Annotated in this window: 78 protein-coding genes (1 of these 78 only partly in view); 35 read left to right on the top strand and 43 right to left on the bottom strand. The window is 58.8% G+C overall.

Annotated elements, in window-relative coordinates; genetic code table 11:
- Positions 1 to 142: 142 nt before the first annotated feature.
- From ACTJK5_RS22685 to treZ, 10 genes are all read right to left on the bottom strand, one after another.
- Positions 143 to 1,237: an acyltransferase family protein gene (locus tag ACTJK5_RS22685; protein WP_440598714.1), complete on the bottom strand. Its 1,095-nt coding sequence runs from the start codon at positions 1,235 to 1,237 to the stop codon at positions 143 to 145.
- 73 nt (positions 1,238 to 1,310) lie between these two features.
- Complete coding sequence (locus ACTJK5_RS22680; RefSeq protein WP_440598715.1) at positions 1,311 to 2,390, bottom strand: D-TA family PLP-dependent enzyme; 1,080 nt, start codon at positions 2,388 to 2,390, stop codon at positions 1,311 to 1,313.
- 127 nt (positions 2,391 to 2,517) lie between these two features.
- Positions 2,518 to 2,934 carry a carboxymuconolactone decarboxylase family protein gene (locus tag ACTJK5_RS22675; protein ID WP_440598716.1) on the bottom strand — a complete coding sequence of 139 codons (417 nt, stop codon included), beginning with the start codon at positions 2,932 to 2,934 and terminating at the stop codon, positions 2,518 to 2,520.
- On the bottom strand, positions 2,870 to 3,298 hold the full coding sequence (locus tag ACTJK5_RS22670; RefSeq protein WP_440598717.1) for a MerR family transcriptional regulator: 429 nt from the start codon (positions 3,296 to 3,298) through the stop codon (positions 2,870 to 2,872). Before ACTJK5_RS22670 ends, ACTJK5_RS22675 begins: the two co-directional genes overlap by 65 nt.
- Positions 3,299 to 3,429: 131 nt before the next feature.
- Complete coding sequence (locus ACTJK5_RS22665) at positions 3,430 to 4,467, bottom strand: NAD(P)-dependent alcohol dehydrogenase (RefSeq protein ID WP_062600649.1); 1,038 nt, start codon at positions 4,465 to 4,467, stop codon at positions 3,430 to 3,432.
- Between the two features lie 248 nt (positions 4,468 to 4,715).
- A complete protein-coding gene (gene rutD / locus ACTJK5_RS22660) occupies positions 4,716 to 5,492 on the bottom strand; it encodes a pyrimidine utilization protein D (RefSeq protein ID WP_440598718.1) in 777 nt (258 codons plus the stop codon).
- A gap of 5 nt (positions 5,493 to 5,497) precedes the next feature.
- Entirely contained in the window at positions 5,498 to 5,887 is a 390-nt protein-coding gene (gene rutC, locus ACTJK5_RS22655; RefSeq protein ID WP_062423499.1) for a pyrimidine utilization protein C, read from the bottom strand.
- Positions 5,888 to 5,905: 18 nt separating this feature from the next.
- Positions 5,906 to 6,643 carry a pyrimidine utilization protein B gene (gene rutB, locus ACTJK5_RS22650; RefSeq protein WP_062423500.1) on the bottom strand — a complete coding sequence of 246 codons (738 nt, stop codon included), beginning with the start codon at positions 6,641 to 6,643 and terminating at the stop codon, positions 5,906 to 5,908.
- Positions 6,640 to 7,731 (bottom strand): pyrimidine utilization protein A, encoded by a 1,092-nt coding sequence (gene rutA / locus ACTJK5_RS22645; protein ID WP_111849902.1) that lies wholly within the window; start codon positions 7,729 to 7,731, stop codon positions 6,640 to 6,642. The genes rutB and rutA overlap by 4 nt, the downstream gene beginning before the upstream one ends.
- 372 nt (positions 7,732 to 8,103) lie before the next feature.
- The gene (treZ, locus tag ACTJK5_RS22640) at positions 8,104 to 9,882 is read right to left on the bottom strand and encodes a malto-oligosyltrehalose trehalohydrolase (protein WP_440598719.1); all 1,779 of its coding nucleotides are present in this window, start codon (positions 9,880 to 9,882) and stop codon (positions 8,104 to 8,106) included.
- Positions 9,883 to 10,128: 246 nt separating this feature from the next.
- Here treZ and treY point away from each other — a divergent pair, with 246 nt between their 5' ends.
- From treY to ACTJK5_RS22625, 3 genes are all read left to right on the top strand, one after another.
- Positions 10,129 to 12,657: a malto-oligosyltrehalose synthase gene (gene treY, locus ACTJK5_RS22635; protein WP_440598720.1), complete on the top strand. Its 2,529-nt coding sequence runs from the start codon at positions 10,129 to 10,131 to the stop codon at positions 12,655 to 12,657.
- A gap of 193 nt (positions 12,658 to 12,850) precedes the next feature.
- Positions 12,851 to 14,050, top strand: coding sequence for an MFS transporter (locus ACTJK5_RS22630; RefSeq protein ID WP_440598721.1), 1,200 nt, complete (start codon positions 12,851 to 12,853; stop codon positions 14,048 to 14,050).
- A 477-nt stretch (positions 14,051 to 14,527) separates the two neighbouring features.
- A complete protein-coding gene (locus ACTJK5_RS22625; RefSeq protein ID WP_440598722.1) occupies positions 14,528 to 15,322 on the top strand; it encodes a 2-keto-4-pentenoate hydratase in 795 nt (264 codons plus the stop codon).
- A gap of 147 nt (positions 15,323 to 15,469) precedes the next feature.
- Here ACTJK5_RS22625 and ACTJK5_RS22620 read toward each other — a convergent pair whose 3' ends face one another.
- The 3 genes from ACTJK5_RS22620 to ACTJK5_RS22610 form a co-directional block, all read right to left on the bottom strand.
- Positions 15,470 to 16,291, bottom strand: coding sequence for a bifunctional allantoicase/(S)-ureidoglycine aminohydrolase (locus ACTJK5_RS22620; RefSeq protein WP_440613275.1), 822 nt, complete (start codon positions 16,289 to 16,291; stop codon positions 15,470 to 15,472).
- A gap of 184 nt (positions 16,292 to 16,475) precedes the next feature.
- Positions 16,476 to 16,847, bottom strand: a complete 372-nt coding sequence (locus ACTJK5_RS22615) for a DoxX family protein (protein ID WP_440598724.1) — start codon at positions 16,845 to 16,847, stop codon at positions 16,476 to 16,478.
- A 258-nt stretch (positions 16,848 to 17,105) separates the two neighbouring features.
- A complete protein-coding gene (locus tag ACTJK5_RS22610) occupies positions 17,106 to 18,149 on the bottom strand; it encodes a class I SAM-dependent methyltransferase (protein WP_440598725.1) in 1,044 nt (347 codons plus the stop codon).
- A gap of 312 nt (positions 18,150 to 18,461) precedes the next feature.
- Between ACTJK5_RS22610 and ACTJK5_RS22605 the strand changes: the two genes are divergently transcribed.
- Positions 18,462 to 20,444 carry a putative bifunctional diguanylate cyclase/phosphodiesterase gene (locus ACTJK5_RS22605; RefSeq protein ID WP_440598726.1) on the top strand — a complete coding sequence of 661 codons (1,983 nt, stop codon included), beginning with the start codon at positions 18,462 to 18,464 and terminating at the stop codon, positions 20,442 to 20,444.
- Positions 20,445 to 20,508: 64 nt separating this feature from the next.
- Here the strand turns inward: ACTJK5_RS22605 and ACTJK5_RS22600 are convergent, their stop codons facing one another.
- The gene (locus ACTJK5_RS22600; RefSeq protein ID WP_111849888.1) at positions 20,509 to 20,988 is read right to left on the bottom strand and encodes an Lrp/AsnC family transcriptional regulator; all 480 of its coding nucleotides are present in this window, start codon (positions 20,986 to 20,988) and stop codon (positions 20,509 to 20,511) included.
- Between the two features lie 85 nt (positions 20,989 to 21,073).
- On the opposite strand from ACTJK5_RS22600, the gene ACTJK5_RS22595 reads away from it, so the two are divergent.
- Positions 21,074 to 22,021, top strand: a complete 948-nt coding sequence (locus ACTJK5_RS22595; protein WP_440598727.1) for a DMT family transporter — start codon at positions 21,074 to 21,076, stop codon at positions 22,019 to 22,021.
- Positions 22,022 to 22,042: 21 nt separating this feature from the next.
- On the opposite strand, the gene ACTJK5_RS22590 is transcribed toward ACTJK5_RS22595, so the two are convergent.
- The gene (locus ACTJK5_RS22590; RefSeq protein ID WP_440598728.1) at positions 22,043 to 24,772 is read right to left on the bottom strand and encodes a DNA translocase FtsK; all 2,730 of its coding nucleotides are present in this window, start codon (positions 24,770 to 24,772) and stop codon (positions 22,043 to 22,045) included.
- A gap of 313 nt (positions 24,773 to 25,085) precedes the next feature.
- Between ACTJK5_RS22590 and ACTJK5_RS22585 the strand changes: the two genes are divergently transcribed.
- Genes ACTJK5_RS22585 through ACTJK5_RS22555 form a run of 7 tightly spaced genes read left to right on the top strand, consistent with a single transcriptional unit; the run spans position 25,086 to position 31,852 of the window.
- Positions 25,086 to 25,970 carry a dihydrodipicolinate synthase family protein gene (locus tag ACTJK5_RS22585; RefSeq protein ID WP_440598729.1) on the top strand — a complete coding sequence of 295 codons (885 nt, stop codon included), beginning with the start codon at positions 25,086 to 25,088 and terminating at the stop codon, positions 25,968 to 25,970.
- Positions 25,971 to 25,982: 12 nt separating this feature from the next.
- Entirely contained in the window at positions 25,983 to 26,642 is a 660-nt protein-coding gene (locus ACTJK5_RS22580; protein WP_062423510.1) for a GntR family transcriptional regulator, read from the top strand.
- Between the two features lie 54 nt (positions 26,643 to 26,696).
- Positions 26,697 to 28,025 (top strand): ABC transporter substrate-binding protein, encoded by a 1,329-nt coding sequence (locus tag ACTJK5_RS22575; RefSeq protein WP_440598730.1) that lies wholly within the window; start codon positions 26,697 to 26,699, stop codon positions 28,023 to 28,025.
- Positions 28,025 to 28,963, top strand: a complete 939-nt coding sequence (locus ACTJK5_RS22570; RefSeq protein WP_113179230.1) for a carbohydrate ABC transporter permease — start codon at positions 28,025 to 28,027, stop codon at positions 28,961 to 28,963. Before ACTJK5_RS22575 ends, ACTJK5_RS22570 begins: the two co-directional genes overlap by 1 nt.
- Complete coding sequence (locus ACTJK5_RS22565; RefSeq protein ID WP_062423513.1) at positions 28,963 to 29,784, top strand: carbohydrate ABC transporter permease; 822 nt, start codon at positions 28,963 to 28,965, stop codon at positions 29,782 to 29,784. Before ACTJK5_RS22570 ends, ACTJK5_RS22565 begins: the two co-directional genes overlap by 1 nt.
- Before the next feature lie 43 nt (positions 29,785 to 29,827).
- A complete protein-coding gene (locus ACTJK5_RS22560; RefSeq protein WP_335323326.1) occupies positions 29,828 to 30,886 on the top strand; it encodes an ABC transporter ATP-binding protein in 1,059 nt (352 codons plus the stop codon).
- Between the two features lie 6 nt (positions 30,887 to 30,892).
- On the top strand, positions 30,893 to 31,852 hold the full coding sequence (locus ACTJK5_RS22555) for a sugar kinase (RefSeq protein WP_440598731.1): 960 nt from the start codon (positions 30,893 to 30,895) through the stop codon (positions 31,850 to 31,852).
- A 22-nt stretch (positions 31,853 to 31,874) separates the two neighbouring features.
- On the opposite strand, the gene ACTJK5_RS22550 is transcribed toward ACTJK5_RS22555, so the two are convergent.
- The 12 genes from ACTJK5_RS22550 to ACTJK5_RS22495 form a co-directional block, all read right to left on the bottom strand.
- The gene (locus ACTJK5_RS22550; RefSeq protein WP_440613274.1) at positions 31,875 to 34,013 is read right to left on the bottom strand and encodes a sodium-translocating pyrophosphatase; all 2,139 of its coding nucleotides are present in this window, start codon (positions 34,011 to 34,013) and stop codon (positions 31,875 to 31,877) included.
- A gap of 204 nt (positions 34,014 to 34,217) precedes the next feature.
- The gene (locus ACTJK5_RS22545) at positions 34,218 to 35,438 is read right to left on the bottom strand and encodes an MFS transporter (protein WP_440598733.1); all 1,221 of its coding nucleotides are present in this window, start codon (positions 35,436 to 35,438) and stop codon (positions 34,218 to 34,220) included.
- A 97-nt stretch (positions 35,439 to 35,535) separates the two neighbouring features.
- Entirely contained in the window at positions 35,536 to 36,033 is a 498-nt protein-coding gene (gene nusB / locus ACTJK5_RS22540; protein WP_062423518.1) for a transcription antitermination factor NusB, read from the bottom strand.
- A gap of 4 nt (positions 36,034 to 36,037) precedes the next feature.
- A complete protein-coding gene (gene ribH / locus ACTJK5_RS22535) occupies positions 36,038 to 36,484 on the bottom strand; it encodes a 6,7-dimethyl-8-ribityllumazine synthase (RefSeq protein ID WP_062443485.1) in 447 nt (148 codons plus the stop codon).
- A gap of 136 nt (positions 36,485 to 36,620) precedes the next feature.
- Positions 36,621 to 37,256, bottom strand: coding sequence for a LysE family translocator (locus ACTJK5_RS22530; protein ID WP_440598734.1), 636 nt, complete (start codon positions 37,254 to 37,256; stop codon positions 36,621 to 36,623).
- Positions 37,257 to 37,314: 58 nt separating this feature from the next.
- Entirely contained in the window at positions 37,315 to 37,926 is a 612-nt protein-coding gene (locus tag ACTJK5_RS22525; protein ID WP_062443486.1) for a riboflavin synthase, read from the bottom strand.
- Positions 37,926 to 39,017 carry a bifunctional diaminohydroxyphosphoribosylaminopyrimidine deaminase/5-amino-6-(5-phosphoribosylamino)uracil reductase RibD gene (gene ribD / locus ACTJK5_RS22520; RefSeq protein WP_440598735.1) on the bottom strand — a complete coding sequence of 364 codons (1,092 nt, stop codon included), beginning with the start codon at positions 39,015 to 39,017 and terminating at the stop codon, positions 37,926 to 37,928. The genes ACTJK5_RS22525 and ribD overlap by 1 nt, the downstream gene beginning before the upstream one ends.
- Before the next feature lie 4 nt (positions 39,018 to 39,021).
- Complete coding sequence (gene nrdR / locus ACTJK5_RS22515; protein ID WP_062423522.1) at positions 39,022 to 39,501, bottom strand: transcriptional regulator NrdR; 480 nt, start codon at positions 39,499 to 39,501, stop codon at positions 39,022 to 39,024.
- 12 nt (positions 39,502 to 39,513) lie between these two features.
- Positions 39,514 to 40,803 (bottom strand): serine hydroxymethyltransferase, encoded by a 1,290-nt coding sequence (glyA, locus tag ACTJK5_RS22510; protein ID WP_440598736.1) that lies wholly within the window; start codon positions 40,801 to 40,803, stop codon positions 39,514 to 39,516.
- Positions 40,804 to 40,990: 187 nt separating this feature from the next.
- Entirely contained in the window at positions 40,991 to 42,322 is a 1,332-nt protein-coding gene (locus tag ACTJK5_RS22505; protein WP_440598737.1) for a L,D-transpeptidase family protein, read from the bottom strand.
- Between the two features lie 306 nt (positions 42,323 to 42,628).
- The gene (ldtR, locus tag ACTJK5_RS22500; RefSeq protein WP_186330162.1) at positions 42,629 to 43,138 is read right to left on the bottom strand and encodes a transcriptional regulator LdtR; all 510 of its coding nucleotides are present in this window, start codon (positions 43,136 to 43,138) and stop codon (positions 42,629 to 42,631) included.
- 233 nt (positions 43,139 to 43,371) lie between these two features.
- Positions 43,372 to 43,809, bottom strand: a complete 438-nt coding sequence (locus ACTJK5_RS22495) for a DUF6163 family protein (protein WP_062444167.1) — start codon at positions 43,807 to 43,809, stop codon at positions 43,372 to 43,374.
- A gap of 335 nt (positions 43,810 to 44,144) precedes the next feature.
- Between ACTJK5_RS22495 and hemB the strand changes: the two genes are divergently transcribed.
- The 5 genes from hemB to ACTJK5_RS22470 all read left to right on the top strand — a co-directional run bounded on the left by hemB (position 44,145) and on the right by ACTJK5_RS22470 (position 47,241).
- On the top strand, positions 44,145 to 45,158 hold the full coding sequence (gene hemB / locus ACTJK5_RS22490) for a porphobilinogen synthase (RefSeq protein WP_440598738.1): 1,014 nt from the start codon (positions 44,145 to 44,147) through the stop codon (positions 45,156 to 45,158).
- 64 nt (positions 45,159 to 45,222) lie between these two features.
- Positions 45,223 to 45,681: an RDD family protein gene (locus ACTJK5_RS22485; protein ID WP_440598739.1), complete on the top strand. Its 459-nt coding sequence runs from the start codon at positions 45,223 to 45,225 to the stop codon at positions 45,679 to 45,681.
- Positions 45,682 to 45,817: 136 nt separating this feature from the next.
- Positions 45,818 to 46,576, top strand: coding sequence for an arginyltransferase (locus ACTJK5_RS22480; protein WP_112359327.1), 759 nt, complete (start codon positions 45,818 to 45,820; stop codon positions 46,574 to 46,576).
- Between the two features lie 60 nt (positions 46,577 to 46,636).
- Positions 46,637 to 46,858, top strand: coding sequence for an AbrB/MazE/SpoVT family DNA-binding domain-containing protein (locus ACTJK5_RS22475; protein WP_113273661.1), 222 nt, complete (start codon positions 46,637 to 46,639; stop codon positions 46,856 to 46,858).
- The gene (locus ACTJK5_RS22470; RefSeq protein ID WP_113267601.1) at positions 46,855 to 47,241 is read left to right on the top strand and encodes a type II toxin-antitoxin system death-on-curing family toxin; all 387 of its coding nucleotides are present in this window, start codon (positions 46,855 to 46,857) and stop codon (positions 47,239 to 47,241) included. The genes ACTJK5_RS22475 and ACTJK5_RS22470 overlap by 4 nt, the downstream gene beginning before the upstream one ends.
- A gap of 42 nt (positions 47,242 to 47,283) precedes the next feature.
- Here the strand turns inward: ACTJK5_RS22470 and parC are convergent, their stop codons facing one another.
- Positions 47,284 to 49,539: a DNA topoisomerase IV subunit A gene (gene parC, locus ACTJK5_RS22465; RefSeq protein WP_062423532.1), complete on the bottom strand. Its 2,256-nt coding sequence runs from the start codon at positions 49,537 to 49,539 to the stop codon at positions 47,284 to 47,286.
- Between the two features lie 225 nt (positions 49,540 to 49,764).
- On the opposite strand from parC, the gene ACTJK5_RS22460 reads away from it, so the two are divergent.
- The 3 genes from ACTJK5_RS22460 (at position 49,765) to ACTJK5_RS22450 (ending at position 52,781) form a co-directional block, all read left to right on the top strand.
- Positions 49,765 to 50,955 (top strand): hypothetical protein, encoded by a 1,191-nt coding sequence (locus ACTJK5_RS22460; RefSeq protein WP_440598740.1) that lies wholly within the window; start codon positions 49,765 to 49,767, stop codon positions 50,953 to 50,955.
- Positions 50,956 to 51,197: 242 nt separating this feature from the next.
- Entirely contained in the window at positions 51,198 to 52,073 is an 876-nt protein-coding gene (gene pdxY / locus ACTJK5_RS22455; protein ID WP_440613273.1) for a pyridoxal kinase PdxY, read from the top strand.
- Between the two features lie 66 nt (positions 52,074 to 52,139).
- Positions 52,140 to 52,781 carry a carbonic anhydrase gene (locus ACTJK5_RS22450; protein ID WP_062443513.1) on the top strand — a complete coding sequence of 214 codons (642 nt, stop codon included), beginning with the start codon at positions 52,140 to 52,142 and terminating at the stop codon, positions 52,779 to 52,781.
- A 124-nt stretch (positions 52,782 to 52,905) separates the two neighbouring features.
- Here ACTJK5_RS22450 and ACTJK5_RS22445 read toward each other — a convergent pair whose 3' ends face one another.
- Both ACTJK5_RS22445 and ACTJK5_RS22440 read right to left on the bottom strand, forming a co-directional pair.
- Positions 52,906 to 53,721, bottom strand: a complete 816-nt coding sequence (locus ACTJK5_RS22445) for a lytic murein transglycosylase (protein WP_062423535.1) — start codon at positions 53,719 to 53,721, stop codon at positions 52,906 to 52,908.
- Between the two features lie 265 nt (positions 53,722 to 53,986).
- The gene (locus ACTJK5_RS22440) at positions 53,987 to 55,021 is read right to left on the bottom strand and encodes an aspartate-semialdehyde dehydrogenase (protein ID WP_440598742.1); all 1,035 of its coding nucleotides are present in this window, start codon (positions 55,019 to 55,021) and stop codon (positions 53,987 to 53,989) included.
- 528 nt (positions 55,022 to 55,549) lie between these two features.
- Between ACTJK5_RS22440 and ACTJK5_RS22435 the strand changes: the two genes are divergently transcribed.
- Both ACTJK5_RS22435 and ACTJK5_RS22430 read left to right on the top strand, forming a co-directional pair.
- The gene (locus ACTJK5_RS22435) at positions 55,550 to 57,082 is read left to right on the top strand and encodes a YifB family Mg chelatase-like AAA ATPase (protein ID WP_153310982.1); all 1,533 of its coding nucleotides are present in this window, start codon (positions 55,550 to 55,552) and stop codon (positions 57,080 to 57,082) included.
- Positions 57,083 to 57,328: 246 nt separating this feature from the next.
- Positions 57,329 to 57,835 (top strand): cupin domain-containing protein, encoded by a 507-nt coding sequence (locus tag ACTJK5_RS22430; protein WP_113179214.1) that lies wholly within the window; start codon positions 57,329 to 57,331, stop codon positions 57,833 to 57,835.
- A gap of 90 nt (positions 57,836 to 57,925) precedes the next feature.
- Here ACTJK5_RS22430 and pbpC read toward each other — a convergent pair whose 3' ends face one another.
- Genes pbpC through ACTJK5_RS22415 form a run of 3 tightly spaced genes read right to left on the bottom strand, consistent with a single transcriptional unit; the run spans position 57,926 to position 66,055 of the window.
- Positions 57,926 to 60,007 carry a penicillin-binding protein 1C gene (gene pbpC / locus ACTJK5_RS22425; RefSeq protein WP_062423542.1) on the bottom strand — a complete coding sequence of 694 codons (2,082 nt, stop codon included), beginning with the start codon at positions 60,005 to 60,007 and terminating at the stop codon, positions 57,926 to 57,928.
- Positions 60,007 to 65,445, bottom strand: a complete 5,439-nt coding sequence (locus tag ACTJK5_RS22420; protein ID WP_440598744.1) for an MG2 domain-containing protein — start codon at positions 65,443 to 65,445, stop codon at positions 60,007 to 60,009. Before ACTJK5_RS22420 ends, pbpC begins: the two co-directional genes overlap by 1 nt.
- A gap of 46 nt (positions 65,446 to 65,491) precedes the next feature.
- Entirely contained in the window at positions 65,492 to 66,055 is a 564-nt protein-coding gene (locus ACTJK5_RS22415) for a GNAT family N-acetyltransferase (RefSeq protein ID WP_440598745.1), read from the bottom strand.
- 260 nt (positions 66,056 to 66,315) lie between these two features.
- Between ACTJK5_RS22415 and ACTJK5_RS22410 the strand changes: the two genes are divergently transcribed.
- On the top strand, positions 66,316 to 67,035 hold the full coding sequence (locus ACTJK5_RS22410) for an outer membrane protein (protein WP_440598746.1): 720 nt from the start codon (positions 66,316 to 66,318) through the stop codon (positions 67,033 to 67,035).
- Positions 67,036 to 67,159: 124 nt separating this feature from the next.
- Here ACTJK5_RS22410 and ACTJK5_RS22405 read toward each other — a convergent pair whose 3' ends face one another.
- On the bottom strand, positions 67,160 to 67,825 hold the full coding sequence (locus tag ACTJK5_RS22405; protein ID WP_062444172.1) for a GntR family transcriptional regulator: 666 nt from the start codon (positions 67,823 to 67,825) through the stop codon (positions 67,160 to 67,162).
- A gap of 259 nt (positions 67,826 to 68,084) precedes the next feature.
- Between ACTJK5_RS22405 and ACTJK5_RS22400 the strand changes: the two genes are divergently transcribed.
- The 10 genes from ACTJK5_RS22400 to ligD all read left to right on the top strand — a co-directional run bounded on the left by ACTJK5_RS22400 (position 68,085) and on the right by ligD (position 79,808).
- On the top strand, positions 68,085 to 69,341 hold the full coding sequence (locus ACTJK5_RS22400; protein ID WP_112952788.1) for an NRAMP family divalent metal transporter: 1,257 nt from the start codon (positions 68,085 to 68,087) through the stop codon (positions 69,339 to 69,341).
- A 74-nt stretch (positions 69,342 to 69,415) separates the two neighbouring features.
- Positions 69,416 to 70,177 carry a LamB/YcsF family protein gene (locus tag ACTJK5_RS22395; RefSeq protein ID WP_440598747.1) on the top strand — a complete coding sequence of 254 codons (762 nt, stop codon included), beginning with the start codon at positions 69,416 to 69,418 and terminating at the stop codon, positions 70,175 to 70,177.
- A 16-nt stretch (positions 70,178 to 70,193) separates the two neighbouring features.
- Complete coding sequence (locus ACTJK5_RS22390) at positions 70,194 to 71,000, top strand: putative hydro-lyase (protein ID WP_112520549.1); 807 nt, start codon at positions 70,194 to 70,196, stop codon at positions 70,998 to 71,000.
- A 7-nt stretch (positions 71,001 to 71,007) separates the two neighbouring features.
- Positions 71,008 to 72,600 carry a 5-oxoprolinase/urea amidolyase family protein gene (locus ACTJK5_RS22385; protein WP_440598748.1) on the top strand — a complete coding sequence of 531 codons (1,593 nt, stop codon included), beginning with the start codon at positions 71,008 to 71,010 and terminating at the stop codon, positions 72,598 to 72,600.
- Between the two features lie 17 nt (positions 72,601 to 72,617).
- The gene (locus ACTJK5_RS22380) at positions 72,618 to 74,345 is read left to right on the top strand and encodes an acetyl/propionyl/methylcrotonyl-CoA carboxylase subunit alpha (protein WP_440598749.1); all 1,728 of its coding nucleotides are present in this window, start codon (positions 72,618 to 72,620) and stop codon (positions 74,343 to 74,345) included.
- Positions 74,346 to 74,496: 151 nt separating this feature from the next.
- On the top strand, positions 74,497 to 74,727 hold the full coding sequence (locus ACTJK5_RS22375; RefSeq protein ID WP_440598750.1) for a hypothetical protein: 231 nt from the start codon (positions 74,497 to 74,499) through the stop codon (positions 74,725 to 74,727).
- Positions 74,728 to 74,973: 246 nt separating this feature from the next.
- The gene (locus ACTJK5_RS22370) at positions 74,974 to 76,095 is read left to right on the top strand and encodes a diguanylate cyclase domain-containing protein (protein WP_440598751.1); all 1,122 of its coding nucleotides are present in this window, start codon (positions 74,974 to 74,976) and stop codon (positions 76,093 to 76,095) included.
- 104 nt (positions 76,096 to 76,199) lie between these two features.
- Positions 76,200 to 76,454, top strand: a complete 255-nt coding sequence (locus tag ACTJK5_RS22365) for a hypothetical protein (protein WP_440598752.1) — start codon at positions 76,200 to 76,202, stop codon at positions 76,452 to 76,454.
- A 21-nt stretch (positions 76,455 to 76,475) separates the two neighbouring features.
- Positions 76,476 to 77,309, top strand: a complete 834-nt coding sequence (gene ku, locus ACTJK5_RS22360) for a non-homologous end joining protein Ku (protein ID WP_440598753.1) — start codon at positions 76,476 to 76,478, stop codon at positions 77,307 to 77,309.
- A gap of 3 nt (positions 77,310 to 77,312) precedes the next feature.
- A complete protein-coding gene (ligD, locus tag ACTJK5_RS22355) occupies positions 77,313 to 79,808 on the top strand; it encodes a DNA ligase D (RefSeq protein WP_440598754.1) in 2,496 nt (831 codons plus the stop codon).
- 35 nt (positions 79,809 to 79,843) lie between these two features.
- On the opposite strand, the gene ku (ACTJK5_RS22350) is transcribed toward ligD, so the two are convergent.
- Positions 79,844 to 80,626, bottom strand: coding sequence for a non-homologous end joining protein Ku (gene ku / locus ACTJK5_RS22350; RefSeq protein ID WP_440598755.1), 783 nt, complete (start codon positions 80,624 to 80,626; stop codon positions 79,844 to 79,846).
- A 76-nt stretch (positions 80,627 to 80,702) separates the two neighbouring features.
- Positions 80,703 to 81,371, bottom strand: a complete 669-nt coding sequence (locus ACTJK5_RS22345; protein WP_440613272.1) for a phosphoribosyltransferase — start codon at positions 81,369 to 81,371, stop codon at positions 80,703 to 80,705.
- A 150-nt stretch (positions 81,372 to 81,521) separates the two neighbouring features.
- On the opposite strand from ACTJK5_RS22345, the gene ACTJK5_RS22340 reads away from it, so the two are divergent.
- Positions 81,522 to 82,694: a M20 aminoacylase family protein gene (locus tag ACTJK5_RS22340; RefSeq protein WP_440598757.1), complete on the top strand. Its 1,173-nt coding sequence runs from the start codon at positions 81,522 to 81,524 to the stop codon at positions 82,692 to 82,694.
- A gap of 257 nt (positions 82,695 to 82,951) precedes the next feature.
- Here the strand turns inward: ACTJK5_RS22340 and ACTJK5_RS22335 are convergent, their stop codons facing one another.
- Positions 82,952 to 83,887 (bottom strand): NmrA family NAD(P)-binding protein, encoded by a 936-nt coding sequence (locus tag ACTJK5_RS22335; protein WP_113226037.1) that lies wholly within the window; start codon positions 83,885 to 83,887, stop codon positions 82,952 to 82,954.
- A 74-nt stretch (positions 83,888 to 83,961) separates the two neighbouring features.
- Between ACTJK5_RS22335 and ACTJK5_RS22330 the strand changes: the two genes are divergently transcribed.
- The gene (locus ACTJK5_RS22330) at positions 83,962 to 84,777 is read left to right on the top strand and encodes an AraC family transcriptional regulator (RefSeq protein ID WP_274103970.1); all 816 of its coding nucleotides are present in this window, start codon (positions 83,962 to 83,964) and stop codon (positions 84,775 to 84,777) included.
- Between the two features lie 34 nt (positions 84,778 to 84,811).
- Here ACTJK5_RS22330 and ACTJK5_RS22325 read toward each other — a convergent pair whose 3' ends face one another.
- From ACTJK5_RS22325 to ACTJK5_RS22300, 6 genes are all read right to left on the bottom strand, one after another.
- A complete protein-coding gene (locus ACTJK5_RS22325; RefSeq protein ID WP_113267620.1) occupies positions 84,812 to 86,593 on the bottom strand; it encodes an adenine deaminase in 1,782 nt (593 codons plus the stop codon).
- A complete protein-coding gene (locus ACTJK5_RS22320) occupies positions 86,590 to 87,516 on the bottom strand; it encodes a nucleoside hydrolase (protein ID WP_113226034.1) in 927 nt (308 codons plus the stop codon). The genes ACTJK5_RS22325 and ACTJK5_RS22320 overlap by 4 nt, the downstream gene beginning before the upstream one ends.
- Before the next feature lies 1 nt (position 87,517).
- Complete coding sequence (locus ACTJK5_RS22315; protein WP_440598758.1) at positions 87,518 to 88,543, bottom strand: ABC transporter ATP-binding protein; 1,026 nt, start codon at positions 88,541 to 88,543, stop codon at positions 87,518 to 87,520.
- Complete coding sequence (locus ACTJK5_RS22310) at positions 88,536 to 89,315, bottom strand: ABC transporter permease (RefSeq protein ID WP_113226032.1); 780 nt, start codon at positions 89,313 to 89,315, stop codon at positions 88,536 to 88,538. Before ACTJK5_RS22310 ends, ACTJK5_RS22315 begins: the two co-directional genes overlap by 8 nt.
- Entirely contained in the window at positions 89,312 to 90,139 is an 828-nt protein-coding gene (locus tag ACTJK5_RS22305; protein WP_062423563.1) for an ABC transporter permease, read from the bottom strand. The genes ACTJK5_RS22310 and ACTJK5_RS22305 overlap by 4 nt, the downstream gene beginning before the upstream one ends.
- Before the next feature lie 86 nt (positions 90,140 to 90,225).
- On the bottom strand, positions 90,226 to 91,088 hold the 3' portion of the coding sequence (locus ACTJK5_RS22300) for an ABC transporter substrate-binding protein (RefSeq protein ID WP_062443566.1). Its footprint extends 160 nt past the window's final position; the window shows 863 of its 1,023 coding nt (coding positions 161–1,023); its start codon lies off the right edge, out of view; the stop codon is at positions 90,226 to 90,228.

Here is a 91,088-nt window from a genome sequence, read left to right as displayed (position 1 = left end):
ACACCCCAAACAAGTCAACAGACGTTTTTCATAAATCTGTCGTTTTCTCGTAAGTGATAGTCATCGTTGGGTTTTTTCGATCCAGCAAAAGTCGGGGCGTTCAGAGCGCTACCAATTCGCGCTTTCCGAAACGCTCGCGCTCTCAGAACTGCGTCGCGTTCACCAGCTTTACCCTGCGCCTCAAGCGTTTCTGCATCGGCTGATCGAAATATCTCGTCAAAACCCAGGCAAAGGTCGTGGCGAATGCGGTGAAAAGCAGTCCGGCAGGATAGGCGATCCACCCCGTGCCCGTCCAAGGCATGAGGAAAGCGACCCATGCGAGCAAGGGAATGTGGAGAACGTAGAGGCCGTAGGACGCCGTTCCCAGAAACGAAGAGATGGCAACCAACCATCCTTCCGGCGCGACCTTGCTGGCAACAGCGAGCAAGACTGGCCAGACGAGGAAAACGACGAAGAGATCGAAGAAGGGACGAACCTCATTGGTAATTGGCAGGAACAGGATCAGGCAGACAAGCGTCAGGCACAGAAGGGCAAGGAGCTGATGCCTGATCTGAAAACTGGTATGAAAGCGATAGATCAACACCCCGACGAAGAAGGAAAAGAACACGCGTGCCATACCGGCATACATCTCATGCCAGCGAAAACCTGCGTGCAATTTACCAAATTCGATAGCGGCGACCACCAGCCCGATCGCTGCGACTGCGATGACGACTGCGATCCTCCCGCTCTTCCAACGCGCACCCCACTTGGCGTAGACGACGTTGGCCACCAGCTCGTTGAACAGGGACCACGCCGGGCTGACAAGGAAGAGCGCGCCATTGAGCGTCAGCGTAAACGGCGCCGGCAGGAAGAGAATGCTTGTGAGCAAGGCAAAAGCCAGTTCGCCCAGACTGATCTTTCGGTGCAGGTCGTCGATCGGCGTTGGCAGGTCAAGCGCATAGAGGAGGACGAAGAAGGCCGCCATGATCGCAAGTGCGATGATGTAGAGCGGGTAGAGCCGGTAAAAGCGCGCCTTCATGAAGGTGAGCGTTGAGATTTTGCCGCTTCGCAGTCTTTCGCCATAGGCATGTGCCAGAACGAAACCACTCAGGGCGAAGAACAGATCGACGGCCAGATAGCTGGATGCTTCCGGCCTACCAAAAAAGAATTCCGCGTGGCGGTGGACGATTGCGACAGCTGCAACGCCCCGAATTCCATCCAGTAAAACGAAGCGTTCGGGCTGAGGCGTCGCAGTCATCAAAATTCTCAGAGGTCAATAAAACTCACAAACGCGACAGCCTCTCTACGGTTCATCCTTCCGAGCAAAAAACTCAGACGATCAGGCCGCGCGCCGCGACAGGCCAGACTTCCGGCTCGGACATGTCTTCGCCAATCACTGTCAAGCTATCGACCAGGTTGGTGACGACGCAGGCGTGGTTTGGGACAATGCGAAGCTTGTCGCCTACCTTCAGCCCGATCGGTCCTTCGGTCACAAGACGCCCGTGCTCCTCCGACAGCTGGTCGATCGTGATGTCTTCACGGCCGAGCACATGCCCATAGCCTATGAGACCAAGAAGGTCCGACGTCAGCGCTTTCGAGCCGGCATCGATGATGGCGCGGTTTTCTGCCGGAACCGAAACGACCGTGGCAATCACGTTCAAGGCGCATTCGTCCCAGCCACAGACGCCACGGGTCACAAGCGATCTATCGTTATAGACGTATGTTCCTGGGCGATATTCCGTCACGACCGGTGCCTTCGCCGCATGCATCATCGACGGTGTGCCGCCGGAGGTGATAACGGCAACTGCAATCCCCTTCTCTTCGATCAATCGCTTGGCCTGCGTCATGAAGCTCTGAACCGCAGCCTCACCTGAAGGTGCCGGATAGGTCATCAATCCGCCGAATACCAGTCCCGGCGCCTGATCGATGATGACGGCCAGTTCGGCAGCAGCTTCCGGCGTAGGAACGCCGCAGCGGTTCGCACCCGTATTGCACTCCACCAGAACGGTGAGCGGTTCCGGCGCATCGGCAAAGGCCTGCGAAAGACCCTGCACGACCTCGGCACTATCGGCAACCACCGATAGCCGAACCTTGCCGGCAAGGGCACGCAGTTGCTTCAACTTCGCAGCACCGAGAATGTTGTAGGTGATCAGCACGTCCTTGATCGCATCGCTTCCCGCGACCATCGCCTCGGCTTCCGATACTTTCTGGCAGGTAATCCCCACTGCCCCTGCCGCGAGCTGTATTTCCGCAACCGCCGGGAGCTTATGCGTCTTGATATGCGGCCTGACCTTCAGCCCGTGGATGTTGGCATAATCCTGGAAGCGGGAGATATTCTTCTTGGCAATGTCGAGGTCCACGACAACGGCGGGCGTGTTGAGCTCGGCAATCTGCTGGTCGGATAGGGGCATGACATCCTCAGGGGCAACGCTGGTTTGGCGGCGGGACGCTATATCCCTTTCTGTCCCATGGCTACAGGGAGATGGAGAAATAGCGCCCGCCGTGAGTTCGCGCGGGTTTAGCCCTTGGAGTTGCCACTCACGCGGCCGCGGCTTCCCGCTCGTCCATCGCAGCAAAGACATCCTTGGCGGCAAACAGGCCGTTCAGTGCTGCTGGAAATCCGGCATAGACCGCCATCTGCATGATGATTTCGGTAATCTCGTCACGCGATAGTCCGACGTTGAGGCCTGCCTCGATGTGCACCTTCAACTGCGGTGCGGCATTGCCCATGGCTGTCAGTGCAGCGATGGTTGCGATTTCCCTGGCCCTGGTATCGAGCCCGGGCCGGCTGTAAATGTCGCCGAAGGGAAACTCGAACAGATAGGTCGCGAAGTCCGGTGCGATATCGGCGAGCGCCGCAATTACCTTTTCTCCGGCCTCACCATCAATCTCAGCGAGCGCGCGTTTGCCGCGTTCCAGCCGGGTTTCGTTTGGATTTTCCTGTAGTTGCGTCATCATCCGTCATCCTCTGATCTTCGCCGGCATATCCGGCGATCTTCTGGTCGAGGACGAGGAGGCACTGCTGAAGTTCGGCAACCCGATCACGAACCTCGTCACGATGCGTTTCCAGCATCGCCTGCCGTTCGGGCACGGTCGTGTCGCCCTGCTTTCGCAAGGCGGCATAGCGCAGCATGTCCCGGATCGGCATTCCTGTCGTTTTCAGCCTTCCGAGAAACTCGATCCAGATCAATATCTCGGGATCGTAATCGCGCCTGCTCGAGCGGTCGCGATCGGCATAGGGCAGCAAGCCGATCCGCTCGTAATAGCGGATCGTAAAGGCCGAAAGGCCGGAGCGTTTCGCCAGTTCACCGATCTTCATCAGCACCTCATCGTCATAACGCAGAGGAAGCTACAAGTTAGAGCGCACTCTAGGTCAATAGCGATTCAGACCTTTGGCGCGAAATAATTCAGCGGGTGCCAAAAGGAGCTTGGCACCCGGCACCGCGCCTGTCATTGCGGCATGGTAATCTGCAGCTTCACATCGGTTTCGCGCGCTTCCACGGCGCGGTCGAAACCGGCGATGCTGTCTTCGAAGGGGATGGTGGCCGAGATCAGCGGCTTCAGATCAACCTTGCCGGAACCGATCAGCGCAAGCGCGCGGTCGTAGACATTGGCGTATCGGAAGACAGTCTCGACCCGCAACTCCTTGGCCTGCAATCCGACGATATCGACCGGCACCGGATCGACCGGCATGCCCACAAGCACAATTGCCCCGCCTGGACGAGCAAGCTTTGCCATGCCGAGAATGGCAGGAGCCGCCCCTGAGCATTCGAACACGATATCGCAGCCCCAGCCATCGGTTGCTTTGGCGACAGCATCTGGCAGGGATGTTTCGCGGATATTGACCGTCTCGATACCGTCATAGGCACCGATGATATCAAGTTTGGGCTGAGCAAGATCGGCAACAATCACCTTGGCGCAACCGCCCGCAAGGGCTGCAAGCGCCACCATCATCCCGATCGGTCCGGCACCCGTGACCACTGCCACATCGCCGGGCTGGATCCGTGCTCTCAGTGCTGCCTGCATGCCTATGGCGAAGGGCTCGACCATGGCGCCCTCGCCGAAGGAGACGTTGTCGGGCAGCTTGTAGGTGAAGGCGGCCGGGTGAATGACCTCTGGCGTCAAGCAGCCATGAACCGGCGGCGTCGCCCAGAAGGTCACGGCCGGATCAACATTGTAGATGCCGAGTTTGGCGGCACGCGAGGTCGGGTCGGGAATGCCCGGCTCCATGCAGACACGGTCTCCGACCTTAAGATGCGTGACCTCTGCGCCGACTTCTTCAATCGTACCGGCTGCCTCGTGGCCGAGCACCATCGGCGCCTTCACGACGAAATGGCCGATCTTGCCATGCGTGTAATAATGCACATCCGAGCCGCAAATGCCGACGGTGTGGGTGCGAATCTTCACATCTTTCGGGCCGAGCGTGCCGGGAATATCGAAGTCGCGAAGCGACAGCTTTCCCTTCTCCTCCAGAACCAGAGCCTTCATCGTTTCCTCCTTCAATCTTGATGCGACACGCGCCTACAGCGTCGGCCCGAAAATCGGAATTGATTTTCGGAAAGCACGATGCTGTAGATCCAAAAAGTTAGAGCGTCCTTTGCGTCCTAAACGGACGCACGGCGCTCTATAAGAAGGTGATGAAACGTCAGGCGGCGGAAAGCAACCCCTTCCTTTGTGACATTTCTGTTTCTTGGAAGGGGTGATGTTGCTGTGCCTGAACACGTAACGAAAAAGTATTAGAAGGCTTGCAAAAAGCGCAGTATAGCAGCGTTGAAGGCATCCGGAGCCGTTACGTTGACAGCGTGGGCTCCAAAGTCGACGAGCTGCAACTGGCTGTTTGACAAGCCCTCCGCCAAACGGATCGACCGCGTGTAAGGCACGAGAAGATCGTCGCGGGTGGCGATAACCAGCGTTTCCGTTTTGATATCCTGTAACCGGTTATCGACATCGAAGGCACGCAGGGCAGCGATGCGGCGAAGGATATTGCTGCGCCCCTGAAAATGATCGATGGCGTGACGCTCCTCCGCCTCCAGTCTTTCCGCATTTTCCGACATCCAGACTGCCGGATAGAGAAACAAAGGCTGCGCCTTGACGAAAGCCGGAACGCCTGACTTTTCCAGAAGCTCGACGCGCACATCAAAGCACCGTCCGGAATGCGGATCGGCCTTGCTCCAGGCATTGATGAGGACGAGCTTTCCGATCATTCCGGGCTTGCGAAGGGCAAGATCAAGGCCGATCAGGCCGCCCAATGCATGTCCCATGAAATCGAAGCGGGTGAGACCCAGTTGCTCGGCAATCTCCAGCACATCATCCGCCATGGCCGCGATGCCGCCATCGGCTGGCACCTCGCCACCGGTGCGTCCGCAACCGCGATGATCATAGGTGACGATCCGATAGTCATCCGATAGCGCCGCAAGCTGCGGCGCCCAGTAGCTTGCGGAACCGCCGAGGCCCGACGACAGGATAATCGTCGGCGCATCGGCGTCTTGTCTTCCGTAGAGATCGAAATGCATTGCGCTTACGGTTTGCCGATATGAGCGACGGTTGCGATTTCCACCAGCGCATCCGGCTTCACCAGACCGCATTGAATGCAGTAGCGCGCCGGCTTGTCGCCTGGAAAGTACTCGGCATAAACGGCATTGACTGCCTGATAATTGGCCCAGTCGGTGATGAAGATATGGTTCATCGTCACATCTTCCATCGTACCGCCAGCGGTTTCAATCACCGACTTGATGGTCTCCAGCACGTGACGGGTCTGGGCGCTGGCGTCACCCACATGAACGACGTCGTTGTTCTTGTCGAATGGCAGCGTTCCGGAGACATAGACGATCCCGTCTGCCAGCGTGCCGGGCGAAAAAGGTGCAATCGGCTTCGAGGTGCCTTCTGGAACGATGATCTTCTTCGGCATGAGTTTGTCCTTCTACAATCAGGAATTGGCAGGCGCAGCCTGGCTGATGACACCACAGAAATCATTGACGGTCGCTACCCATCCGAAAAACTTTTCGACGTTGTAGACAGTCGCCTGCTGAATGAAATCGGGGCCGAGATGATGGGTCGCGTCTTCGAGCATGATGCCGAAATATTCCAGATGAAAGGCATCGCGAAGCGAGCTTTCGACACAGACATTGGTGGCAATGCCAACGAATACGAGGTTTCGGATGCCGCGGGCGCGCAAGATGCTGTCCATCTGCGTGTTGAAGAAGCCGCTATAGCGGGTCTTCGGCACAAGGATGTCGCCGGGTTTCGGCTGAAGTTCATCAACGATGGCGTAATCCCAGGTGCCTTTGGCAAGCAGCTTGCCCTGAGCATCCGGATTGGCGCGCATATATTTCAGCGCATTGGATTTGTGCCAGTTGGGAGAGCCCGGACCGCCAGCCTCGACATAATCCTTGTCCCAGCCATTCTGGAAATAGACCACCTGAACGCCGGCAGCGCGCGCCGCATCCAGGGTTTTACGGATATTATCGATCGTACCCTTGGCACCGGAAATGTCGAAGCCGGCGAGATCGACATAGCCGCCTTCCGTCGAATAGGCATTCTGCATATCGACGACGACGACGGCGGTCTCTTCCGGCTTTAGCATGATCGGCTCCGGACGCGCCGGCAGTGTAACGCTCTTGCTGTGAACGGCGGGCGCCTGGTATCCTGTTGTCATGGTGCTCATTCCGCCGCCTCGAGAAGGGGCTTTACATGTTTGCGGCATGCCATCAGCGGCTGGATCTTGGTGCCGAAATCTTCGACGCCCTTGACGAAATCGTCGAACGTCAGAAGCACGCCGCCCGTCCCAGGCACGGTCGGCACCTCATCAAGCAGTCGCGCTACGGTTTCGTAGGAGCCGACAAGCGTTCCCATATTGATGTTGACGGCCGAGACCGGGTCGGCCATCTGCCGGACATTGGTGTCCGAACCGGATTTGGTGTCTGCGGCACCCTGGACGCCAAGCCACTTGATTGCTTCTTCGTCGGCACCGGCCTTGTAATGCTCCCACTTCGCCCGGGCGGCCTCATCCGTTTCGTCGGCGATGATCATGAAGAGCACGAAGGACGATACATCGCGGCCTGTCTTGGCTGTTGCTTCCCTCAACCTCTCGGCGGCGGGCGCAAACGCGGTGGGGGTGTTGACGCCGACACCGAAGCAGAAATTGTAGTCGGCATATTTGGCGGAAAACTCCATGCCGGCATTGGAGGAGCCCGCGCAAATCACCTTCATATCGGCCTGAGGCTGCGGCGACAGCCGGCAGTCGTCCATCTGGAAGAACTCGCCCTTGAAGTCGCTCTGCCCTTTTTCCCACAATTCGCGCAGGATCGTAGCGTATTCGGCAAGGTATGCGTAGCGCTTGCCGAAATACTCGTCGCCCGGCCACATGCCCATCTGCGAATATTCCGGCCGCTGCCAGCCAGTCACGAGATTGATGCCAAAGCGGCCGTTGGAAATGCTGTCGATGGTGGAGGCCATTCTTGCGACGATGGCCGGCGGCATGACGAGTGAGGCAGCTGTGGCAAATAGCTTGATGCGCGTGGTGACGGCGGCAAGACCTGCCATCAGCGTGAAGGATTCGAGATTATGATCCCAGAACTCGGTCTTCCCCCCAAAGCCGCGAAGCTTGATCATCGACAAGGCGAAATCGAAACCGTATTTCTCAGCCTTGAGGGTGATCTCTTTATTCAGCTCGAAGCTAGGCTTGTATTGCGGCGCATTCTCCGACAACAGCCAGCCATTGTTTCCAATCGGGATAAAGACTCCAATTTCCATAAATATGTCCTTCTTCGAACTCTACCGATAATGCTTTGTGACTTGCAGCACCGGGGACGGCATAGATGTGGCATCAGCCTCAAGCCCCGGCGGATCGACTATTTCGACGACAGATTGTTTAAGTCTTCTCGTTCCCCTCGGCTGAAATAGATCAATAAATCGTGGGCCAATGGGCCTATCGCGCAATCGGCAAATCGGCCCGAAAGAGGGATGCTCACCCGACTGGACGCAAAGATCAACCGAAAATATTGCATGCTTGACGATCGGTATTGTCGATTGCAAGCCACGCAGGTCCGAGGCAGCGGAGGCTGCTGCTTCACGGCCTTTGTAAAGTGGATGATTGTCAGGCGTTGAAACCGCCTGACGTCTCAATCAAGCTGGTTGTAAGGTCCACCGGACAGCCCATGGCGATATGGCCTTCGCGCTGATGGTTCCAAGGCTGAAAACCTCGCCGCCGGTTGTCGCGTCGGTCTCGGTTTCACCGTTCTTTTCGGAAAGATTGGCGGTGAGGCGAAGCGTTGCCCCGTCCTCCATTCCCCAGTCGACCGTAACAAGGTTATCCCTGACATCGTAGCGCGTTGTATCGGGGACGATCTTCGTCAGCAGCGGCACTATGTGCCGTTTCCGCAGGTCGAGCAGCGTCTTGTAGAAACTAAGCAGCTCGGATGCTTTATCATCTCCAACCTTCGACCAGTCGAGCTTGCTGGCTATAAAAGTTTCCTTTGCGGTCGGATCGGGCACATTCTCGCCGTCGAAGCCCGGGAGGCGAGACAGCTCCTCGCGGCGCCCATCCCTCACCTTCTGATTCAAGTCTTCGTTGAAGTCACAGAAATAGCGGAAGGGATCGCGCGAGCCCCACTCCTCCCCCATGAACAGCATGGGGATTTGCGGCGCGAGCAGATAGATCGCGGTGATCGCCTTGAGTGCCGCTTCCGGAGCATAGGTCTGCATCCTGTCGCCGAGCGCCCGATTGCCGATCTGATCGTGATTTTGAATGAAGGAGATAAAGGCTGTTGGCGGCAGGTGAGCGCTCGGCTTGCCGCGCTCCTCATCGCGATAAGGCATATGCTCGCCTTGAAAAGCGAAGCCTTCGGCTAGGGCGCGACCGATCTTATCGTCATCGCCCGAATAGGCCTTATAATAACCGAAGGTCTCGCCGGTCGCTGCGATATGGAGCACATGGTGAATGTCGTCATTCCATTGCGCGGTGAAACGCTCCGGCTTCCCCTCCGCATCACGGCTCAAGAGATCGCTGTCATTCTCTTCGTTCTCGACGATCAGATGAATGTGGCGGTCAGTTATGGCGGCACGAACACGGCGGGCAAGTTCGCTCAAAAGGTGTTCGTCGCTGTCGTCGACGATCGCATGAACGGCATCAAGCCTTAAGCCGTCGAACCGGAATTGCGTTACCCAATAGAGGGCATTCTGAATGATGAACTCACGCACATGCTCGGATTGCTCATCATCATAATTGAGGCCCTGCCCCCATGGGTTCTCGTGATGCGGCGAAAAGAGCGGCGCGTAATTGGGCATGTAATTGCCGTCCGGGCCAAAGTGATTGTAGACGACATCGAGGAAGACACAGAGCCCGCGCTCATGGGCGGCATCGACAAGCGCCATCAAATCTTCCGGACGGCCGTAGCTGCTGTCCGGCGCGTAGGGCATGACGCCGTCATAGCCCCAATTATAGCCACCTGGAAAATCCGCGACAGGCATGATCTGGATCGCCGTGACGCCGAGATCACGCAGGTGATCGAGATGGGCGATCGCGCCTTGGAACGTCCCTTCTTTGCTGAAGGTGCCGATGTGGAGTTCATAGATAATGATCTCCTCCCAAGGTCGTCCGTGCCAGTTGGCGCTCTTCCATGGGAAGCTCGACAGATCGACGACCTCACTTTGACCATGGACGTCGCGCGGTTGAAAGCGCGAGGCGGGATCTGGAACCTCCAGGCCATCCGGCAGGGTAAAGCTGTATAGTGGGGCCTCAGCTCTCGGCTTGCGCAGCCGATGCCAGCCCTCATCGTCCCGCTTCATCGCCTCCGGCGTTGCGCCTTCAATGTTGAGCAGCACCTCATCATGTAAAGGTGCCCAAAGGCGAAACTCGATATCCTGATCGGAAATGGCTGGACCAAAATCGAATGCGTGAACCACCGAAGACCCTCATGCTGTTGTGCACTGCATCAAACCGAACTTCGTGAAAAAAGTTCACGGGCTTTTCCTGAATTTCTCACAGCTTGTTCGACATCGCGCAAAGCGACTCCTCTGGTGGAACTACTCGCCCACAAGCGCAGTTTGCGCAGCGCTTCATAGATCTTCGGGACCAGAACGTCGAAGCCATCGACTGTTCTCTCACCAGCTTTCACCGGCCAAAGCAGCGGCCACTTTTGGGATTGTCGCATGAAATTTCCGATCGCCACCTATCGCCTGCAATTCCGCAACGGCATGACCTTCGATCGGGCGAGCGCGCTCGTGCCCTATCTGAAAACGCTCGGGATCAGCCATCTCTATGCGTCACCGATCTTCACGGCGACATCGGAATCGACACATGGCTACGATGTCACCGACGCGAACGAAATCGATCCTGCGATTGGCGGCCGAGCTGGCTTCGACCGCATGGTCGAGACGTTGAAGGATGCGGGGCTCGGTCTCATTCTCGATATCGTTCCCAATCACATGGCGGCATCGCTTGAGACCCCTTGGTGGAAGGATGTGATCGGACACGGCGCGGAAAGCCGATATGCGCGCCATTTCGATATCGACTGGTCGCGGCGCTTGACGTTGCCGGTTCTCGGCGATGATTTTGAGGCCGTGCTGGAGGCGGGCGATCTGACCATCAAGCCCGATCCGAAGACGGGCAAGCCAAGTTTGGCTTACTTCGAATCGTTCTTTCCGCTGAACCCGGCGACATATGACGGGCGTGAAGACGAGATTTTGAAGATTTCGGACAAGGCTTCGCTTTCGCAACTGCATGAGCAACAGCCCTACCGGCTAATGTCGTGGCGGGATGCGGCGCGTGACCTGTCCTATCGACGCTTTTTCGAGGTCACGGGACTTGCTGGCGTGCGGGTGGAAGACGAGGCGGTCTTCGAGGATAGTCATCGGCTGATCCTCGAACTGGTGCGCAGCGGTGCCGTTCAAGGCCTGCGTCTCGACCACATCGATGGTCTTGCGGATCCGAAGGGATATCTCGACCGGCTGCGGCAGGCCGCAGGACCGGACTGCTATATCGTCGTCGAGAAAATCCTGGGCGAAGGCGAACAGCTTCCAGCCGACTGGCCGGTTTCTGGTACGACCGGTTACGAGTTCGTCGCCGCCCTCAGCCATGCCCTGGTGGATGGCGCGAAACTTAAGGTGTTGCAATCCGCCTATGCAGGTCTCGGAGAAAAACGAGTCGATGCGAAGGAGCAGTTGCGCGCCGCAAAGCTCTTGATGGCCAGCAGGAACTTCGAGGGTGAGGTCACCGTCCTGGTGAAACTGGCAGCCAAGATTGCCGAGCAAGCAGGACGCCCTACGACGGAAAACGAACTGAAAGACGCGCTTAGCGAAATGCTGATCGCCTTCCCGGTCTACCGCACCTACGGAACGCTTGAGGGCATGCGCGCGGACGACAAGGCCCTCCTGGACCAGGTCATTGAAGGCATTGGGGACGCTGGCCATCCCGTTTCGATCGAGGCGCTTGCCTTGGTCAACGGCATCCTCAAGGGCGACGTGCCAACCTCTGCGGCGCAGGATGCGGTGATTTTCCGTACCAAATTCCAGCAATTGACCGGCCCGATCATGGCGAAGTCCATCGAGGATACGCTGTTTTTCCGTCACAACATGCTGCTTGGCCTGAATGAGGTCGGCGCTGAGCCTATCCAGCCTGATTTTTCTCTCGATCATTTTCATGAGGAAATGCGGATCCGCAAGGAACGGCAGCCCATGGGGATTTCAAGCACCTCCACCCACGACACGAAGCGTGGCGAAGATGCGAGAGCCCGCCTCTATGCGCTGTCGGAAGCACCTGAACTCTGGATTGCAGCCGTTGAGGAATGGCGTGCAACGAATGCCAAGGCTGTTCAGCAGCTTACAGATGGCCCTGCTCCTGAACCTGAAGTCGTGTGGATGATTTACCAGGCGCTCGCCGGCTTTCTCCCTCCGCGCTTCGCCGCCGATGACGACAAGACGGTCGAGGAATTGAGAGAGCGCTTCCTTACCTATCTGGAGAAAGCGCTGCGTGAGGCAAAACTCAGGACCGACTGGGGTGACTCCAACGAGGCGTATGAAGAGGCTGTTCTGGGCTATGCCTCGCACCTTTTTTCGAAAGACAACAAAGATTTCCTGACGCGCTTTGCCGAGACCATAAAACCCTTCATCGAGGCCGGGCTTGCAAACGGCCTTACCCAGACGATCATCAAGCTTATGGCGCCTGGCATTCCTGACATCTATCAGGGAAGCGAAGGCTTCGATTTCAGCCTTGTCGACCCCGACAATCGCCGCGAACCGGATTATGATACCCTGTCAAAACGACTGGCAGAAGGACGCAAGCCGGATGCGGCCGATATCTCCGCCTGGTATGACGGTTCGCTGAAGCAATATGTCACCGCCGCGCTGCTCCGCCTGCGGCAATCGGAGCCTGACCTCTTCAACGACGGAGACTATGTGCCGCTTGAAGCCACAACCGGGTCCGGCAGGAAGCTGATCGCCTTTGCAAGAGTGAACGGTGAGAAGGCCGTGCTCGTCGTTCTCCCACGCTTCACGCTTGGCCATGGCGAGGGTCGGGCCCTTCCGCCAACGCTTGGCGACGCTACCGTAGACCTTCCGGCGGCGCTGAAAAACAAGCGGCTCCGAAACGTGTGGACGGAAGATCAGATCGAAACGAGCGATATTCTGAAATTGGTCGCGTCCGATGAAGGTCACCCTTTCCTGGTTTTCGGGACGGTTTGATCATCGAATCTATCGCAGCTTCGGCTTTCAAAACCGAAGCTGCGCTCGCGATCGGTTTGGCCGAAGAAAAAAATATCTTAGGCAAATCTTATTTTCCTAAAATACACGAAATCCGGAAATTTGACCTTGAACATGAGGGCCCGAACTCTCAGAAGAGGCAAACGCGTGCAAGCGCGTGTTTGGAGATCCCCTCATGGCCAGAGTGACCAATCCCGGCTTCACCCCCGAAGTAACGACCTTTTCCATTATCGCAGCGGCAAGCTTCTGCCACATGCTGAACGACATCATGCAGTCGCTGTTGACATCGCTTTATCCGCTGCTCAAAGCCAATTATGCGCTCGACTTCGGGCAGATCGGGCTTTTGACCTTCGCCTTCCAGGTCACGGCGTCGCTGTTACAGCCGGCTGTCGGTGTCGCGACGGACAAGTGGCCCATGCCGTTTTCGCTTCCTGCCGCGATGCTCTCCACCTGCACGGGCCTGATCACCCTTGCCTATGCCCATAGTTTCCCGGTTCTGGTGCTTGGAGCCTGCCTGATCGGCGTCGGCTCGGCGATCTTTCATCCTGAAGCCTCCCGTGTGGCGCGCGTCGCCTCCGGTGGACGCCACGGTCTGGCACAATCCTTCTTCCAGGTGGGCGGCAATACGGGCACGGCAATCGGACCACTGCTTGCGGCCTTCATCGTCATTCCGAGAGGCCAGGAGGTTCTCAGCTGGTTTTCGATCATTGCGCTGACCGGCTTTGCGATCCTGTCATGGGTCAGTATCTGGTACAGCCGCCATCGGCGCAGCGCGGCAGGAAAACGACCTGTCAGCCGTGAGTTGCCGCTGCCCCGCAACAAGGTGTTGATGACGCTTGCCGTTCTCGTGGTTCTGACCGCGACGAAAAACGCTTATCTTGCCAGCATTTCCAGCTACTTCACCTTCTTCACCATCGAGAAGTTCGGTGTCTCGGTGCAGAATGCGCAAATCCTGCTGTTTCTGTTCCTCGGCGCTTCCGCTGCCGGCGTCTTCTTTGGCGGCCCGATCGGCGACCGTTTTGGCTCTCGCGTCGTTATCTGGTTCTCGATCCTCGGCGTCATACCCTTTGCCCTGATCCTGCCCTATGCCAACCTCCTCTGGACAGCGGTTCTGGTGGTCGTCATAGGCTTTATCTTCTCGTCTGCCTTTTCCGCGATCGTCGTTTTCGCGCAGGAACTGGTACCGGGTCGCGTGGGGTTGGTTGCAGGCATGTTCTTTGGCTTTGCCTTCGGCTTCGGCGGGATTGGTGCTGCGGTCCTTGGCGTCTTCGCCGATCGGCAGGGCATAGAATTTGTGTATCAAATCTGCTCGTATCTTCCGCTTCTGGGCCTGCTGACCGTTCTTCTGCCGCAACTGCCCGGCCGCCGTATCTGAGGTGAAGAAGCCGCCGGCTGTCTCTACTGCATCGGCCCGAAAATCGGACTCAATTTTCGGGCCGATGCGTCAAATCAAAGAGGTACAGTGCTGTGCGTCCAATCGAACGCGCGGCACGCTAAGCCTGCGGCATTTTTCAAGATCAAATCCTCTAGGTCTTGCCTCGGGTCCTCAGAGCCACATCTTCCGAAGTTAGCCAGATGATCAGAGTGTGAAAGCTGGCGACGAGCCTCTTTATGTTAAGGACTTCCTGGCGGTAGATGCTTGAAAATATTCAGATCGTTACTGCGACAAGCAACAGGAGAAGCTGTATTAGCGGCTACGGTTTATCCGTGACGGGCATGTAGACCGACGTAACTACATGCTTAATATTGTGTTGACGACCGGCCTTTTGTTTCCCGGCCCTTGCGCCGTTCTCTTGTCAGCGTGAGATTTGCCTGTAATGAAGCTGTGAAAGCCGGACCTGCGGGGAAATATATGACGACGATCACGGAAGCGAATATCAGACTCGGTATGATTCTGGCTGAAGCGGAAGCACGACAGTCGTCCATCAGCGCCGAGAAGCTCGAAAGCCGAGACCTCATCCCGCCAACGATCGATAGCGCGATGGCCGTGCAAGCGTTGGCTGTCGGCACGATCGGCAAGGACGTTGCCGGCTGGAAGCTTGGTCTGAACAATGGTCGCCCGGTCGCAGCCCCCCTTCTCGATCTTTATGACGAGGTGCAGGACAGCACGCTGACAGTCCCGAAGCCCGGTGCCGTCGGCATCGAAATCGAAGTCTGCTTCGTGCTTGCCGAGGATCTACCCGCGCTGCCGCTCGGCGAGACCTATACGCGCGAGACGATCCTGGAAGCGGTCGAATCCATCAATCTCGGCGCAGAGTTCGTCAGCTATCGGTTGACGGAAGAAAATCGCGTGCCGTTTCCGCTGTTCCTCGCCGACAGGCTTGCCAACCATTCCTTCGTGCTCGGACCGGCCATCGACGCCTCCGTCATGGAGGCGCTTGCCCTTCAGGACCCGAACCTGCCACCGCTCATGGTCGAGGCGGAGGACGACGTGCTCTTCGGCGCCATCCCGGCGCATCCGCAAATGGACCCGGTTGGACCTCTTCTCGCCTACGCCAATGCGCAGAACGATCACTTGGGCGGGTTGAAGCGTGGTCAGGTGATCACCACAGGCAGCCTGTGCGGGATGATCCGCATTGGTGACGCAACGCGGATCACTGCTCGCTGGGAAGGGATCGGCGAAATGGACATCCAAATCCCTGGCTGACACCTCTAAAGCATCCGCCCAAAATCGGAGACGATTTTGGGAAAGCAGAATGCACTAGCTCAAAGCAGATATAGCGCCCGTTTTCGTGGGCGCGCTCCTGAGCCTTGATCTCAAACGTCGCCGGTTTTCAGGACGATGCTGCGACGACTACCACAGCTTCACGTGACGGTTGACGTCCTTGTAGAGAAGATAGCGGAAACGGCCTGGGCCACCGGCGTAGCAGGCCTGCGGGCAGTAAGCACGCAGCCACATGAAGTCACCCGCTTCGACTTCCACCCAATCATCGTTGAGGCGATAGACCGCCTTGCCTTCGAGCACGAAAAGGCCGTGCTCCATGACGTGGGTTTCCATGAAAGGAATGGTCGCGCCGGGTTCGAAGGTGACGATGTTGAGATGCATGTCGTAACGGCCATCCGCCGGATCGATGAAGCGGGTGGTTGCCCACTTGCCATCGGTGTCCGGCATGGCGGAGAGTTCATGCTCGTCCTCATGCGTGAAGATGGCTGGCGGCAACTCAAGTCCTTCAACCTTGTCGAACACCTTGCGAACCCAGTGGAATTTCGCAGCCGAGCCGCCCTTGGCTCGCAGCGACCATTGGCTTCCCGTCGGGATGTAGGCGAACGAGCCCGAGCGAAGAGCGTGCTCCTGGCCTTCGAAGGTGATCGTCATCTCGCCATCGACCATGAAGATCGCCGCCTGGGCGCGCGCATCCGGCTCCGGCTTGTCGCTTCCACCGCCCGGCTGCACTTCCATGATATACTGTGCGAAAGTCTCGGAGAATCCGGTCATCGGCCGGGCGATGATCCAGGCGCGCGTATCGGCCCAGTGCGGCAACACGCTGGTGACGATGTCGGACATGACCCGCTTTGGAATGACCGCATAGGCGGTGGTGAACACCGCTTTGCTGGAAAGCAGCTCCGTCTGCCCTGGCAACCCGCCAAAATCAGAGTAGTAACGCTTCTTTTCCATCATGCACTCCAACGATTCCATATCGAGCCACAAGCATCGCGTGGCCTGTTCGCAGCTAGGATTACCCCGCAATCATTCCACTCGCCAGCGCGATTTCCAGACTTCTTCGATTTTTTGAAGCACCGAGATTGCGCCGTGCGATGCGATAGCGCGCTCGCTCGCTCGAAGCCGGGATCTTGTTCCCTCAGACCTTGAAAGGCATGAGCTGCCGCATGCGGCTATCGCGAAAATAAAGCCCCGCCCAGGCGGCAACGCCCACCACCAGACAAACGATCTGAGGAGGGCTCAAAATCTCTCCGACGCGAAAGTGGGTGCAGATCGCACCACCGAGAAAGGCTGTCGTCAGAACGGCGCCGATCACCGACGTGGCCGGGATAGCGTAGAGGACGCCGCAAATCAGCGCGATGATCCCGATGGCGGGCACAAGGTTGGGAGGAAAGCCCGTGGCATCCCTCTCCGCCTTCAGCGTCTGTGCCGCAAACAGCCCTGTGTAAGCATCGACAAGCAAAAAAAGAACAACGAGCGCCGAAATGACGCGTCCCGCACAAACCATCATGATCGTCCCCTCAGGAGATAATGTGCCCCGAGATGAAATTTTACAGATTATGGTGAGCGCGACAATCACCAATACTGGGCTTGGATAACAAACAAGCCCCGGTATCAAGGCTAAAAGGCGCGACCATTTGGAATGTCGTTGGATTGGTCAGGGTCGATGGTTCAGATCGACGAACACTATCGCTCGTCGATCTGAACCATGAAGGCTAAAATGGCCTCAGCCTCTCTTCTCATCGAAACGGTGAGGTCATTTGGATTTTCAGAGCTTTCTGATCACGCCGTAGACAATGTTGTGGTTCTGCCCATGGAAGACCTCGCTCTCGGCAAGGGACGGAGCGATGCTGGCATTGATGATCTTCCACATATCCGCCTTGCTGCGCAGAAGCAGCGTCCAGTTCATGAAGGATTCCATGTAGCCATCGACGGCAATGTCTTCAGCGAAATTGGCGAAGAGGAAGGTGCCGCCGGGTTTCAGCATATCGAGGCATCTCTGCGTCAGCTTGATTGCCACCTTATCCGTCAGATAATCATAAAGACCTGCGGCATAGACGAAGTCGAATTGTCCAAGATCGTGGGAGCGGGCAAGAAGATCTTTGACCGAACCGTCGACAGCTTCGACGCACGTGCCGGCAAAGTCGCGCGCAATAGAGCCGATGCTTAAGGGGTCCTGATCGAGAGCAACCCAGCGCTTGATCCCCTTCGAGGCAAGCGCTTGCGAGCGGTTTGCCTCGCGCAAATGACCGGCTGCGATCGTGAGGATCTCGGTCTCCGACCCTTTCTCCTGCGCAATGTCATCGACGTAACGCGTCAGAATATCGCGCCGTTCGCGAACCGCGACGGAGGATGACGCCTCGCGGGTATAGTCATAGAGGGCGGTACCCAAAGGAGAGGCCGCTGCAAGTGGGTCGGCGACACTGTCGTGGCCGTAGATGAAGTCCAGAAGCTGCGCATCGCCGGAATAACCACGCGGCTTTTCGAAGGACCATCGGGTGAAGGGATCTTCGAGGAAATAATCGGCAACAGGATGATGCTGGATGAGCGGCAGAAGCTCAGTCCACACGCTATAGTCGTATTTTCTACGCATTTGATGCAGCCTGCCCGCAACCGCGTGTATTATGGTTGCAGGCGCGCCACCGGCAAGAAACTGTTGGTGTGCCAGGTTGAGAATAAGTGCCACTTCTGCTTCCGCAACAGCAAGATCGCGTTGCGAGTTGCTTTCATTTTGCGTCAGCAGTTCCTTTGAAACTGAATCCGGCGTGACCAAGCTTTGCCCGTCCAGCGCGATACGATTGTTTCGAGCCACTAAGAAATCCCCTTATAAGCCATTGTTAATACTAGATTAATCGACGGCATGCCAGCGCAGCACCGACGATTGGAAAACCAGGGAAGAGGAATTCTTTTCTAGGACTTAACTATTAAGGTATGACTAATGACTAAAATTACACGAGTAGGATTCAAACAAACTTAATCGGCATGCGAGTATGAATATTGCGCAAGCTTCCCCGTTTCCGCAAAGGGAGAGGACGGACGGTTGGGGGTGGAGCAGACCGAGCATTGGAATTTATCAGGTGAGCATGATCGCTCGCTGAAAATTCGTACAACTTTAGGAACGTGCATGAAGCACAGTTTGGCACATAGTGTGGAGCTCGATCTGCAGGCGGATGCATCTCGCACCGGCGCCGAGACGCTCGTGCGGCAGCACTTCTTCGAAGAGGCCGACGTCAAACGCCGAGTGGCAATCCGTAAGGGTCTCTGGGTTGCCGTTCTGATCTATCTGCTGTTTTCCGTCACGGATGTGCTTCTCGTTCCGGATGTCTCCGTTCACACGACTTTTGCTCGCTTCGTCGTTGGCATTGCTGCCCTGCTGATCCTGGAAACACAGGTGAGAGTGGAAACGAGAACCGACCTCATGGATGTGACCTGCGCTGCGGCGCTGGTCTGCGGTTATCTCGGCTGGCTGTTGCCAGCGTTGATGACGGCCTACACCATCAACATGTCCTACTACATGGTCTTCGGCGCGATCTTCATGATGGGCGCGAACCTGTTTTTCACCTTCAACTTTGCACTCTCGCTGTTTGCATCCGGCGTCATCCTCGTGATCTTTTTCGTAGCGCTGAGCTTCCTGCACAAAGACATCTATTATCAGATCGCGTTCGGCACCTTCTATCTCGCCTGCTTCAGCTTCACCTCCTATGTGAACTGGCGCCTCAATCGGGAGCGCACCCGCGTCTTCCTAAGCACTGTCGAGGCAAAGGTTCGCCAGCGCGAGGCCGACGATCGCGGCGAGGCCTTGTTGAGGCTTTCCAATACCGACCCAATGACCGGCGTTGCCAACAGGCGCGCGGTCGACGCCCATTTGCGCCGCCTGTGGAGCGACTGGATCACGTCGAAGCGGAGTTTCGCGGTCTTTCTCATCGACGTCGATTTCTTCAAGAAATACAACGATTATTACGGCCATCAGGAGGGCGACCGTTGTCTCGTCCAGGTTGCCCACACACTCCAGGCAGCAATGAGCGACTACGATGCCGTGGTAGGACGCTATGGTGGAGAAGAGTTCATCACGCTCATGCGCTACAAAACGCATCAGGAGATCGAACAGGTTGCCGAGCTTCTCCGCCGCACGGTCGAAAATCTTTGTCTCGCTCATGAACGCCGACGCGATGGCACCTCCGTCATTACCGTCAGCGTTGGGGCATCCTATGCACGCCCGATCCCGATGCCGAAACTGGAGCGCGTAATCCACGAGGCCGACAGGGCGCTCTATCTTGCCAAGGAAAGCGGGCGCAACCGGATCAAGCTCTTCGACCCCGACGATCCACTGACCAGCGACGATACGGAAAATGTCGCCGCCCTGTTGGATATTGCCATTCAGCAGGATCTCGTTTCATTGGTCTATCAGCCGATCCGCAGCCTCGTGACCGATCGTGTCCAGGCAGCCGAAGCCCTGATGCGCCTCAGACTGCTGGACGGCACGCAGGTTCCCCCTAGCATCTTTATCCCGATAGCGGAGCGGATCGGCAAGATTACCGATCTCGGGCTTTGGGCGATCCGAACCGCCTGCCAGCAGATGCTGCAAAGCGGCAAGGTGCAGGTCGTCAGCGTCAACGTCTCCCCCATCCAGCTCAAGCGCCCGGGTTTTGCCACCTCAGTCGCCGCCATTTTGGGAGAACTCGGAATTTCAGGCGGGCAACTGGCTCTCGAAATCACCGAAGGTCTCGAGATGGACATGGATTCTGATGTCCTGCGCTGCATCAGCGATCTTAGGATGCTCGGAATCAAGATGTGGCTGGACGATTTCGGCACTGGCTTTGCCGGTCTCTCCTGGCTGAGACTGATCGATTTCGACACCGTCAAGGTCGACAAGTCCTTCCTCCACGATGGCGCGACGCCTCGGGGCCGGATGATGTTGAAGGACATCATCGGCCTCATCCGCAACCGCGGACCAAAAATCCTGGTCGAGGGTGTGGAGACCGTCGAGCAGTTGGACCTGATGCACCAGTTCCGGATCGACCACGTACAGGGCTACTTCGTCGGCCGCCCGGTACCTGCCGATGCCTTCGAGGTGTCGGGAGCGAATGGCGTGAAGGGTGCCCGTTAGCACCTCTTCCGAATGGGCTTGCCGAGGGCTATCCGCAACCGCCGCACCAGTGCTAATCTTACGTCTACAGCGGCGGCAAGCGCCGTTTTACAGACGTTCCCTTGATGACGGCGGTACTTGTGACAGCGTGTTCCGAAAGGGCTTCGAGAACATCATCCATCTGCTCAATAGAATGCACCACAAGACGAGCTAGGAAAGGGTCGTCGCCAGTGATTTTGTCGCACTCGACAAACTCAGGCGTCTCCTGAATCAGTCGCTCGACAAGATGAAGCTTGCCGGGCAATGGCCGAATTCTCACCATAGCCCGCACCTGATAGCCGATCGCCCTCGGGTCCAGATCAAGATTGAACCCCCGAATGATGCCGGATGTTTCCAAGCGCCGAACCCGCTCCGCGACGCTTGGCGCAGACATTCCAACGATGCCGGCAAGTTTACTCATCGAAAGGCGAGCGTCGGAATCGAGTGCCGAGACGATTTGCACGTCAATCGCATCGAGCGAGGATTTTTCAGTTTGAAGGTTAGGAACCGCTTTTGCCTTCGACATGGCGGTGACAATACGCCGCCAGGCTCAGAAACTCCATATAAATCCGTCAAGCCGCATAGGATGATTTCTCAACTAGGAGAAAGCTATGCTGCTTGGGATCGTAATAGGCCTCGTCACTTGCGCCTTATGGGGCCTCACCTTCATCGCCCCTCGGGCGGTTGAGCCTTTTACGACGTGGGATTTGACAATTGCGCGTTATGGAATTTTCGGGCTCGCTTGCCTGTTGCTAATGATCGATCGACGTTTCCGGCCTGAAGGCATCGCGCCCTTTCGCCTTCTGATAGGACTTCTGCTGGGTAGCGCGGGATATGTCGGCTACTTCATCAGCGCAGCCTTTGCCGTGAAGTTTGCTGGCGCGGCGGTTCCACCGGTTATCATCGGCACCATGCCGGTCATCCTAGCCATCATCGCCAATTTTCAGGACGCTTCCGCTCCGTGGAGAATTGTCGCATTGCCCCTTGCGCTGATCGTACTCGGTGTGGCGCTTGTGAATGTCGCAGCGCTCAACGCCGCCAGCTTGGATGATGTGACATCAATCCTGCTCGGAGTGACTGCCAGCTCTGCAGCGTTGGCCATCTGGATCGTCTATGGTCTGGTGAACGCGGCCGTCATGCGGTCTCCAGACGCGCCAGACGGCCTAAAGTGGACGGGGTTGCAAGGCGTTGGCGCGGCCATGGGAAGCATACTGCTGTTGCCACTGGCCTCTTTCGATTTAGCTCATACGGCAACTTCGGCGGAAGCCTTCAGGTTTTTCTCATGGGCGCTCGTCATGGGATTGGCTGGATCGTGGCTCGCTACTTGGTGCTGGGTCGTTGCATCTCAACGATTGCCGCTGGCTCTCGCGGCCCAACTTATCGTAGCGGAAACGATCTTTGGTCTCGCCTATGGCTTCATTTTCGAAGGTCGGTTTCCCACACCCACCGAAGCGATCGGAGCAGCGATGCAGATCATCGGCGTCTGCTCCGCGATCACCATTTTCAGCAAGCAGTACGCGCCGCCACGAGAGCATACTGCTTCGCGGCGAGCGCTTTAAAATCGGGCTAGCGACCCACTCTCAGTCGCCAGCGCCGGGTACCTCGTGAGCATCCCGCTCACCAATGATGATGGCGCGCTTGCCGACATGGTTGGCGGGACCGACAATGCCCTCCTGCTCCATCCGCTCCACCAGCGATGCCGCGCGGTTGTAACCGATCGACAGTCGACGCTGGATGTAGGAGGTCGAGCACTTCTTGTCGCGCAGGACCACCTTCACGGCCTTCTCGTAAAGGTCGGCCGTATCGTCTTCGGCCATGGCGGTCTTGTCGAAGACGGCGCTGTCCTCATCCTCGCCGTCCTCGGCCTCATCGGCATCTTCCGTCACCGTGCCCAGATATTCCGGACGGCCTTGCGTCTTCAGATGTGCGACGACCTTTTCGACTTCCTCGTCGGAGACGAAGGGTCCGTGAACACGGGCGATGCGTCCGCCGCCCATCATGTGTAGCATATCGCCCTGGCCGAGAAGATGTTCGGCGCCCTGTTCGCCCAGGATCGTGCGGCTATCGATCTTCGAGGTGACCTGGAAGGAGATGCGCGTCGGGAAATTCGCCTTGATCGTGCCGGTGATGACGTCGACCGAGGGACGCTGCGTTGCCATGATCAGGTGGATACCGGCGGCACGCGCCATTTGTGCCAGGCGCTGGATCGCGCCTTCGATTTCCTTGCCAGCCACCATCATCAGGTCGGCCATCTCGTCGACGATGACGACGATGTACGGCATGGCCGTAAGGTCCATTTCCTCCTGCTCGTAGACTGCCTCGCCCGTTGCGCGGTCGAAACCGGTCTGGACGTTGCACATCACCGTCTCGCCCTTGGCGCGAGCAGCGGCAGCGCGCGCATTGTAGCCGTCGATATTGCGAACGCCGAGGCGCGACATCTTGCGATAGCGATCCTCCATCTCGCGCACCGCCCATTTCAGCGCCATGACGGCCTTCTTCGGATCGGTAACGACGGGAGTTAGGAGATGCGGAATACCGTCATAGACGGAAAGCTCGAGCATCTTGGGATCGACCATGATCAGGCGGCATTCTTCCGGCTTCAACCGGTAGAGCAGCGACAGGATCATGGTGTTGATGGCAACGGACTTACCTGAGCCCGTCGTACCAGCCACCAGAAGGTGGGGCATCTTGGCGAGTTCAGCCACCACCGGCTCGCCACCGATGGTCTTGCCAAGGCAGAGCGCCAGGTTCATCCGCGTATCGGCGTAGTCGTGGGATTCGATCAGTTCGCGGAAGTAGACAGTCTCGCGCACCGGGTTTGGCAATTCGATGCCGATGACGTTGCGGCCAGGAATAACCGCCACGCGGGCCGATAGCGCCGACATGGAGCGGGCAATGTCATCCGACAGGCCGATGACGCGCGACGACTTGACGCCCGGGGCTGGCTCGAATTCATAAAGTGTCACGACGGGGCCAGGGCGCACATCGATGATCTCGCCCTTGATGCCGAAATCCTCAAGCACGCTTTCCAAAAGCCCTGCGCTCTGCTCCAACGCTTCCGGCGTCATTGTCGTCGTCTGCTGTACCTGCGGTGGCTGCAGAAGGTCGATTGGCGGATACTCATATTCGCCTTCCCCGAAGACAGGTGCATCGAGGAACATTGGCTGATTGTTGCGAGCAACCGTGCGGATTTCGCGGCGCGGCGACGGCGCCTCAATCGCAACCGGCTCAACAACATCGACTACAGGGACGGCCTCATCGACCGGCGTCGCCTCAACGATCTCTGCCGGCTCGGATTGGGCCGGCTGATAGCCACGAACACCGACTTCGCGATAAAGCGAGACGGCCGATCCGTTCAACTCGGCCGCTGCCGGCGTGGCAGGCAGGCTTGGCCGGGGCTGCTGGCGAATGACGACAGGCTCGACCGCGCGTGCCTGGCGCAAGAGCGGAACACGGATGGGGGCCGGCTGCTGCTCAACTGCGGTGAGTTTTGTCGCGGCGAGACGCTGCGCCTTCAGCCTTGCCAGTTCAGACAGGCGCATGGGCTGACGGTCCGGTGCAATCGTGCCCTCGACGTCGAGGTTCATGACTTCCCAGAACATGTCGTCGGAAAGGTGGGCAGCGAAGGATGGCACGTCGAGCGTGGGCTTGTGCTGGTGCTCTGCCGGGAAGCAGGCGACATCGATCTGTTCGGCGGCACCGGTCTCGCGCCTCGCTTCGATCGCGACTGGCTGGACCGGGGCTTCCACCGATGTACCGGCTTCGGCCTGCTGCATTAGTTCCTGCTGCTGGCGCAATGCCAGTTCGCGACGCAGACGATAGCTGAGAGCCCTGGCACCCGTGGCACCTGGCGGCTGCGGCAGCACTGCAGGCTTTGCGATGCGGCGCTCCACCGGTGCCGACTGTTTCTCAGTCGAAGTCGCAGACGCCTGGGCGGCATCTTCAACCACGGGAGACTCCCCCTCGCCCTGTTCTGCTGATTGCTCTGCGACGATGTCTTCACCGGCAGCGTTCTTCCTGGAGAAGATGCTCTGCGGCGTGCGGGAAAAGCGGACATTCGGGCCGAGCGTGAACGCGTTCTGCCAGCCGGGCATATCCGGGCGGCCTTCAATCGCATTGGCAGCGATCTGATCGGCGTTACGACCCACGGCGGCGCGCTCAGCCTTCGTCAAGCTTTGCGCCGGCGCGGCCGGGATTTGGGGATGCTGAACCATGTTGTCTGCCGATTCAGCCTCTCCCCCCTCTATCGCATTGCCTGGATTATTAAAATTGGATCGGGGAAAACGCATGACAGCCTGTACACTCATCATAAACGGACAATTGGCACAGCAACTGAGATAAAAAATAAAGGTTAACCGCCTATTGCTAAAGCGGCCGAACTCGCGAATTTCAACAGAGTTAAAGCTGGCTGTGGCGACCGTGCCACGCAATTCCAGCACTTTCCCGCTTACCGCTTTATCTTAAAGCTGAAACGGTTTTTTCTGCCATCCTCAGTAAGGGCGCCCTCCGGCCTCCCTCTCCCCAATTCATTGCGCTTCATAACAACAAACTAAACATTGGTGACTTTACAACTGACATGTTAATGTCTTATCACATCTCCATCAGTTTTGGAGGAGCATGGACGTGACTGGTAAATTCGGCCTCTCGGCAGCGTTGACGACACCCTTTATGCAAGATGGAACGATTGCCATCGATGCAATGATCAAGCAGGCCGAGCGTGCCTTGTCGTCGGGTTGTGACAGCATCACCCTTTTCGGCACCACCGGCGAAGGAAGCTCGATCGGCACCCGCGAGCGGGCCGATATCCTCGCCTCATGCCTGAGTGCCGGTATCTCTCCGAAAAATATCGTCGTCGGCGTTCTGGTCGATTCGGTGCAGGATGCTGCCGACCAGGCCTTTGCCGCCCTCGACGCCGGCGTGCGCAACATCCTCCTTGCACCTCCTTCCTACTTCAAGAATGTCAGCGATGACGGTCTGTTCGACTGGTTCGCTTCGGTGTTCTCGCAGATCGGATCAACCGCGCGCGACATCCTCGTCTACAATATTCCGTCGGTGACAATGGTGACGCTGTCGGTCGAGCTTGTCGGCCGCCTGAAGCAGGCTTTTCCCGGTATCGTCGTTGGCGTCAAAGACTCCTCCGGCAACTGGCCGCATACGGAACGGCTTCTGAAGGAAAATGGCGATCTGATCATCCTCATCGGCGACGAGCGTCATTTGGCCCAGGGCGTTCGTATGGGCGGTCAGGGTGCGATCTCCGGCTGCGCCAACTTCTTACCCGCTGAAATCCGCGCCATGGCAGTCGAGGGCAAGGATGACGAGCGTGTCCAGGACCTCGTCGTCGAACTGCTGAAGTTCCCGGTGACGCCTGCGGTGAAGGTGCTTGTGTCCTACGTGACCGGCGAGACGATCTGGCACACTGTGCGTCCGCCGCTGGTTTCCATTTCTGCAGAAGATCGTAAAAAGATCGAAGCCGCATTCGGGTCGCTCTTCAGTAAACAGGCGGCTTGAAAGGGATCATAAATGGACGATGTGGCCGAACAGACGACGTTGAGAGAGAAGGCGTATGAAAGCTTTACGCACCATCTCCTCGCGCGTGACGTCCGGCCCGGTCAGTTCATTTCCCAGCGTCGGCTCGTCGAGATGACAGGGCTGCCTCTCGGCGCAATCCGTGAGGCAATCCCGCGGCTTGAGGCTGAGGGGCTGATCAAGACCGTGCCACAGCGTGGCCTCCAGGTCGCCCATATCGATATCAACCTCATCCGCGAAGCCTTTCAGTTTCGCATCCTGCTGGAAAAGGAAGCGGTGGCGAATTTCACCCGCACCGCCTCCGACGACGCGATTGCGGCGCTGCTGAAAGACCATCGGGAGATTGCCGAACTTGCCAATAGCGGCAACGGCTCGACCGAACTCGATGCACGCGCCCAGGCCGTGGACTGGGGCATGCATGACGCCTTTATCGACGCGCTCGGCAACTCGATCATCTCGAACGCCTATCGCGTCAATTCGATCAAGATGCGCCTGATCAACCAGGAGCGCTTCCGCATCGCCGGCCATGTCAAATCGGTCATGGCTGAGCACCTTGCCATCATCGAGGCCATTCAACGACGCGATGTCGACGAAGCGGTCGAGAGGCTGGTTGCCCATATTCGTAGCGCGAGGGACAGAGCACTCGCGGTTTGAGAGATCACCATAAAGCCGGGATGAGGAGATCCCGGCGTCAAGAGGAGGAACTTCATGACACATTCATTTATCAGCCCAACGCGCCGCGCCTTCCTGGCCGGCACGGCGGCCCTTGGCGGCGCCGCCATGTTCGGTGTGCGCTCCGCGTCAGCCGCAGTGGACTGGAAGAAGCATGCCGGCACAACGCTCGAGGTCAATCTGGTCAAGAGCCCGCGCAGCGAAACGCTTCTGAAATACATCAAGGAATTCGAAGAGCTGACCGGCATCAAGGTCAATGCCGAGGCAACGCCGGAACAGCAGCAGCGCCAGAAAGTCGTCATCGAACTGTCCTCCGGCAAGCCGAGCTTCGACGTCGTGCACCTGAGCTACCACGTTCAGAAGCGCCAGTTCGAGAAGGGCAAGTGGCTCGCCGATATCAGTGGCTTCATGAAGGACCCATCGCTCACCGATCCGTCGCTGGTCGAAAGCGATTTTGCCACAGCCGGCATGCAGTTTGCCAAGGATAGCGACGGCGTCCTGCGCTCGCTGCCGTTCTCGGTGGATTACTGGATTCTCTACTGGAACAAGGATCTCTTCGAAGCCAAGGGCCTCAAATATCCTCAGACCTTCGAGGAACTGGTCGCCGCTGCAGAAGCGATCACCGATCCGTCCACCAACACTTATGGTTTCGTTGCCCGCGGCCTGAAAAACGCCAACACCCCGGTCTGGACCACCCTGATGCTCGGTTACGGCGGCGAGCCGATTACCGATGGCAAGATCAACACCGAGTCCAAGGAAGCGGTGGAAGCGGCCAAGCTCTACCAGCGTCTGATGACCAAGGCCGCGCCTCCCGGCGTTTCCGGCTTCAACTGGGCCGAAGCGCAGTCTGCCTTCCTTCAGGGCAAGATCGGCATGTGGCTGGATGGCGTTGGCTTCGCACCGCCGATCGAAAACCCGGAAAAGTCCCGCGTCGTCGGCAAGACCGGCTATGGCGTGATGCCGAAGGGTCCGGCAGCGCAAGCGGCTGGTACGTTCGGTGATGGCCTTGGCGTCGTCGAAGCCAGCACCAAGAAGGAAGCGGCCTATCTCTTCTGCCAGTGGGCAATCTCTCACGACATGGGTGCGCGTCTTCTGCAGGCCGGTGCCGGCGTTCCGTTCCGCCAGTCCATCCTTGAGGACGCGAAGGTGCGTGAAGGCGTGAAGATGCCAGCCGAATGGCTGGATGCGGTGGTCGGTTCCGGCAAGGTGTCAAAGCTTGCGCTGCCGGTCATCATTCCGGTGACCGAGTTCCGCGACATTTACGGCGTCGGTCTCACCAACATGATCGGTGGCGCAGATCCCGCCGCAGAACTCAAGAAGGCGACCGAACAGTTCGCACCTGTTCTGGCACGCAGCGAGGGATAATGGTGTCTGTCAGCATCGAACATAATGCAGCGGTGACGAAGGTCGCGCAGGGGAGCAAGCCGCCGCGGCTTGCTCCAAATTACTGGCCTTTCGTCATTCCCGCTCTCGTCGTCATTGGCGCGGTGATCGTCTTCCCTTGGGTCTTTACCCTGTGGATGAGCGCGCAACGCTGGACGCTTGGGCAAGAGCAGAGTTTCATCGGTTTCGACAATTACATCCGCTTGGCAAGTGATGCGCGGTTCTGGGAATCGCTCTGGCACACGCTGGTCTATACGGTCCTATCGGTTGTTGCGCCGCTCTTTCTCGGCACCTTGGCTGCCCTTGTGTTCGACGCGCAGTTCCCGCTGCGCGGTTTCCTGCGCGGCGTTTTCGTCATGCCGATGATGGCGACCCCGGTCGCCATCGCGCTGGTCTGGACGATGATGTTCCACCCGCAGCTCGGCGTGCTGAACTATCTTCTGTCCTTTATCGGCATCGGCCCGCTGGAATGGATCTACAACCAGTCCACCGTCATCCCCTCGCTGGTTCTGGTGGAAACGTGGCAATGGACGCCGCTGGTCATGCTCATCGTTCTCGGTGGTCTGGCAGCCGTGCCGCGCGAGCCTTACGAAAGTGCTGAAATCGACGGCGCCAATGCCTGGCAAAAGTTCCGCTACCTGACGATGCCGATGATCGCACCGTTCCTGATGATTGCCGTCATCATCCGCTCCATCGATGCGGTGAAGAGCTTCGACATCATCTATGCGATGACGCAAGGCGGCCCTGGCACGGCATCGGAAACGATCAACATTTACCTCTACAATACGGCCTTTGCCTATTACGACATCGGCTATGCCTCGGCCATGGCCGTCGTCTTCTTCATCGTCATCATCGCGCTCTCCTTCGTTCTTCTGATGGTTCGTGCGCGCACCCAATGGAACGAGATGGAGGATCGCTGATGTCCCGCAGAAACCTAGACCGCATCGGCCTGTTCTTCATTGCGCTGGTGATGATCTCCCCCGTCATCCTGTTTTTCCTCTGGATGATTTCGCTGTCGCTGAAATTCGAAATCGATAACGGCGCCTATCCGCCGATCCTGATCCCTGAGCGCTTCGCCTGGTCGAACTATGTGAAGGTGTTCGAGGAAAACAACTTCTTCCTCTATTTCTGGAACTCCGTGCTGGTCACGGGTGCCGCCACCATTCTCGCGCTGGTGATCGGCGTTCCGGCAGGCTACGGCATTGCGCGGCTGAAGGCGGAAAAAGCAGCGATCGTCATCATGATCGCGCGCATGACGCCTGGCCTTTCCTTCCTCATTCCGCTGTTCCTTCTGTTCCAATGGCTGAACCTGCTTGGCACGCTCTGGCCGCAGATCATCATCCATCTGGTGGTGACGGTTCCGATCGTCGTCTGGATCATGATCGGCTATTTCGAGACGACGCCGAAGGAACTGGAAGAGGCGGCGAGCATCGACGGTGCCTCGTCCTGGCAGGTGTTTCGGCTCGTGGCGCTGCCCATCGCCAAGCCCGGCATCGTGGTATCCTTCATCCTCGCCGTCATCTTCTCTTGGAACAACTTCGTCTTCGGCATTGTGCTGGCCAGTCGCGAAACGCGAACGCTGCCGGTCGCGGTCTACAACATGCTGTCCTTCGAGCAGGTCAGCTGGGGTCCGCTCGCAGCAGCAGCGCTGATCGTGACGTTGCCCGTGCTGTTGCTCACCATGTTTGCTCAAAAGCAGATCGTTGCGGGCCTCACCGCAGGCGCCGTCAAGGGCGGCTGATCCGACCGATCGCTGCAATGGCTTTTATTACAGGATAATCATCATGGCACCCGTCAATATCCAGAATGTCCAGAAGCGCTTCGGCGCGGTCAATGTCATCCACGGTATCGATATCGATATTCGTGACGGAGAATTCGTCGTCCTGGTCGGCCCGTCTGGCTGCGGAAAATCCACCCTGCTTCGCATGATCGCCGGTCTCGAGGAGCTGAGCGACGGCGAAATCCATATCGGCGCACGCGAGGTGAGCCACCTGCCGGCACGTGACCGCGATATCGCCATGGTTTTCCAGAACTACGCGCTTTATCCGCATATGACAGTCGCCGAGAATATGGGCTTTGCCCTGAAGCTCAAGAAGGTCGATGCCGCCGTGACAAAGGCGAAGGTAGACAAGGCCGCTGGCATTCTTGGACTGGAGAAGCTGCTGGATCGCTACCCGCGCCAGCTCTCCGGCGGTCAGCGCCAGCGCGTTGCCATGGGCCGCGCTTTGGTACGCGATCCGCAGGTCTTCCTCTTCGACGAGCCGCTCTCCAACCTGGATGCCAAGCTGCGCGTGCAGATGCGGGGCGAGATCAAGTCCATGCATCAGCGCATCGGCACGACCACGATCTATGTGACGCACGACCAGGTGGAAGCCATGACCATGGCCGACAAGATCGTCGTACTTCACGATGGCATCATCGAGCAGATCGGTGCGCCACTTGAACTTTACGACCGCCCGGCCAATCTCTTCGTCGCCGGCTTCATCGGTTCGCCTGCCATGAACTTCATTCGCGGCCGTGTCGAAGAAGGCGTTTTCCGCACCGCCAAGGGCCTGACGCTGCCTCTGCCGCCAACAGCCAATCCCGCGACGCTTGGCGGGCGCGACCTCGTCTACGGCATCCGCCCCGAGCACATTCGCGCTGCCGAAACCGGCATCGAGGGACGGGTGGAGCTGGTGGAAGGCACCGGCTCGGAAATCTATGCGAAACTGAATTGCAATGGCGAGGAAATTGCCTGCCTCTTCCGCGAGCGGCTGGATATCCGTTTTGGCGATACGGTTCGTGTTGCCATCGATCCCGCTTCGGTGCACCTGTTCGACAAGGAAACCGGCAAGCGAATCTGAGCATCGATGCAAAGCGAGAATAAAGAAGAGGGCCACGGCCGCCACGTACTCTGCGTCGGGGCGGCCGTGCTGGACACGCTGTTTCGCGTACATGACATGCCGACGGGCCAAGGTAAGGTTCTACCTTACGAAATGCTGCAAATCGCCGAGGGCATGGCATCGAGCGCCGCCTACACCGTCCATCGCATGGGTGGACGGGCAAGCCTATGGGGCGCCGTTGGCGATGACGAGACGGGCGCGCGCATTCTGCGCGACCTGTCGGAGAGCGGCATCGATACGTCCGGCATGACGGTCGCCAAGGGTGCGCGCTCTGCGCTCTCCACCATCCTGATCGATGACCGGGGCGAGCGACTGATCGTCCCCTTCTACGATCACAGGCTGCACGAGAATAAACGCTCCTGCACGAAAGCCGATCTAGCGGCCTTCGATGCCGTTTTGGTGGACGTGCGCTGGCCCGAACTCGCGCTCGATGTGCTGACCGTTGCGCGACAACTCGGCAAGCCCGCGATCCTGGACGGGGATGTTGCGCCGGTGGAAACGTTGGAGCGGCTTGCACCCGCTGCAAGCCACATCATCTTTTCCGAGCCCGCAGCGGAACGGCTGACCGGTCTATCCGATGTTTCGGCCATGATGCCGGTTTTACATGGGCGCTACCCGGAGACATTCATTGCTGTCACCGCCGGGCCTTCAGGATGCTATTGGACGGAAGCCGGCGACCCGACCATCCATTTTCAATCGACCATGGCCATCGAAGCGGTGGACACGCTCGCGGCTGGCGACGTGTTTCATGGGACCTTTGCCTTGGCTGTAGTGGAAGGGATCGAGAGCCGTGCCGCCATCCAGCTGTCGTCCGTGGCGGCAGCGTTGAAGTGTCAGGTTTTCGGTGGGCGAACAGGCACGCCGACGCGGGCCGAAGCGGAAGCGGCGATGACCGCCTGGTTGGCTGAGGCCGCCCCTCAAAGCTGAGGAGCGGCCCGCTTCTTTCATATCAACCCGCCAAGACCGCCAGCAGCAGCAGCGCCACGATATTGGTGATCTTGATAGCCGGATTGACCGCAGGACCGGCGGTGTCCTTGTAGGGGTCACCCACCGTATCGCCGGTGACGGATGCCTTGTGGGCGTCCGAGCCTTTGATATGGCGCACGCCATCCTTGTCGACAAAGCCGTCTTCGAAGCTCTTCTTGGCATTATCCCAGGCACCACCGCCCGAGGTCATGGAAATTGCAACGAAGAGGCCGTTGATGATGACGCCGAGCAGCGAGGCGCCGAGGGCTGCGAAGGCAGACGCCTTTGAGCCGGAAATCAGCAGCACGCCGAAATAGACGACGATCGGTGCCAGCACCGGCAGAAGTGACGGGATGACCATTTCGCGGATGGCTGCCTTGGTCAGCAGGTCCACGGCCTTCCCATAATCTGGCTTTTCGGTGCCCTGCATGATGCCCGGCTTCTCGCGGAACTGACGGCGAACCTCCTCCACGATGGAGCCGGCCGCCTTGCCGACGGCGGTCATGGCAATACCGCCGAAGAGATAGGGGATCAGACCGCCGAAGATTAGACCCGCCACCACGTAAGGGTTGGAGAGGCTGAAGGAAATCTCGCCGACATCCTGGAAGTAGGGATAGGTTGCGCCGTTCGCAGCGAAGTAGGCAAGGTCGTTGGAATAAGCCGCAAACAGAACGAGGGCGCCGAGACCGGCCGAGCCGATGGCATAGCCCTTGGTCACGGCTTTGGTGGTGTTACCGACTGCGTCGAGCGCGTCGGTGGCCTTGCGCACATCCGGGTCGAGACCCGCCATTTCGGCAATGCCGCCGGCATTGTCCGTCACCGGGCCAAAGGCATCGAGCGCAACGATCATGCCGGCAAGACCAAGCATGGCGGTAACCGCAATGCCCGTACCGAACAGGCCCGCCAACTGGTATGTGGAGATGATGCCCCCAACGATGACGATGGCGGGGAGTGCTGTCGATTCAAGCGAGACCGCAAGTCCCTGGATGACGTTGGTGCCGTGGCCGGTGACCGACGCCTGAGCGATGGAGTTGACCGGCCGCTTGTTGGTGCCGGTGTAGTATTCGGTGATGACGACAATCAGTGCCGTTACCAGGAGACCGAGAAGGCCGCAGAAGAACAGGTTGGTGCCGGTGATGTCCATCCCGGCAACGGTTCCAATAGAACCCCAGCCGATGGTCAGCGAGGTTGCGACCGCAAGTCCAGCAATCGAGAAGATACCGGTGGCAATCAGGCCCTTATAGAGCGCACCCATGATCGAATTGTTGGTGCCGAGCTTGACGAAGAAGGTTCCGGCAATCGACGTCAGGATGCAGACGCCGCAGATGGCGAGCGGATAGAGCATGGCGTTTTCCAGCACCGGCGCTCCGGCAAAGAAGATCGCCGCCAGAACCATCGTCGCCACGACCGAGACCGCGTAGGTTTCGAAGAGGTCGGCGGCCATGCCTGCGCAGTCGCCGACATTATCGCCGACATTGTCGGCAATGGTGGCCGGGTTGCGCGGATCGTCCTCCGGGATACCAGCCTCGACCTTGCCGACGAGGTCGCCGCCGACATCCGCACCCTTGGTGAAAATACCGCCGCCAAGACGGGCGAAGATCGAGATCAGTGATGCGCCGAAGCCGAGCGAGACCAGCGCATCGATCACGTCGCGCGAGCCGGTTGGGTGGCCGAGCACCGAGGTCAGGATGAAATAATAGATGGAGACGCCGAGCAGTGCCAGGCCAGCAACGAGCATACCGGTGATGGCGCCGGACTTGAAGGCGATATCGAGACCGGCTGCGAGGCTATGGGATGCGGCTTGCGCCGTGCGAAGATTGGCCCGTACCGAAACATGCATGCCGATGAAGCCGGCAGCACCGGAAAGAACGGCGCCAATGACGAAACCGACTGCGGCTTCCGGAGAGAGAAGAATCCACGCAGCGATCGTGACGATGATACCGACGATTGCGATGGTCAGATATTGACGTGCGAGATAGGCCTGAGCCCCCTCGCGAATATAGCCTGCTATTTCACGCATGCGCTCATTGCCTTGATCGGCATCCAGAACGCTCTTCGTTGCCCAAATCGCATAAGCGATCGATAGGACACCGCATAAAATTACCAATGCAATGACGGTCATTCGCACTTACCTCCCATTGTGCCGGTTCGTCACATTTCCCCGGCGGGCGAAACCACATGCGGGGCGTGAGGCGCAAAACGCCTTACACCAGGATGAGCCATTTCATCCCCTCCCCGGGAAGAATGGCTTGCGGTGGCAAGATTGCGTTGCGATGACGCGTCGCGTCAAGCCCGAAGATCACGGGCTGGTGCGTATGGTTCTGATTCAGACCACTTTTTGCGTCCGGCTGAAAATCAATGTCAGCACAAGGATGAGGCAAAAACCGGCGACTGGCCAGATGACGAGGTTCATCACCGACCAGCCCCAGGCGGTGAAGACCTGCCCTGACGAGAAGGACGAAACCGCAACCGTGCCGAAGAGGATAATGTCGTGAAAGCCCTGCACCTTGTCCGCTTCATGCGGCCGGTAGCTGGAGGATACGATCGAGGTTGCGCCGATGAATCCGAAGTTCCACCCTGCCCCGAGCAGGATCAGTGCCAGCCAGAAGTTCCAGAGTTCGACGCCCACATGGGCGACGATGGCGCAAGCCATGAGTATGACGAGACCCGCGGCCACCACCTTCTCCGCGCCGAAGCGGGTAATCAGGACACCGGTAAAAAAGCTTGGCCCGAACATGGCAAGCACGTGCCACTGTATTCCAAGCGTTGCCAGTTCGCTCGGAAAGCCGCAGCCGATGACCATGGCAAGCGGCGCGCCTGTCATCATGAAGGTCATCAGAGCATAGGAGCCGATGCCGCAGATCATGCCGGTGACGAAACGGCGGGTGGCGACGATCTCGAAGAGCGGCCGTGCCGGAGCACTGGACACTGTCTGCTTCACCTCCGGCAGCTTCAGAAAACACAAGATCCCAGCCGCCAGAAGTCCAAGCGGCACGAGCGCAATGAATGTGCCTGCGAAGGTAACCGGTGAAAGAACATCCTTACCGAAAATCGCAAGCTGGGGGCCGACAATAGCAGAGACAACCCCGCCGGCCAGAATCCAGGAAATGGCCTTCGGCTTATAGAAGGAGGGTGAGGCATCGGCCGCTGCGAAACGGATTTTCTGAGTGAAGCCGCCAGCAAGACCGATCAGCATCAAGCCGAGCGCGAAGAGCCAGAAATCCATCCGAAAGAGTGCGACGGCAGCCAGCGCGCCGCCGGTCGAACACAGAAGCGCTCCCAGAATGAAGCCTGCTTTGCGCCCGAGAAAACGAGCGGCAAGCGCAACTGCCACCGCGCCAAGGGCAACACCGATGTTGAAGCCGGTAAGCGGCGCTGTCGCCAGGGATTTGTCGGCTCCGAGGAGTTGATAACCCGCAAGCGCACCCACTGAAAAGCTCAACGGTCCGGCGGAACCGAGAATGGCCTGTGCAAGGGTGAGGAGGAAAACGTTGCGCCTGGCCTCAGACAATTGGCCTTCCAGGCCCGCAACCGATACCGCGCTCATATCGTCCCCACCTTCCCAATCGGAGTATGTCCCGCAAAGACTATAACGGGACTTGCTGTCCTGCCTTGCGGGAAATCAAAAAGTGAGGGCGTGAAACTTACCGCTTGGTCTCGCCGCGAACCTGCTTTGCGATACGATCAAGCACCGCATTGACGAGCTTTGGCTCGTCATTTTCGAAGAACGCGCGGGCGATCTCGACATATTCGGTGACGATCACCGCAACAGGAACGTCCTTACGCTCGAGGATTTCGAAGGCGCCGGCACGCAGGATGGCGCGAACGGTGGTGTCGAGACGCGACAGCGGCCAGTCTTCCTGAAGTGCGGAACGCACCAGCGGGTCGATCTTCGTCTGGTCGCGCACGACGCCTGAAACGATCGAGCGGAACCAGGACGGGTCGGCCTTCAGATAGGTCTCGCCATCCACTTCCTTGCCAAGGCGGTGCGCCTCATATTCGGCAACCACTTCCATGACGCCGGTACCGCCGACATCCATCTGGTAGAGCGCCTGTACCGCCGCAAGGCGGGCAGCGCCACGCTGGTTGACGGGCTTGATGGAAGGCTGACGCGGCTCTGCGCCGTTTTCGACACTCGTCATCCGATCAACCACCCAGCTTCTTTTTCAACTCGATCATCGTCAGCGCGGCACGTGCGGCAAAACCGCCCTTGTCCTTGTCGGAACGACGAACGCGCGCCCAGGCCTGCTCGTCGTTTTCGACGGTCAGGATGCCATTGCCGATGGCGAGCGACTCGCTGACGGTAAGGTCCATGATAGCGCGGGAGGATTCATTGGCGACGATATCGAAGTGATAGGTTTCACCGCGGATGACCATGCCGAGCGCGACGAACCCGTCATATTCCGTGCCGCCATTGTCTGCGCCATCAAGCGCCATGGCAATCGCGGAGGGAATCTCCAGCGCGCCTGGAACAGTGATGATGTCATAGGTGGCGCCAGCCTCTTCGAGCGCGAACTTTGCGCCATCGAGCAGGGCATCGGCCATATCGTCATAAAAGCGTGCTTCCACGATGAGAAGATGGGGCTGGGACATGGGGGTTTCCTGAAAATTTGCGCCGGATCATACCGGCTTTTGGGGCGGTCAAACCATGGCTGGCCCCGCTTGGCAAGCATTTTTAATGCAATGCTGCCGCGTGCGCGATGCCGCGAGCCGGTTTTCGTGGCTACGATCAGCTTCTCTGCCACGCCAGATGGAGACCGAGCCCCATCAAAATCGCACCGGCTCCACGCCGGGCAACCGTTTGCGCCAAAGCCGACCGCTTCAACCGTCCAGCGGCAAGCCCCGCCACCAGCACGACGACGAAATCCGCCGAGGTGAAGATGATGTTGACGGCAACGCCGAGGATCAGGAACTGCAGCCAGATCGGAAACACCGCGGCCGGATCGACGAATTGCGGCAGGAATGCCAGGAAGAACAACGCCGTCTTCGGGTTCAACACCTCAACGACAATGCTGTCGATGAAGGCCCGCTTTGCAGACTTCTGAGAAATCGTGACGCTGCCCGTTGCTTCGTCGTTGAGCCGGGCTCTGAGCATGGAGAAGCCAAGCCAGATGAGATAGCAAGCACCGCCGAACTTCACCGCGAGATAAAGCCATGGGACTGCCTGAAACAGGACCGAAAGGCCAGCGGCCGCCGCAATGATATGGACATAACAGCCAAGGTGAATGCCGAGCACGGCCATCAAGCCGGCAGCGCGGCCCCGCGCCATGGTCTGGGCTATCGTGTAAAGCATCGCAGGTCCCGGTACATAGGCAAACAGAGCCGTCGTAACCAGGAATGCCGCAAGTAGTTCATAAGACGCCATTGTGAGCTCCGCAGAGTTTGGCGCTCACTCAGCGCCTTCATCATTTTGACGGAGCATCCTACTTCGACGGAAATTCCGCAAGCCGTGCTGCGTAACGGGCCATGGTATCGACTTCGAAATTGACGAAATCGCCAGGCTTGCGATCACCCCAGGTGGTGACGGAAAGCGTGTGGCGGATCAGCAGCACATCGAAATCCGGACCGTCGACCGCATTCACTGTCAGTGACGTACCGTCCAGCGCCACCGAGCCTTTGGGCGCAACGAACTTCGCCAGATGCTCCGGAGCGCGCAAACGAATACGGACCGCCTCCCCTTCCGGCTCGACGGCAAGAATTTCGGCCTTGCCATCAACGTGACCTGAAACGATATGGCCGCCGAGCTCGTCGCCGATTTTCAGGGCGCGCTCGAGATTAACGCGCGTTCCCTTCTCCCAAGCGGATATGGTGGTGAGGCGGAGCGCTTCTTCCCAGGCTTCGACCTCATACCAGCGCTCGTTGCTGCCCTCTTCAGGCAGTTTCGTTACCGTCAGGCAGACCCCGCCATGGGAAATAGACGCGCCCATATCGATGGTCTTCGGATCGTAATTGGTGGCGACGCGCAGACGTACGCCTTCGGCCAGCGGGTGAAGCTCGGAAACGGTTCCAACATCGGTGACGATACCCGTAAACATCAAAGCGGCCTTTCATAATCGAAACAGCGGTCGGGACCGTAGACGGTCTCACCGACGAGGGAATAGGTGTCAGGGATATCGGCGCGCTTGATCGGCGTTTCAATACCGCCAGCACCGATGACGGTCGGGCTTTCGAACAGCAGGATGCGATCCACCAAGCCCGCCTCGAGGAAGGCCTTGGCGGCAACCGCACCACCTTCGACGAGAAGCTCCGAAAGCCCGCGTGCACCGAGTATGAGGAGCAGATCCTCAATGTTCTTCGCACTCAGGACTTCGGCGCCTGCCGATGCCAGCACAGCGCGCCTCTCCGCAAGATCGCGTGCCTCTGCAGAACTCGGCATCTCCACGACGACAAGCGGAACATCGCGCGCGGTCTTCACCAGCTTGGAATGGGTCGGCAATTCCAGTCGTCTGTCCAGCACGAAGCGAATGGGCGAATACTGTTCCATTCCCGATATGCGGACGTTGAGCTCTGGATCGTCGGCGACAGCCGTACCGATGCCCACGAGAATGCCGTCGCAGCGGGCACGCAATTCATGCACGGCACGGCGCGCTTCCGATCCCGTGATCGCAATCTGGCCAGCGCCCTTTCGGCCAATCATGCCATCGGCAGAGACCGCGAGTTTCAGGATCACGTGGGGGCGCTTCTTGATCTTGCGCGTGAGATAGGCTGAAAGCGCTCGCTCGCCTTCCCTTCGTAGCACACCTGTCTGGACCTCGATCCCCGCATCGCGCAAGACCTGGTAGCCACGGCCGGAGACGCGTTCGTCCGGATCGTCCACGGCGACGACGACGCGGGCGACGCCATGATGCGCCAGTGCGTTGGCGCAGGGCGGCGTCTTTCCCCAATGGGCGCAGGGCTCGAGCGTGACGTAGGCGGTTGCGCCACGCGCCGCTTCACCGGCAAGGTCCAGCGCATTGCGCTCGGCATGCGGCCTGCCGCCAATGGATGTTACGGCTTCGGCGACGATCACGCCATCCTTGACGAGAACGCATCCAACGGAAGGATTTGTGTCGGTAAAGCCAGTATTCTGCCGCGAAACCTCGATGGCCCGCGCCATGAATCTCTCGTCCTCGGCTTGGGAAGCCACGGTCTCAGGTTCCGGAGTCTGTATCGCGGGCGATCTTGGCGTTGATTTCCGCAATGACGTTTTCGAAGTCTTCCGCATGGGAAAAATCGCGATAGACCGAGGCGTAGCGGACGAATGCCACGTCATCGAGACTCTTCAGCGCTTCCAGCACCTGCAGGCCGATTTCTTCCGATGCAATTTCCGTTTCGCCCGAGCTTTCCAGCCGGCGCACGATGCCAGACACTGCGCGCTCAATACGATCGCGATCGACAGGGCGCTTGCGTAGCGCGATCTCGAAGGATCGCACCAGCTTCTCTCGATCGAATGCCAGCTTGCGGCCACTTTTCTTGATCACCATGAGTTCGCGCAGTTGCACGCGCTCATAGGTGGTGAAGCGGCCGCCGCAATCCGGGCAGATGCGCCGCCGGCGGATGGAGGTATTATCCTCCGCCGGACGTGAGTCCTTGACCTGAGTGTCTTCAGAACCGCAGAAAGGGCAGCGCATCCTATCGCCTTCTTACATGTAGGGATACATCGGGAAGCGATCAGTCAGAGAGACGACCTTCTCGCGTACCGCTGATTCCACGGAGGCATTGCCTTCATCGGAATTGGCAACCTTCAGACCATCGAGAACTTCCACGATCAGCTTGCCGATTTCGCGGAACTCGGCTTCCTTGAAGCCGCGGGTCGTACCAGCCGGCGTGCCGAGGCGGATACCGGAGGTAACGAAAGGCTTTTCCGGATCGAAAGGAATGCCGTTCTTGTTGCAGGTGATGTAGGCACGACCGAGTGCCGCTTCCGCCCGTTTGCCGGTGGCGTTCTTCTTGCGGAGGTCGACCAGCATCAGGTGGTTGTCCGTGCCGCCGGACACGACGTCGACGCCGCCTTCGATCAGCGTTTCCGACAGAACCTTGGCGTTCTTGACGACCTGGGCTGCGTAATCCTTGAACTCCGGCTTCAGCGCTTCGCCGAAGGCGACAGCCTTGGCAGCGATGACGTGCATCAGCGGACCGCCCTGGAGACCAGGGAAGACGGCGGAGTTGAACTTCTTCGCCAAATCTTCGTCATTCGTCAGGATCATGCCGCCGCGCGGGCCGCGCAGAGACTTGTGGGTGGTGGTGGTTGCCACATGCGCATGCGGGAATGGCGACGGATGCTGGCCACCGGCAACGAGGCCTGCAATGTGTGCCATGTCGACCATCAGGTAGGCACCGACTTCGTCGGCGATCTCGCGGAAGCGCTTCCAGTCCCAAACGCGGGAATAGGCCGTGCCGCCAGCCAGAATGAGCTTCGGCTTGGTTTCCTTGGCCTTGCGTTCCACTTCGTCCATGTCGAGCAGGTTGTCGCCTTCACGAACGCCATAGGAGACGACGTTGAACCATTTACCGGACATGTTGACCGGAGACCCGTGGGTCAAGTGACCTCCCGAATTCAGGTCGAGACCCATGAACGTATCGCCCGGCTGCAAGAGCGCGAGGAAAACGGCCTGGTTCATCTGCGAACCAGAGTTTGGCTGAACGTTGGCAAAGTTGACGCCGAACAGCTTCTTGGCGCGGTCGATGGCAAGCTCCTCGGCAATATCGACGAACTGGCAGCCGCCATAATAGCGCTTGCCCGGATAGCCTTCAGCATACTTGTTGGTCATGATCGAGCCCTGGGCTTCGAGCACGGCGCGGGACACGATGTTTTCCGAGGCAATCAGCTCGATCTCGTGACGCTGGCGACCCAGCTCCTTCTCGATCGCGCCAAAGATATCCGGATCGATTTCGGCAAGCGGCTTGGAGAAGAAGGCATCTGTGTTCGACATGATGAAGGCTCCTGAAACAGTAATGCGATGGCGTCTTAGCGCCCCACCCGTATAAGAGCAATAAGCGCAGCGAGATTTGACCGTCAAACTGCGACGTCGCGCGTAAAAAATGCAAAATGCGCGACACGAACAAAGAAAAAAGCCGCGTCCGGTGGGGCGCGGCTTTTCTTGTCTGTCTGAACAGCAATCAGTTGCGCGGCAACAGATCCTCGCCGATGGAGCCGGATGGCTGCTCCTGCGTGTTCGTCGTATTGAGCGCCAATTCGGCATTGCCGTCATTGCCGTAGATATCGTCACGGAACTGCACGACGCCATCCTTTGCCGACCATGCGGTGATGTAGACAAAATAGACCGGGATTTCGGTCGAGAGTTTGATCGGCGTGTTGACGCGGCTTGCAATGACGCGCTCGATTTCCTGACGCGACCAGCCGGGCGTGTCACGCAGCATCCAGGTCGTCAGGTCGCGCACGTTCTGAACGCGCACGCAGCCGGAGGATTCAAAGCGCATCAGCTTGTTGAACAGGCCCTGCTGGGGCGTGTCATGCATGTATTCGTTGTTCGGGTTGTGGAAATTGATCTTGGTCGAGGACATGGCGTTGTTCTTGCCGGGGTCCTGACGGAACATCAGGTTCGGTGCCTTGGGCGCGAACCAGTCCACTGTCTGCGGAGACACTTCCTGGCCACGGCCATCCAACAGGCGGATGTTGTTGCGCTCCAGATAGGTCGGGTCCTTCTGCATCAGCGGAACGATGTCCTTTTCGACGATCGAGCGCGGAGCCGTCCAGTATGGGTTGAGAATGATTTCGTAGATCTTCGAGTTGATGATGTGCGTCGGTCGGCTGGCGCGGCCGACAACAGCCGTGTTGCGCAGAACCACGCGGTTGTTTTCCACCGCCTCGATGGAGGCTGCCGGAATGTTCACCATCACGTGGCGCTGGCCGAGATCGCCCGCCATCGTCTGGATGCGGATGAGGTTGGTCTGCAGCTGTGCCATGCGCAGCTGCGCCGAAACGTTCAGCGCTTTCAGCGTATATTCGCCGATCACGCCATCTGCTGGAAGGCCATGGCGTGCCTGGAAGCGCTTCAACGCACCATCGACGTAGGAATCGAAAGCGCTGGAAATGCCGGCTTCACGCGGAAGATCGCCCGAAATCATTAGACGCTGACGAAGTGCCTGAACGGACGGATCGCTGACGCCGATCTGCAGACGCTGCTGGCTTGGCGGCACTTCCGGCCAGCCACCATTGGAGACGATCTGCTGATACTGCATGATCGCCTGCTGCATATAGGTGGGGGCTTCAGGGCCAAGAACCGGGTTGTTGGAAACGACGCCAACGGCCGAGCGCGAGGAGTTCGCGTCGAACTGATCGTCCCAATTGCCGCGACGCGAGGATCCAATCAGATCGTTGAACGCATCCTGCGCCAGCGCAGGTGCTGCCACCGCGACAGCACCGAGCGAAACGGCGGAGCGCAGCATGGCGCGGCGAGAGAGCAATTCGGGCACGGATTTCTTAGTCATTCTACCTACCAGCCATTTCGTCAGGCAACCTTATGGATGCCTAGAACAACATGATTAACAAACGTTTTCGGACGCCTGCCGGCAGGAAATACTTCATGCGAAATCAAAACTGACGCATCATGCGATGATGGAAGAGACCGCCGGCTCCCTCGCTCTGGCGGTCCCATACCAATATGGCCAATTCGTGTCACCTTGACACTGCTCACGAAGCTGTGTCGCCGGGCCTTTTCGGCGTGACCCGCACAAAAATGCAACAAGCCGGACGCGTTTTGGCATCCAGCTTTGCAAAAATGGATGGCGCTGCCCTTAGAGGCGATAAGCGATCGAGTCGTTCCAGAAGCGATCCAGGCGCTGCAGCAGCTTGTTCATTTCGGCGAATTCACCGGTGCCGATGCCGCCGACCTTTTCGATCGAGCCGATGTGACGCTCATAGAGGCGAGCGACCGTTTCGGCGATGTCCTGACCCTTATCGGTCAGAGAAATGCGGACCGAGCGGCGGTCGATGCGCGAGCGCTGGTGGTTGATGAAGCCGAGGTCGACCAGCTTCTTGACGTTGTAGGAAACGTTTGAGCCGAGATAGTAACCACGCGAGCGAAGTTCGCCAGCGGTCAGTTCCGAGGTGCCGATGTTGAAGAGCAGGAGTGCCTGGACGGCGTTGACGTCGTCGCGACCCTGACGGTCGAACTCGTCCTTGATGACATCGAGAAGGCGGCGGTGCAGGCGTTCGACGAGATGGAGGGACTCCATGTAGAGCGAACGGATGGCTTCTTCCTGTACGTCGGTTACAACTGCCTGTGGCTTTGCTTTGCTATTGATCATGACTGCCTCACTGTTTTGTTTGGCGGTGTTGATTTTGTTTCCCGCCTTGAGAGCAAACCTAAGCAATGCGCATAAAATTCTACTTAAAATGCATCATTAACGAGTGGTTACCGGATGTTGGCGCCCAGGGGCTGAGGAGCGGCGGGCAGCGGCACGGAATTATCAGCGCCAATTAAATCAATAGCTTAGCCAATAAATTTCCGGAAAAACAGGCCGCAAGAGCTTTATCATTATGGTGAATCAATCCTTGCGCGCTCGTCATTTTGGCGCGCATCCAGCCAGAAAGCGACCTGGAATAGTATATAAACAGTTGCCACGATGCAGTGCATGACCGGGACCAGCGTGTTGCTGCCGAAGATATTGGGCCACACCTTGTACATGGCGATCTGCGCACCCGCGCCGATAACCCAGATGACGGCGCCCCACGATACGCCAAGCCACAGTCCAAGGGCAGCCACCGGAAAGACGACGGCCAACCCGGTACCCGCAACCCGCCAGGGAAGATTGAGCATATCGAAGCGCGCGTGGCCGCTCAGCGTATAACCCGTCAGCATGGCCCAGTACTGCAGTCCGAACCAGAAACAGGAAGCCGCCACCAGTCTGAGAAAGACAAAGTAGAGGATTTCCGTCAAAGGCAGCTTCGGGTGCGGTGGAGAATCAGGTTCCATGGCGCGAAGATACGTTTCTGGCGTGGCTCCTGCCAATGGATAATTGCGGGAGGTCACAGCCCACTTGAGCCGCACGCCCCGCAGTACTTCTTTTACGGCGCTCAAACGTCAGGACATGGCGCATCCCCCGCATCTAAAAGCGCTCAGGATTTTCGAGCTGGCCGTGGGTCAGACCGTCGCATTCGCATACCACTTCTCTTATGTTATGCCATCATTACACTCTGGCGTTCTATCGAAGCCACATTTACGCGCAGCTTCTAATATTCAGACGGAAACATCATAAGAGAGCATGACCGAGGAACCAGATCCACCGGACAGGCTTTTAAGGAAAAGACATGACCGACAAGACCCATTTGGTAGATCACATTACTGGCCACCGCCGCATGCGGCGCATCCGCAAGGCCGACTGGACACGCCGGCTCGTGCGCGAGAACCAGCTGACGGTTGATGATCTGATCTGGCCGGTCTTCGTCGTTCCCGGTACGAACATCGTCGATCCCATCCCCTCAATGCCCGGCGTCAATCGCATGAGCGTCGACAAGCTGGTCGAAGCAGCCAAGGAAGCGGCCGATCTCGGCATCCCTGCCCTTGCGACATTCCCCAATATTGCAATGGAACTGCGAGACGAGACAGGATCGCAGGTGCTGGAAGCCAACAACCTGATCAACCAGGCCACGGCGGCGATCAAGAGGGCAGTTCCCAATATCGGCGTGATCACCGATGTAGCGCTCGATCCCTTCACCAGCCACGGGCATGACGGGATCCTGCGCGGCGACGATATCGTCAATGACGAAACGGTCGATCAGGTGGTGAGAGCCGCCGTGATGCAGGCGGATGCGGGTGCGGATATCATCGCGCCTTCCGAAATGATGGACGGCCGGATCGGCGCGATCCGCCGTGGGCTTGATGCGGCCGGCCACCAGGGCGTCGGTATCATGGCCTATGCGACGAAATTCTCCTCGGGTTTCTACGGACCCTATCGCGAGGCGATTTCCACCAGTGGCCTGCTGAAGGGCGACAAGAACAGCTATTACATCAGCCCGGCGAACGGCACCGAGGCGATGCGGGATGCCGCTCTCGACGTGGAAGAAGGCGCCGACATGCTGATGGTGAAGCCAGGCCTTCCCTATCTCGACATCTGTTGGCGGCTGAAGGATGCTTTCGGCCTTCCGACCTTCGCCTATCAGGTCTCGGGCGAGTATGCGCAGATCAAGGCGGCGGCGATGAATGGCTGGATCGATGGCGACCGGGTGATGATGGAAACTCTGCTCTGCTTCAAGCGGGCCGGTTGCGATGGAATCCTCACCTACTTCGCCGTCGACGTGGCAACAAAGCTTGCAAAGGGCTGAGGAGCGGGCTCATTGCATTTGCGGCGGTCCACACCATATCTTTGCTGAAAAGGAGAAACCGCCGATGAGCTTCAACCCGAACCCGACCTACGTTCCGACCGAGGACTGGCGCGCCTATGAGGGTGTGCTGAGCCGTCGCGTCGTGGCGTTCATCATCGACTATGTGATGGTGCTTCTGCTGTGCATTCCGGCAGCCGTGATCGTGTTCTTTCTCGGCATCCTGACGCTCGGCTTTGGCTTCATGCTCTTTCCTGCGCTGTTCTTCATCGTCGCCATTCTCTATTTCGGCATGACGCTTGGCAGCACCGCGCAGGCCACCCCCGGCATGCGTGTTGCCGGCATTCAGATGGCGCGCCTTGACGGCCGTCGAATCGACTTCCTGATCTCGACAGCTCACATCGCGCTCTTCTGGATCATCAACTCGATCCTTACGCCGCTTATCCTACTGGCAGGCCTGTTTACCGAGCGATCGAGACTGGTCCACGACTTCCTTCTGGGAACAGTGACGATCAGAACCCGCTAGGAATTCAGAGCGAAACGTATTGAAGCCGCTCCAGCGGCTTCAATTTTATTGACAGGTCTCTTCGAGAGTTGACGTTTTCCACCTTTTTGTCATTCTGACATAGAAGGTTGGCTTGCGAAGGGAGCGATTGGGTTCGATGAACACGCAGACGACGCCTTCTCCGCAATTTTATCTCACCGCACCGGCCACTTGCCCCTACCTTCCGAACCAGTTGGAACGGAAGGTTTTTACGCATCTGGTGGGGCCTCGCGCGCCCGAGATGAACGACCTGCTGACGCAGGGCGGGTTTCGTCGTTCTCAAAACATCGCCTATCGTCCTGCCTGCGAGAATTGCCGTGCCTGCGTCTCCGTCAGAATCCTGGCCGATGGCTTCACGCCAACGAAATCGATGCGGCGAATAATGGCGACGAATGACGATCTCGTGGCGACCGTTCACCGGGCCGAACCGTCCACCGAACAATTCTCGCTCTTTCGACGCTACCTCGATCGGCGTCATACATCAGGCGGCATGTCGGATATGTCGGCGCTCGATTACGCGGTGATGGTGGAAGACACCCATGTCAACACGCGCATCATCGAGTATCGAAAGCGAGAGCCGGGTGCGAGTATCGACGACAGCAAACGCGGAGAGTTGATCGCTGTTGCGCTCACAGACATGATGAGCGACGGCCTCTCCATGGTCTATTCCTTCTTCAATCCCGATCTTGAGAAGCGCTCGCTTGGCACCTTCATGATCCTCGATCACATTGCCCGCACCCGCACGCTTGGTCTGCCTCATGTCTATTTGGGCTACTGGGTCGATGGCTCGGACAAGATGGGATACAAGACGCGGTATCATCCCCAAGAGCATCTGACGCCGCGCGGCTGGGAATTATACACGCCAGAAACCGTTTGACCCTGCAATTGCCGCATCTGTCACACTGTGTTATAACAGCGTTATAACGGAGTGTTTAAGATGAATGTGACGGTTCGCAAGATTGGCAATTCGGAAGGAATAATTATTCCCAAAGAAGTTCTGGATCGCCTTGGCGTCAGGGCTGGTGATGTCCTAACGTTGAGTGAAGACGGGCAGAAATTGGAGCTCGTCCCAGAACAATCTGATCTTCAAGAGCAACTGGCAGCCGCTCGTCGCGGCATGGAAAAGTACAAGGTTGCCCTTCGGGAGCTTGCTAAGTGACAATCAAGTGGCTCTCCAAAGCAGCCATAACCATCATTCATCAGGAGCAGATCGAAGCACATGGTGGTCTGCCTGGATTAAAGGATGACAACGCACTTGAAGCGGCGCTGGCGCGCCCTGTCAACAAAGCGGTGTATGGCGAAGAGAATTTAATGGCGCTCGCTGCGGCATATCTCTTCGGTATTGCTCGCAACCACCCTTTTTCTGATGGAAATAAGCGCACCGGCTTTCTCGCTGCCTATACGTTCTTACTGATCAATGGCTACGAAATTGTCGCCGATCAAAGCACCGTCATAGAATTCGTTCTGGCCGTGGCGGCGGGTGAAATAGACGAAGAGGGCATTACCGCTTTCTTCAAGGATCACACCTTAGCATTCCGCTAATCGATGACAGCTTCCGTCCCCGGAAGCTGTCATTTATCAACTTTAGCCGCCGAACTTACCACTGCGCGGGAAGCCCTTTGGAACGCTGCGGCCGACACCAGCCCGATCGCCCATCCATTCAAGCAGCTCGTCACCGACCTTGGAGAAGGAGCGCCCAGCGCTGTCCTCCCAAGACAGACCGGTCGCGATCGCGAAGCACTTCACATCCGACACGCCGCCATCCTTGTAACGCTGCAGGCGGACACCCTTTCCGCGCGACATTTCCGGCACTTGCGACAATGGGAAGGTCAGCATCTTGCGGTTTTCGCCGACGACAGCGACGTGATCGCCGATGACGGGTACCACGAGCTTGGTTTCATCCGGCATGGAGACGTTCATGATCTGCTTGCCCTTGCGGGTGTTGGCGACCATTTCCGTTTCCGGGATGACAAAGCCATTGCCGCCGGTCGAGACGATCAGCAGCTTGCGGGATGCATCGTGGACAAAGGCGGTCAGGATGTCCTGATCATTCTCCATATCCACCATGATGCGTACCGGCTCGCCGTGCCCGCGGCCGCCAGGCAGCTTGTCGGCGCCGAGCGTATAGACCTTGCCGCCGGTGGTTACGAGAAGCAGCTTGTCTGTCGTCTGCGCCGGGAAGGCCAGCTTCGGCCCGTCGCCTTCCTTGAAGGTCAGGCTCGACGTATCGGACATATGGCCCTTCAACGCCCTGATCCAGCCCTTCTGCGAGATGACGATCGTCACCGGTTCCTTCTCGATCATCGCCTGCTGGATGGCTTCGACATCGGCATTCGGCGCATCGGCAAACTGCGTGCGGCGGCGGCCAAGCTCGGTTGCCTTGGCGTATTTCTTCTTGACCTCACCGATCTCCCAGGAAACCGCCTGCCACTGTTTCTCGTCGGATGCCAAGAGGGATTCGATCTCGCCCTTTTCCTTGCTGAGTTCGTCGAATTCCGTACGGATTTCGAATTCTTCCAGCTTGCGCAAAGAGCGAAGACGCATGTTAAGAATGGCTTCGGCCTGATTGTCGGTCAGCCCGAACCGCGCCATCATCACTGGCTTCGGCTCATCCTCTTCACGGATGATGCGGATGATCTCATCGATGTTGAGATAGGCAATGAGCAGGCCGCCGAGGATTTCCAGGCGGCGATCAATTGCCGCCAGGCGGAATTTCGAGCGGCGAACCAGAACTTCCTTGCGGTGCGCCAGCCACTCGGTCAGCACCTCGTTCAGCGCCATCACCTTTGGCACGCGGCCAAGCGACAGCACGTTCATGTTCAGCGGAATACGGCTTTCCAAATCCGACAGGCGGAAAAGCGATTCCATCAGCAGCGTCGCGTCCACCGTGCGGTTTTTCGGCACCAGAACGATACGAACGTCTTCAGCGGACTCGTCGCGCACGTCTTCCAGAAGCGGCAGCCTGCGGGCCAGCAGCAGTTCGGCGATCTTTTCTATCAGCCGCGACTTCTGCACCTGGAACGGAATTTCGGTAATGACGATCTGGTAACCGCCACGGCCGAGATCTTCCGTTTCCCATTTGGCACGGACGCGGAAACCGCCACGACCGGTCTTGTAGGCCTCGAGAATATTCTCGCGGCTTTCGATGATGATGCCGCCTGTCGGCAGATCGGGACCGGGAATGAATTCCAAAAGCTTCTCGACGCTCGCATCCGGATGCTTGATCAGATGAAGAGCCGCGTCGCAGATTTCATGGGCATTGTGCGGCGGGATGGATGTCGCCATGCCGACTGCAATGCCGGAGGAGCCATTGGCCAGCAGGTTTGGAAACGCGCCGGGCATGACCACCGGCTCTTCGTCTTCCTCGTTGTAGGTGGGGCGAAAATCGACTGCGTCCTGCTCGATGCCTTCCAGAAGCAGAGCCGCGACATCGGTCATACGCGCTTCGGTGTAACGCATGGCAGCTGCGCCATCGCCGTCGATGTTGCCAAAGTTACCCTGGCCATCGACCAGCGGGTAGCGAATGGCAAAATCCTGCGAAAGTCGCACGAGCGCATCGTAGATCGACGCATCGCCATGCGGGTGGAATTTACCCATGACATCGCCGACGATACGGGCGCATTTCTTGAACGCGGAATTGGGACGAATACCCATCTCGCTCATGGCATGCACGATGCGTCGATGAACCGGCTTCAATCCGTCACGAACATCCGGAAGCGCGCGATGCATGATGGTCGATAGCGCATAGGCGAGGTAACGCTCTTCGAGCGCCGCCTTCAAATCGACCGGCACAATATGATCGTCGTCTCCGCCCGATGGCGGATTAAGATTTTTTCCCATGGCGACTGCCTATCGGAAATAGGCGGTTACGGCAAGAAATCCGGGCTTTCTGCGCTGTGGATGACAAGCGTTAAGCCTATATTTTTATGCAATCTTGTTTTTGTGCCGCAATTCAGCCATTCGTTGCACAGTACCACTTCGGTCAATCGCGCTCGTGCTGCATATGTGGACGCGTGATGTGCCTATTCTTGTTGCGGATGTTCGCGCCTTAAGGGAAGAGACAGAATGAGACTTGAAACCACACGGAATTTCCTGTTTGCCAGCGCAGCCGTACTGGCATTTGCGTCTCCGGCTTTCGCCCTGGATGGCGCCGATGTGCTGAAGAAAATGAATGCTGCCTACCACGTGCAGGGCGCAGAAATCACAGCCAAGTCCGTCGCCACCAACGGCGACAATGTCACGCTGTCCGGCGTCGTAATTGGCAGCGGCATGGACCCGGCACAGCAGTTTCCGATTGGCAACGTCACGCTCGAAGGCGTCGAAGAAGACAATGGCGGCTACACCATTGAGAAGATGAGCTTCGAGAACGTCAACTACGCCAAGGAAAAGGTAGCGATCACCATCGACGACCTCTACATGACCGGCGTCGTTGTTCCAGCAGATGCGACGGCAAATACAGTCGATGCCATGCTGTTTTACGATGAAGCCCATACCGGCCCGGCCTCCGTCAAGATCGATGGCAAGGAAGCGTTCTCCATAGCCGAGAGCAATGCCACGATGACCAAGAGCGAAGATGGCGGCACGCTCAGCTTCGATCTCACGGCAGAGGGCTTCAAGGGCGATCTGAGCGGCGTCACCGATCCGAAGTCGAAAGAGGCGATCGACGCGCTTCAGCTTAAATCTCTGAGCGGCGACCTCAACGTCAACGGCTCTTGGGAAGTTGCACCCGGCACGATAAATGTCGACGAATACTCGATCGACGTCGAGAATGTCGGTCGCCTGGATATGAGCTTCAGCATCTCCGGCTATACGATGGCTTTCATCAAGTCGATGCAGGATGCCGTCAAGGCGCAGGAAGCCAACCCCAACAAGGAACAGGCAGATCAGGCCTTCGGCCTTGCCATGCTTGGTCTCATGCAGCAGCTGACCTTCAACAATGCCAAGATCAGCTTTGATGATGCCGGCATTACCAAGCGCGGTATCGATTACGCCGCCAAGGAGCAGGGCACGACGAGCGAGCAGCTCTCGCAGATGATCAAGGGCATGGCGCCCATGATGATCGCACAACTCAACATTCCGGAACTGCAGAACGCCGTATCTGCGGCTGTGAACACCTATGTCGACGACCCGAAGAACTTCACGATCTCGGCAGCGCCAGCAAAGCCCGTTCCCTTCCCGATGATCATGGGCGCGGCAATGGGGGCGCCGAACACGATCCCGAGCGTTCTGGGCGTCACCGTCACCGCCAACCAATAGTCTCTTCAACAAGCCCCGGATCAATCGTTCGGGGCTTTTTCCTGCCAAGCAGGTTAGCAAGCGAGACCTCGACAGCGCCTAAACCAGCAAAGCCTGGGGTCATCCGTTTCTTCGAAACCATCCCAAACGTCCTGACCTTGCGCCCCTATGTCGCTCCCTCTAAAACCTAAAAAACTTCGATACCTCTGCTTAGGGTGAGAGAGTGTGTGCCTCTCCAATCCTTCAATGAAGGAATGACATTCGTGCAAGACAATATCAGCGGCTCCGTTATCGTCATTTCCAGCCATGTCATGCGCGGCTCGGTGGGCAATCGGGCTGCCGTCTTCGGCCTGGAGACGCTCGGCTTTCCTGTCTGGGCTGTGCCGACGATCGTGATGCCGTGGCATCCCGGCCAAGGCCCCTCCACCCGTCTTCGTTTCGATGGCGAGGCCTTCGATGCGGCCATGGGAGATCTGGCCGCATCGAAATGGCGTGGAGAAGTCAAAGCGGTTCTCACCGGCTATTTCGGCAGCGCCGACCAGGTGCGCTCGGTCGCGCGTTTGATCCGTACATTGAGAGAAAACAACCCCGATCTGATCTATGTCTGCGACCCTGTTATGGGAGACAAGGGCGGGCTTTATGTCCCGATCGAAACCGCCGAAGCGATCCGCGACGAGCTTGTATCACTTGCGACGGTTTCCACGCCCAATCGCTATGAACTGGCCTGGATGAGCGGTGCTGAGCTCAACACCAATGCCGAGATCATGGATGCGGCCCTTGCGCTCGGTCCGCCGAAGATGCTCGTTACCTCCGCTGTTCCGATGATGGCAAACGGTATTGGCAATCTGTTCCTCAGCGGACGCCATGCGCTGCTTGCCGAACACCGCGCCATCGAAAACGTGCCGAACGGACTTGGCGACCTGCTTGCGGCAGTCTTTCTCGCCCGCGTGCTTCAAGGCGTGGATGACGAAAAGGCGCTGCAATTGGCAACCGCCAGCGTCTTTGAAATTCTGGCCCGCACCATGAAGCGCGGCGCCAACGAGCTCACGCTCGAAACAGATGCGTCAAGCCTTTCCACACCCATGGCGATGGTTCAGATGCGCCATCTCTTGCATCCTTCCCGAAGCAAGGGCAAATAGCGGTCAAGTTTCATGCGCCTCATGACTAGGCGTTCCCTGTAGCGACCAACGGCACTGCGAGATCGAATGAAGGATTTTCCAGATTATCTTCTGAACGGCTACAAGAACTTCATGAGCGGCCGTTATGCCGGTGAACGCGACCGATACCGCACTCTTGCCGATAGCGGTCAGAAACCGCAGACCTTGTTCATTGCCTGTTGCGACTCCCGCTCGGCGCCCGAAACGATTTTCGATTGCGGCCCGGGTGAGCTGTTCGTCATGCGCAATGTGGCAAACATGGTGCCGCCCTTCGAGCCGGACGGCCAGTATCACGCAACCTCGGCTGCCATCGAATATGCTGTCCAGGTTCTGAAGGTGAAGGACATCGTGGTCATGGGCCACGGCCGCTGCGGCGGCATCCAGGCGGCACTCGACCCGAATTTCGAGTCGCTCTCGCCTGGCGATTTCATCGGCAAATGGATGAACCTCGTCAAATCCGCCGCCGAGCAGATCCAGAGCAATGATGTGATGACCTCTGGCGAAAGGCAGACGGCGCTTGAGCGCGTCTCCATCCGCAATTCCATCCACAATCTGCGTGGCTTCCCCTTCGTCAAGGCGCAGGAGACAGCAGGCAAAGTAAAACTGCACGGCGCCTGGTTCGATATCTCGACTGGCGAATTGTGGGTGATGGACAGCAAGACCGGCGATTTCCGTCGTCCGGAAGTGTGATCCCCGGCTACAACACCGTGCGTCAATTCAGAAAAGTAAAGCGCCGTGCGTCCAATAGGACGCACGGCGCTTTAAGTAGAGGATCATGTCACGCCAGCCGTTCTACAAACGGTTTTGACCGCGATTATTGCCCGTCGATCGCCTTGCCAATGTAGGCAATCGCCTGCTGATAGACAGTCGCTGCGTTCCAGCCCTGGATCGCGGCAAAGCTTGGCTGACCCGGCTGATAGCCAGCGCCGCGCTGCCAGCCATGTCCAGCAAGGAAGTTTGCGGTCGAGGCAAGGGCATCGGCGCGCGAGCCGACGAGATCGATGCGACCATCGCGATCGAAATCGACGCCATAGCGCACGACGTTCAGCGGCAGGAACTGGGTCTGGCCGATTTCGCCATGGGCTGCGCCCTTGGCGTTGATGTTGAGCGAACCATTACCCACCAGCTTCAAGGCTGCGTAAAGCTGCTCGGTGAAATAGTCGGAACGGCGACAATCATAAGACAGCGTCGCGACGGCAGACAGTGTGTGCTGGTTGCCCATGAATCCGCCGAAACCGGTTTCCATGCCCCAGATCGCCAGAAGCGGGCCGGCTGGAACGCCGTAAGCGCGCTCGATATTGGCAAACAGCGCCGCATTGTTCTTCTTCATCGCCTTGCCGCGCGAAATGATGGCCTGGCCACCGCGCTTTTGCATGAACTGATCGAAGGAGAGCTTGAAACTGTGCTGACCACGGTCCGCACGGATCGTCGCCTGGTTGTAGGTGACGTTGGAGAAAGCCCGATCAAGGACTGCCGGGCTGACGCCGCGGCTTGCCGCTTCCTGCTTGAAGGATTGCACCCAGTTGCCGAAACCTGCCGAGGTATTGCCGCATTGCGCCGCCTGCAGCGGCGTTGCCGCCAGCATCGCAACTGCCGTCGCACCAAGGGAAAAAGCCTTTATTGCCCGCATCCGTATCTGCCTTTGATAGAGTGAGGGACAGCCCCTCGCCATGTTCGCCTGTCTAATGGTCTGACTGTGACATTTGATCCTCAAGATCACCGCAGATGGGTATCAAACGTCAAATTCATTCCACTAGCGAGAATTGAGAGGCACAAATTGCCGTTCGTCTTCATAACCAGCAAATGAACTGGCTGTGATAGGCACGAAGATTGAAAACCCGCCCATTCTCGAAAGTAACGGACGGGTTATAGTTAATAGTTGTTAAAAAACCGTATCACGCAGCGGCTTTGCGTGGCTTGATCAGACCACGGTTGATCAGAAGTTCGGCGATCTGAACGGCGTTCAGTGCCGCACCCTTGCGCAGGTTGTCGGAAACGACCCAGATATTGAGACCATTTTCGACGGTTGCGTCCTCGCGGATGCGCGAAATATAGGTTGCATCTTCACCAGCGCACTCGACCGGCGTGATGTAGCCGCCATTTTCGTGCTTGTCGATGACGAGGCAACCGGGTGCTTCGCGCAGAATGTCGCGCGCCTGATCGGCGGTGATTTCGTTTTCGAACTCGATATTGACCGATTCCGAGTGGCCGATGAAGACGGGAACGCGCACAGCGGTGCAGGTCACCTTGATCTTCGGGTCCAGCATCTTCTTGGTTTCTGCCAGAACCTTCCACTCTTCCTTGGTGTAACCGTCTTCCATGAAGACATCGATATGCGGAATGACGTTGAAGGCGATGCGCTTGGTGAACTTCTTGGTTTCGACCGGATCGGCCACGAAGACGGCGCGGGTCTGCTGGAACAACTCGTCCATGCCTTCCTTGCCTGCACCGGAAACGGACTGGTAGGTGGAGACGACAACGCGCTTGATCCTGGCGGCATCGTGAAGCGGCTTCAGCGCGACGACGAGCTGCGCCGTGGAGCAATTCGGGTTGGCAATGATGTTCTTCTTCCTGAAGCCTTCGACCGCATCGGCGTTGACTTCCGGAACGATCAGCGGAACGTCCTGATCGTAGCGCCAGGCAGACGAGTTATCGATAACGACGCAACCTTGCGCACCGATCTTCGGAGACCACTTCTTCGATACATCGCCACCGGCCGACATCAGGCAGATATCGGTATCGGAAAAATCGTAGTTCTCGAGATTGGAAACCTTCAGCGTGCGGTCGCCATAGGACACTTCCGTGCCCTGGCTGCGTGCGGAAGCCAGAGGAACAACTTCATCCGCCGGGAAACCACGTTCCGCCAGGATGTTCAGCATTTCGCGCCCGACATTGCCGGTGGCGCCTGCGATTGCAACTTTGAAACCCATGATCAAGCTCTCTTTCTGCCTCTCCTCTTTTTGGTGAGGGGGAGCCGCGAAACTGCGGCTTCCTTTCCCCGGCCAAACCGGGGAGAGAGCGGCGGGCCAGAGACGTCAGACGGTTTTAATCGTCGTTTTGGCCGTAATTCGGATGGAACCAGAAAGGCGCGCAGGATCGCCGGCTGAACCCGCCGGGCTTTGCATGACAATCATGTGCTGGACATGCCGCATGAACAGTGCGCTCCTTTTCGTGCGAAAGCTATTAGGAGGTTTGTCTTTTCTGTCAAGCGCAAACATAACGCCTTGCGGACAGGTCTCGCGTCTTTTCGATGACGGATTGATGCCGGTGCGCCGAGCGCCGCGCGCGCCAGCTGGTTGTCGCACAGGTTGCCGCATTCACCATTTCAAACGCCGCTGTCATTCTGGCCCACTGAAACTCACCCTCATGTTCTTGTTTTATTCTCATGCCTGTGCCAAGTTGTGGGCGCGATCTGGTAGAGCCGTGCGGACGGCGATTACGGCTGTGGGGGCCATTTCATGGTAGCGCGCGTCAATACAATTGCGTTTCAGGGCATCGAGGGTGTGCCTGTCGAAGTTCAGGTCATGGTGGCACCCGGCAAGGTCGGCATGCAGATCGTGGGCCTGCCCGATAAGGCAGTGGCCGAAAGCCGCGAGCGTGTACAGGCAGCCCTTCACGCATCAGGTCTCGCCATGCCCGCCAAGAAGGTCACCGTCAATCTTGCTCCCGCTGATCTTCCAAAGGAAGGCTCGCACTTCGATCTCCCCATTGCGCTCGGCCTGATGGCGGCACTCGGCGCCATTCCAGCGGAGGCGCTGAACCGCTTCGTCGTGCTGGGCGAACTCAATCTCGATGGCACGATCGGCGCTGTAGCCGGTGCTCTTCCGGCAGCCATTGCCGCCAACGCTCAAGACAAGGGTCTGATCTGCCCAGCCGATAGCGGTCCAGAGGCGGCGTGGGCAGGTGCTGAGATCGATATCCTCGCCCCGCGCAGCTTGATTGCTATCGCCAACCATTTTCGCGGCACGCAACTTCTGTCGAGGCCGGTTCCGGCCATTCGCGCCAATCCTGATAATCTTCCGGATCTCGCCGACATCAAGGGACAGGAGAGCGCGAAGCGGGCGCTGGAAGTCGCAGCGGCCGGTGGACATAATCTCTTGATGGTGGGCCCGCCCGGCTCCGGCAAGTCCATGCTGGCCTCCCGCCTGCCTTCCATCCTGCCGCCACTGTCCGCCTCGGAACTGCTTGAAGTGTCGATGGTGCATTCGATCGCGGGACAGCTTTCCGGCGGCAAGCTCTCAGATCGACGCCCATTCAGAACCCCGCACCACTCCGCAACCATGGCAGCGCTTGTCGGCGGCGGCTTACGCGCCAAGCCGGGTGAAGCCTCACTTGCTCACCATGGCGTGTTGTTTCTTGACGAGTTTCCCGAATTCTCGCCGCAGGTACTGGATGCGCTCCGCCAGCCGCTCGAGACCGGCGAATGCATCATCGCGCGCGCCAATCATCGCGTCAGCTATCCCGCCGAAATCCAGCTGGTGGCCGCCATGAACCCCTGCAAATGCGGCATGGCCGGTGAACCGGGCTTCACCTGTGCACGCGGTCCAAGATGCGTTTCCGATTACCAGGCGCGTATTTCCGGCCCGCTGATGGATCGCATCGATATCCGGATCGAAGTCCCTGCAGTCTCGGCCGCAGACCTTATCCGCCCGATGGCAGCGGAAGCCAGCGCCGACGTCGCCCGCCGCGTTGCGCGTGCCCGCCAGATGCAGGAAGAACGCTTCGCAGCCGCCGGCTTCCAAGGCATCCGCACCAATGCACGCTGCACCACGGCACTCATCGAAAAATGCGCCGAACCGGACGCTGCAGGCCTCCAACTTTTGCGCGACGCCGCAGAGAAGCTGAAATTCTCCGCGAGAGGCTATCACCGCATCCTGAAAGTGGCGCGCACGCTCGCCGATCTCGACGATAAGCCCGTTGTAGGGCGGCTACATCTGGCGGAAGCAATCTCGTACCGCATCGCAGGCGAGCGGCTTTCGGCAGCGGCTTAACGCTTTTCAGATGATGCTGTAAAAGTATTGATTGAATTAATCAATACAAGGCATGAGTTTATATCAGTATATATGCATATTGTATACGAATTCTTGCGTGGTCGCGGCAAGTATAAGCACCAGATTAAAGCATCTTGCCTTGTTCCGTCACTTAAGGGATGGAGATAGTTCGAATTCAACATAATTTGTGAAGCTTTTGCTCACCCGCCATTGCTACGATCTTCGCAATCAAGGTGGGGACCGAAGATGGTTGTTAAGATGATGATTGCGACCGCTATTGCGATGGCGTCGCGGACTGTGCCGCTCATGCCGATTGCTATGGGGCGGAGACGGACCCGGCCGGTGGTTTCGGCTGCTTCCGATCGGATGGAGATGAAGGCGGCGCCCATCAATCCGGAGTGGATTATCGACGGTGATCCGCAGGCGCGCATGGCGGATCACTCCCGCAGTGGCGACCGTGCTGCCTATACCGCGCTATGGGACTGCACGGCAGGCACATTCCGTTGGTTCTTCATGTGGGATGAGACCGTTCATATCATCGAGGGCGACGTGCATGTGACGGCAGCCGATGGCTCCGTGCATCATCTTTACGCCGGCGATGTCGCCTACTTCAAGGCCGGCACCTGGGCGACGTGGCGGGTGGACAATTATGTTCGCAAGGTCGCTTTCCTGCGCCGGCCCTTCCCGACGGCGCTGGCGCTTGCCTATAGCGTCAAGAACCGCATTCTTCCGGCAAAGACTCCGTCGCTCTGAAGGCCCCCGGGCGGTAGTGCGCAAAGCACGATGCTGTAGATTTGAAGGGCGGGAAGCGTCCTTAGTGCGTCCAAAAGGATGTACAGAGATCTATTGCACGAAGATACGCACGCTCGACGCCCGGCCATCGGCGTCGATGACAGTAAGTGTCGAGAAGCCCTGGCCTTCCGGCGTCCACTCATTGCTGCGGCGCCGCGTCAGGTCCGGCAGCGGCTTGCCGTTGGCGAGCCAGCGGAACGGCGCCCGACCGCCCTGGAGTTTGAGAACCAGCGGGGAGAGCGCGCCAGCGCTGTCTGAAAGTTCGACACGTGCGCCTTCCGGCGGGTACACGATCACGGGCGAAGATTCGCGTCGCGACGCTGAGAGAAGTCCGCTCGCTGTCGTGGTGAAGCGTCGCTGGTTGGATGGCAGATCGCTGTAGCTCAAGCGCATCACGCTGCTTGGTGCGGCTGCGAAGGGCGTGATCGCCACACCGGATTTGGCAAAGGCATCGAAGAGAATGGGGGCGGCGGTAGCGTAGCCGGCAATTCCCGGGACCGAACCATTATCGGCCCGGCCGACCCAGATACCGATGACATAACGCCCGTCAAAACCCACCGACCATGCATCGCGGTAGCCATAGCTGGTTCCGGTCTTGTACGCGACGCCGCGCTGCTTCATGCCAAGCGGGGGCAGAACGCCGGAAAGCGTATCGGTGATGTTCCAGATGGCGCTGCGCGAAAAAATCGGTTCGACGTCGAGAACCTCCGGCTTGTTTCTCACGCCATCACCGAGTTTCACCGGCTGCCCCTGATTGGCGAGGCTGGCATAGAGTTGCACGAGATCGACAAGCGACAGGCCAGCACCACCGAGCGCGATCGCAAGACCCGGTGGCTCAGACTTCGGCAGTGCGAGACTGACCGAGGCGCGTCTGAAGCGCACCATCAAAGCGGCGGGACTGACGGCATCCAATAGCTTCACTGCAGGCACGTTGAGAGACAGTTGCAAGGCTTGCCGAATGCTGACGTCACCCTGATACTGCATATCGAAGTTGCGCGGTCGATAACCGGAGAAATCTGCCGGTCGATCCTCGATGATGGTTTCCTGCGAAACCAGGCCATTCTCGAAAGCCAGTCCATAGATGAAAGGCTTTAGCGTCGAGCCGGGTGAACGGATCGCGCGGCTCATTTCCACCCAACCTCTTCGGGAGCTATCGAGGAAATCTGCCGAGCCGACATCGGCGAGAATGTCGCCCGTCGTGCTATCCGCCATGACAATAGCGACCGAAACCTTGTCGCCGATCTTGTCTGCGGCATGCCGCGCCAAGGCTTCGAGTTCGCTTTGGATGCCACGCCGCAAGGTCGAGCCGATAACATGCTGGCGCGGAAATTTCGTCCGCGCGGCTTGCGCGAGATGCGGCGCGAAGGCCGGGAGCGCCAAACGATCCCGGGGAACGGCGGCGGCAGATGCGCGCTCGGCCTCTCCCTCTCCGACGACGCGCGCCACGGCCAGTCTCTGCAACACGCGCTCGCGGGCCTCTTTCGCGGCATCGGGAAAACGATCTGGTCGGCGCTTCTCGGGGAGTTGCGGCAGGGAGACCAGAAGCGCGGCTTCCGCCGTATCCAAACGCCGTGGCTCCTTGCCGAACCATGCGAGGCTCGCCGCACGCACGCCCTCGATGTTGCCGCCATAGGGGGCGATGTTAAGGTAGAGTTCGAGGATTTGGTCCTTGCTGAGCCGGCGTTCGATCTGCACGGCGCGCAGCATCTGGCGAAACTTGGCGCTGAAGGAGCGGTCTGCCCGAGGCTCGATCAGGCGCGCGACCTGCATCGATAAGGTCGAGGCACCGGAAACGATGCGACCATTGGTCAGCAACTGCCAGGCGGAGCGACCGAGCGCCTGAATGTCCACGCCATGATGGTCGTAAAATCGCTGATCCTCATAGGCGATCAGCATCTTGATGAATTGTGGATCGACCTCGGCCGCGGTCGTCTGCAAGCGCCAGCGCCCATCGGGCGTGGCGAAGGCGCGCAGAAGATTGCCATCGGCATCCACCAGTTCCTGAGACACGATACGCGCATTGTGTAGCGGCGGCGGATAGGCGCGATCCAGACGGTCAAGCCCGTAGATGGCGGCACCGGTTACCGACGCCGCTAGAGCAAAGCCGAAGAAGAAGCTGCGCCAACCCCTCATTACTGCGCTGCGCGAACCTCCATCTTACTGGTTGCCGTGCGAGCGGAGAACTGCGGACGGTACATGTCCTCCACGCTCGCCGCCGGGTTGTCATAGGTGCCAGGTGTCACGGCCCGAACCACATAGGCCAGCGTGATTTCAGAGGTGTCGCCCGCGGTTCTGTCGAATGCGGCCACGAAGCGGTCGTAGCGGAATTCCGTATGCGCTGCTTCGGTTTCCGGCAGCCAATCGAAGTTTGTGAGCGCCGCGCTGTTGACGAGGCTCGGATTGTCGATTTCGAAACCGGCCGGCAGAAGATCGGTCACCAGAATGCGCGCCTGCCAGTCGTTCTGCGGAATGACCTTCAGCACCACGACGTAGCGCTGGTTCTGCTCCACCTCGCTGACATTCACCTCTTCGCCATCCATCGAGTAATAAGTCTTCTCGATGGTGAAGCCCTCACCGCCTGACGGAAGCGGCTTGGACGGCGGCGCAACAGTGGTGACGACCGCCGTGACCGGGTCTGCCGAAGCGTTGGTGACATTCAGCGGCGCTTGAAGCAGCTCATCGCCGCTCATGCGTTGGCTGAAGCCGCCCTGCTGCAGGGTGCCGTTCACATCCAGGCGAATATCCTTGTCCTCACCTTTCAGGGCGCGCGCGGCGAGAACCATCCAGGCCTGCTCCTGCGTGCTGGTATAGCGCTTGGACTCGAAGTCCTTGGACACGACACCCGCAAGCTGGGACACAACTGCCGGGACCGGACGGCTTTCTGCCGCCAGCGCCAGGGACGCAGCGCCGTCACGAAGAGCCGAACCGTAATCGGCACGCGCCAGCGTGACGTTCGCGCTTGAGGATGCCATGCCCAAGGATGCCCCGAACGCGGACTTGGCGCGCGCAGCATCGCCATAAAGCGAGAGGGCTGCCGCGACCTGTGCCTTGGCGAGCGGCGTCGGAAACTCGTTCAAGGCCGTATCGGAATAGTAGCGCAGATCGTTGATCGCAGCCTTTCGATTGCGCGCCAGCACATAGAGCGAATAGGCGATCTCGTTGCCGCGGTCCTTGACGTTGCTGTCATAGGCAAGACCGTTTTGCAGATTGGTGAGTGCCTGCACCATCGCTGTTTCCGGCACATCATAGGACTGCTCACGTGCCCGCGTCAGGAAATCGGAGATGTAGGCGTCCAGCCACAAATCCCCTTCGCCGGGAGACCATAGACCGAAGCCGCCGGCGCTCGACTGGAAGGAGAGCACCCGGTAGATCGCGTCCTGCACCCGCTTGCGCAATTCCGGATCGTCCTTGCCGCCGCTGTCCTTCATCAACTCGGATGCGTAAAGCAGAGGTAGAGCCCGGCTCGTCGTCTGTTCGGCGCAGCCATAGGGGTATTTGTCCAGCATCATCATCAAAGCGGGGACGTCGAACGCCGGAGAGCGGGTAACGTTGACCGAGACCGATGAGCCGACCAGCATGCTATCGGCCAGCAGGTTGCCGTCCACCGTCAGACTGCTGTTCGGCGCAATCTTGATGTTGCGGCGTGTCGTCACCGGAAGCACCGATGGACGCACCGGAATGGTCAGCGCCTGCTCCAGCGAAACGCCGCTGCTATTGCTGACCTTGATCGCGATCTGCCCTTCACCGGGAAACTCGCCCGTCAAAGGCACGGTCAGGGACGTCTTGCCGCCCTTTTCCAGCCTCGTCGTTTGAGAAAACTCGCCCTGATCCACAGTCACGGCCATGTTGCTGGTGACATCGATCTTGTAATCGCCAGCCTCACCATCGGTATTGGCGATATCGAGGCGCAGTTGCGACACGTCGCTTGGGCTCAGGAACTTCGGCGCGCTTGCCGTCACCACCACCGGATCGCGAATGACGACATCCGAGACCGCGTGGCCAACGCCGGTCTTTGTCCAGGCAACGGCCATAACCCGTGCCGTGCCATTGAACTGCGGGATATCGAAGCTGATCGTCGCCTTGCCTTGTGCATCCAGCTCTACGGGGCCTGCAAAAAACGCGACGAGCTTCTCCTTCGGCGGACTGCCCTGAAGCGCAACCTGCCCGCCATCGCCGCCGGTTCTCAGACGCCCCGTGGCGCCAAGCGAACCATCGATAAGGCGGCCATAGAGATCGCGAATTTCGAGGCCGAGCCTGCGCTGGCCGAAATACCACTCGTCCGGCTTCGGCGGCTCGTAGCGGGTGAGGTTCATAATACCGACATCCACCGCGGCAATCGTCACATAGGCCTTGTCCCCCGCACCCGCACCGGAGACATGCACCGGAATCTTCAGCGCCTGCCTCGGCAATGTCTGCTTTGGAAGATCGAGCGCGATGCCAAGCTTGCGCTCGCCCGGATCGACCGCCAGCCACTTCACGCCGATGGCGCGCATCGGCATACGGCTTTCCTGCGCGTCGCCGGGGCGGAACAGGGTTGCCGTTACATAGGAGCCAGCGCCCCAATCTTCCGTCACCGGGATTTCGACTTCGCCGCCCTTGTCGCCGATCTCGACATTCTGCACCGAGATCAGTTTTTCGGAACCGGCGACAACCATCAACTGGCCGGCATAACGGGATGTGACCTGAAGCTTGGCCGTCTCGCCCACCTTGTAGCTCTGCTTGTCCAGCGCGATTTCGAGCGCATCCGGCGTTTCGGTCGAGCTTGCGGATACGAACCAGCCGGCATCGAATTCCACGCTGGAGACGGCACCGTCATTCTGCGGCGCTTCCACCTCCAGCCGGTAACGGCCCCAGTTCACCGGCACGGAGATGTCTGCTCCATCCGGCGTGACCGAAAGCGTGCCGGTCTCCACCTGCTTTGTATGGACCACCGGCTCGTAGCGCCAGGAATTACCCTGCCTGTACCACTGATAATTACGCTCCACCTTGATGAGCTTCCAGGTAAGCCCACTCATCGCCTGCCTGCTGCCGTCTGGCGCAAGCCCAATCACATGGAAACGCCCGATGGAGTTTTCCGCCAGATCGCCGGAGAATTGCGGCTTGATGCCGATCATGTTGCTGTCGGACTTGACCGGCAATGTCAGCGAGCGCTCCACCGCACGGCCACCTGCCTCACGCATGCGCACGGTGATGCTGGCCGAGAGAAACTGCGTGGTGGAGGGAAGATCGCCGAGTTCCACCGGGAAGCTTGCCTTGCCGTTTTCATCCAGGACGGGAAGATTATCGAGCGTGGTGCGGCTTTCTTCTTCGGTCTCCTCATCCGCTAAGCCGAAGAGATATCCTTCGAAGGCCGGGTTGGTGCGCGACGGCTTCAGGGCAACTTCGCCCTCGAGCTCAAGCCCCGCTGCCGGCGCGCCATAGAGATAGCGACCATCGACATCAATTGTTGTCTCGCCTGCCGGATCGATCTCTTTTGCCGCGCTGGTAAGGTCGAACTCCGTGCGATCCGGCACGAAATCATCCACCAGGAAGGATTTTTCGCTGATCGCGCTTGCCTTCGGATCGGTATAGATGCGCATCGTCCAGGTGCCGCGCATGGCGGTTTCCTGCAGCGGCAGATCGACCGCGTGGCCTCCCAGCGCCTTGCCGTCGCTGACGAAGCGACGATCCTCGACGCCGTCAGGCCTTGAGAAGATGAAGGTCAGCGGCAGGTTCTCGATCGCATTGCCTTCGATGTCGCGCGAAAGTGCTGCGGCATGTACCGTCTCGCCCGCGCGGTAAATGCCGCGTTCTGTCCAGCTGAACACGTCGATGGCGCCGGGTGCGGCGCGACCGGTCACACCGCGATCGGAAAGATCGAAGCCCGCCCGTGTCATGTCGAGGAAGACGTAGTCCTTCTCGCCATTGCGCGCCGTGATGATGGCAGGTGCCTGGCCGGCGGAACCGCGCATCAGACCGGCGGAAAACGTCGCGCGTCCCTCCGCATCGGTGGTGGCGGAACCCAGCACCTCGTTGTTCTTGGCGAGAAGCTGGAGCGAAACGCCCTTCAGCGGTTCGGCATTGCTGAGCGCCCGCACGAAGACATTGAGCCCGTCGGTGCCGGCATAGGTGGTGATGCCGGTATCGGAAACGAGAAACCATTGGGTGGCGCGCGCGTCCCAGTTTTCTGGCGCTGTGCCTGGCGGCACGGCGGTCATGACATAGATGCCAGGCTTGCGGTCCGGCAGTGCTTCGTCCACGGGGAAGCTGGTGACGACGTCCTTGTTCAGTTCCGTCTGAATGTCAATGCCACCCTGCCAGACGAGTTCGCCCAGCTCGTTTTCGATCTTCTCCGCACCATAACCGTCCATCTGGGTCAGGAACTGAGAATTGGCCAAGAGCGCGGTGATATTGCGATCCCCCACGCGGTAGAGCTTCAGATCGGCATGATCGATATTGACCGACACGAGCGGGATGCCGCGGCGTGCGGTTCCGGGAAGCACAAAGTTGTCGCCGGTAAAGCGAACCGAGCCGGAGCGGTCGCGCACGTAAATGTCGAGATCGACCTGCTTTTCCAGCGGCTCTTCCACGGAGGATGGCAGACCGGCGCGAAGGGCGATCTTGTATCTCTGCCCATGCGTCAGACCTTCGACGCAGATTTCGCTACCCTTGGCTTCGAGCGCTTTCGGAGCAGCGCCGTCCAGCGTCACGAAGGACGAGTAGTCGGCATTCTTCACCAGCGGTTCGGAAAACTGGATGCAGGCACGCGGCGTCACGCTGTCGGTGTCGACCGTGTTGTTGATGACGCGGAAGCCCTGGCGGGTGCGAAGGTCGTTATAGGCCGCCCGCGTCTTGGCAACATCCGAAAGGGCAAGGCTGGACTTGTAGGCGTTCAGCGCCGCGCGGTAATTCTGGCCTTTCTCGAAGGCTTGGGCCAACCGGTTGAGCGCAGCCAGGCGGGCGCTCTGTGTCCGGCTAAGCTGGTAGGCGTTGAGCGCTGCGGCCGGTGCCTCGCCGAGAATCTGGTAGTTGTTCTCGACCTTCGCCTCGACGGAAGAGAGCTCGGCCCACAAGGCGCCATTCTCAGCGTTGAGCGATAGTGCCGACTTGTAGATTTCCACCGCCTGGGGGATATCGAGCACCGCCTGTTGGCGTGCTTGCGATAGCAAGGCTTCGAGGCCTTGGGTATTATCCGCCTCAGGCAAATCCGCCTTCAGCTTGCGGGCCTGCTGGTAGAGGCTGTCCTCGACGAAGGAGAGACGCTGTGGCGCGCCGAGATCAGGTTCGCTTGCCGCCTCCACAATCTTTCCGGCAACGGCGCCAGGAAACGCATTGAGCTGATTATAGTCCGATTTGAGGAAGCACCACTTCACCTTGGGATTGTAGGTGAAGGCCTTGCAGCCCTTGTCATCGATGCAGATGGTCTTGCACTGATCGAGAGACACATCCTGTTCCGTGCGCAGATCGAAACCGAAATAGTCGCCATTTGCGGTTGTTACCACCTTGCGCGGCGCATCCTCAGCCAGAAGCGGCGAGACGGAAAATGCTGCAAGAACAAGGGCAAAAGCGTGCGAAACGACGCGAAAGGACATCGGTCTCTCCCCGAAAACACAATGATCGGCGCGACTTTGGTCCTATTCAAGCTTCTTTGTCAACGGAGCCTTGCATCTGGTGCTGCCACTCCCGGCGTAAAAGTGCATATTGCATCGTATTCTCGTAAAGCGGGTGCCCGGCCTCATCCTTGGTGAAAGAGATGAACTCGAGAAAAAGCCCTTCGCGACGCATTCCAAGCTTCTCGCACAGCCGCTGAGAAGCCAGGTTGTTGTCCTCCACATAGGCGTAGAGGCGTCGTATCTGCCTTTCATCGAAGAGCCAGCGAAACATGGCGCGTGCCGCTTCATAAGCATAGCCACGGCCTGCATAGTCGCTGTTGAAATTCCAACCGACGGACAGCGTATCGCCCTCCTCATCGGCTGTGGCGAAAAGATCGCCAATCATTCTGTGGTGCTCGCTTGAGTAAACGGCGATATACTCATCCGAGCCGCCACGCTTGATCGCCTCTGCCTCGGCTTCGTCCAGATTTTGAAGTCGCTGGGAGAAAAAGCAACTCGGTCGCGGATCGTGCAGATAGGAAAAAAGGTCATGCGCGTCTGCGGCCCGAAAGTTTCTTAGCACCAAGCGGTCCGTTCTGATCTCTTCCATCTGCGTCTCCCAAGGATGTCCTGATTGTTACCGCGCAATCGTCGGAAGGGGCCATCTAATGAAAAAACAACCACATTATGTCGCCCGCAGTTGGTCAATGTCCTTCCCTAACGTCACTTCATCCATTCGTTGCCATGTTGCAACGGGATGACGGTTTCAGCTCGCGATCAAGTGCTAAATCAAAGCTGCGGCGTGGACATTGGAGGAGGTTGCAAGCAGTCTCTGGACACCGGCGGGGGCCGATTCAGAAAGGTTTTCTAATGCGAAACGTCTTCAAGCTTGCTGCACTCATGACAGCGCTTGCTTCCACCACCGCCTACGCGGCTGACCTTGCCGTTCAGACCGAACCCGCAGTTGTTGCCGATCCAGGCGGCTTCTACATCGGTAGCCTGAACAGCCTGACATTTATGGACGATACGAACTTCTCGACTATCGGCGCTGGCGTCAACACCGATTACGATGTCGGGTACTACAGCGGATTCCGCGTCGGTTACAGCTTCGGTTCCTACGACTTCGTTTCCCCACGCCTCGAGCTCGAAGTCGGTTACGGCCGCTCGGATGTCGATACCCACACGGTAAACGGCGTGGACGCTGCGGGTTCGTTCGGCTCGGCTCGCAACTTCCAGGGCTATGTCAACGGTTACATCGACGTTCCGACAGGCACGGCCTTCACGCCATACTTCGGTGGCGGTATCGGCGCGATGAACCTCAAGCTTCGTCGCCAGGGCACGGCTGGTGCCGGCGTGATCATGAACGACAGCGACACCGCATTCGCATACCATCTGGATGCAGGCGTCGGCATCGAGTTGAACACCATTTCCTTCCTGCGTGACAACGCGCTGTTTGCCAACACCACCTTCGATATCGGCTATCGTTACACAGGCGCCGACAACTTCGACTTCACTGCTACTGACGGCACCGTCTCCAGCACGGATTTCAAGAGCCACGCGATTACCGCAGGCTTCCGTCGTCAGTTCTGATCGACAATCGACTATGATAAAAAAGGGGATCGCGTTCTGCGCGGTCCCCTTTTTGTTTCTACGGACAGATTTAAAGCTTAGATAAGCGGAAGAGCAGAAGCCAACTCCAGAAAGGCCATATGCTTTACCGCGCCTTGCCTGAGAGCTTTCCGAACGCTTTCAGAAGACCGTTCTCGGAGATCAGCAGATAGTCTTCCATCTTCTCGCTTGCCTCTGCAAACCTGTCCTCTTCACACAAAGAGACAATCTCGTCATTCATATCGACGAAGGGTGAATGGAGCAGACGCGGATCCTCAATGAGGGCAAAGCCCAGGCGAAGCTCGGCCGACACCCTTTCGTAAAGCTCGCTCAAACGCTCGCTATCGGCAAGTGCGACGACGGCCGAGTGGAAGGCCATATTGGCGCTGCCGACATCGACCCAAAGCTCCTGCTCCCGCTTTTGCTTGGCTTCCTCCACGGCCTGACGCATGACCTTGACCGATTCATGCAGGCGCCACGCCTTACGCAACGCTCCGCATTCGAGCATGCGGCGTACCCGGTAAATATCCATGATCGAAGCCATGGTTGGCGTCTGGACGAAGACGCCACGATTGGTTTCGTGCCGGAGCAGGCCTTCCTTCGTCATGATGCGGAAGGCTTCGCGCAGAGAGTTGCGGGACACTTCCAGATGCTCGCTGAAGGCTGCTTCGGATATGCGCTGGCCGGGTCTCAGTTCGCCCGAAATCAGCATGAGGCGGATGCGCTTGGCGATCCAGTCGGACAGCGGCATGCTTTCACGTGTGTCTGTCACAGGCTTCCTCGCTTCTTCTTGCGGCGTCTTCAGATAACAAAAGACTGGCGGAATCAAGCAATAGTTTCAACGGCTTTAACCACGCCTCTGCCGGGACGGCAAAGTCCCCTCCGAAGGCTGTTTTCGACGCCAAGAATATAAGCATGAATGAACAAAACAAAAAAATTGTTGAACAATATTGACATCACAAACAAACCATCCATGATGACCTCATAAGCATCCGCGAGGGGCGGGTGACGATAAGAACAGGAAAACTCTCATGCAGCAGACCGAGCAAACGCCCGGCCGCACGAACGCGGCTGCGTTTAACCCGAAGAGCCAGCGCTACGCGCTCCTATCGGCGATGTTCCTGATGTCCATGGCCGCCGTCGGCCCTGGCTTCATCACCCAAACCGCCAATTTCACGGTGAAGCTGGGTGCAGCCTTTGCCTTCGCCATCATCGTCTCCATCATCATCGACTTCGTTGTCCAGGCCAATGTCTGGCGTATCGTCACCGTCACACAGATGCGGGCTCCGGCGATTGCGAACGCCGCCATTCCAGGCTCCGGATATCTTCTGGCAGTCCTCGTCATCATCGGCGGCCTGTTCTTCAACATCGGCAATATCGGCGGTGCCGGTCTTGGCTTCAACGCCATGATTGACCTCGACCCCAAGATTGGCGGTGCCATCGGTGCACTCGTCGCCATCGGCATCTTCCTGTCGCGACGCGCTGGTGTTGCCATGGACCGTGTCGTCTACGTCGCAGCCTTCGTCAAGCTCGCCCTCATCCTCTACGCGGCGATCGTATCCGGCCCTCCTGTGGCTGAAGCCTTCCACCAGACCTTCCTCCCCGACACGATCGATTTCGCCACCATCACCACCATTGTTGGCGGCACCGTCGGCGGCTACATCACCTATGCGGGCGCACACCGCCTTCTCGACAAGGGCACGGTAGGCGTCGAGAATATCGGTGCCGTCAATCGTGCGGCACTGAGCGGCATCGCGATCACGGGCGTTCTTCGCTACATTCTCTTCCTCGCCATTCTCGGCGTTGTTGCAAGCGGTGTCGTCATCGACCTCTCTGGCAAGGCGGCAAACCCTGCAGGCCAGGCCTTCCATGCGGCCGCCGGCGATATTGGCTTCCGGCTCTTCGGTGCAGTGTTCCTCGCCTCGGCACTCACTAGCATCATCGGTGCGGCCTACACCTCTGTGTCCTTCCTCACCGCGTTCAAGCCAGAAATGACCGAGCGCCAGCGCAATCTTTCGACCGTCGCTTTCATCTGCGTTTCGCTGGTGTCCTACATCCTGATCACCACGCCCCCGGCCGCCATGCTCGTCTTCGTCGGCGGATTGAATGGTCTGGTCCTGCCCATCGGCCTCTCCATGCTGCTCTTTGCCGCATGGAAGCGTCCGGACCTGATGCGCGGCTACCACTATCCGCGCTGGCTGCTCATCCTCGGCGCGCTCACCTGCTGCCTGACATGGTACATGGCCTACAAGTCTGTCGGCCCGATCTTCGCTCTGCTTGGACTGTAAGAAGCACAAGCAAGCATTTATCGTGGCCACCTGAGCGTGGCCACGGAGATCAACCACATTTGGAGAAAGACGACATGGCGCATATCGACCTCAACAGCGATCTCGGCGAAAGTTACGGGGCATGGAGCATGGGCGACGACGAGGCCATGCTTTCCATCGTCTCCAGCGCCAACATTGCCTGTGGTTTTCACGCCGGAGACCCGACAGGCATCTACAAGACGGTGAAGGCAGCCGCCGCAAATGGCGTTACGATCGGGGCTCACGTTTCCTATCCGGACCGCGTCGGTTTTGGACGCCGGGATATGGATGTGACGCCGGAGGATCTGATCGCCGACGTCATCTACCAGATCGGCGCACTGAAGGGCATTGCCGCAGCAGCCGGAACCACGGTGCGCTACGTCAAGCCACATGGCGCGCTTTACAACCGCATCGCCCATGACGCAAAACAAGGTCAGGCTGTCATTGACGGCATAAAAGCCATCGATCCGTCGCTGGTGCTGATGGGGCTCGCCAACGCGCCGATCCTTGAACTGGCACGCAAAGCGGGACTTTCGATCGTGGCAGAAGCCTTTGCTGACCGGGCGTATACGCCGGACGGGCAACTCGTGTCCCGTCGCGAAAAGGGCGCTGTCCTGCATGATGCCGGACAAATTGCCGACCGCATGGTGCAACTGGCCCGCCAGGGAACGCTGGAAGCCATTGACGGCAGCGTCATCAAGATCGAGGCGCAGTCCATCTGCGTTCATGGCGACAGCCCAGGCGCGGTCGATATTGCACGCGAAATTCGCCGCCGGTTTGAAACGGACGGTATTGCCGTTCGCCCTTTCACCTCTTGAACGATAGGAGCGGCCAATGACCATCCCCACATCGCACACCGCCAAGAACGTCGAGCTTGCCCAAAAAGCACGCGCCAGCTACCGCGCCGGCCTCGTGCAGCCGACCTCTGGTATCGCGCCGGGCTTCACCCAGGCCAACATGATCGTGCTGCCGCGCGACTGGGCGTTCGACTTTCTGCTTTATGCGCAGCGCAATCCAAAGCCTTGCCCTGTATTAGACGTCTCCGATCCCGGCTCACCCACCACGCTTCTTGCGCCGGGTGCCGATCTACGAACCGATCTGCCGCTCTACCGGATCTGGCGTGATGGCAAGCTCGCTGAGGAAACACATGATGCCACGTCGGCCTGGGCCGAGCGCGACGATATGGTGGCCTTCCTCATCGGCTGCAGCTTCACTTTTGAAACGCCGATGGTGGAAGCGGGCATCGAAATCCGTCATATGACGGATAAGAGCAATGTTCCCATGTATCTGACCAACCGTCCCTGCCGCCCGGCAGGCCGTTTGAAGGGCAACATGGTCGTGTCCATGCGTCCGATCCCGGCATCGCGGGTTGCGGATGCGGCGACGATTTCCGGAAGGTTTCCGGCCGTTCACGGCGCACCGGTGCATATCGGCATGCCGGAGGAACTCGGCATCGCTGATCTCGCCAAGCCCGACTTTGGCGATGCCGTGCGCATCGAGCCCGGCGAAGTCCCGGTCTTCTGGGCGTGCGGCGTGACTCCGCAGGCGGCGGTCATGGCGTCTGGCGTGCCATTTGCCATCACCCATGCACCGGGTCATATGTTCATCACCGACATTCCCGATTCTGCCTATCACGCGTGAGGACATGATGCGCTTTCTCCCCGTCAGTCTCACGACGATCCTTGTCGAACTTGCCGATCTGGACGAAACGCTCGCGCTTTTCGCCTCGCTCGAAAACGATCCTGTCGAGGGCATCGAGGAAACCGTACCGGCCGCACGCACCCTGATGATCCGCTTTCGACCAGAAAAGATCGACGGGCAGGCTCTTGCCGCAGAGCTTTCCCGTCGCGACCTGACGGCGAAGATTCCGCCTTCCGACAAGCTGGTCGAAATCCCGGTCCATTATAATGGCGAAGACCTTGGGGACGTCGCGACGCTGACAGGGCTTAGCGTCGACGAGGTGATCCGTCGTCATACCGAGAGCGAATTTACCGTTGCGTTTTGCGGCTTTGCACCGGGGTTCGGCTATCTGGTAGGCGGCGATCCCGCACTCCATGTTCCCCGGCGACAGAGCCCACGCACCCGCATCCCGGCCGGCTCTGTGGCGCTCGCGGGCGCCTTTAGCGGCGTCTATCCGCAAAACAGCCCGGGCGGCTGGCAGATCATTGGTACGACACCCCTGAAGATGTGGGACATCGATCGCGAGCCCGGCGCGCTCTTCCAGCCGGGCTACCGCGTTCGCTTCCTCAACATGGACAAGGCGTCAGGAAAGATCAGCCTGCCAATCTCCGAGGCAAAGCCGCGCAAGGAGCCGTCGCGCCAAGGGCCGCATTTCGAAGTGCTGGCGGCTCCTATGCCCGCTCTCTTTCAGGATCTCGGTCGCTTCGGACAGACCGGACAGGGCGTCTCTGCGTCCGGCGCGCTTGATCGCGGCGCTTTCAACGCAGCAAACCGCATCGTCGGAAATCCGCACAACGCGCCCTGCCTGGAACTGACGCTCGGCGGCTTTTCCTTCCGTGCTGCGAGCCGCACCGTTATCGGTCTCACCGGTGCGCCCTGTCCCGTCACCATCGAAACGGCAGAGGGGCGTTTCACCGCAAAGACTTACGCGCCCATCCCGCTTGAGGCGGGCGACACCGTCACGCTCGGCCAGCCGCCAAAAGGCATGCGTTGTTATCTCGCCGTGCGCGGCGGCTTCGATGTCGAGCCTGTGCTCGGCAGCTTCGCCACCGATACGCTGGCCGTCGTCGGTCCAGAGCCGGTCACGGCAGGTACGATCCTGCCGCTCAAGACCGAAACGAAGGAGTTTTCGAGCGTCGCCATCGATGAGGTCCCCGCCTTCGAGCCACCGGCCATGGATGAGGTCGTCACGCTCGACGTTGTTCTTGGACCGCGCACCGACTGGTTCACCCAAAAGGGCATTGAGACGCTGACGAACCAACTCTGGCAGGTCACGCCGCAATCCAACCGCGTGGGCATCCGCCTTGCGGGCGAGGTGCCGGTGGAACGGCGCGACAGCGCAGAACTGCCGAGCGAGGGAACTGCAACGGGCGCCATCCAGATCCCCCATAGCGGCCAGCCTGTGCTCTTCCTTGCGGACCATCCGCTGACGGGCGGTTACCCCGTCATCGGAGCGGTGGCGGAGTACCATCTCGATCTTGCGGGTCAGATCCCCGTCAACGCCAAAATCCAGTTTCGCCCGATCGGGCCTTTCGCCGACATCACGGCCAAGAACACTTAAATCCGAGGAGAAGAGCGATGAAGAAAGTCCTGATTGCTAATCGCGGCGAAATCGCTGTCCGGATTATCCGCGCCTGCCGGGATTATGGGCTCCGATCGGTCGCCGTCTATGCCGATCCCGATCAGGATGCGGTCTTCGTTCGCATGGCGGACGAAGCATATGCGCTGGAGGGCGTGCGTCCTGCAGAAACCTATCTCGACATCCCCAAGCTGATTGCCATCGCAAAGCGTTCGGGTGCGGATGCTATTCATCCCGGCTACGGCTTTCTGTCCGAACGCGCCGAGTTCGCACAAGCCGTGCTCGATGCCGGCCTGACCTGGATCGGTCCAGATCCGCAGGTCATCGAAGCGCTGGGCGACAAAGTGGAGGCACGCCGTATTGCGACCGGCGTCGGCGCGCCGCTCGTTGCTGGCAGCGACGGTCCGGTAGAAACCGCGGCCGAAGTCATCGCCTTTGCAGAAGAACACGGCCTGCCTGTTGCCATCAAGGCTGCCCATGGCGGTGGCGGACGCGGCTTGAAGGTTGCCTGGAAAATGGAAGAGATCGCCGATCTCTACGAGTCGGCCGTCAGAGAAGCGACCGCCGCTTTTGGTCGCGGCGAGTGTTTCCTCGAGCGCTTTCTCGACCGGCCGCGCCATATCGAGGCACAGGTTCTGGCGGACAAGCATGGAAACGTGCTGGTGCTGGGCACCCGCGACTGCTCGCTGCAGCGCCGAAACCAGAAGCTGATCGAAGAAGCCCCTGCCCCCTTCCTCTCGGACGAGCAACGGCAAAAAATCCACGCGTCCGCCAAAGCAATCTGTGCCGCCGCGGGCTATAGCGGTGCCGGCACGGTGGAGTTTCTGCTGGGCGTCGATGGCACGATTTCGTTTCTGGAGGTCAATACCCGCCTGCAGGTCGAACACCCCGTCACCGAGGAAACGACTGGCATCGATCTGGTGATCGAACAGTTCCGCATTGCCGAAGGCAAGACGCTTCGCGTTTTGGAGACGCCGGAGCCTCGCGGCCATTCGATGGAATTCCGCATTAATGCCGAAGATCCAGGCCGCGGCTTCCTGCCAACGCCAGGAACGATCACAGTTTTCGATCCGCCGTCGGGTCCCGGCGTTCGTCTCGATAGCGGTGTCGTCAGTGGTTCGAGCGTGCCCGGCGTGTTCGACTCTCTCATGGCAAAGCTGATCGTCACCGGCGAGGATCGCCGGCAGGTACTGCAACGTGCCCGCCGCGCGCTGAAGGAATTCCGTATCGAAGGCGTGGCAACCGTCCTGCCCTTCCATCGCGCAGCCCTTGAGGCGGAAGACTTCACCGGTGAAGACGGCTTCAAGGTTCACACCCGCTGGATCGAGACCGATTTCGCCGCAATGCCGGACGCGATGGAGCGCCCTGCCCAGAAAGATGACCCTTCCATCCACCGCACCTATCTGGAAATCGACGGCAAGCGCGTTTCGGTCGGCCTGCCCACGCTTCTGCTCTCTGCCCTGGGCAGCGTCGGTAGCGGAGCATCGGGTGCGGCAAGTGGCGCGGCCACCAAAAATGACGGCGAGATTGCCGCACCAGTGTCAGGAACGCTGCAATCCTTCAAGGTCGAAGACGGCCAGACCGTTTCCGAAGGCGATCTGGTTGCCGTCATGGAAGCCATGAAGATGGAAACCCAGATCCTCGCCACCAAGGGCGGTACGATCCGTCTTCTCGTCAAGGAAGGCGACTACCTTCAGGCTGGCCACACGCTGATGACGATTGACTGATCGCCCTTTGAGAGCAGGCGAGAACTGCGCCTGCTCCGGTCATCACGCTGGTGTTGCGCTCATTTAGAGGTGCCACCACATGCTGCAGAATGTCTGCTGACGGAACACACCTCCTGCTTCGAGGTTAGCTCATGAACCAATGGAGGTTCCCATGAGCTCTGAAAAAGACATCGACAAGATCCATGCAGACGCAAAGCCGCAATTTGCGCCGGGCAAAAAGACGTCCGACAATAATGGCGTGGCAAGCGCCAAACCCACCGTCATCACCGGTTCCGAAGACGCGACTGTCAACAAACTGCCGCCGAGCAAGAAAAAGCCCGAAAAGGATTGGGACGTGAATTACGACGAGCGCGACACGAATGAAGGCGACTTTAGAGGGTAACCTTCAAGAGGCGACAGCATCGACCCGAAACTCGGAACCGATTTTCGGGTAGTTCGAGGCGTCAAGTCTAAGAGAAAGAGCGCCTCGAAGGCCGTCCTAAAGCTCCTGCCGATCATTCGCTGGTCCGTCAGTTGATCGCGCTGAGGACAGCTGACAACCATTGAGGCCTTGATTAGAGAGTCGTTTAAATTTTCCGCATAGATTATATGCGCTCAATAACCGCTACCCCGTGGCAAGGGCTGATCGATGCGAATAAGAGAACCGGACGACCTCTATAAGGCACTTGTTGCCCAACTGGCCTACACGGTTGCACCGATGACCGTCATGGGTTTCACCATCGTCGCCATTGGCTACTTCGCCGCGACAACCCTGCATGACACCTGGATTTTTGTCGCCATGGTGTGCGGTGGCTTGGCGTCCTTCACCAAGATCTGCGTGATGCTGCGCCACCGGCGCTGGACTAAGACCGGTCACCCCACCTCTTTGACACCGAAAGACTGGGAGCTTGCGCATGCTCTTCTCACATTTCTCGTCGCCGCCTCGGTCGGCGCGATCTCCGCACTGATCTTCCGGTCCTCCGATTTCTCCCTGCACGTGCTGGCAACGGCGCTGCTGTTCGGTTATGCAGCCGGCGTCGCCAGCCGCATGTCGGTTCGACCTCTCATATCAGTGACCGCACTCACTATCGCGGCCGTGCCGACCACGATCTCGGCCGCCTTCGCGGGCGACGCGGCGCACTGGTTGCTGGCCACGATGTTCGCTGTCTTCCTGCTCGCGGCGATGCAGAGCGTGTCGCATGTGTATCGAACGGCGTCACAGCAGATCCTGCTGCGGCTTGAGATGGAGCGCCTTGCGCGTGCCGACCCTTTGACCGGCCTTGCCAATCGCATTGCGCTTCGCGAAGGCTTTAGCGGTATTTCGCGCATGACGGGCACGATGATTGCCGTTCATTGCCTTGATCTGGATGGCTTCAAGGCTATCAACGATCGCCTCGGGCATGCCGCGGGCGATGACCTGCTGATCGGCGTCGGCGCCCGGCTTCGGGACCTCCTTCAGCCCCATGACATCGCCGCACGTGTTGGCGGCGATGAGTTCGTCGTCGTTCAGACTGAGGTCCGCAACGCAGCAGATGTCGAGCGCATGGCCCATGACATCGTGCGGTCGTTGACAACGCCATTTAACCTCTCAAATGAACCGGTCCGCGTGGGCGTCAGCCTCGGATATACGGCTGAAGCGGCCAAGGATGCGGAGTTCAGCACCATGATACGCCTGGCGGACGCTGCTTCCTACCGGGCAAAGCGCAACGGCGGTGGCGTGGAGAAAGAACTGCCTTCCCTCCAGGAAAAATTTCCCGTGGCGGCTGCCTGAAGCTAGGCCGTCGTATCTTTGCGACTTCCGGCCATCCAGTGCGACCAGAATGCCATCGTGTCGCCCGTGCTGGAACTTTCGTGCCTGTCTCGAATTTAAGAACGATGGCACATACTGCGAAAACCACACCCCGACAGGATCAACAGCCCGACACTCGCGACAGGCTGATTGTGGCACTTTATGCGCAATTGAAAGCGGAACGGGAGACGCGTGAGGCCATGGAGTGGGTCGCGCGGCACGGTGGGCTTTCGCCGGATGTGATGGAGGCCATGGCGTCCGACCCTGTTCCGGTGTTTTCGCAGGAAGATATCGTGGCCGTCGAGCGGATAATCGACCGCGAGCGTTCCAGTAAAAGTTAGAGCGTAAAAAGGAGGCTGGCGATGGCGCCAAGAGCCGTGTGGAGAGGCACTATCAAATTCGCTGATTTTCAGTGCGATGTCGGACTCTACACCGCGATCTCATCGTCGGAAAAAATCTCCTTCAACATCATCAATCGAAAGACCGGCAACCGCGTCGAGCGACAGTATCTCGACAGCGAGACCGGCGACAAGGTCGAGCGCGATCAGCAGGTCAAGGGTTATGAGCTTGAGAATGGCGACCACATCGTCATCGAAGGCGACGAGCTTTCTGAGTTGATGCCGGACGGCAACAAGGTCATTCGGGTGAAAAACTTTCTAGAATGCGATGAAATCGACAAACTCTATTTCGACAAGCCCTATTATCTCTCGCCTTCGACCGACGAGGACCGCGAAGCGCTTTCACTCCTGGCGCAGGCGCTGCGGGAGCGTCAGGTCGCAGCTCTTGCAGAAGCAATCCTTTTTCGTCGCAACAGAATGCTGTTGATCCGGCTCGACGGGGACGCCGTAATTGCCACGACCTTGAACTATGACTACGAGGTGCGCTCGCAGACCGCTGCCTTCAAATCAATCCCCGACATCGAGTTTGATGACGAGATGCTGGAACTCGCAGGCCACATCATCAAGAAGCGAGCCGGCAAATTCGATCCGTCGCAATACAGCGACCGCTATAATGATGCTTTGACGGAACTGGTGCAGGCGAAGATCGAAGGAAAGACGATCAAGAAGCGCGAGCCCGAGAAGCGCGACAACGTCATTGACCTGAAGGAAGCCCTGCGCCAAAGCGCCGGTGTCTCAGACAAGAAGACGGCCAAGCCAAAGTCTTCCGGCACCACCAAACGCAAGAAGGCAAGTTGACCCATGGGCCTTCAAACCTATAACCAGAAGCGCAAGTTCGATAAGACGCCGGAGCCGAAGGGCGAAGCGGCGGCAACGGCCGGCAACAGTTTCGTGGTGCAGAAACATGATGCAAGGCGGCTGCACTATGATTTCCGCCTGGAAATGGACGGCGTGATGAAAAGCTGGGCCGTGACCAAAGGCCCGAGCCTCGATCCGAATGAAAAGCGGCTTGCGGTCCACGTCGAGGATCACCCTCTGAGCTATGCCGACTTCGAAGGTATCATTCCCAAGGGCCAATATGGTGGCGGCACAGTCATCGTCTGGGATCGTGGCACATGGTCCCCCATCGGCGATCCGAAGAAGGCCTACCGCAAGGGCCATATGGAATTCGAACTCGACGGCGAAAAGCTGAAAGGCCGCTGGCATCTGGTGCGGATGAAAGGCAAGCCTGAGGAGAAGCGCGAAAACTGGCTGCTGATCAAGGCCCATGACGAGGAAGCCAGCGAAACCATCGACCTGATCGAGGAGGCGGGAAACTCTGTCAAGACGGGGCGAAGCATCGAGCAGGTGGCAGAGAATCCAGAGGACACCTGGAACTCGAGAGACGTCTCGTCCAAAGCCAAAAGTGCGAAAACGACCGGCAAGCAGGTGCATGATTTTCCCAAGGCAAGCCATAAGGCGGCAATGCCGTCTTTCATCAAACCCGCTTTGGCGACATTGAAGAACAATGCGCCGGAGGGATCGCGCTGGCTGCATGAAATCAAGTTTGACGGCTATCGCCTCCAGGCGAGGATCGAGAAGGGAGAGGTCGTTCTGCTGACCCGCAGCGGTCTGGACTGGACGGAGAAATTCGGAGAGGCCATCCAACATTCGCTCGCGGCACTGCCGGTGGAAACTGCGATCATCGACGGCGAACTGGTCGTCGAAAAGGAAAGTGGCGTTTCCGACTTCTCCGCACTCCAGGCCGATCTCAGCGAGGGTCGGCAGGATCGTTTCCGCTACTACGTCTTCGACCTTCTCTATCTGGATGGCCGGGACCTGCAGGGCGCTGCACTTGTGGATCGCAAAGCGTTGCTGGAAAAACTGCTACCCTCCGACGACCCTGTGCTGCGCTACAGCGCGCATTTTCAGGAGGACGGAGAAAAGGTTCTCCAGCATGCCTGCTCGCTTGGACTGGAGGGCGTTATCTCCAAAGTCGCCGAGTCTCCCTACGTCTCCGGGCGCAAGGGGCAGTGGATCAAGTCCAAGTGCAGCAGCGGCCAGGAATTCGTCATCGGTGGCTATGCCCTCTCGTCCTCATCGGACCAGGCTATCGGCTCTCTGGCGCTCGGCGTCTATGAGAATGGCAAGCTTCGGCATGTCGGCCGGGTGGGAACAGGCTTTACCGGCGCCACCGCAGAGATGATCTTCGACAGGCTAAAGCCCCTGACGCAGACAGAAAGTCCCTTCTCGCAGAAGCTGACAGCGCTTGCCCGGCGCGATCTTCATTACGTCAAGCCAGAGCTTGTCGCGGAAGTCGAGTTTCGCGGCTGGTCCGGCGATGGCAACCTTCGCCATGCCTCCTTCAAAGGGTTGCGGGAAGACAAGGCACCCAAGGAGATCAGCAGGGAGGTGGAACACGTGACGAAGCCCGAGACAGGTGACGCAGCAAAGACGCCGCAAACGAAGATCAAGTTCACCCACCCTGAGCGCGTCTATTGGCCGGATCAGAAAATCACCAAGGCGGACCTCGCCGATTATTATGCACAGGTTTGGGAGCATATTGCACCCTACGTCACCAATCGCGCGCTCTCCCTGCTACGCTGCCCGGAAGGGATCGACGGCCAAACGTTCTTCCAGAAGCACCCGTGGCGCGGAATGAACAAAGCCATTGGTGCTATCAAGGACCCGAAGGATCGATCGGGCGAACCGTTGGTGGTGATCAGCGATTTCGATGGCATGATGGCGCTCGTTCAATCCGCCGTGCTTGAAATTCACCCCTGGGGTTCGACCACCAAGGCCTGGGAGAAGCCGGACCTGATAACCATGGACCTCGATCCGGGTGAGGACGTGCAGTGGGGCGCTGTCGTCGAAGCCGCGCTCGAGCTTAAATCCCGGCTGGAAGCAGCGGGACTTGCCGCCTTCGTTAAGACGTCTGGCGGCAAGGGCCTTCATGTCGTCACGCCACTGGAGCCGAAGGCCGGCTGGGCGAAGGTGAAAGGTTTTGCGAAGAAACTCGCGACCGACATGGGAAAAGATGAGCCGGATAAATATCTCGCTGTGGCAACCAAGGCCAAGCGCAGTGGCCGTATCTTCGTCGACTACCTGCGCAATGGGCGCGGAAGCACGGCCGTCGCCCCCTACTCCACCCGCGCCAGAGCGGGCGCTACGGTTTCCATGCCGCTCGAATGGTCGGAGTTGTCGAAGATTAAAGGCCCGGCGGAGTTCACAGCGAAGAACACACCCGCGCATATAAAGGCGAGGATGTCTGACCCATGGGCGGATTTCCGGGCTTCCGCCAAGCCGCTTCCTGGCTGAGGTGTTGAGAGCATCGCCCTCATTTTAGGGACACGTTAGGACTGCAGGCTCTTCTTCAGCGCATCCATGATGTTGATGACATTGCCGCCCTGCTTTGCCGCGGCGGGCTGCTTCTTGGCTTTGGACTTAGGCGCGTCCTTGGCCTTCGTCTTCAAGAGCTTCTGAACTTTCTTCTGCACCGTGTCCTGGACCAGCGACGGCTTCCAATTCGTCAACTGCTTGTCGATCTGCTTATCCAGCGCCGTTTGCAATTCCTTATCGGTCTTCGCCTTCTTATCGATCGTATCGACAGCGTCGCGCACCTCGTCGCCATAATGCAGCGTCCATAGGATGATGCCCTTGCCGGATGGCTCCAGCAGAACAGCGTGCTCGCGGCGATAGAGGACCAGTCGGGCGATGCCGACGACCTTGCTGGCCCTCATCGCTTCGCGAATAACGCTGAAGGCTTCGGCACCGATCTTGTCCTCGGGTTTGAGAAAATGCGGACGATCGTACCAGATCCAGTCGATGGAGCCTGCGGGAACGAAGGTCTGAATATCGATGGTTCTGGTGCTTTCCAGACCAACAGCATCGATCTCGTCTTCCTCCAGCAGCACGAAATCGCCGTCTTCCTTGGGAAAGCCCTTCACCTGATTTCTATCCGCAACCGGACGATGGGTGACGCTGTCCACATAGCGGCTTTCGACGCGATTGCCCGTCTCCCGATTGATGACGTGGAAGCGGATCTTGCCGCTTTGAGAAATGGCAGGCGTGAGCGAGACCCTTGCCGTCACGAGCGACAGCCTCAGATGACCTTTCCAGAATGTCTGTCTCGGCATGGAAACTCCTTGAGGTGCGAGGCTGGGTTGCAGCAACCTTCTCTAATCCACGGAGGAGACAGGAAGTTCCCAGGCGTCAGATCCAGCCATCTCCATTTTTTCGCAGCAAGGGTGTGGAGAACGCCGCGCACACGCGCGTCGGCCATTTGGAGTCTAGGCTTTCCAACGCGTCGCGCCAGCGTTCCGATTGCAACATGGCCGCACCGATAACGACTGGCTCGATGCCGGAGGCTTGGAGCAGGGAGAGCCCGGCGAGGATCGATGTTCCGCTGGAAATGACATCATCGATGAGTGCCACGCGCCGCCCCTTCAGAAGCGGCAACATGCGCGGATCGATATAGAGCCGCTTTTCCTGCTTCGTGGTGATGGACGACATCGGCACTGACAGCTCGTCCAGATACCAAAACTTTCGCGATGTCCCGAGCGGTACATAGCGCGAATGACCGAGGCGGCGGGCCACCTCGCTTGCCAGCGTCAGGCCAAGTGTCGGCAGTCCCACCACCACACCCGGCTCGAAGGACTTCAGCTTGGCCGTAAGATCGTCTGCCAGAGCGCCCAGCACCGTGAAGGAAGCCTGATTGATGATCAGCGAGGCGAGCGCATGGTCTCCATCGCTCAGCGGCCGGATCGGCAGCCGAAGCTGGCGGCCATCATCCAGCGTAACTGGGTAGAAGCCGACCTTGGTCCCGTCTTCGGGAAAGCTGCCGGGCTCATGCAGATCTTGCCAGAACTCGTGGGGCTTCATCGCGCGTCCTTCCTCATCACTCTTTTCCGAACCATCGTCCGATTCCTGTTAAATGCCCTATTAAATCCAAAGCGCTTTTGCACTAGAAATGAGATCGACAGACGAGCCGTGTCCCTCGGCTTTAATGCACAGATCCCAAGGATTTCCCTTATGACCGCCTCGACCATGACCGCCGACGAGCTCTCCCTTTTGACGGCGCTGCGTCGCGATCTGCATGCGCATCCAGAGCTCGGCTTCGAGGAAGAACGCACCAGCCAGATCGTCACCTCTCTTCTGGAGGAGGCGGGCATTGCTGTCCATCGCGGTCTTGGAGTCACAGGCGTTGTCGGCACACTTCAGGTGGGAAACGGCACGCGCCGCATCGGACTGCGCGCCGACATGGATGCGCTTGCCATGCCGGAACTGGCGGAGAGACCTTACAAGTCGACGGTTCCGGGAAAGATGCATGCCTGCGGCCATGACGGCCACACCGTCATGCTCCTCGGTGCTGCCCGCGCGCTTGCTGCCGATCGCGGTTTCTCCGGCACGGTGCATTTCATTTTCCAGCCTGCGGAAGAGGGCCGTGGCGGAGCGAAGAAGATGGTCGAAGACGGGCTCTTCGAACTTTTCCCATGCGATGCGGTCTACGGTCTCCACAATATGCCGGGTCTCGATACGGACGAAATGGCAGTGGTCGGAGGACCGCAGCTTGCCTCGTCCGATAGCTGGCGCGTTGTCTTCAAGGGCGTCGGGACCCATGGGGCGAAACCGCATCTTGGCCGCGATCCGATCACCGCTGCGGCAAGCTTTCTCTCCTCGTTGCAGAGCATCGTCGGACGTGTCATCGATCCGCTGCAGCCCGCCGTCGTCAGTGCCTGTTCGCTTCAGGCAGGAGACCCGAATGCACTGAACGTCATTCCCGACCTCGTGCATATCGGCGGCACGGCGCGCGCCTATGCTGCCCATGTGCGCGATCAGCTGGAGGAAGAAATCGGTCGCCTGGCAAGCGGCACAGCATCCATGTTCGGCATCGAAGCAAGCTACGAGTTCACCCGTCGTATTCCGCCTGTCGTCAACGATGCCCATGCGACAGAGCGGGCGCTAAACGCGGCGCGAAGCGTCTTTGGGGCGAAAGTCCGGACGGCCTTTCCGCCTTCCACCGCTGGCGACGACTTCGCCTTCTTTGCCGGCGAAGCACCCGGCTGCTATGTCTGGCTAGGCAACGGCCCTGCGGTGGACGGCGCGCTGCATCACAACACCTCCTATGACTTCAACGATGACGCGATCGCCTCCGGAGTTGCTTTCTGGAAGACCCTGGTGAAGCAGGAACTGGCAGCGGAATAGCTGGTCTTGCGCGAGAGCCTCGGGGGCGAGCGTTGATGAAGGAAATCCTCAAGCTTCTGCAAACGCGGCAAGAAGGCGAGGTGCATTTGGAAGAAGACGTGGCAGCTTCGGCGCCCGCTGACGCCGAACCGGTAGCAGCATATTGGGGGCGGAGCCTGAAGAGATGTAAGCTCTACGGGCTCGGACCGCATCTGCCATCGTGGAAAGCGCCGCTGCCGATCACCGTTCTGGGCAGACTATTTTTTGTCACGAGGCAGTTATCGTCTTGAACTCCAGGTCAGGAACGTCTCTGGTCTGACACCATCCGTCCGTGCTTTCTCGATCAGCGGCCCGAGGGTGTCCTTGACGAACTCTTCCATTGTCGTGGGCAGCACCGGGCGATCATCGCGGAACTTAACCCGCCCATCATTAAGAGCCGCCGCGGTGTTCTTGTCATAGACCCACCGATCTAGCGTCCCGAACCTCTCCCGGAAGACCGTCTCGACCTCGTGACTGGTGGGATCGACGAAGCGATAATCCACCTCTCGACCGAGCGCCCGACCGATGATCGCGGCGATCTCGGACATCGTGTAATCGATGCCCAGTTGTTTCACGGACCGGTGCTCTTCAGGCGGCGTGTCGAACTCCCTGGCGGCAAAATCAGCGAGATCCTGAATGGAAACCCAAGGCGCTTTGACGTGGGGCGCAAGCGTAAAGCCGATCCTATCATGTTTGGCAATCGCCTCCGCCCATCTGGACAGGTCCTCCATGAACCAGCCACCTTGGAGGTGCACTAGCTTGATGTCCCGTAACCGGTTGAGGATCTGGTCAAGAATATGGAAGCCTTGGAAATGGCCGGTGTTGCCAGTGAGTTCGGATCCCATTCCGGTCAGGCTCACCGCAAATCTCACCGGGGAATCCCGAAGTGCGTCGAAGAACCTGAGCGCTACCGCGGGATAGTGCCCATGAAAATCCTCCGCCGTCCAAAGGGTTTTGACCATGAGGAACGCAGCGTCAGCATCTTCGAAGAACTTGGAAAGTTCACCATCACCCGTGTCGAAGCTGCCGATGAACGGTTCTGCGCCTTTCGCGACAAGCGCATCGAGGGCGGGCCCTCCTCTGGACAGGGCTTTGACGGAATGGCCTTTGGCCAAGAGGTTTTCGGTCAGTTTGGTGCCGATCCTGCCGGTCGCACCAACCACGGCAATACGCATGGCTTATCTCCTGAAGTTGTTTGACCAGGACACTAAAGGATTGCGTGGCGTGGCAGAATTGGAGATAATGCCATATGATATCGAAATCAGGCCAATCTCCGAATAAGCGACCTCCTTGTAGTACCGCTTGCGATCTCAGACTCGCGCATGGACCGGCGATGGCCATAAGGATGGACTTCGCCGACTATGAGGCCGAGGCAGACCCGCATCAGCACCCACAGGGTCAACTGATCCTGGCGCTCCATGGCGCGGTCACCTGCACTGCGGAAAGCGGGGTCTGGATCGTTCCGCCCGACTGCGGACTCTGGGTCCCCGGCGGCGTTCATCACAGCAATCAGGTCACACCCAATGCTCGTCTGACGTATCTATTCGTCGAGCCCGGCGCGGCCACGCTTCCAGACGAGTGCTGCACGCTGTCGGTTTCGCCCATGCTTCGGGAGATGATCCATCGGTTAGCGGAGCTTCCAGAACAGGACCGGCGCGACGCGCATGTAGAACGCTTGATGCGAGTGATGCTCGATGAGCTCGCGCTGATGCCGCGTCAAAGGCTGGAGCTCCCTGTCTCTGATCATCCAAAGATCGCCCTGATCGCTAGGGCGCTCCTGGCAAATCCGAGCGACCGCCGAACCCTCTGCCAATGGGCTGAGCATGTCGCCGTCAGTGAACGAACGTTAAAACGGCTTATGATCGAAAAGACCGGATTGAGCTTCGGCCGTTGGCGACGCCAGCTGCATCTGGTGATCGCGCTACGGGAACTGGCGGGTGGCGCAACCGTCCAGAAGGTGGCGAGCGACTTGGGATACGAGTCCACGACGGCCTTCATCGTCATGTTCAAGAAGGCGCTTGGTACCACGCCATCGCGCTACCTTGCCGGCGCGCAGCAGCCCTGAGAATGTGGGCCGAGATCCCGTCCCCCAACCGACATCAAGTTGACAGTGGCTCCCGCACCGTTCCCGTCAGCACATCGGCGATACCCATATCGGTCTGGTGGGGACCTGTGTTGCAGGCAAGCGTGGCGCCGAAGCAGGCCTTGAAGACGAGGTAGGGCGGCTGCCATTCGACGACCTTGCCGACGGCTTCGCGCACCGCCTCAAAGCCCGCGGCCACCTCCGTCAGAGGTGCATCGGATACGAGGCCGGAAAGCGGGAGAGGCAGCAGGGCGGTCACCTTTCCGCCTGAGGCGACGGCCATTCCGCCGCCCGCCTTGATCACGGCATTGGCGGCGAGCGCCATATCCGCTTCGTTGCCGCCGAAGACGGTCAGGTTGTGGCTGTCGTGGGAGACGGTGGTGGCGAAGGAACCTTTCCACTCGCCCCAACCCGTCAAAAAGCCGGTTCGGGTGATGGCATCTGCCTTGCCGTGCCTATGCGTCACCGAGATCATCGTCGTACCATCAGGCGGCACGACAAAGCCGTCAACCACGTCAGCCTCGATTTCGCCCCACCGCGTGAAGCGCGGCCTGTCGATGGTGGCGAGCCGGACGCGTTTGCCGTTGCTCTTCACCCGAAAATCCTCAGGCGAGCGAAGCGGCAGCTTCATGGAGCCTTTCAAAGGCGCCGCGTCGATCTCGGGGATCTCGACGATCATTCGGCCTTGCTCGGCAACGGGCGTTCCACTGACCAGGACATGGCGGGCGGAGAACTGCGTCAGATCGTCGAAAACCACGATATCGGCCCTTCGACCGGCAGCAATCAGGCCGAGATCATTGCGCTGAAGGCGTGCTGCTGCGTTCAAGGTCGCGGCCTGCAATGCCCATTGCGGCCGAAGGCCGTAGCGAACCAGCCGGCGCACCACATCATCCAGCCCGCCGCCCTTCAACAGATCGTCAGGGAAGACGTCGTCTGTGCAAAGCGTCAGCGTCGGCGGCAGATGGCCGAGCCTGTTCAGGGCCTCGACAAATTCCGGCAGCAGATGATCGTGGGAGCCGCGCAGTTCAATGGTCAACCCGGCGCGCAGCTTCGCCATCAGGTCGTCCGCTGATGTGAGTTCGTGGTCGGAGGTAACACCGGCTGCCATAAACGCGTTGAGATCGGCACCTTCCAACCCACGCGCATGGCCGCAGATCAGCTTATCGGCATGCAGTCCTTCCTGGAGAATGGCGCTCATACGCGGGTCGCGCTCGATGACACCGCGCATATTCATGACTTCGGCAACACCGCCGACTTCCGGCCAGAAGAGAATTTCGGCAAGCACCGTCGCATCGAAATCAGCACCCGCCCGTTCAAGCCCCGGTGCCGACGGCACGCAGGAAGGCGCGAGCAAGATTGTTCGCAGCGGCAGATTGCGACTTGCCCGCGATGCCCAGGACATGCCGTCCAGTCCATGGACATTGGCAAATTCGTGCGGATCCCAGACAACAGTGGTCACACCCTTGGCGACGACCGCAGCAGCATAGGAAGCCGGCGTGACCATGGAGCTTTCGATATGCATATGCGTATCGATCAAGCCGGGCGCGACATATCCGCCTTTGGCATCCAGGACCTGCGTGGCGTCCTGTCTTGAGCCGGTGGGGTGGACGCTTACAATCAGCGGACCAACGAGGCCGATATCGGCGGGACGCAATTCGCCCGTCACCACATCCACCAAAGTTCCGCCGGAAATCAGAACATCGAAAGGCGCATCGCCCCTTGCCGCCGCAACCGCGCGGGCGCGGAGCGCGGCGTCATTCATGCCGTCGCGATCGGCAATGATCGGCTTTTCACTCATCGGCTTGCCTCTGCTTCAAGTGCACCAAGGATGATCTTGCGCGCATATTCGGCATCGATGTCCTCTGCATAATGAGCATTGAAACGATCGGCATGGGCAAGCCGCGCTTCCACGACCGTTCGCCCACGCGTTAGACTGCCCTGCAGTTCGACATCGATGCGAGCCGGTTTCCATGTTACGCTCTCAGGATCAACCACGGCCACCGCCGCGCAAGGATCGTAAAGCGCCATGGCATCACGCCCCCGGCTGACGGCGATGTTGATGAAGCCTTCCAGCATATCGGCTACCAGCGCTGCGTTCTTTCCACCCGCCTGCCGGATAGGCGCCACATCCCCAAGAGAGGCGGTGACTTTGCGGCAGAAGTCGAGATCGACCATGCGCAGCGGAAGCCCATGGGCAATGACGATGGCCGCGGCTTCAGGATCGGCAAAGGCGTTGAATTCGGCAGAGGCCGTGTGATTGCCAAGCGTCACCCCGCCGCCCATCCAGGTCAGGTCGGTAATGCGCGCGGCGAGATCCGGTCGGGCGAGGCAGACTGCAGCAATGTTGGTCAGAGGACCAAGGGCCAGAATCTTCTTTTCCCCTGCCCCCTCTGCCAACCACTGGCAGAGGGCATCGAAAGCATTCGACAAGGGCAGATCGTCCGATGCTGGAAGCGTCGCTCCCACTGTCGGGATGCCGGTTTCACCCAGAATGCGTTGCGCTGTTTCGATCTCTCCGAGAACAGGGCTTGCCCGCCCGGCGTGGATAGGAAAGCACCAAGAGAAGGCCAAGGCCGCACCCGCGGCATTCTTTTGCACCTGATCGAGCGGCGCGTTGCCGAAAACCAGAGAGACTCCGTCGATAACCTGACCGGACGCTGCCACCACCAGAATGGCAGCGATATCGTCGAAACCCATATCGGTATCGATCCACATCCCCATCTCAGTTGAACACCTTGAGAGATGCCGCCTTTTCGACGGGCAGATCAAAGGGCAGCGTCGCGCCGATCTCATAGGACGGCAGGCTCGCATCCACCTCGGCCTTGATGGCCCCGAGAGGGCTGTCGAGCAGATATTCCCGCGTGTTGCCTGCAAAAGACGTGCCGCGCACGGTGCCCTCAAAAGGACCTGAACCGAGGGTTACCATGCGCGGCCTCCATGCCAGTCCCGCCGTACTCGGAACCTGGCCAGAAAGCGTAACTCGTCCTGCGTCCGTCTTCAGCTCTGCGCCCTCCAGACGGAATATGTTTTCAAAGCCGACAAAGTCGGCGACGAAGGAAGAGACAGGTGCATTATAGATCTCTTCCGGCGTGCCAATCTGCTCAATTGCGCCGTTCTTCATCACAACTATGCGATCAGCCAGTGCCAAGGCCTCGACCTGATCATGGGTGACGAAGATCATCGTCACACCGGTCGCCTTCTGCACCCGCTGCAACTCGGTGCGCATTTCCAGCCGGAGCCGGGCATCGAGATTGGAGAGAGGCTCATCGAGCAGGAGAACCTTGGGGTCCATGACCATGGAGCGCGCAAGCGCTACGCGCTGCTGCTGGCCACCGGATAGTTCCGCCGGCTTGCGCGAGGCGAAGGTGGAGAGACCGACGGATTTAAGTCCCGACGCCACTTTTGCATCCAACTCTGCACCGGTCAGGCCCTTAAGCCGCAGACCGAAGGCAACGTTTTCATAAACTGTCAGATGCGGAAAGAGCGCATAGGACTGGAAGACCAGACCAACGGCACGCTTGTTGGCGGAGACACGGGTGATATCGGCACCATCCAGATCGATACGACCGCCTGCAATCGGCATCAACCCCGCAATGGCACGCATCGTGGTGGTCTTGCCACAGCCGGACGGTCCAAGCAGCGCCAGAAGCTCGCCCTTGCGGATATCGAGATTGAGCTTGTCGACGGCCATGGTGGCACCATAGGCGAGCGAAAGATTTTGAAGAGAGAGATACTGTGCGTCAGACATAGCGGGAGAACCCCAGGAAACGTTCGGCCATGAAAACAATGCCGATGGAAAGGAAGGCGAGGAGCGAGGAGAGCGCCGCGACGGACGGATCGAAGACGATTTCCATATAGCCCAGCATATCGATCGGCAGCGTGCGAACGCCAGGACCCGACAGGAAGAGCGATACCGGCACCTGATTGAAGCTGGTGACGAAGCCAAGAATGAAGGCCGACAGAATGCCGCCGCGGATGTTCGGCAGAACGACGCGGAAGAAGGCGCCAAGCCGGGACGAACCGAGCAGAACCGCCGCCTCTTCGATATCCGAACGCAGATTGGTGAGGCTGGCAGAGACCACGCGCACGGCATAGGGCAGTATCAAGGCGGTGTGCGCGAGAAAGAGAGCCAGCGTGATGCCGATGCCGAAGGGCACGACGAAGTATCGCAGCAACGCGAGACCGACGATGATGCCGGGCACGATGATTGGTGCCGAAACAATGGTGCGGATCGTTTCGGAAAGCGGCAGCTTGTAGCGCGACATGGCGTAAGCAGCAGGTATGCCGAGGAGGAGGGCCGCAAACGTGCCGCCGATGGCAAGAAACATCGACATGGCAAAGCTGTTGCGGAAGCTTTCCACGGTAAAGACCTTGGCGATCCATTTCAGCGAAAAGCCCTGCGGTGGGAAGGCCAACGTGTCGCCGGCCGAAAACGAGGCGGCAACGATGATCAGGAACGGCCCGATCAGAAAGCCGATGACCAGCATCAGCGTGAGGGGAATGAAGAGATGGCGGGTCATTTCCTGTTCCTTGCCGTTGCAATGCGCTTGAGCAGGATATTGGCCGCAAAGCTCATGACGATCAGAATGAAGGCAATGACGCTTGCAGCGACGAAATTGTTGGAAACCGTGACCTGCTGATAAAGCAGCGTTTCCAGCATCAGCACCTTGGAACCGCCGAGAATGGCGGGCGTGATATAGGCGGTGAGCGAGCCGGTGAAGACCAGTGTGCCACCGACGACGAGGCCTTCCTTCGTCAGGGGAATGATGACCTTCCAGAAGACCTGGAACCAGTTTGCACCGAGAACCCGCGAGGCGGCCACCACATCGCGCGGCATGTTTTCCAGCGCGCTGATCAGCGAAATGATCATCAGGGGCAGAAAGAGCTGCAACAGGCCGATGAACACAGCCGTCTCGCTAAAGAGAATGCGGATCGGGCTATCGGTCAGCCCAAGAAACTTCAGCGCTTCGTTGACAATGCCCGTGCGCCCCAGAATGACGATCCAGGCATAGGTGCGCGCCACCGGGGAGATCATCAGCGGCAGGATGACCAGATTGATCATATGCCCCTTCGAACCCGGCGGCAGGCTGACGATGGCAAAGGCGGCAGCATAACCGATGACGGCGGACACAACCGTGACCAGCGCGCCAAGTTTCAGCGTGCGCAGGAATACCGCCTGGTTTAGCGGGTCGGAGAAGAAAGTGGTGTAAGCCTGCAGCGTCCACCCATCGGCGGTGCGAAAGCCCTCCGAGAGAAGAATGAAGACCGGCACGAGAAAGACCGCCGCCGCAAAGATTGCGGCGGGCAGGGCCAGCGCCAGAGCCTCGGTCCGATTTTGAAACATGGCGGTCTATCCTTCGACAGGCTGGTCGATCACAGATGAGCCGTCATCCTCGACCGTTGGGTGCGAGGATGACGCGCGACGCAAGATTACTGACCGACCTTGGCGTTCCATTCCGACAGCCACTTGTCGCGGTTGTCGAGCGAAACGGCGGACGGGATGAGCTGCAGGCTTTTGACGGTCTCCTCGCCATAGGTGATGTTGTTCGCCACCTCTTCGGAGACCTTGACCTCCTTGTTGGTGGGGCTATCCACCAGCTTGTCGGCCAGTGCCTTCTGAACATCGGTCGAAAGCCAGAAATCCATGAATTGCAGCGCAAGATCCTCGTTCTTCGTCCCCTTCGGCACGACAAGCACGTTCATGCCGCCGGTCTGACCTTCCTTCGGTGTTGCCCATGCAAGTGGAAGATCGAGCTTGGTGAAAGGCGCCCAGGAGAAGCGACCGATGGGTGCGGCCCAGATTTCTTCCTGCTGCATCAACTGCACGAGTTGCGAAGACTTCACATAAAAGGTGACAATATCGTCCTTCTTGGCACCGACAGCCTCGATAGGCGCCGCGAGATCAGGCGTGTCCTTGTCCATCGCCTTGCCCAGCATATAGAGCGCAGGCGGACCCTGATTGGTGGTGACGTTCGGGAAGGCGATGTGATCGACGATACCGTCCTTCAGGAGATCACCCCAGCTGTCGATCTTCATTTTGTCGGTTCGATAGACGATCGACGTCGCATAGAGATTGACGCCAACGCTCATGCCATCGCCATTCGGATCCTTGGCAATGTCGTAAAGCTTCTCGATATTCGGCACCTTGGCGGTATCGATCTTCTGGATCAGGTCCTTACGGGCGGCGGAAAGCGCATCCGCCATGGAGACGATGGCGAGGTCGATGACCGGGTTGGTCTTGTTGGCCTCCATCTTCGCCAGGCGCTCAACGCTGTTGCCGGTTTCCACGACCA

It is taken from the genome of Agrobacterium sp. 22094 (assembly GCF_052046015.1).
GTDB classification, from domain to species: Bacteria; Pseudomonadota; Alphaproteobacteria; order Rhizobiales; family Rhizobiaceae; genus Agrobacterium; species Agrobacterium cavarae.
The sequence above is the reverse complement of the archived record's forward strand: the minus strand, read 5'-3'. Positions and strand labels throughout refer to the sequence as shown.

Excerpts from the sequence above, each read along its gene's own strand:
- ACTJK5_RS22365 (WP_440598752.1), top strand. The coding sequence starts at position 76,200 with ATGGCACATACTGCGAAAACCACACCCCGACAGGATCAACAGCCCGAC.
- ligD (WP_440598754.1), top strand. The coding sequence starts at position 77,313 with ATGGGCCTTCAAACCTATAACCAGAAGCGCAAGTTCGATAAGACGCCG.
- ACTJK5_RS22345 (WP_440613272.1), bottom strand. The coding sequence starts at position 81,371 with ATGAAGCCCCACGAGTTCTGGCAAGATCTGCATGAGCCCGGCAGCTTT.
- rutB (WP_062423500.1), bottom strand. The coding sequence starts at position 6,643 with ATGAGCACCATGACAACAGGATACCAGGCGCCCGCCGTTCACAGCAAG.
- ACTJK5_RS22400 (WP_112952788.1), top strand. The coding sequence starts at position 68,085 with ATGCAGCAGACCGAGCAAACGCCCGGCCGCACGAACGCGGCTGCGTTT.
- ACTJK5_RS22480 (WP_112359327.1), top strand. The coding sequence starts at position 45,818 with ATGAACACGCAGACGACGCCTTCTCCGCAATTTTATCTCACCGCACCG.
- ACTJK5_RS22390 (WP_112520549.1), top strand. The coding sequence starts at position 70,194 with ATGACCATCCCCACATCGCACACCGCCAAGAACGTCGAGCTTGCCCAA.
- ACTJK5_RS22565 (WP_062423513.1), top strand. The coding sequence starts at position 28,963 with ATGTCCCGCAGAAACCTAGACCGCATCGGCCTGTTCTTCATTGCGCTG.
- ACTJK5_RS22560 (WP_335323326.1), top strand. The coding sequence starts at position 29,828 with ATGGCACCCGTCAATATCCAGAATGTCCAGAAGCGCTTCGGCGCGGTC.
- ACTJK5_RS22310 (WP_113226032.1), bottom strand. The coding sequence starts at position 89,315 with ATGACCCGCCATCTCTTCATTCCCCTCACGCTGATGCTGGTCATCGGC.
- pbpC (WP_062423542.1), bottom strand. The coding sequence starts at position 60,007 with ATGAGGGGTTGGCGCAGCTTCTTCTTCGGCTTTGCTCTAGCGGCGTCG.
- hemB (WP_440598738.1), top strand. The coding sequence starts at position 44,145 with ATGACCGACAAGACCCATTTGGTAGATCACATTACTGGCCACCGCCGC.
- ACTJK5_RS22620 (WP_440613275.1), bottom strand. The coding sequence starts at position 16,291 with ATGGAAAAGAAGCGTTACTACTCTGATTTTGGCGGGTTGCCAGGGCAG.
- ACTJK5_RS22330 (WP_274103970.1), top strand. The coding sequence starts at position 83,962 with ATGATATCGAAATCAGGCCAATCTCCGAATAAGCGACCTCCTTGTAGT.
- glyA (WP_440598736.1), bottom strand. The coding sequence starts at position 40,803 with ATGTCGAACACAGATGCCTTCTTCTCCAAGCCGCTTGCCGAAATCGAT.
- ACTJK5_RS22475 (WP_113273661.1), top strand. The coding sequence starts at position 46,637 with ATGAATGTGACGGTTCGCAAGATTGGCAATTCGGAAGGAATAATTATT.
- ACTJK5_RS22545 (WP_440598733.1), bottom strand. The coding sequence starts at position 35,438 with ATGAGCGCGGTATCGGTTGCGGGCCTGGAAGGCCAATTGTCTGAGGCC.
- ACTJK5_RS22630 (WP_440598721.1), top strand. The coding sequence starts at position 12,851 with ATGGCCAGAGTGACCAATCCCGGCTTCACCCCCGAAGTAACGACCTTT.
- ACTJK5_RS22625 (WP_440598722.1), top strand. The coding sequence starts at position 14,528 with ATGACGACGATCACGGAAGCGAATATCAGACTCGGTATGATTCTGGCT.
- ACTJK5_RS22525 (WP_062443486.1), bottom strand. The coding sequence starts at position 37,926 with ATGTTTACGGGTATCGTCACCGATGTTGGAACCGTTTCCGAGCTTCAC.
- ACTJK5_RS22550 (WP_440613274.1), bottom strand. The coding sequence starts at position 34,013 with ATGACCGTCATTGCATTGGTAATTTTATGCGGTGTCCTATCGATCGCT.
- ACTJK5_RS22395 (WP_440598747.1), top strand. The coding sequence starts at position 69,416 with ATGGCGCATATCGACCTCAACAGCGATCTCGGCGAAAGTTACGGGGCA.
- ACTJK5_RS22420 (WP_440598744.1), bottom strand. The coding sequence starts at position 65,445 with ATGTCCTTTCGCGTCGTTTCGCACGCTTTTGCCCTTGTTCTTGCAGCA.
- ACTJK5_RS22440 (WP_440598742.1), bottom strand. The coding sequence starts at position 55,021 with ATGGGTTTCAAAGTTGCAATCGCAGGCGCCACCGGCAATGTCGGGCGC.
- ACTJK5_RS22555 (WP_440598731.1), top strand. The coding sequence starts at position 30,893 with ATGCAAAGCGAGAATAAAGAAGAGGGCCACGGCCGCCACGTACTCTGC.
- ACTJK5_RS22445 (WP_062423535.1), bottom strand. The coding sequence starts at position 53,721 with ATGCGGGCAATAAAGGCTTTTTCCCTTGGTGCGACGGCAGTTGCGATG.
- ACTJK5_RS22415 (WP_440598745.1), bottom strand. The coding sequence starts at position 66,055 with ATGGAAGAGATCAGAACGGACCGCTTGGTGCTAAGAAACTTTCGGGCC.
- ACTJK5_RS22385 (WP_440598748.1), top strand. The coding sequence starts at position 71,008 with ATGCGCTTTCTCCCCGTCAGTCTCACGACGATCCTTGTCGAACTTGCC.
- ACTJK5_RS22605 (WP_440598726.1), top strand. The coding sequence starts at position 18,462 with ATGAAGCACAGTTTGGCACATAGTGTGGAGCTCGATCTGCAGGCGGAT.
- ACTJK5_RS22460 (WP_440598740.1), top strand. The coding sequence starts at position 49,765 with ATGAGACTTGAAACCACACGGAATTTCCTGTTTGCCAGCGCAGCCGTA.
- ACTJK5_RS22600 (WP_111849888.1), bottom strand. The coding sequence starts at position 20,988 with ATGTCGAAGGCAAAAGCGGTTCCTAACCTTCAAACTGAAAAATCCTCG.
- rutA (WP_111849902.1), bottom strand. The coding sequence starts at position 7,731 with ATGGAAATTGGAGTCTTTATCCCGATTGGAAACAATGGCTGGCTGTTG.
- ACTJK5_RS22580 (WP_062423510.1), top strand. The coding sequence starts at position 25,983 with ATGGACGATGTGGCCGAACAGACGACGTTGAGAGAGAAGGCGTATGAA.
- ACTJK5_RS22325 (WP_113267620.1), bottom strand. The coding sequence starts at position 86,593 with ATGAGTGAAAAGCCGATCATTGCCGATCGCGACGGCATGAATGACGCC.
- ACTJK5_RS22590 (WP_440598728.1), bottom strand. The coding sequence starts at position 24,772 with ATGATGAGTGTACAGGCTGTCATGCGTTTTCCCCGATCCAATTTTAAT.
- ACTJK5_RS22380 (WP_440598749.1), top strand. The coding sequence starts at position 72,618 with ATGAAGAAAGTCCTGATTGCTAATCGCGGCGAAATCGCTGTCCGGATT.
- ACTJK5_RS22485 (WP_440598739.1), top strand. The coding sequence starts at position 45,223 with ATGAGCTTCAACCCGAACCCGACCTACGTTCCGACCGAGGACTGGCGC.
- rutC (WP_062423499.1), bottom strand. The coding sequence starts at position 5,887 with ATGCCGAAGAAGATCATCGTTCCAGAAGGCACCTCGAAGCCGATTGCA.
- ku (WP_440598755.1), bottom strand. The coding sequence starts at position 80,626 with ATGCCGAGACAGACATTCTGGAAAGGTCATCTGAGGCTGTCGCTCGTG.
- ACTJK5_RS22570 (WP_113179230.1), top strand. The coding sequence starts at position 28,025 with ATGGTGTCTGTCAGCATCGAACATAATGCAGCGGTGACGAAGGTCGCG.
- ACTJK5_RS22375 (WP_440598750.1), top strand. The coding sequence starts at position 74,497 with ATGAGCTCTGAAAAAGACATCGACAAGATCCATGCAGACGCAAAGCCG.
- ACTJK5_RS22335 (WP_113226037.1), bottom strand. The coding sequence starts at position 83,887 with ATGCGTATTGCCGTGGTTGGTGCGACCGGCAGGATCGGCACCAAACTG.
- ACTJK5_RS22320 (WP_113226034.1), bottom strand. The coding sequence starts at position 87,516 with ATGGGGATGTGGATCGATACCGATATGGGTTTCGACGATATCGCTGCC.
- ACTJK5_RS22430 (WP_113179214.1), top strand. The coding sequence starts at position 57,329 with ATGGTTGTTAAGATGATGATTGCGACCGCTATTGCGATGGCGTCGCGG.
- ACTJK5_RS22595 (WP_440598727.1), top strand. The coding sequence starts at position 21,074 with ATGCTGCTTGGGATCGTAATAGGCCTCGTCACTTGCGCCTTATGGGGC.
- nusB (WP_062423518.1), bottom strand. The coding sequence starts at position 36,033 with ATGACGAGTGTCGAAAACGGCGCAGAGCCGCGTCAGCCTTCCATCAAG.
- treY (WP_440598720.1), top strand. The coding sequence starts at position 10,129 with ATGAAATTTCCGATCGCCACCTATCGCCTGCAATTCCGCAACGGCATG.
- ACTJK5_RS22370 (WP_440598751.1), top strand. The coding sequence starts at position 74,974 with ATGCGAATAAGAGAACCGGACGACCTCTATAAGGCACTTGTTGCCCAA.
- nrdR (WP_062423522.1), bottom strand. The coding sequence starts at position 39,501 with ATGCGCTGCCCTTTCTGCGGTTCTGAAGACACTCAGGTCAAGGACTCA.
- ACTJK5_RS22680 (WP_440598715.1), bottom strand. The coding sequence starts at position 2,390 with ATGCCCCTATCCGACCAGCAGATTGCCGAGCTCAACACGCCCGCCGTT.
- ACTJK5_RS22615 (WP_440598724.1), bottom strand. The coding sequence starts at position 16,847 with ATGATGGTTTGTGCGGGACGCGTCATTTCGGCGCTCGTTGTTCTTTTT.
- ACTJK5_RS22505 (WP_440598737.1), bottom strand. The coding sequence starts at position 42,322 with ATGACTAAGAAATCCGTGCCCGAATTGCTCTCTCGCCGCGCCATGCTG.
- rutD (WP_440598718.1), bottom strand. The coding sequence starts at position 5,492 with ATGCATTTCGATCTCTACGGAAGACAAGACGCCGATGCGCCGACGATT.
- ACTJK5_RS22410 (WP_440598746.1), top strand. The coding sequence starts at position 66,316 with ATGCGAAACGTCTTCAAGCTTGCTGCACTCATGACAGCGCTTGCTTCC.
- ACTJK5_RS22450 (WP_062443513.1), top strand. The coding sequence starts at position 52,140 with ATGAAGGATTTTCCAGATTATCTTCTGAACGGCTACAAGAACTTCATG.
- ACTJK5_RS22305 (WP_062423563.1), bottom strand. The coding sequence starts at position 90,139 with ATGTTTCAAAATCGGACCGAGGCTCTGGCGCTGGCCCTGCCCGCCGCA.
- ribH (WP_062443485.1), bottom strand. The coding sequence starts at position 36,484 with ATGTCCCAGCCCCATCTTCTCATCGTGGAAGCACGCTTTTATGACGAT.
- ACTJK5_RS22685 (WP_440598714.1), bottom strand. The coding sequence starts at position 1,237 with ATGACTGCGACGCCTCAGCCCGAACGCTTCGTTTTACTGGATGGAATT.
- ACTJK5_RS22665 (WP_062600649.1), bottom strand. The coding sequence starts at position 4,467 with ATGAAGGCTCTGGTTCTGGAGGAGAAGGGAAAGCTGTCGCTTCGCGAC.
- ACTJK5_RS22435 (WP_153310982.1), top strand. The coding sequence starts at position 55,550 with ATGGTAGCGCGCGTCAATACAATTGCGTTTCAGGGCATCGAGGGTGTG.
- ACTJK5_RS22530 (WP_440598734.1), bottom strand. The coding sequence starts at position 37,256 with ATGGCGTCTTATGAACTACTTGCGGCATTCCTGGTTACGACGGCTCTG.
- parC (WP_062423532.1), bottom strand. The coding sequence starts at position 49,539 with ATGGGAAAAAATCTTAATCCGCCATCGGGCGGAGACGACGATCATATT.
- ACTJK5_RS22340 (WP_440598757.1), top strand. The coding sequence starts at position 81,522 with ATGACCGCCTCGACCATGACCGCCGACGAGCTCTCCCTTTTGACGGCG.
- ACTJK5_RS22575 (WP_440598730.1), top strand. The coding sequence starts at position 26,697 with ATGACACATTCATTTATCAGCCCAACGCGCCGCGCCTTCCTGGCCGGC.
- ACTJK5_RS22670 (WP_440598717.1), bottom strand. The coding sequence starts at position 3,298 with ATGAAGATCGGTGAACTGGCGAAACGCTCCGGCCTTTCGGCCTTTACG.
- ACTJK5_RS22315 (WP_440598758.1), bottom strand. The coding sequence starts at position 88,543 with ATGTCTGACGCACAGTATCTCTCTCTTCAAAATCTTTCGCTCGCCTAT.
- ACTJK5_RS22675 (WP_440598716.1), bottom strand. The coding sequence starts at position 2,934 with ATGACGCAACTACAGGAAAATCCAAACGAAACCCGGCTGGAACGCGGC.
- ku (WP_440598753.1), top strand. The coding sequence starts at position 76,476 with ATGGCGCCAAGAGCCGTGTGGAGAGGCACTATCAAATTCGCTGATTTT.
- ACTJK5_RS22495 (WP_062444167.1), bottom strand. The coding sequence starts at position 43,809 with ATGGAACCTGATTCTCCACCGCACCCGAAGCTGCCTTTGACGGAAATC.